The organism is Streptomyces sp. NPDC055239 (genome assembly GCF_053606205.1).
Map to the genome: position 1 here is coordinate 56079 of NZ_JBSGRD010000009.1, position 112374 is coordinate 168452.

101 protein-coding genes and 2 pseudogenes (2 of these 103 running past the window's edge) are annotated in these 112374 nt (G+C 68.5%); 69 read left to right on the forward strand and 34 right to left on the reverse strand.

Annotation, left to right across the window (positions count from 1 at the left end):
• Together ACWFRJ_RS26615 and ACWFRJ_RS26620 are read right to left on the reverse strand one after the other, a co-directional pair.
• Window positions 1-502 carry the 5' portion of a LysR family transcriptional regulator gene (locus tag ACWFRJ_RS26615; RefSeq protein WP_453535892.1) on the reverse strand. It extends 413 nt beyond the left edge of the window, so only the first 502 of its 915 coding nucleotides appear in the window; the start codon lies at window positions 500-502; the stop codon falls past the left edge of the window.
• Window positions 502-825: a PLD nuclease N-terminal domain-containing protein gene (locus ACWFRJ_RS26620; RefSeq protein WP_453535895.1), complete on the reverse strand. Its 324-nt coding sequence runs from the start codon at window positions 823-825 to the stop codon at window positions 502-504. The genes ACWFRJ_RS26615 and ACWFRJ_RS26620 overlap by 1 nt, the downstream gene beginning before the upstream one ends.
• Window positions 826-914: 89 nt before the next feature.
• Between ACWFRJ_RS26620 and ACWFRJ_RS26625 the strand changes: the two genes are divergently transcribed.
• Genes ACWFRJ_RS26625 through ACWFRJ_RS26635 form a run of 3 tightly spaced genes read left to right on the forward strand, consistent with a single transcriptional unit; the run spans window position 915 to window position 3988 of the window.
• On the forward strand, window positions 915-2372 hold the full coding sequence (locus ACWFRJ_RS26625; RefSeq protein ID WP_453535898.1) for a menaquinone biosynthesis decarboxylase: 1458 nt from the start codon (window positions 915-917) through the stop codon (window positions 2370-2372).
• A 2-nt stretch (window positions 2373-2374) separates the two neighbouring features.
• Window positions 2375-3298, forward strand: a complete 924-nt coding sequence (gene mqnP / locus ACWFRJ_RS26630; RefSeq protein ID WP_453535901.1) for a menaquinone biosynthesis prenyltransferase MqnP — start codon at window positions 2375-2377, stop codon at window positions 3296-3298.
• Between the two features lie 9 nt (window positions 3299-3307).
• Window positions 3308-3988, forward strand: coding sequence for a UbiX family flavin prenyltransferase (locus ACWFRJ_RS26635; protein WP_453535904.1), 681 nt, complete (start codon window positions 3308-3310; stop codon window positions 3986-3988).
• On the opposite strand, the gene ACWFRJ_RS26640 is transcribed toward ACWFRJ_RS26635, so the two are convergent.
• Window positions 3985-4113 (reverse strand): hypothetical protein, encoded by a 129-nt coding sequence (locus ACWFRJ_RS26640; protein ID WP_453536734.1) that lies wholly within the window; start codon window positions 4111-4113, stop codon window positions 3985-3987. The genes ACWFRJ_RS26635 and ACWFRJ_RS26640 overlap by 4 nt on opposite strands.
• A gap of 168 nt (window positions 4114-4281) precedes the next feature.
• Here ACWFRJ_RS26640 and ACWFRJ_RS26645 point away from each other — a divergent pair, with 168 nt between their 5' ends.
• The 5 genes from ACWFRJ_RS26645 to ACWFRJ_RS26665 all read left to right on the forward strand — a co-directional run bounded on the left by ACWFRJ_RS26645 (window position 4282) and on the right by ACWFRJ_RS26665 (window position 8801).
• Window positions 4282-4737 (forward strand): Lrp/AsnC family transcriptional regulator, encoded by a 456-nt coding sequence (locus ACWFRJ_RS26645; protein WP_249588502.1) that lies wholly within the window; start codon window positions 4282-4284, stop codon window positions 4735-4737.
• Window positions 4738-4799: 62 nt separating this feature from the next.
• Window positions 4800-5978 carry an aminofutalosine synthase MqnE gene (mqnE, locus tag ACWFRJ_RS26650; RefSeq protein WP_453535907.1) on the forward strand — a complete coding sequence of 393 codons (1179 nt, stop codon included), beginning with the start codon at window positions 4800-4802 and terminating at the stop codon, window positions 5976-5978.
• 119 nt (window positions 5979-6097) lie between these two features.
• Window positions 6098-6622, forward strand: coding sequence for an N-acetyltransferase family protein (locus tag ACWFRJ_RS26655; RefSeq protein WP_453535910.1), 525 nt, complete (start codon window positions 6098-6100; stop codon window positions 6620-6622).
• Between the two features lie 93 nt (window positions 6623-6715).
• The gene (locus tag ACWFRJ_RS26660) at window positions 6716-7006 is read left to right on the forward strand and encodes a DUF4229 domain-containing protein (RefSeq protein WP_453535913.1); all 291 of its coding nucleotides are present in this window, start codon (window positions 6716-6718) and stop codon (window positions 7004-7006) included.
• Between the two features lie 433 nt (window positions 7007-7439).
• Window positions 7440-8801, forward strand: a complete 1362-nt coding sequence (locus ACWFRJ_RS26665; RefSeq protein ID WP_453535916.1) for a dicarboxylate/amino acid:cation symporter — start codon at window positions 7440-7442, stop codon at window positions 8799-8801.
• Between the two features lie 43 nt (window positions 8802-8844).
• Here the strand turns inward: ACWFRJ_RS26665 and arsM are convergent, their stop codons facing one another.
• Window positions 8845-9621 carry an arsenite methyltransferase gene (gene arsM / locus ACWFRJ_RS26670; protein ID WP_453535919.1) on the reverse strand — a complete coding sequence of 259 codons (777 nt, stop codon included), beginning with the start codon at window positions 9619-9621 and terminating at the stop codon, window positions 8845-8847.
• Window positions 9622-9698: 77 nt separating this feature from the next.
• Here arsM and ACWFRJ_RS26675 point away from each other — a divergent pair, with 77 nt between their 5' ends.
• The 4 genes from ACWFRJ_RS26675 to ACWFRJ_RS26690 all read left to right on the forward strand — a co-directional run bounded on the left by ACWFRJ_RS26675 (window position 9699) and on the right by ACWFRJ_RS26690 (window position 12367).
• A complete protein-coding gene (locus ACWFRJ_RS26675; RefSeq protein ID WP_453535922.1) occupies window positions 9699-10121 on the forward strand; it encodes an ArsR/SmtB family transcription factor in 423 nt (140 codons plus the stop codon).
• Entirely contained in the window at window positions 10118-11248 is a 1131-nt protein-coding gene (gene arsB / locus ACWFRJ_RS26680) for an ACR3 family arsenite efflux transporter (protein ID WP_453535926.1), read from the forward strand. The genes ACWFRJ_RS26675 and arsB overlap by 4 nt, the downstream gene beginning before the upstream one ends.
• Window positions 11241-11654: an arsenate reductase ArsC gene (locus ACWFRJ_RS26685; RefSeq protein WP_453535929.1), complete on the forward strand. Its 414-nt coding sequence runs from the start codon at window positions 11241-11243 to the stop codon at window positions 11652-11654. Before arsB ends, ACWFRJ_RS26685 begins: the two co-directional genes overlap by 8 nt.
• Window positions 11655-11755: 101 nt before the next feature.
• Window positions 11756-12367 (forward strand): TetR/AcrR family transcriptional regulator, encoded by a 612-nt coding sequence (locus ACWFRJ_RS26690; protein ID WP_453536689.1) that lies wholly within the window; start codon window positions 11756-11758, stop codon window positions 12365-12367.
• Here the strand turns inward: ACWFRJ_RS26690 and ACWFRJ_RS26695 are convergent.
• Together ACWFRJ_RS26695 and ACWFRJ_RS26700 are read right to left on the reverse strand one after the other, a co-directional pair.
• Entirely contained in the window at window positions 12364-13167 is an 804-nt protein-coding gene (locus tag ACWFRJ_RS26695) for a MaoC/PaaZ C-terminal domain-containing protein (RefSeq protein WP_453535932.1), read from the reverse strand. The genes ACWFRJ_RS26690 and ACWFRJ_RS26695 overlap by 4 nt on opposite strands.
• Before the next feature lie 230 nt (window positions 13168-13397).
• Entirely contained in the window at window positions 13398-14720 is a 1323-nt protein-coding gene (locus tag ACWFRJ_RS26700; protein WP_453535934.1) for a 3-oxoacyl-ACP reductase, read from the reverse strand.
• A 72-nt stretch (window positions 14721-14792) separates the two neighbouring features.
• Here ACWFRJ_RS26700 and ACWFRJ_RS26705 point away from each other — a divergent pair, with 72 nt between their 5' ends.
• From ACWFRJ_RS26705 to ACWFRJ_RS26715, 3 genes are all read left to right on the forward strand, one after another.
• Window positions 14793-16070 carry an acetyl-CoA C-acetyltransferase gene (locus tag ACWFRJ_RS26705; RefSeq protein ID WP_453535937.1) on the forward strand — a complete coding sequence of 426 codons (1278 nt, stop codon included), beginning with the start codon at window positions 14793-14795 and terminating at the stop codon, window positions 16068-16070.
• A gap of 122 nt (window positions 16071-16192) precedes the next feature.
• Window positions 16193-18097, forward strand: a complete 1905-nt coding sequence (locus tag ACWFRJ_RS26710; RefSeq protein WP_453535940.1) for an AMP-dependent synthetase/ligase — start codon at window positions 16193-16195, stop codon at window positions 18095-18097.
• A 143-nt stretch (window positions 18098-18240) separates the two neighbouring features.
• Window positions 18241-19869, forward strand: a complete 1629-nt coding sequence (locus tag ACWFRJ_RS26715) for an alpha/beta hydrolase (RefSeq protein WP_453536692.1) — start codon at window positions 18241-18243, stop codon at window positions 19867-19869.
• A 15-nt stretch (window positions 19870-19884) separates the two neighbouring features.
• On the opposite strand, the gene ACWFRJ_RS26720 is transcribed toward ACWFRJ_RS26715, so the two are convergent.
• Window positions 19885-20742, reverse strand: coding sequence for a helix-turn-helix domain-containing protein (locus ACWFRJ_RS26720; RefSeq protein WP_453535943.1), 858 nt, complete (start codon window positions 20740-20742; stop codon window positions 19885-19887).
• A 527-nt stretch (window positions 20743-21269) separates the two neighbouring features.
• Between ACWFRJ_RS26720 and ACWFRJ_RS26725 the strand changes: the two genes are divergently transcribed.
• The 4 genes from ACWFRJ_RS26725 to ACWFRJ_RS26740 all read left to right on the forward strand — a co-directional run bounded on the left by ACWFRJ_RS26725 (window position 21270) and on the right by ACWFRJ_RS26740 (window position 25379).
• Window positions 21270-22715 (forward strand): MFS transporter, encoded by a 1446-nt coding sequence (locus ACWFRJ_RS26725; protein ID WP_453535946.1) that lies wholly within the window; start codon window positions 21270-21272, stop codon window positions 22713-22715.
• A 144-nt stretch (window positions 22716-22859) separates the two neighbouring features.
• Window positions 22860-23531, forward strand: coding sequence for a hypothetical protein (locus tag ACWFRJ_RS26730; RefSeq protein WP_453535949.1), 672 nt, complete (start codon window positions 22860-22862; stop codon window positions 23529-23531).
• Between the two features lie 143 nt (window positions 23532-23674).
• Window positions 23675-24508, forward strand: a complete 834-nt coding sequence (locus ACWFRJ_RS26735; protein WP_453535952.1) for an alpha/beta fold hydrolase — start codon at window positions 23675-23677, stop codon at window positions 24506-24508.
• Complete coding sequence (locus ACWFRJ_RS26740) at window positions 24501-25379, forward strand: AraC family transcriptional regulator (RefSeq protein WP_453535955.1); 879 nt, start codon at window positions 24501-24503, stop codon at window positions 25377-25379. Before ACWFRJ_RS26735 ends, ACWFRJ_RS26740 begins: the two co-directional genes overlap by 8 nt.
• 15 nt (window positions 25380-25394) lie before the next feature.
• Here the strand turns inward: ACWFRJ_RS26740 and ACWFRJ_RS26745 are convergent, their stop codons facing one another.
• From ACWFRJ_RS26745 to ACWFRJ_RS26755, 3 genes are all read right to left on the reverse strand, one after another.
• Window positions 25395-25694 (reverse strand): DUF1876 domain-containing protein, encoded by a 300-nt coding sequence (locus ACWFRJ_RS26745; RefSeq protein ID WP_453535958.1) that lies wholly within the window; start codon window positions 25692-25694, stop codon window positions 25395-25397.
• Window positions 25695-25818: 124 nt separating this feature from the next.
• On the reverse strand, window positions 25819-26976 hold the full coding sequence (locus ACWFRJ_RS26750; RefSeq protein ID WP_453535961.1) for a lipase family protein: 1158 nt from the start codon (window positions 26974-26976) through the stop codon (window positions 25819-25821).
• A 98-nt stretch (window positions 26977-27074) separates the two neighbouring features.
• Window positions 27075-28118 carry an AraC family transcriptional regulator gene (locus ACWFRJ_RS26755; RefSeq protein WP_453535964.1) on the reverse strand — a complete coding sequence of 348 codons (1044 nt, stop codon included), beginning with the start codon at window positions 28116-28118 and terminating at the stop codon, window positions 27075-27077.
• A 152-nt stretch (window positions 28119-28270) separates the two neighbouring features.
• On the opposite strand from ACWFRJ_RS26755, the gene ACWFRJ_RS26760 reads away from it, so the two are divergent.
• Complete coding sequence (locus tag ACWFRJ_RS26760) at window positions 28271-30085, forward strand: AMP-dependent synthetase/ligase (RefSeq protein ID WP_453535967.1); 1815 nt, start codon at window positions 28271-28273, stop codon at window positions 30083-30085.
• Here ACWFRJ_RS26760 and ACWFRJ_RS26765 read toward each other — a convergent pair.
• Entirely contained in the window at window positions 30051-30365 is a 315-nt protein-coding gene (locus ACWFRJ_RS26765; protein WP_389912629.1) for an AzlD domain-containing protein, read from the reverse strand. The genes ACWFRJ_RS26760 and ACWFRJ_RS26765 overlap by 35 nt on opposite strands.
• Window positions 30362-31132, reverse strand: a complete 771-nt coding sequence (locus ACWFRJ_RS26770) for an AzlC family ABC transporter permease (protein ID WP_453535971.1) — start codon at window positions 31130-31132, stop codon at window positions 30362-30364. Before ACWFRJ_RS26770 ends, ACWFRJ_RS26765 begins: the two co-directional genes overlap by 4 nt.
• A gap of 640 nt (window positions 31133-31772) precedes the next feature.
• Between ACWFRJ_RS26770 and ACWFRJ_RS26775 the strand changes: the two are divergent.
• Window positions 31773-32324: pseudogene (locus tag ACWFRJ_RS26775) on the forward strand (helix-turn-helix domain-containing protein); the annotation flags it as partial.
• A gap of 129 nt (window positions 32325-32453) precedes the next feature.
• Here the strand turns inward: ACWFRJ_RS26775 and ACWFRJ_RS26780 are convergent.
• Window positions 32454-33371 (reverse strand): MurR/RpiR family transcriptional regulator, encoded by a 918-nt coding sequence (locus tag ACWFRJ_RS26780; RefSeq protein WP_453535974.1) that lies wholly within the window; start codon window positions 33369-33371, stop codon window positions 32454-32456.
• Window positions 33372-33492: 121 nt separating this feature from the next.
• Here ACWFRJ_RS26780 and ACWFRJ_RS26785 point away from each other — a divergent pair, with 121 nt between their 5' ends.
• Genes ACWFRJ_RS26785 through ACWFRJ_RS26810 form a run of 6 tightly spaced genes read left to right on the forward strand, consistent with a single transcriptional unit; the run spans window position 33493 to window position 39957 of the window.
• The gene (locus tag ACWFRJ_RS26785; RefSeq protein ID WP_453535977.1) at window positions 33493-34695 is read left to right on the forward strand and encodes a C45 family autoproteolytic acyltransferase/hydolase; all 1203 of its coding nucleotides are present in this window, start codon (window positions 33493-33495) and stop codon (window positions 34693-34695) included.
• Window positions 34692-36371, forward strand: coding sequence for an ABC transporter substrate-binding protein (locus tag ACWFRJ_RS26790; protein ID WP_453535980.1), 1680 nt, complete (start codon window positions 34692-34694; stop codon window positions 36369-36371). Before ACWFRJ_RS26785 ends, ACWFRJ_RS26790 begins: the two co-directional genes overlap by 4 nt.
• A 12-nt stretch (window positions 36372-36383) precedes the next feature.
• The gene (locus tag ACWFRJ_RS26795; RefSeq protein ID WP_453535983.1) at window positions 36384-37331 is read left to right on the forward strand and encodes an ABC transporter permease; all 948 of its coding nucleotides are present in this window, start codon (window positions 36384-36386) and stop codon (window positions 37329-37331) included.
• On the forward strand, window positions 37331-38182 hold the full coding sequence (locus ACWFRJ_RS26800) for an ABC transporter permease (protein WP_453535986.1): 852 nt from the start codon (window positions 37331-37333) through the stop codon (window positions 38180-38182). The genes ACWFRJ_RS26795 and ACWFRJ_RS26800 overlap by 1 nt, the downstream gene beginning before the upstream one ends.
• A gap of 3 nt (window positions 38183-38185) precedes the next feature.
• Window positions 38186-39142, forward strand: a complete 957-nt coding sequence (locus tag ACWFRJ_RS26805; RefSeq protein ID WP_453535989.1) for an ABC transporter ATP-binding protein — start codon at window positions 38186-38188, stop codon at window positions 39140-39142.
• Window positions 39142-39957: an ABC transporter ATP-binding protein gene (locus ACWFRJ_RS26810; protein ID WP_453535991.1), complete on the forward strand. Its 816-nt coding sequence runs from the start codon at window positions 39142-39144 to the stop codon at window positions 39955-39957. The genes ACWFRJ_RS26805 and ACWFRJ_RS26810 overlap by 1 nt, the downstream gene beginning before the upstream one ends.
• Window positions 39958-40183: 226 nt before the next feature.
• Here ACWFRJ_RS26810 and ACWFRJ_RS26815 read toward each other — a convergent pair whose 3' ends face one another.
• Entirely contained in the window at window positions 40184-40387 is a 204-nt protein-coding gene (locus ACWFRJ_RS26815) for a cold-shock protein (protein ID WP_018528239.1), read from the reverse strand.
• Window positions 40388-40722: 335 nt separating this feature from the next.
• On the opposite strand from ACWFRJ_RS26815, the gene ACWFRJ_RS26820 reads away from it, so the two are divergent.
• The 4 genes from ACWFRJ_RS26820 (at window position 40723) to ACWFRJ_RS26835 (ending at window position 48750) form a co-directional block, all read left to right on the forward strand.
• Window positions 40723-41607: a menaquinone biosynthetic enzyme MqnA/MqnD family protein gene (locus ACWFRJ_RS26820; protein ID WP_453536695.1), complete on the forward strand. Its 885-nt coding sequence runs from the start codon at window positions 40723-40725 to the stop codon at window positions 41605-41607.
• A 109-nt stretch (window positions 41608-41716) separates the two neighbouring features.
• Entirely contained in the window at window positions 41717-43333 is a 1617-nt protein-coding gene (locus ACWFRJ_RS26825; protein ID WP_453535994.1) for a serine/threonine-protein kinase, read from the forward strand.
• Window positions 43334-43797: 464 nt separating this feature from the next.
• Entirely contained in the window at window positions 43798-44247 is a 450-nt protein-coding gene (locus ACWFRJ_RS26830; protein WP_453535996.1) for a hypothetical protein, read from the forward strand.
• A 36-nt stretch (window positions 44248-44283) separates the two neighbouring features.
• A complete protein-coding gene (locus tag ACWFRJ_RS26835) occupies window positions 44284-48750 on the forward strand; it encodes an FtsK/SpoIIIE domain-containing protein (RefSeq protein ID WP_453535998.1) in 4467 nt (1488 codons plus the stop codon).
• A 121-nt stretch (window positions 48751-48871) separates the two neighbouring features.
• Here ACWFRJ_RS26835 and ACWFRJ_RS26840 read toward each other — a convergent pair whose 3' ends face one another.
• The gene (locus ACWFRJ_RS26840) at window positions 48872-49156 is read right to left on the reverse strand and encodes a WXG100 family type VII secretion target (protein WP_135332414.1); all 285 of its coding nucleotides are present in this window, start codon (window positions 49154-49156) and stop codon (window positions 48872-48874) included.
• A 186-nt stretch (window positions 49157-49342) separates the two neighbouring features.
• Here ACWFRJ_RS26840 and ACWFRJ_RS26845 point away from each other — a divergent pair, with 186 nt between their 5' ends.
• The 3 genes from ACWFRJ_RS26845 to ACWFRJ_RS26855 all read left to right on the forward strand — a co-directional run bounded on the left by ACWFRJ_RS26845 (window position 49343) and on the right by ACWFRJ_RS26855 (window position 52738).
• The gene (locus tag ACWFRJ_RS26845; protein ID WP_453536002.1) at window positions 49343-49681 is read left to right on the forward strand and encodes a hypothetical protein; all 339 of its coding nucleotides are present in this window, start codon (window positions 49343-49345) and stop codon (window positions 49679-49681) included.
• Between the two features lie 119 nt (window positions 49682-49800).
• The gene (locus ACWFRJ_RS26850; protein ID WP_453536004.1) at window positions 49801-51927 is read left to right on the forward strand and encodes a hypothetical protein; all 2127 of its coding nucleotides are present in this window, start codon (window positions 49801-49803) and stop codon (window positions 51925-51927) included.
• Window positions 51928-52036: 109 nt separating this feature from the next.
• Complete coding sequence (locus ACWFRJ_RS26855) at window positions 52037-52738, forward strand: hypothetical protein (protein WP_453536007.1); 702 nt, start codon at window positions 52037-52039, stop codon at window positions 52736-52738.
• 51 nt (window positions 52739-52789) lie between these two features.
• Here the strand turns inward: ACWFRJ_RS26855 and ACWFRJ_RS26860 are convergent, their stop codons facing one another.
• From ACWFRJ_RS26860 to ACWFRJ_RS26910, 11 genes are all read right to left on the reverse strand, one after another.
• Window positions 52790-54031: a hypothetical protein gene (locus ACWFRJ_RS26860; RefSeq protein WP_453536010.1), complete on the reverse strand. Its 1242-nt coding sequence runs from the start codon at window positions 54029-54031 to the stop codon at window positions 52790-52792.
• 36 nt (window positions 54032-54067) lie between these two features.
• Window positions 54068-54511, reverse strand: coding sequence for an RDD family protein (locus ACWFRJ_RS26865; RefSeq protein WP_453536013.1), 444 nt, complete (start codon window positions 54509-54511; stop codon window positions 54068-54070).
• A gap of 17 nt (window positions 54512-54528) precedes the next feature.
• Window positions 54529-54795 carry a hypothetical protein gene (locus tag ACWFRJ_RS26870; RefSeq protein WP_453536016.1) on the reverse strand — a complete coding sequence of 89 codons (267 nt, stop codon included), beginning with the start codon at window positions 54793-54795 and terminating at the stop codon, window positions 54529-54531.
• A 13-nt stretch (window positions 54796-54808) separates the two neighbouring features.
• Window positions 54809-55690 carry a hypothetical protein gene (locus ACWFRJ_RS26875; protein ID WP_453536019.1) on the reverse strand — a complete coding sequence of 294 codons (882 nt, stop codon included), beginning with the start codon at window positions 55688-55690 and terminating at the stop codon, window positions 54809-54811.
• Window positions 55691-55711: 21 nt separating this feature from the next.
• Window positions 55712-56749: a hypothetical protein gene (locus tag ACWFRJ_RS26880; RefSeq protein WP_453536022.1), complete on the reverse strand. Its 1038-nt coding sequence runs from the start codon at window positions 56747-56749 to the stop codon at window positions 55712-55714.
• A gap of 399 nt (window positions 56750-57148) precedes the next feature.
• Window positions 57149-57817: a hypothetical protein gene (locus tag ACWFRJ_RS26885; protein ID WP_453536025.1), complete on the reverse strand. Its 669-nt coding sequence runs from the start codon at window positions 57815-57817 to the stop codon at window positions 57149-57151.
• 25 nt (window positions 57818-57842) lie between these two features.
• Entirely contained in the window at window positions 57843-59840 is a 1998-nt protein-coding gene (locus ACWFRJ_RS26890; RefSeq protein WP_453536028.1) for a hypothetical protein, read from the reverse strand.
• A gap of 51 nt (window positions 59841-59891) precedes the next feature.
• Window positions 59892-60221, reverse strand: coding sequence for a hypothetical protein (locus ACWFRJ_RS26895; protein WP_453536031.1), 330 nt, complete (start codon window positions 60219-60221; stop codon window positions 59892-59894).
• 224 nt (window positions 60222-60445) lie between these two features.
• The gene (locus ACWFRJ_RS26900; RefSeq protein WP_453536034.1) at window positions 60446-61459 is read right to left on the reverse strand and encodes a hypothetical protein; all 1014 of its coding nucleotides are present in this window, start codon (window positions 61457-61459) and stop codon (window positions 60446-60448) included.
• Window positions 61456-62136, reverse strand: coding sequence for a hypothetical protein (locus ACWFRJ_RS26905; protein ID WP_453536037.1), 681 nt, complete (start codon window positions 62134-62136; stop codon window positions 61456-61458). The genes ACWFRJ_RS26900 and ACWFRJ_RS26905 overlap by 4 nt, the downstream gene beginning before the upstream one ends.
• Before the next feature lie 339 nt (window positions 62137-62475).
• On the reverse strand, window positions 62476-63315 hold the full coding sequence (locus tag ACWFRJ_RS26910; RefSeq protein ID WP_453536040.1) for a S1 family peptidase: 840 nt from the start codon (window positions 63313-63315) through the stop codon (window positions 62476-62478).
• 810 nt (window positions 63316-64125) lie between these two features.
• Between ACWFRJ_RS26910 and ACWFRJ_RS26915 the strand changes: the two genes are divergently transcribed.
• The 9 genes from ACWFRJ_RS26915 (at window position 64126) to ACWFRJ_RS26955 (ending at window position 70804) form a co-directional block, all read left to right on the forward strand.
• Entirely contained in the window at window positions 64126-64860 is a 735-nt protein-coding gene (locus ACWFRJ_RS26915; protein WP_453536043.1) for an RcpC/CpaB family pilus assembly protein, read from the forward strand.
• Window positions 64861-64877: 17 nt separating this feature from the next.
• On the forward strand, window positions 64878-65750 hold the full coding sequence (locus ACWFRJ_RS26920) for a hypothetical protein (protein WP_453536046.1): 873 nt from the start codon (window positions 64878-64880) through the stop codon (window positions 65748-65750).
• Entirely contained in the window at window positions 65747-67057 is a 1311-nt protein-coding gene (locus ACWFRJ_RS26925; protein ID WP_453536049.1) for a CpaF family protein, read from the forward strand. The genes ACWFRJ_RS26920 and ACWFRJ_RS26925 overlap by 4 nt, the downstream gene beginning before the upstream one ends.
• A 7-nt stretch (window positions 67058-67064) precedes the next feature.
• A complete protein-coding gene (locus ACWFRJ_RS26930; RefSeq protein ID WP_453536052.1) occupies window positions 67065-68117 on the forward strand; it encodes a type II secretion system F family protein in 1053 nt (350 codons plus the stop codon).
• A complete protein-coding gene (locus tag ACWFRJ_RS26935) occupies window positions 68114-69049 on the forward strand; it encodes a type II secretion system F family protein (RefSeq protein WP_453536055.1) in 936 nt (311 codons plus the stop codon). The genes ACWFRJ_RS26930 and ACWFRJ_RS26935 overlap by 4 nt, the downstream gene beginning before the upstream one ends.
• Window positions 69050-69131: 82 nt before the next feature.
• Window positions 69132-69383, forward strand: a complete 252-nt coding sequence (locus tag ACWFRJ_RS26940) for a hypothetical protein (protein ID WP_453536058.1) — start codon at window positions 69132-69134, stop codon at window positions 69381-69383.
• A gap of 103 nt (window positions 69384-69486) precedes the next feature.
• The gene (locus ACWFRJ_RS26945; protein ID WP_389912520.1) at window positions 69487-69870 is read left to right on the forward strand and encodes a TadE family protein; all 384 of its coding nucleotides are present in this window, start codon (window positions 69487-69489) and stop codon (window positions 69868-69870) included.
• A gap of 29 nt (window positions 69871-69899) precedes the next feature.
• Entirely contained in the window at window positions 69900-70331 is a 432-nt protein-coding gene (locus ACWFRJ_RS26950; protein ID WP_453536698.1) for a TadE/TadG family type IV pilus assembly protein, read from the forward strand.
• On the forward strand, window positions 70328-70804 hold the full coding sequence (locus ACWFRJ_RS26955) for a pilus assembly protein TadG-related protein (RefSeq protein ID WP_453536061.1): 477 nt from the start codon (window positions 70328-70330) through the stop codon (window positions 70802-70804). Before ACWFRJ_RS26950 ends, ACWFRJ_RS26955 begins: the two co-directional genes overlap by 4 nt.
• 28 nt (window positions 70805-70832) lie before the next feature.
• On the opposite strand, the gene ACWFRJ_RS26960 is transcribed toward ACWFRJ_RS26955, so the two are convergent.
• The 4 genes from ACWFRJ_RS26960 to ACWFRJ_RS26975 all read right to left on the reverse strand — a co-directional run bounded on the left by ACWFRJ_RS26960 (window position 70833) and on the right by ACWFRJ_RS26975 (window position 76336).
• Window positions 70833-72554 (reverse strand): serine/threonine-protein kinase, encoded by a 1722-nt coding sequence (locus tag ACWFRJ_RS26960; RefSeq protein WP_453536064.1) that lies wholly within the window; start codon window positions 72552-72554, stop codon window positions 70833-70835.
• A gap of 181 nt (window positions 72555-72735) precedes the next feature.
• Window positions 72736-74313, reverse strand: coding sequence for a PstS family phosphate ABC transporter substrate-binding protein (locus ACWFRJ_RS26965; protein WP_453536067.1), 1578 nt, complete (start codon window positions 74311-74313; stop codon window positions 72736-72738).
• A gap of 305 nt (window positions 74314-74618) precedes the next feature.
• Window positions 74619-75707, reverse strand: a complete 1089-nt coding sequence (locus ACWFRJ_RS26970) for a hypothetical protein (RefSeq protein WP_453536070.1) — start codon at window positions 75705-75707, stop codon at window positions 74619-74621.
• Window positions 75704-76336 carry a hypothetical protein gene (locus ACWFRJ_RS26975; protein ID WP_453536073.1) on the reverse strand — a complete coding sequence of 211 codons (633 nt, stop codon included), beginning with the start codon at window positions 76334-76336 and terminating at the stop codon, window positions 75704-75706. Before ACWFRJ_RS26975 ends, ACWFRJ_RS26970 begins: the two co-directional genes overlap by 4 nt.
• Window positions 76337-76818: 482 nt before the next feature.
• Between ACWFRJ_RS26975 and ACWFRJ_RS26980 the strand changes: the two genes are divergently transcribed.
• The 7 genes and pseudogenes from ACWFRJ_RS26980 (at window position 76819) to ACWFRJ_RS27010 (ending at window position 86065) form a co-directional block, all read left to right on the forward strand.
• Window positions 76819-79800 (forward strand): BTAD domain-containing putative transcriptional regulator, encoded by a 2982-nt coding sequence (locus tag ACWFRJ_RS26980; RefSeq protein WP_453536076.1) that lies wholly within the window; start codon window positions 76819-76821, stop codon window positions 79798-79800.
• Between the two features lie 103 nt (window positions 79801-79903).
• Window positions 79904-80629: a prepilin peptidase gene (locus ACWFRJ_RS26985; protein ID WP_453536079.1), complete on the forward strand. Its 726-nt coding sequence runs from the start codon at window positions 79904-79906 to the stop codon at window positions 80627-80629.
• Window positions 80630-80700: 71 nt separating this feature from the next.
• Window positions 80701-81900, forward strand: coding sequence for a cyclic dehypoxanthinyl futalosine synthase (gene mqnC / locus ACWFRJ_RS26990; RefSeq protein WP_453536082.1), 1200 nt, complete (start codon window positions 80701-80703; stop codon window positions 81898-81900).
• Window positions 81901-81907: 7 nt separating this feature from the next.
• Entirely contained in the window at window positions 81908-82507 is a 600-nt protein-coding gene (locus ACWFRJ_RS26995) for an imidazolonepropionase-like domain-containing protein (protein ID WP_453536085.1), read from the forward strand.
• A 77-nt stretch (window positions 82508-82584) separates the two neighbouring features.
• Entirely contained in the window at window positions 82585-83277 is a 693-nt protein-coding gene (locus tag ACWFRJ_RS27000) for a demethylmenaquinone methyltransferase (protein WP_453536088.1), read from the forward strand.
• Window positions 83278-83491: 214 nt separating this feature from the next.
• Window positions 83492-83560 (forward strand): annotated as a pseudogene (locus tag ACWFRJ_RS27005) (zinc-ribbon domain-containing protein); the annotation flags it as partial.
• 354 nt (window positions 83561-83914) lie between these two features.
• On the forward strand, window positions 83915-86065 hold the full coding sequence (locus ACWFRJ_RS27010) for a hypothetical protein (RefSeq protein WP_453536737.1): 2151 nt from the start codon (window positions 83915-83917) through the stop codon (window positions 86063-86065).
• A gap of 34 nt (window positions 86066-86099) precedes the next feature.
• On the opposite strand, the gene ACWFRJ_RS27015 is transcribed toward ACWFRJ_RS27010, so the two are convergent.
• A complete protein-coding gene (locus ACWFRJ_RS27015) occupies window positions 86100-86459 on the reverse strand; it encodes a PASTA domain-containing protein (RefSeq protein WP_453536091.1) in 360 nt (119 codons plus the stop codon).
• Window positions 86460-86513: 54 nt separating this feature from the next.
• Window positions 86514-87074, reverse strand: a complete 561-nt coding sequence (locus ACWFRJ_RS27020; RefSeq protein WP_453536094.1) for a GNAT family N-acetyltransferase — start codon at window positions 87072-87074, stop codon at window positions 86514-86516.
• Window positions 87075-87171: 97 nt separating this feature from the next.
• Between ACWFRJ_RS27020 and ACWFRJ_RS27025 the strand changes: the two genes are divergently transcribed.
• Together ACWFRJ_RS27025 and ACWFRJ_RS27030 are read left to right on the forward strand one after the other, a co-directional pair.
• Entirely contained in the window at window positions 87172-88461 is a 1290-nt protein-coding gene (locus tag ACWFRJ_RS27025) for a geranylgeranyl reductase family protein (RefSeq protein ID WP_389912455.1), read from the forward strand.
• A 106-nt stretch (window positions 88462-88567) separates the two neighbouring features.
• Window positions 88568-88894 carry a putative quinol monooxygenase gene (locus ACWFRJ_RS27030; protein ID WP_383273545.1) on the forward strand — a complete coding sequence of 109 codons (327 nt, stop codon included), beginning with the start codon at window positions 88568-88570 and terminating at the stop codon, window positions 88892-88894.
• 67 nt (window positions 88895-88961) lie between these two features.
• Here the strand turns inward: ACWFRJ_RS27030 and ACWFRJ_RS27035 are convergent, their stop codons facing one another.
• Entirely contained in the window at window positions 88962-89780 is an 819-nt protein-coding gene (locus ACWFRJ_RS27035) for a C40 family peptidase (RefSeq protein WP_453536099.1), read from the reverse strand.
• 949 nt (window positions 89781-90729) lie between these two features.
• On the opposite strand from ACWFRJ_RS27035, the gene ACWFRJ_RS27040 reads away from it, so the two are divergent.
• The 15 genes from ACWFRJ_RS27040 (at window position 90730) to recQ (ending at window position 108817) form a co-directional block, all read left to right on the forward strand.
• Entirely contained in the window at window positions 90730-91089 is a 360-nt protein-coding gene (locus tag ACWFRJ_RS27040) for an NADH-quinone oxidoreductase subunit A (RefSeq protein WP_003992243.1), read from the forward strand.
• Between the two features lie 20 nt (window positions 91090-91109).
• On the forward strand, window positions 91110-91664 hold the full coding sequence (locus tag ACWFRJ_RS27045) for a NuoB/complex I 20 kDa subunit family protein (protein ID WP_005313804.1): 555 nt from the start codon (window positions 91110-91112) through the stop codon (window positions 91662-91664).
• Window positions 91661-92383, forward strand: a complete 723-nt coding sequence (locus tag ACWFRJ_RS27050) for an NADH-quinone oxidoreductase subunit C (protein WP_453536104.1) — start codon at window positions 91661-91663, stop codon at window positions 92381-92383. The genes ACWFRJ_RS27045 and ACWFRJ_RS27050 overlap by 4 nt, the downstream gene beginning before the upstream one ends.
• Window positions 92383-93705, forward strand: coding sequence for an NADH-quinone oxidoreductase subunit D (locus tag ACWFRJ_RS27055; RefSeq protein ID WP_453536107.1), 1323 nt, complete (start codon window positions 92383-92385; stop codon window positions 93703-93705). The genes ACWFRJ_RS27050 and ACWFRJ_RS27055 overlap by 1 nt, the downstream gene beginning before the upstream one ends.
• Window positions 93706-93746: 41 nt before the next feature.
• A complete protein-coding gene (gene nuoE / locus ACWFRJ_RS27060) occupies window positions 93747-94553 on the forward strand; it encodes an NADH-quinone oxidoreductase subunit NuoE (protein ID WP_453536701.1) in 807 nt (268 codons plus the stop codon).
• A complete protein-coding gene (nuoF, locus tag ACWFRJ_RS27065; RefSeq protein WP_453536110.1) occupies window positions 94553-95914 on the forward strand; it encodes an NADH-quinone oxidoreductase subunit NuoF in 1362 nt (453 codons plus the stop codon). Before nuoE ends, nuoF begins: the two co-directional genes overlap by 1 nt.
• Window positions 95911-98424 carry an NADH-quinone oxidoreductase subunit G gene (locus ACWFRJ_RS27070; protein WP_453536113.1) on the forward strand — a complete coding sequence of 838 codons (2514 nt, stop codon included), beginning with the start codon at window positions 95911-95913 and terminating at the stop codon, window positions 98422-98424. Before nuoF ends, ACWFRJ_RS27070 begins: the two co-directional genes overlap by 4 nt.
• Window positions 98424-99797 (forward strand): NADH-quinone oxidoreductase subunit NuoH, encoded by a 1374-nt coding sequence (nuoH, locus tag ACWFRJ_RS27075; RefSeq protein ID WP_453536115.1) that lies wholly within the window; start codon window positions 98424-98426, stop codon window positions 99795-99797. The genes ACWFRJ_RS27070 and nuoH overlap by 1 nt, the downstream gene beginning before the upstream one ends.
• Window positions 99790-100434: an NADH-quinone oxidoreductase subunit NuoI gene (nuoI, locus tag ACWFRJ_RS27080; protein WP_453536118.1), complete on the forward strand. Its 645-nt coding sequence runs from the start codon at window positions 99790-99792 to the stop codon at window positions 100432-100434. The genes nuoH and nuoI overlap by 8 nt, the downstream gene beginning before the upstream one ends.
• Window positions 100431-101246 (forward strand): NADH-quinone oxidoreductase subunit J, encoded by an 816-nt coding sequence (locus ACWFRJ_RS27085; RefSeq protein ID WP_453536121.1) that lies wholly within the window; start codon window positions 100431-100433, stop codon window positions 101244-101246. Before nuoI ends, ACWFRJ_RS27085 begins: the two co-directional genes overlap by 4 nt.
• On the forward strand, window positions 101243-101542 hold the full coding sequence (nuoK, locus tag ACWFRJ_RS27090) for an NADH-quinone oxidoreductase subunit NuoK (RefSeq protein ID WP_249588397.1): 300 nt from the start codon (window positions 101243-101245) through the stop codon (window positions 101540-101542). The genes ACWFRJ_RS27085 and nuoK overlap by 4 nt, the downstream gene beginning before the upstream one ends.
• 14 nt (window positions 101543-101556) lie before the next feature.
• A complete protein-coding gene (gene nuoL, locus ACWFRJ_RS27095) occupies window positions 101557-103452 on the forward strand; it encodes an NADH-quinone oxidoreductase subunit L (RefSeq protein WP_453536125.1) in 1896 nt (631 codons plus the stop codon).
• A gap of 5 nt (window positions 103453-103457) precedes the next feature.
• Complete coding sequence (locus tag ACWFRJ_RS27100; protein WP_453536128.1) at window positions 103458-105029, forward strand: NADH-quinone oxidoreductase subunit M; 1572 nt, start codon at window positions 103458-103460, stop codon at window positions 105027-105029.
• A complete protein-coding gene (nuoN, locus tag ACWFRJ_RS27105; protein ID WP_453536131.1) occupies window positions 105026-106690 on the forward strand; it encodes an NADH-quinone oxidoreductase subunit NuoN in 1665 nt (554 codons plus the stop codon). The genes ACWFRJ_RS27100 and nuoN overlap by 4 nt, the downstream gene beginning before the upstream one ends.
• 168 nt (window positions 106691-106858) lie before the next feature.
• On the forward strand, window positions 106859-108817 hold the full coding sequence (recQ, locus tag ACWFRJ_RS27110; RefSeq protein WP_453536134.1) for a DNA helicase RecQ: 1959 nt from the start codon (window positions 106859-106861) through the stop codon (window positions 108815-108817).
• 151 nt (window positions 108818-108968) lie between these two features.
• Here the strand turns inward: recQ and fahA are convergent, their stop codons facing one another.
• Window positions 108969-110264, reverse strand: coding sequence for a fumarylacetoacetase (gene fahA / locus ACWFRJ_RS27115; protein WP_453536137.1), 1296 nt, complete (start codon window positions 110262-110264; stop codon window positions 108969-108971).
• Between the two features lie 193 nt (window positions 110265-110457).
• Between fahA and ACWFRJ_RS27120 the strand changes: the two genes are divergently transcribed.
• Both ACWFRJ_RS27120 and ACWFRJ_RS27125 read left to right on the forward strand, forming a co-directional pair.
• Window positions 110458-111714, forward strand: coding sequence for a carboxylate--amine ligase (locus ACWFRJ_RS27120; protein ID WP_453536140.1), 1257 nt, complete (start codon window positions 110458-110460; stop codon window positions 111712-111714).
• An 87-nt stretch (window positions 111715-111801) separates the two neighbouring features.
• A protein-coding gene (locus ACWFRJ_RS27125) for an FAD-dependent oxidoreductase (RefSeq protein WP_453536143.1) crosses the window boundary here: on the forward strand, window positions 111802-112374 show its 5' portion. It continues 630 nt past the right edge of the window; only the first 573 of its 1203 coding nucleotides appear in the window; it begins with the start codon at window positions 111802-111804; its stop codon lies off the right edge, out of view.

Consider the following 112374-nt stretch of genomic DNA (forward strand, 5'->3'; position numbering starts at 1 on the left):
CCAGGACCAGCGGCTCCTCGGCGAGCACCTCGGTCTCCAGGCCCGCGTGCTCGGTCTCGCGCTCCATCAGGAACCCGACGTCGTACGTCCCCTGCCGCAGCGCGTGCCGGGTCTCGTCGCCCAGCGTGGGGCGCAGGGAGAGCTGCACCCTGGGGTAGCGGTGGTGGAAGAGTTCGAGCAGCGGGGGCAGGCGGTAGGAGGTCAGCGACTCCATCGTGCCGACCGCGATCGCGCCGGTCGGCTCCTCGGCGTCGACGACGGCGGACCGTGCCTCGTCCGTCAGCTCGATGATCTGCCGGGCGTAGGGGAGCAGGCGTTCACCGGCCTCCGTCAGGCGGATGCGGCTGCCGAGCCGGTCGAAGAGTTCCGTGCCGAGCGAGGATTCCAGGGAGCGGATCTGGCTGGTGACGCTCGACTGGGCGTACTTCAGCTCGGCGGCGGCCTGCGTGAAGCTGAGTACGGACGCGACCTTCTCGAACGTGACGAGCAGTCGTAGCTCCATCAGCCCTCGCTTCCGCCGTCCCGCTTCTTCTCGTCCGGGTCCTCGTCCCTGAGCGACTTCAGGAACTCGGGGTTGTCGTCCGGTGCCACCCACTGTCCGCCGCGCCCGGCGCGCGGGCCACTCCCACCGGCAGGTGTCTTGCGCACCTTGCCCGTGACGAACCAGGCGATCGGCCCGAGCAGGACCTCGCCGAAGAGCAGCACGATGAAGACCCAGGCGATCTTCGGCAGGTGCCTGATCTCCTTCTCCGGAGTGTTCAGGACGTCGATGAAGGCGTAGATCCAGACCGCCAGGACCAGAAGGAACGGCAGATACCTGAGCATGGTGGCGCGATCCCCCAAGCGGTGGCGGCGGGGAGCGAGCGTGCCCCCGGTGACGGGGCCAGGGTAGCCGGTGACCGATACTTGACCGCATGGCTTACGACGATCTTCGCTCCCTGCTCCGTGCACTGGAGCGCGAGGGCGATCTCAAGCGCATCAAGGCCGAGGTCGATCCGTACCTGGAGGTCGGCGAGATCACCGACCGGGTCCAGAAGTCCGGTGGCCCCGCGCTTCTCTTCGAGAACGTCAAGGGCTCGGCGATGCCCCTCGCGATGAACGTGTACGGGACGGACCGCCGCCTCCTGAAGGCGCTCGGCCTGAAGTCGTACAGCCAGATCAGCGAGAAGATCGGCGGCCTCCTCAAGCCGGAGCTGCCGCACGGCTTCGTCGGTGTGCGCGAGGCCTTCGGGAAGCTCGGCGCGATGACGCACGTACCGCCGAAGAAGGTGAAGTCCGACAACGCGCCCGTCCAGGAGGTCGTCCTCACCGGCGACGACGTCGACCTGGAGAAGCTGCCCGCGCTCTTCACCTGGCCCGAGGACGGCGGCTCGTTCTTCAACCTGGGCCTGACCCATACCAAGGACCCGGACACCGGCGTCCGCAACCTCGGCCTGTACCGCCTCCAGCGCCACGACAAGCGCACCATCGGCATGCACTGGCAGATCCACAAGGACAGCCGCAACCACTACCAGGTGGCCGCCCGCAGGGGCGAGAAGCTCCCCGTCGCGATCGCCTTCGGCTGTCCGCCCGCCGTGACGTACGCCTCCACGGCGCCGCTGCCGGGCGACATGGACGAGTACATGCTGGCCGGGTTCATCCAGGGCAAGCGCGTGGAGATGGTCGACTGCAAGACGGTCCCCCTCCAGGTCCCCGCGCACGCCGAGGTCGTCATCGAGGGCTGGCTCGAGCCGGGCGAGATGCTGCCGGAGGGCCCCTTCGGCGACCACACCGGCTTCTACACGCCGCAGGAGGACTTCCCCGCCCTGAAGATCGACTGCGTGACGATGCGGAAGCGCCCGCTGCTCCAGTCGATCGTGGTGGGCCGCCCGCCGACGGAGGACGGCCCGCTCGGCCGCGCCACGGAGAGGTTCTTCCTGCCCCTCCTCAAGGTGATCGTCCCGGACATCGTGGACTACCACCTGCCGGAGTCCGGCGGCTTCCACAACTGCGCGATCGTCTCGATCGACAAGAAGTACCCGAAGCACGCGCAGAAGGTCATGCACGCCATCTGGGGCGCCCACATGATGTCGCTGACCAAATTGATCGTGGTCGTGGACAAGGATTGCGATGTCCATGACCTGCACGAAGTGTCCTGGCGTGCGCTCGGCAACACCGACTACGCGCGCGACCTGACGGTGGCCGAAGGTCCCGTCGACCATCTCGACCATGCCTCCTACCAGCAGTTCTGGGGCGGCAAGGCGGGCATCGACGCGACGAAGAAGCTGCCCGAAGAGGGATACACGCGGGACGGAGGCTGGCCGAACATGGTCGAGTCCGACCCGGAGACGGCGTCGAAGGTCGACCGCCGTTGGAAGGAGTACGGGCTCTAAAGATGAGTGCTGATTCAGCAACGCCGGAACTCTTCGGACCCGAGCCCGCCCCGCCCGGCAAGGTCAAGGCGTTCCTGCGCCTCGTCATGATCGAGCACTCGGTCTTCGCGCTGCCCTTCGCCTACATCGCAGCGCTGACCGCGATGTTCCAGCTGGACGAGAACATCCACTGGGGCCGGCTGCTCCTGGTCACCATCTGCATGGTGGGCCTGCGGACGTTCGCCATGGCCGCGAACCGGATCATCGACCGCGAGATCGACGCCCGTAACCCGAGGACCGCCCACCGCGAGCTCGTCACGGGCGCCGTCTCGGTGAAGTCCGCCTGGACCGGGGCGCTGATCGCGCTCGTCGTGTTCCTGGGCGCCGCCGCCCTGCTCAACCCGCTCTGCCTGGCGCTCGCGCCCATCGCGGTGATCCCGATGGTGGTCTATCCCTACGGCAAGCGGTTCACGAACTTCCCGCAGGCGATCCTCGGCATCGCCCAGGCCATCGGGCCGATCGGCGCCTGGATCGCGATCACCGGCGAGTGGTCCTGGCAGGCGGTCATCCTCGGCCTCGCTGTCGGCATCTGGATCGGCGGCTTCGACCTGATCTACGCCTGCCAGGACGTGGAGACGGACCGCGAGGTCGGCGTGAAGTCGGTGCCCGCGCGGTTCGGCATCCCGGCCGCCATCCGGGGTGCGCGCGGCTGCCACCTGGTGACCACGGCGCTCTTCGTCTGGTACGCCGCGGACACCGGCGCGGGCCCGTTCCTCTGGATCGGCATCGCGATCGTCGCGGGCGCGTTCCTCTACGAGCACTCCCTCGTGAAGCCGCACGACCTCTCGCGCCTCAACCGCGCCTTCTTCCAGGTCAACGGCTTCATCGGCATCGCGCTCTTCGTCTGCGCCCTGCTCGATCTGCTGGTGCGCGGTCTGACCGTCTAGGCTCACAGCGTGAAGCCAGGAGATACACAGCGTCAGCCTTGGATCGTGGGGGTGTCAGGGGCCTCAGGGACCCCGTACGCCGCTGCCGTGCTGCGGGCGTTGCTCGCTGCGGGGGAGAGCGTCGACCTGGTGGTCTCGCGGGCCTCGCGCCTGACGATCCTGGACGAGACGGGCATCGCCTTCCGGGACGCGCACTGGCAGGAGGATCTGCGGGAGTGGCTGGAGCGCGGTGCCGACGGGAAGCCGGGGACGTTCGACGCCCCGGTGGACGACGTGCGGTACTGGGCGGCCGGAGACCTGGCCGCAGGGCCTTCGTCGGGGTCGTACGCGACCAAGGGGATGCTGATCGTGCCCGCGTCCACGGCGTGCGTGGCCGGGGTCGCGCTCGGGCTCTCGAAGGATCTGCTGCAGCGGTCGGCGAGCGTGACGCTCAAGGAAGGCCGGCAGCTGGTCGTCTGCGTACGCGAGACACCGCTCAACGGGCAGACGCTGAAGCACTTGGTGACGCTGGACGAGGCGGGCGCGGTCGTGCTGCCCGCCTCTCCGGCGTTCTACGCGGGGGCGACGCACATCCAGGATCTGGTGGACTTCGTCGCCGGGCGGACGCTGGATGCGGCAGGGGTGCCGCATCAGCTGTACCGCCGCTGGAAGGGCGAGCTCGGTTCGGGCTCCGCCCCTCCGGGGGACTAGCGCTTCTTGGCGGCGCGCGACGTGCGGCGCTCGCCCTTGGGCGCGGCGGGCTTGTGGGCACGCGAGCGGTTGGCCAGGTCCTGCAGCTCGCGCATCCGGGCGTAGGCCATCTCGATCGAGTACACGGTGTGTCTCACTCCTGCGGTGTCGTGGAAAAGCCAGTGAAGGCCAGTTTGAAGAATCAACGCCGATCGGCGGAGATTCTGAAAGATTCACAGGGGTTGAACCCTGTTGCACCTTAGATTCTACACATAGACTCGCGGTATCGCTGAATAATGAAAGGCATCGCACCTATGGACGCCGTGGACAGGCAGCTCATCCAGGCCCTGCGCGAGAACGGCAGGGCCTCGTACGCCGAACTCGGCCGGCTCGTCGGCCTCTCGGGACCGAGCGTCACGGACCGGATCAACCGCCTCGAAGCGGCGGGCGTCATCACCGGCTACCGCGCGACGGTGGACTCCGCGTCGCTCGGTCTTGGCGTCATCGCCCTCATCGGCATCTCCCTCTCGGACGCCGCCGACCACGAGGACGTGGCACGGCGCCTGAAGGACCTGCACGAGATCGAGGACTGCTGGTTCATCGCGGGCGACGACTCGTACATGCTCAAGGTGCGGGCCAGTGACGTGGACGGTCTGGAGAAGACGATCCGCAGACTGAGCGGCACGAAGGGCGTCTCCAGGACGCGTACGACGATCGTGCTCTCCACGAAGTGGGAGAACCGGGTCGGGGAGCTCCCTGAAGAGGGCTAGGTGCGTGGGCGTACCGTGGGCGAGGCCTGATTTGCGTAGACATTTGGAGAGGTGGCCGGGGTATGGCTGCGTCTATTAAAGACGTGGGACTCAAGCGCGAGCTGGAGCAGAAGGTCCGGGCTGGTGAGCGGCTGTCCCGCGAGGACGGCATCGCCCTCTACGAGTCGGACGATCTGGCCTGGCTCGGCGGTCTCGCCCACGAGGTGCGCACGCGCAAGAACGGCGACGTCGTGCACTTCAACGTCAACCGTCACCTCAACATGACGAACGTGTGCACCGCCTCGTGCGCGTACTGCTCGTTCCAGCGCAAGCCGGGCGAGAAGGACGCGTACACGATGCGCATCGAGGAGGCCGTCCGCCTCGCCAAGGCGATGGAGGGCGAGAACCTCACCGAGCTGCACATCGTCAACGGCCTGCACCCGAACCTGCCGTGGCGGTACTACCCGCGCTCCCTGAGCGAGCTGAAGAAGGCGCTCCCGAGCGTCTCCCTGAAGGCGTTCACGGCCACGGAGATCCACCACTTCGAGACCATCTCGGGGATGTCGGCGTCCGACATCCTGGACGAGCTGATCGAGGCGGGCCTGGAGTCGCTGACCGGCGGCGGCGCGGAGATCTTCGACTGGGAAGTGCGCCAGCACATCGTCGACCACCGCACCCACTGGGAGGACTGGTCGCGCATCCACCGGCTCGCGCACGAGAAGGGTCTCAAGACCCCGAGCACGATGCTGTACGGCCACATCGAGGAGCCCCGTCACCGGGTCGACCACGTGCTTCGCCTGCGTGAACTCCAGGACGAGACCGGCGGTTTCCAGGTCTTCATCCCGCTGCGCTACCAGCACGACTTCGTGGACATGAAGGACGGCAAGGTCAGGAACCGCCTCCAGGCGCGGACGACCATGGCGTCGGGCGCCGAGGCCCTGAAGACCTTCGCGGTCTCGCGCCTCCTCTTCGACAACGTCCCGCACGTCAAGGTCTTCTGGGTCATGCACGGCCTGCAGACGACGCAGCTCGCCCTTCAGCACGGCGCGGACGACATGGACGGCTCGGTCGTCGAGTACAAGATCACGCATGACGCGGACAACTTCGGTACGCCGAACAAGCTGACGCGTGAGGACCTGCTCGACCTCATCCGCGAGGCGGGCTTCCGTCCCGTCGAGCGGAACACGCGCTACGAGTCGATCCGTGAGTACGAGGGTCCTGATCTGGCGCTGCGTGAGACGCCGCAGGCGATGCGGGTCTGACGGTCCTGCCGCGTACGGACGATGTGACGAGCCCCGGCTGCTTCGGCCGGGGCTCGTCGTGTTGTCCGGCATGCGAAACACGGTTGAGGCGTCAAGTAGGTAATGGTTAATCTCGCCCCATGACGCTTACCTTCCGGCTGGACCCGGAGATCGACCCCGCCCTCCGCGACGGCGTCCTCGCCCTCTGGGCCGACGTGTCCAACGCCGGCGGAGCCGTCGGTTTCGTACCGCCCGTGACGGTCGAGGACATACGCCCCGAGTGGCTGAAGCGCCTGGCCCAGCTGAGTGAAGGACACACCAGGCTGCTCGTCGGGTACGACGAGGACGGTGCCGTCGCCGCGACCGCCTTCCTCGCGTACAACACGCACCGCCTGATGAAGCACTGGATCTGGCTGTACGTGGTGATGGTGCACCCCCGGCACCAGGGCAAGGGGTACGGGCGCGACCTGATGGCCGCCGCCGCGGACGCAGCCCGCGGGATCGACGGGATCGAGGCGATCCGGCTGACCTGCCGGGGCGGCACGGGAGTCGACAGGTTCTACGAGTCCTGCGGATACAAGGAGGTCGGACGGGTGCCCGGCGCGATCCGCGTCGCCCCCGGTGACGACCGCGACGACATCACGATGCTGCTCCCGCTGGGCTGAGGCTCACCCCCTTGCCGGACGCGACCCCTCCCATGCTTCACTGGAGGGGCTCGTCCTACTCGGGCCCATTTCGGAACGGAAGAGTGGATTGACATGCTCCGCTACACGCTGATGCGCCTCGGACTCTTCGTGGGCTGCTTTTTCGCGGTCTGGGGACTTGTCTACGCCGGGATCCTGCCGAAGGGCCTCGGAGACTCCAACCTCCTCTGGGTGCTGCTGCTCTCCCTCGTCATCTCCGCCCCCCTCAGCTTCGTGCTGCTGCGCAAGGAGCGGGACAGGGCGTCGGTCCAGGTCGTCGAGCGCGTGGAGCGGACCAAGGCCAACCTGGAGGCGAACCGCACCATGGAGGACGTCGCCGACGACACCGCTCGCGCGAAGTCGTAAGGCGTGAGCCGTAGGCCGTAGGTTTCGTCGCCTTCGTCACAAAGACCTCAACCCCGGTACTGGAGCAGCCGCTCCGGACCGGGGTTTCTTGCGTCCCAGAGGCACCCCCGCCTCCGATCGGCCTCGTCTACCTCAAACAACACCTTTGATGTTCTCAAAGTTCAAGTGTTAACGTGTTCGACATGAAGACAGCAGCCGCGCCCCGCATCCTCATGAGCGTTCCGCTCGTGGCGCGCCTGCATGTCGATCTCTGCCGCTGCGTGTCCGCGGCCTGTCGTCGCCGTCTCTGAGTTCTCGCTGAGTCTCTCTGAACAGCGCAATCGACAAGCACCAAGTGACATCTGCACTGCAGCGGCGCCGTCTCGGCCGTCCCGTCTGACCCCCTCGCGGTCGCCGCTCCCTCACGTCCCCCGCCATTACCCGGAGTGTGTCCGTGTCCGCGAACCCCCCTGTATCCCCGGTCTCCGAGACCGACGAGCCGCAGTCCGGCTCCCGGATACCCAGATTCCTCAAGCTGCCGTTCTGGGCGCAGATCCTCGGCGGTCTGGTCCTCGGTGTCCTGCTCGGCTGGCTGGCCCGCAGCCAGGACGTGTCCTGGCTCGTCACCACCCTGGACAAGGTGGGAAGCACCTTCATCGGGCTGCTGAAGCTGGCGGTCGCCCCGCTCGTCTTCTTCGCCATCCTGGTGTCGATCACCAACCTGCGTAAGGTCAACAACGCCGCGCGCCTCGCCACGCAGACGCTGATCTGGTTCATGATCACGTCACTGATCGCCGTCGTCATCGGCCTCGCGATCGGGCTCATCACCAACCCGGGCGCCGGCACAGGACTCACCCCGAAGGACGGCGCCAAGCCGGACCACGCGGGCTCGTGGCTCGACTTCCTCACCGGGATCATCCCGACGGACATCATCACGCCGTTCACCGAGCTCAACGTCCTGCAGATCGTCTTCATGGCCGCCGTCGCCGGTGTCGCCGTACTGAAGATCGGTGAGAAGGCGCAGCCGATCCTGGAGCTCAGCGAGTCGGTTCTCGCGCTGCTCCAGAAGGCCCTGTGGTGGGTCATCAAGCTCTCGCCGATCGGCACCATCGGCCTCATCGGCTTCGCCATCGCCGACTACGGCTGGGACCTGATCAGCAAGTACGCGACGTTCACCGTCGACATCTACGTCGGCTGCGCCATCGTGATGTTCGGCGTCTACCCGCTGCTGCTCTCCACGGTCGCCAAGGTCAACCCGCTCCAGTTCTTCAAGGGCGCCTGGCCCGCGATCCAGCTGGCCTTCGTCTCGCGCTCCTCGGTCGGCACGATGCCGGTCACCCAGAAGGTCACCGAGCGCCTCGGCGTGCCGAAGGAGTACACGTCCTTCGCGGTGCCGTTCGGCGCCACCACGAAGATGGACGGCTGCGCCGCGATCTACCCGGCGATCGCCGCGATCTTCGTCGCGCAGATCTTCGACGTGCAGATGGGCATCAAGGAGTACGTCCTGATCGCCTTCGTGTCGGTGGTGGGCTCGGCCGCGACGGCCGGTCTGACCGGCGCCACAGTCATGCTGACGCTGACCCTGTCGACCCTTGGCCTCCCGATGGAGGGCGTGGGCCTGCTGCTCGCCATCGACCCGGTCCTGGACATGATGCGCACCGCCACGAACGTGGCAGGGCAGGCCGCCATCCCGGTGATCGTCGCCGCCCGCGAGAAGATCCTTGACCGCGAGGCCTACGAGAGTGCGTCGGCGTCGCCGCTCGACGACTTCGACGGCACCACCGACGAGCCGCAGACGGTGCCTGTCGCCGCCTGACGTCCCCCGGCTCGTGGCGAGCGTGCCCCGTACCTGGATTCGTTCATTCGATCCGGGTGCGGGGCACGTTCGTTGCCGGCCTGGCGGCGCGGACGATGGCGGAGTGCATGCCGTCGGCGACGGGGTGGGTCGGGGTGAGTTCGATGTCCGTGAAGCCGGCCGCCGACAGGCCCTCGCGGTACTCGGTGAAGGAGAGCGCGCCCGCGATGCAGCCGACGTAGTCGCCGCGTTCGGCGCGCTGGTCGGGGGTGAGGGTGTCGTCGGCGACGACGTCGGAGATGCCGATCCGGCCGCCGGGGGCCAGGACGCGGAACATTTCGGCGAACACCGCGGGCTTGTCGGTGGACAGGTTGATCACGCAGTTGGAGATGACCACGTCGATGGTGTGCGCGGGCAGCGGGATGCTCTCGATCGTGCCCTTGAGGAACTCGACGTTGGTGGCGCCCGCCTTCTCCTGGTTGGCGAGTGCGAGGGCGAGCATCTCCTCGGTCATGTCCAGGCCGTAGGCCTTGCCGGTGGGCCCGACGCGGCGCGCGGACAGCAGTACGTCGATGCCCCCGCCTGAGCCGAGATCCAGGACGCGCTCGCCTTCGTGGAGGTCGGCGACGGCGGTGGGGTTGCCGCAGCCCAGCGAGGCGGCGACGGCCTCGGCGGGGAGTTGGCCGCGCTCGGCGGCGGGGTAGAGGGTGCCGCCGAAGTTCTCGTCGACCTCGATCGCGGCCGGTCCGCAGCAGGCGGTGCCGCCTTCGGTGACTTGGGTTGCGGCGGCCGCGTAGCGCTCGCGGACGGTTTCGCGCAGGTCGCTGTTCTGCTCGCTCATGACGATGCTCCTCGGGTTGCATTGACATCTATCGATGCAACCTTGCGCCGTGGATCGATGCCTGTCAATATAGAAGTATGTCGAAACAAGAGCTGGTGGTGCTCGGTCAGGACGGTGACGGCGCTGCGGAGAAGTGCTGTCCGACCTTGCTGACCGCCCCCATGGCCGAGGACCAGGCCGTCGAGTTGGCGAAGGTGTTCAAGGCCCTCGGGGACCCGGTGCGGCTGCGGCTGCTGTCGATGATCGCCTCGCGGGAGGGCAAGGAGGGCGGGGAGATCTGCGTGTGTGATCTGACCCCGGCCTTCGACCTGTCCCAGCCGACGATCTCCCACCACCTCAAGCTGCTGAAGCAGGCCGGTCTGATCGATTCCGAGCGGCGGGGGACGTGGGTGTACTACCGGCTGCTGCCCGAGACGACGGACAGGCTCGCGGCGGTACTCACTCGCCGGGGAGCGGTGGGGGCGGAGCCGTCCGCCGAGGCTGCCGGGGCCGTCTCGTGAGCGATGCGCCGACTGCTGCTGCTGCCGACGCTGCGGGCCCGGTCGCGGCGCGGCTGTCGTTCCTCGACCGGTTCCTCGCTGTGTGGATCCTGATCGCGATGGCCGTCGGTCTGGGCCTGGGGCGTCTCGTGCCGGGCCTCGGGGACGCGCTGGCCGAGGTGACGGTCACCGGGGTCTCGCTGCCGATCGCGCTCGGTCTGCTGGTGATGATGTATCCGGTCCTCGCCAAGGTCCGCTACGACCGGCTCGACTCCGTCACCCGGGATCGCCGCCTGCTGATCCCCTCCCTGGTCCTGAACTGGGTCCTCGGCCCGGTGCTGATGTTCGCGCTCGCCTGGGTCTTCCTGCCCGACCTGCCGGAGTACCGCACCGGCCTGATCATCGTCGGGCTCGCCCGGTGCATCGCGATGGTCATCATCTGGAACGACCTGGCCTGCGGCGACCGCGAGGCGGCGGCCGTTCTGGTCGCCCTCAACTCCGTGTTCCAGGTCATCGCGTTCAGCCTGCTCGGCTGGTTCTATCTCTCCGTCCTGCCGGGCTGGCTCGGCCTGGAGACGACCGGCCTCGACGTGTCGGTGTGGGAGATCGCCCGCAGCGTGCTGATCTTCCTGGGCATCCCGCTGGCGGCCGGCTTCCTGACCCGCAAGCTGGGGGAGAAGGCCAAGGGGCGCGCCTGGTACGAGGCCGAACTGCTCCCCAGGATCGGCCCGTTCGCGCTCTACGGGCTGCTGTTCACGATCGTCGTGCTGTTCGCCCTCCAGGGGGACGCGATCACTTCGCGGCCGGTGGACGTGGTGCGGATCGCGCTGCCGCTCCTCGTGTACTTCGCTGTGATGTGGGCCGGATCCATGGCCCTGGGCAAGGCCGTCGGCCTCGACTACCCGCGGGCCACCACGCTGGCGTTCACCGCGGCGGGCAACAACTTCGAACTCGCCATCGCCGTGGCCATCGCCACCTTCGGTGCGACGTCGGGGCAGGCGCTTGCAGGGGTCGTCGGTCCACTGATCGAGGTGCCGGTGCTGATCGGCCTGGTCTACGTCGCGCTCGCGGCCCGCCGCTACTTCCCCGGGCCCGGCCGAACGGCAACTGGATCGGCTGCTCACGAGGAAGGCCCCGCCCATGTCTGAGGCAGCTGCCGCCAAGCCCTCCGTGCTGTTCGTCTGTGTGCACAACGCCGGACGCTCGCAGATGGCGGCTGCCTGGCTCGCCCATCTCGCCGGTGACCGTATCGAGGTCCGCTCGGCGGGATCCGCCCCCGCCGAAAGGATCAACCCCGCCGTCGCCGAAGCCATGAGCGAAGTCGGCATCGACATCGCGGCCGAAGTGCCCAAGATCCTCACAGCCGAAGCCGTTCAGGCATCCGACGTGGTGATCACCATGGGCTGCGGCGACAGTTGCCCTGTCTTCCCCGGCAAGCGCTACCTGGACTGGCAACTCGCTGACCCCGCAGGTCGGGGCACCGTCGCCGTACGACCCATCCGTGACGCGATCAGGGTGAGGGTCGAAGCGCTCATCGCGGACCTGTTGCCCTGACGTCGTAGGCTGGTCGTTCTGTGCGCGGGTTGTGTGGAAGGTGGGTGGCGGGGGTGGGCGATGTGAAGGCCGGTGGCGCCGTGGGGAAGCGGCAGAAGCGGATGCCGCGGGCCGTGCGGGAGCAGCAGATGCTGGACGCCGCCGTGCGGATCTTCGGGCAGCGGGGGTACCGGGCCGCTTCGATGGACGAGATCGCGGAGGTCGCGGGGGTCTCGAAGCCGCTGGTGTACCTGTACTTGAACTCCAAGGAAGAGCTCTTCATCGCGTGCATCCGGCGGGAGGCCGCGGCGTTGGTCGCGGCGGTGCGGGGCGGGGTGAGCGGCGATGGCCCCGCCGACCGGCAGCTCTGGGCAGGCCTGCGCGCCTTCTTCACGCACACCGCCGAGCAGCCCGACGCGTGGGTGGTCCTGCACAACCAGGCCCGTACGCAGGGAGAGCCGTTCGCGGCCGAAGTCGCCGTGATGCGCGAGGAGATCGTGGCGTTCGTTACGTCCCTGATCGCGGAGGCGGCACGGGAAGCGCACCGGAAGCCGGAGCTTGCCGAGCGTGAAGTCGCGGGCTTGGCACAGGCGTTGGTGGGCGCGGCGGAGTCGCTCGCCGGCTGGGCCAACGGGGATGCGTCGGTGTCCGCGAAGGAGGCTGCGGCGACGCTGATGAACTTTGCGTGGGCGGGGCTCGGGGATTTGATGGACGGGCGGCGCTGGGTTCCTTAGTGGAGAGTTCCGGTGAGGTGGGTCTTGGTGTTGCTGCGGAGTTCGAAGGCTTGGCCGGTTGCCGCGTACGTGACTGTGGCGGGGAGTAGTACGGGGGCCTTGAAACCGACGTGTACGTGGGCGGCTTCGGGGGTCTCGTGCTGCGTGTACTCCGCCAGGCAGCGGGCCGCGGTCCACATGCCGTGGGCGATGGCGCGGGGGAAGCCGAGGAGGCATGCGGTGAGGGGGTACAGGTGGATGGGGTTGCGGTCACCTGAGACGGCGCCGTAGCGGCGGCCGAGGTCTGGGGGGAGCTGCCATTCGGCTTGGGCGGCGGGGAGTGGGGTGCTGTCACTTGGTGCGTGTGGCGTGCTGGTGCGGTGGCGGGCCAGGTAGGTGCTGCTGGATGTCCATACGGTGGTGCCGTCGACGCGGGCTTCGGTGACGAGGGTGGCTTCGGTGCCGCGGCGGTGCGGGGTCAAGTGCGATGCGTGGACGGAGAGTTCGAGGTTGTCCGCGGTTGTCAGGGCGCGGTGCTGGGTGATCTCGATGGACGTGTGGACGAGGCCGAGCAGGGGGAGCGGGAAGGCGCGGGTGGTCATGAGCCGCATGGCCAGGGGGAAGCCCAGGACGTGGGGGTAGGTGAGGGGGAGGGTGTGCTCGGGGGTGCGGTAGCCGCAGAGGCGGGAGTAGGCGGCTAGGTGGGTGGCGCTGGGGCGGACGTCGGTGAGGGTCGGGCGGGAGTCGGGGAGCGGGGCGTCGGGGTGGGGGCGCTTGAGGGGGGAGAGGATCGCGCCGCGGAGGAGTAGGGGGGTGAGCATGGGGGGTCCTTTCGGGGTGGGGCCGTCTGTGGGGGCGGGGCCGCGCCGGTATGTCCGTCCTCGCCATCCGCTGGTGGGCGTGTGTCTGCTTCGGCTGGGGAGCGCTGAGTACCGTGCTCCGGGCGGAAATCCCGACACGTCCCCTCGCGTCTCGATGCCGACTGCGGGTGAGTGGGGGCTGTTCGGTGCGGGGGAGGCGCGGGGTAAGCAGAGGCCGGTGCTGACGAGGGCTACGACCCGAGCAGGCTTTGGCCACAGACTCGTACGACCTGCCCGTTCACCCCGCCGGACGCCGCCGAGGAGAGCCACGCCGTGGTCTCGGCCACGTCCACCGGCAGACCCCCCTGCGCCAGAGAGTTCATCCTGCGACCCGCCTCGCGGATGAAGAGAGGCACCGCCGCCGTCATCTTCGTCTCGATGAAGCCGGGGGCCACCGCGTTCACCGTCACCCCGTACTCCGCAAGCGCCCCCGGCGCGAGCGAACGCACCAGGCCGATGATCCCCGCCTTGCTGGCGGCGTAGTTCGTCTGGCCCACGTTCCCCGCGATCCCGGCGATCGACGCGGTGGCCACGATGCTCCCGCCCCGGTTCAGCGTCCCGGACCCGAGCAGCGCGTCCGTCGTGCGCAGCACGCTCGTCAGGTTGACGTCCATGACCGGGTTCCAGCGGTCCGCGGGCATGTTGGCCAGCTTGCGGTCCCGCGTGATCCCCGCGTTGTGGACGAGGATGTCCAGGCCGCCGGGGGCGAGCGCCGACGCCATGCGCTCCCCGGCGTCGTCCGCCGTGATGTCCAGCGGGAGTGCCGTACCGCCGAGCCGGTCCGCGACCCGCACCAGATCCGCCTGCGCGGACGGCACATCGAGCACGACCACCTGCGCGCCGTCCCGCGCGAGGACCTCCGCCACCGCCTCGCCGATCCCGCGCGCCGCCCCGGTGACCAGTGCCGTACGGCCGGACAAGGGCCGGTCCCAGTCGCCGGGGATGTCCGGCTCCACCTCACCCACCTCGATCACCTGTCCGCTGACATACGCCGACCTCGGTGAGAGAAGGAACCGCAGCGTCGACTCCGCGGCCCCCGCCGAGCGCATGCGGACCAGCGTCGCCGTACGGCCACGCCCCAGTTCCTTGCCGAGGGAGCGTACGAAGCCCTCCAGAGCCTGCTGCGCCGCCGCCTGGTGGTGGTCCGACGGCGAGAGCGGTGCGCCGAGCACCACCACGCGGCCGTTCTCCGCCACCGAGCGCACCACGGGGTGCAGCGCCGCGTGCACGTCGGACAGGGCGGGGGTGTCGCTTATGCCCGTCGCGTCCAGTATCACCGCCGCCGGGCGGGAGGAGGAGGGATCGGTCGTGAGCTTCAGGTTCGTTCGCTTCAAGATCGACGCCACCTCCGCCTCGTGAGTCGACTCTCCTGCCGTCAGGTGCAGCAACTCGCCCTCAAGGTGCGGGTGTTCCGGAGTCCAGCGTCGCAGGGGCGACGGCTGGGGGAGGCCGAGCCTTCGGGTGAGGAAGCGGCCGGGCGCGGTGCCCGTGAAGTTCAGATAGCGGTCGGCCATTGTCCAACTCCCAGCTCGGTCGTAAATTTACTTCGGAGTAAGGTTACTCAAGGGTCAGGAGTTGGTCGAGACATGAAACTGCCCACCACCCGCCGCGTGGCGGTCATCGGCGGCAGCCGCATCCCGTTCGCACGCTCCGACGGCCCGTACGCGACCGCGTCCAACCAGGAGATGCTGACCGCCGCGCTCGACGGGCTCGTGGAGCGCTACCGGCTCGAGGAGCCGGGCGCCGTGGGGGAGTTCGTCGCAGGCGCCGTACTCAAACACAGCCGGGACTTCAATCTCGCCCGCGAGACCGTCCTCGGCTCGCGACTCGCGGCCACCACACCCGCGTACGACATCCAGCAGGCCTGCGGCACCGGCCTTCAAGCCGTCATCGCAGCCGCCAACAAGATCACGCTGGGGCAGACGGAGTCGGCGGTCGCGGGCGGCGCCGACACCGCGAGCGACGCCCCGCTCGGCGTCAACGACTCCCTGCGGAAGATCCTCCTCGCCGCGCGCCGCGCCAGGACGGCAGGAGGGCGGGTCAAGGCGCTCGCCCGCGTACGGCCCTCGCACCTCGTGCCCGACATCCCGCGCAACGCCGAGCCCCGTACCGGGCTTTCGATGGGCGAGCACGCCGCCGTGACCGCACAGGCGTGGGGCGTCACGCGCGAGGCCCAGGACGAACTGGCCGCGGTCAGCCACCAGCGGCTCTCCGCCGCGTACGACAGGGGGCTGCTGGACGGGCTCGTCGTACCCTTCCGCGGGCTTGAGCGGGATCAGAATCTGCGACCCGGGTCGAGCGTCGAGAAGCTGGCGAAGCTGAAGCCCGTCTTCGGGGCGAAGGGGCCCAACCCCACCATGACCGCGGGGAACTCCACCCCGCTGACGGACGGCGCCGCCGTCGCGCTGCTCGCCAGCGAGGAGTGGGCCGGGGCGCGCGGGCTCGAACCGCTCGCCTACCTGACCGCGTACGAGACCGCCGCCGTCGACTTCATCGGGGGTGACGTCGTCGGCGGCGAGGACGGGCTGCTCATGGCGCCCGCGTACGCCGTGCCGAGGATGCTGGAGCGGGTGGGGCTCGGGCTCGCGGACTTCGACTTCGTCGAGATCCATGAGGCGTTCGCCTCGCAGGTACTGGCCACGCTCGCCGCCTGGGAGAAGCGGGGGCTCGGGGCCGTGGACCGGGATCGCCTCAACGTCGCCGGATCTTCCCTCGCCACGGGGCATCCCTTCGCCGCCACCGGCGCGCGTATCGTCGCCACCCTGGCCGAGCTGCTCGCCGAACGCGGCACTCCCGGACGTGGTCTGATCTCGATCTGCGCGGCGGGCGGGCAGGGGGTGACGGCGATTCTGGAGCGGGGGTGACCAGCGCACCGTTGAGCACCGGCTTCGCCGAGTCCGTCCTCAATCTCCCCCAAGCTCTTGACGAGCAGGGGGACCCCCTCGACGGGCTGAATCTCTGCCCCCACCGACAAGGAGCCGCCCCTATGTCACCCTCCTCCTCCACCCCTCGCCCCGCCCTCGTGGAACCCCACCTGCGTCACCTCGACGGCGCCGTACGCGAAGTCTCCGTGCCGCCCTTCGCCGCCGCCGTCCGCAGTGGGTCCCTCGCCGACATCCCCTTCGACAACGCCCGCGATGCCCCCGCCGAAGCCGTGCTCTCCCGCAAGGACGCCGAAGGGCGGTGGCGGGACGTGTCGGCCGCTGAGTTCGCCGAGGAAGTCCTCGCCGTCGCCAAGGGGTTGATCGCCGAAGGACTCGCCCCGGGGGACCGGCTCGCGATCATGGCGCGTACGACGTACGAATGGACGCTGCTCGACTTCGCGGGCTGGGCGGCCGGGCTCGTCACCGTGCCCGTCTATCCGACCTCGTCCGCCTACCAGACCCGCTGGATACTCCAGGACTCCGGCGCCGTCGCGCTCGCCGTCGAGACCGTCGCGCTCGCCGCGTCGCTCGGGCCCGAGCGGGACCGGATGCCCGACCTGGAGCACCTGTGGTCCTTCGAGAAGGGGGACGTACGGCGGCTCGCCGAGCTGGGACGGCGCAGCGATGTCTCCGACGCCGAAGTGGAGGGGAGGCGGGCGGAGTTGCGGCCGGGTTCCGTCGCCACGCTCATCTACACCTCCGGCACCACCGGCCGCCCCAAGGGCTGCGTCCTGACCCACGGCAACTTCTTCGCCGAGGTCGACAACGCGATCGAACTCCTCCACCCCGTCTTCAAGTCCATCAGCAAGGAGCCCGCCTCCACCCTGCTCTTCCTGCCCCTGTCCCATGTCTTCGGGCGCATGGTCGCCATCGGGTGCCTGCGTGCGCGGGTGCGGCTCGGGCACGCGCCCAGCATCCAGACCGAGGATCTGCTCGGCGACCTGGCGGGCTTCAGACCCACCTTCCTGCTCGCCATCCCGTACGTCCTGGAGAAGGTCTTCAACACGGGGCGCGCCACCGCCGAGAAGATGGGGCGAGCCTCGTCCTTCGACCGCGCGGCCCGTATCGCCGTCCGCTACGGCGAGGCGGTCGAGGCGCGGCAGCACGGCACGGGCCCAGGACCGACGTTCGGGCTGCGGATGGCCCGCGCGCTGTACGACCCGCTCGTCTACCGGCGGATCCGCGCCGCCCTGGGCGGCAAGGTGCGGTACGCGATCTGCGGCGGCTCGCCGCTCGGACGCCGCCTCTCCGCGTTCTACGCCGGGGCGGGCATCGAGATCTTCGAGGGGTACGGCCTCACCGAGACCACGGCCGCGGCCACCGTGACCCCGCCGCTGAAGCCCCGGCTCGGCACGGTGGGCTGGCCGCTGCCCGGTTCGCGGGTGCGGATCGCGGACGACGGCGAGGTGCTGCTCGCCGGGGGACAGGTCTTCGGCGGGTACTGGGACGGGCAGGCACGGAGTGTGGTGCCCGCGCAGGGGGAGTGGTTCGCGACCGGGGACATCGGCGCACTCGACGCCGACGGATATCTGTCCATCACCGGCCGCAAGAAGGACATCCTCATCACCAGCGGCGGCAAGAACGTGGCGCCCGCCCCGCTGGAGGACTGGCTGCGCGCCCACCCGCTGGTGGGCCAGTGCATGGTCGTCGGCGACGGCCGCTCGTACATCACCGCGCTGCTCACGCTGGAGACGGACGGCATCGCGCACTGGTGCCGTATGAAGAAGAAGGTGCACACGGGCCCCGGCCTGGTGGACGACGCCGAACTGCGCGAGACCCTGCAGCGCGCCGTCGACGAGGCCAACAAGCTCGTGTCGCGGGCCGAGTCCATCCGCCGGTTCGCGGTCCTTCCGGTGGAATTCACGGAGGAGAGCGGCCATCTGACCCCGTCCCTGAAGCTGAAGCGGGACGCCATCGAGCGGGACTTCGCGGAGGAGATCGAGGGCCTCTACGGACACGGTAGGTAGCGGCTGTCACCCACGGTCACCTGAACGGGCGGGGCTGCTGCCCCGCGCTTAGGGTGATCGAGGGGCAGACCCGACCCTGGGAATCCTGGGAGGTTGCCGTGCGCAGAGCTGGTGCGCTCGCCGGTGTGACCACGCTGGCCGTCATGGGGACAGGGATATGGCTGCCGGGCGCGAGCGCGGCGGCTTCCCCTTCCGCGTCTCTTTCGCCGTCGCCCGACCTCTCGCCCGACCTTTCGCCCGATCGGTCGCCCGATCTTTCGCGCTTCTACACGCAGAAGATCAAGTGGAGCGCCTGCGAAGGAGACGGGGCAGGCCTCCTCGAATCCGAGTCCGACGCGACTCCCGTCCCCAAGGACAAGAGCATCCAGTGCGGCAAGATCACTGTTCCCCTCGACTACAGGAAGCCGAAGGGCGACACGGTCAAGGTGGCCATGGTCCGCATCAAGTCCAGCGGCAAGCCCCGGGGTTCGCTCCTGCTGAACTTCGGCGGGCCGGGCGGCGCTGGTGTCTCCGGGCTGCTCAGCGCGCAGAAGGAGTTCGAGTACCTCGGCAAGGGGTACGACGTGGTCTCCTTCGACCCCCGTGGCGTGGGGGAGAGTTCGCCCGTCAGCTGCGGTGACGCCGGTGCCGACGAGCAGGGGATGGACGAGGACTCCGACGACCCCGGCGCCGTACTCGACCGGATGCGCAAGATATCCGAGGCGTGCGAGAAGAAGTCCGGGCCGATCCTTCCGCACATCGGGACCGTCGACGTCTCGCGCGACATGGACGTCATGCGGCAGGCGCTCGGCGACAAGAAGCTCAACTACCTGGGCTTCTCGTACGGAACGCGGCTCGGCGCCGTGTACACCGCCCAGTTCCCGAAGAAGGTCGGACGGATGGTCCTCGACGGCGTGGACACGCTGACCGAGGACGTCGCCGAGCAGGCCCTGGTCAGCGCGGAGGGGCGGCAGACCGCCCTCGACAACTTCACCAAGTGGTGCACGCGCAACGCGGGTTGTGTCCTTGGGGCGGACTCGCGCGCGGCGCGTGAAAGCATGGCCGAGCTGATCAAGGGGCTCGACTCGTATCCGCTCCAGTCCTCCGACGGCGCGGAGTTCACCGGCCAGGACGTCGTGGACGTACTCGGCCAGGCGCTCTACAGCAGGCAGTCGTGGCCCGCCCTTTCGCAGGCGCTCGGCGCGCTGCTCGCGGACGGGGACCCGAGGGCCTTGCTGCGGATGGGCGGGGCCTTGGCCGAGCAGGCTCCGCAGGTCCCGAAGATCCCGCAGGTCCCGCAGGCCCCGCACGTCCCTCAGGCTCCCCTCTCGCCCGGGGACATTCCCGCCGACAACATGGCCGCCGCGCTCATGGCCGTGAACTGCCAGGACGACCCGGACCGGCCCGACGAGGACAGCATCGAGAAGGAAGTCGCCAAGCTCCAGGAGGAGTTCGAGTCGACGTCCGCGATCTTCGGGAAGTCGATGCTGATGCCGGTGCTCTTCTGCTTCGGGCGGCCCGCCGGTACGGACTACATCCGCGAGGACGTACGGGACGTGAAGAGCCCCGACTTCCTGCTCGTCGGCACGCGGGGCGACCCGGCCACGCCGTACCGCTGGACCGAGGAGACCGCCAAGCGGCTCGGCTCTTCTGCCGTCGTCCTGGACAACAGGGGCGACGGGCACACCGGTTACTCCGGGTCGAAGTGCGTGCGGGACAAGGTGGACGGGTTCCTGCTGTACGGGGAGATGCCGAAGGACGGGAGTTCGTGCGGGACGGCGGAGGAGGACTGACGGCTGGACCGACGGCTAGTGGCGGCCGGTGCGAGCCGCCGGGCCGAGGCGCAGCATCGCGTCCTCGTCCGCGCTGCCCGGCTCGGCCTGGTAGACCACGAGCCGCTGGCCGTCCGTCCGCGCCAGCTTCATCACCTCGTACGTCAACGTCATCGCGCCGACCTTCGGATGGTCGAAGGACTTGATGCCCCCGCCGCGCTCGCTGACTTCGTAGCGCTCCCAGAGCCGGGCGAAGTCCGGTGACTTGAGGAGGAGTTCGCCGACCAGTGCGGCAAGGCGGGGCGAGTCCACGTCGGCGCCGGCGACCGCGCGCAGGTGCGCGACGGACTTGGCGACGGTGTCCTCCCAGGGCTGGTAGAGCACGCGCCCCACGGGGTGCAGGAACACATAGCGCGTGACGTTGCGCTGCTCGGCGGGCCAGTCCCACAGGCCCGGCATGAGGCGGCGCCCGGCGGGGTTCGCGGCCAGCATGTAGCTGTAGCGGCTGACCACGTACGCGGGCAGCGGGCTCAGGTTGTCCAGCATGTGCTGCACGCTCGGGCGGACCGTGTCCCCGGCGGTGGGGTGCGGCTCCGTGAGGCGGCCGGATGCCAGCTCGGCCAGCTCGTGCAGGCGCTCGTGGGCGTCGCCGTAGAGACGCAGGGCGCGGGCCAGGGCGTCGATGACCGAGGGGGAGGGGTTCGTCTCGCGGCCCCGCTCCATGCGCGTGTAGTAGTCGACGCTGACTCCGGCGAGGGTGGCGAGTTCCTCGCGGCGCAGGCCGGGGGTGCGGCGCAGGCCGGTCCCTACCGGGAGGCCCGCGTCGGTGGGGCTGATCTGCGCGCGCCTGGCACGGAGATAACGGCCCAGCTCTGTTCCCTCTGGTGCTGCCATCTCTCCATTGTCCCCGGCGCCGGGCTCCCGTGGGGGGCCGTGTCAGGGCCTGGAACGCTGCGGTCTGCCAGGGAGGCGGGCATTGCCGGATTCTGGTTCTGCGAGGGCCTCCCGGCGGGGGGCACGGACCCTTCTCACCTGGGGACGCCCACCTTCCCGCCTGCCGGTCCACTGCCCACCACCACCCGCCGCCGACTGCCCCACTGGCCGCCTGACCCACCGCCCACCGGCCGAGCGAACGCCCCACCGACTCACCGGCCGAGCAACCAAGCGACCGGCTCACCGGCCCACTGGCCGAGCGACCAAGCGACCGGCCCACCGGCCCACCGGCCGAGCGACCGGCCCACCGGCCCACCGGCCAAGCGAACGCCCCACCGACTCACCGGCCGAGCAACCGAGCGAACGCCCCACCGCCCTACCGGCCCATCGGCCCATCGATCGACCGGCCCACCGGCCACCGGCCCATCGATCGACCGGCCCACCGGCCACCTGCCCACCCGTCCGATCGCCCACAGGAGCCACCGCCCATGCCGTCCTCGGTCGTCGCCCCCGCCGCCACTCCCCCCGCCGCCCCCGCCTCCCTCAGCACCGCACCCCCCACCCGCGCCCCTGCCCCCACCCCCACCCTCGCTCTCCTCGCCTCGCTCCTCGGGTTCACCGTCATCACCGTCGACGTGTCCGCCGTGAACATCGCGCTGCCCGCCATCCGCACCTCCCTGCACGGCGGCATGGCGGGCCTGCAGTGGGTAGTGGACGCGTACACGCTGATGTTCGCCGCCCTCATGCTCTCCGCCGGAGCCCTCGCCGACCGGGCGGGAGCGCGGCGCGCCTACGCCTGGGGCGTCGGACTCTTCACCCTCGCCTCGCTCGCCTGCGCCCTGGCCCCCGGCATCGGCACGCTCATCGCCGCCCGCGTGGCGCAGGGCGGGGCCGCGGCCATCGTCATGCCCGCCTCGCTGGCGCTGATCCGGCAGGCGTACGACGACCCGCGCCGCAGGGCGCGCGCCATCGCGATGTGGACGGTGGGCGGCTCCGTCGCCATGGCCGCCGGTCCGGTACTCGGCGGCGTACTCACCGAGGGGGCGGGCTGGCGTGCCGTCTTCCTCCTCAACCTGCCCATAGGCGCCGTGATCCTCGCCCTCCTCGCCCGCACCGCTCCCTCCCCACGCCGCCCCGCGCCCATCGACATCGCGGGCCAGGCCACCGCCGTACTCACCCTCGCGGGCCTCGCGTTCGCCGTCATCGAGGGAGGACACCTGGGCTGGACGAGCGCGCCGGTGCTCGGCGCCGCCGCCCTCGCCGTCGTGGCGGGCCTCGGCTTCTACGTCGCGGAGAAGCGGCACAGCGCCCCCATGGTCCCGCTCCCCCTCCTGCGCGAGCGCAAGGTGAGCGTCTCCCTGGCCATCGGCTTCGCCGTCAACGCGGGCTTCTACGGCATCGTCTTCCTGCTCGGCCTCTACTTCCAGCAGCTGCGCGGGATGTCCGCGATCGCGGCAGGCCTGATGTTCGTGCCCCTGGCCGTCATCATCACGTCGACGAACCTCGTCTCGCCCCGCATGGCGGAGCGGATCGGCCGCCGCCGGGTCATCGTGGCGGGCCAGGCGGTACTCGCCCTCGCCATGTTCGTACTCCTGCCCCTCGCCGCGAACACCCCGCTCTGGCTTGTGCTCGTCCTGCTCATCCCCACCGGCATGGGCGGCGCGTTCGCGGTCCCCGCGCTGACCGCCCTCCTGATGGACGCCGTCCCCGCCCACCGCGCGGGCACGGCCTCCGGCCTGCTCAACGCGCTGCGGCAGACGGGCGGCGCGATGGCGGTGGCGCTGTTCGGCGCGCTCCTGGCGACAGACGGCGGCGGTACGGGCTTCTCGCTCCCCGGGATGCGGACGGCGCTCCTCACGGTGGGCCTGCTCCTGTGCGCGACGACGGCACTGGCGGCCTGGCTGCTCCCGAGAGACGCCGCCGCCCGCGCCTGAGGTGTGGGCCCCGATTGCAGAAAAGTCCCACCTAGGGGGGCGTAATGCCCCTTTTGTGCGGGACTTTTCTGCAGCGCCCCCACCCTCAACCCCCGGCCGGATTTCCGTTGGGGTCGCGGCCGTCGCGCCGCTAACGTTCCCCGCATGCGCCGACAAGCCGAACAAGACCCCGCAACGCCCGGCCCCGTCACCGCCGACGACCTCGACCGCTCGGTCCAACTCGCCCTCGCCGCCCTCCGCGAGGCGCCGCCCACGGCCTGGGAAGGCAAGGCGGGAACGCTGGAGTGGGACTGTTGGGAGACGGTGGAGCACCTCAGCGACGACCTCTTCGCGTACGCCGCCCAACTCGGCCCGCGTCAACCGCCGATGAGCGGCGACGTGCCTTTCGTCTGGGAGCCGCGCAGGCCCGGCGGCCCCTCGAACGCCATCCACGCGGACCGAACGGCGGGCCCCGCCGGGCTGCTCCAGGTCCTGGAGGCGAGCGGCGCGCTGCTGATCGCCATGGTGCGTACGACATCGCCGACCATCCGAGCCCACCACACCTTCGGCGCCTCGGACCCGGAGGGCTTCGCGGCGATGGGGATCGTGGAGACGCTGGTCCACACGTACGACTTGGCCGAGGGCCTTGGGCTGGAGTGGACCCCGCCCGCCGACGTGTGCGCCCGCGTCCTCTACCGCCTCTTCCCGGACGCCCCGCCGGAGTCGGACGAGGAACCCTGGCCCACGCTGCTCTGGGCCACCGGGCGCGGGGAGTTGCCGGGGTCGGGGCGGGCACGGCTCACGTCGTGGCGGTGGTACGGGGAGCCTCGGGGCTGAGGGCCGACCCCAGCAACTTCCCGCGCCCCCGGCGCCGATGAGTTCTCTGCCTCCGGGGGGTCTCACCCGTAGCAACAGCCACACCGCACCGCACCACACCACACCACACCAGTGCGGGCCCTACGCGAACCGGAGAGACCCACATGTCCACAGCCCGAGAGCTGTCGCCCAGACCCGAGGCCCGCGTCGTCTCCGCCGATGGCACCGAGATCGCGTTCGAGGAGTCGGGCAGCGGGCCGGCCGTCGTCCTGGTCGCCTCGGCGCTTGCCGACCGCTCCGACACGGCCAAACTCGCGGCTCTCCTCGCCCCGCACTTCACCGTCATCAACTACGACCGGCGCGGCCGGGGTGCCAGCGGTGACGCCGACGCCTACGCCCCCGAGCGCGAGGTCGAGGACATAGCCGCCCTGATCGAGCACGTCGGCGGTTCGGCCTCGCTGTTCGGCTCGTCCTCCGGAGCGGTCCTCGCCCTGCGCGCGGCAGCCGCCGGAGTGAACGTGGACCGCCTCGCCCTGTACGAGCCGCCGTTCGTCGTAGCCGAGGGCGACGACGGGCCGCCCACGGATCTCGCACAGCACGTCACCGCGCTGCTCGCGGACGGCCGACGCAGCGACGCCGTCAAGTACTTCATGACCCGGGTACAGGGCATGCCCGGTATCGCCGTGTTCTTCATGAAGCTCATGCCGAAGATGTGGGCGAACCTCACCGCGCTGGCCCGCACTCTCCCCTACGACATCGCGGTCATGGGCGACACCCAGCAGGGCAAGCCGCTCGACGCCGAGGAGTGGAAGGGGGTGGCCGTGCCCACCCGCGTCCTCACCGGCGCCAAGAGCCCGGCCGCGTTCCGGCGCGCCGCTGTCGCCCTCACCGAGATCCTGCCGCAGGCCGACCACCGCACCCTGCCCGGCCTCCATCACGGTGCCGTGGTCATGGCCCCGAAGAAGATCGCTCCGCAGATCGTCGAGTTCAGTGCTTGAGCGGTTGAACCAGGCCATGGAGCACATCGAGGGGCATCTCGATCAGCGGATCGATGTGGCTGAGCTGGCGCGGACGGCGGTGACGTCTGAGTACCACTTCCGGCGGCTGTTCTCCGGGTTGGCGGGGATCCCGCTGTCGGAGTACATCCGGCGCAGGCGGCTGACCGTCGCGGGGGCGGAGGTGCTCGGCGGCGAGCGGACGCTGCTCGATATCGCCGTGCGCTACGGCTACTCGTCCGGCGAGGCGTTCGCGCGGGCGTTCCGTGGCATGCACGGGGTCGGGCCCGGCGAGGCCAGGCGGGGCGGGGTGACGCTCCGGTCCCAGCCACGGATGTCCTTCCGCCTCGTCGTCGAGGGGAGCAGCAGCATGACGTACAAGATCGTCGAGAAGGGCGCGTTCCGTGTCGTCGGCAGGAAGGCGCGCGTCCCGCTCGTCCACGAGGGCGCGAACCCGCACATCGCCGAGTTCATCCGGGGGATCGGGCGGGAGACGCTGCGGCGCATCGAGAGCCTGTCGGAGCATGGGCAGGAGCCGGAAGGGCTCGTCTCGGTGAGCCATGATCTGGACGAGAGCCGTGCCGAGGGGACTGAACTCGACTACTACCAAGGGGTGGTGACGACCCGCGCAGACGTGCCTGATGACATGACCGCGCTCCCGGTCGACGCCGGGGCCTGGGCCGTGTTCGTGAGCGCGGGGCCGTTCCCGCTGACGCTTCAGTACCTGTGGCGGGACGTTTTCACGCAGTGGTTCCCGTCGAATCCGTACGAGAGCAGGCCGGGCCCCGAGATCCTGCGGACCCGTCTCTCCGATGACGGGACGCACGCGGACGCGGAATTGTGGATCCCGGTGGAGCGGATGGCGGCCTCCTGAGGGGGCGGCGGAACCTCACCTCAGCGCGTGCAGCGTCCCTTCCCGGCCCTCGCCGAGTCCGTCGATCTCGTCGCGCGCCTTCGAAAGGAGCTGCATCGCCAGCTCGTTCAGTGCCCGCGCCGCCGCGATCTCCTCGCCGATCCTCGGTCGCAGTGAGTCGGAAGGGTGGCGGCTCGCGTGTCCGTGGGCCCGCATCTCACTCCCGTCGGGGAGGCGTACGAGGGCGGCCACCCGGGTGCGGTGGGCGTCCTCCTCGCATTTCAGCTCCACGTGCCAGGCCTCAGCGGAGTCAGTTGTCCCAGCGGTCTCGCTCATCACCCTCACCTCCGGAGCTGCTGTCTGCTGTCGATTCCGGTTGGTTCCAGGGTGCTCCTGCCCGCCTGCCGGGGTCCAGCGGACGGCAGACGGGCAGGGGGGGCGGTCAATAGCCTTGCGCCGTCTAGCAGTTACCCTTCGCCGGTTTGTCCGCGAAGCGGTCCGCCAGCCAGTTCGCCGCCAGCGGTGACTGTGTGATCACCCCGGAGACGTGCTCGCCCAGCGGAACCGTGTGCCACTCCACGTTCGCGCCCTTCGCGCACCAGTCCTTGCGGACCTGCTTGCCCACGCCGTACGGGATCAGCTCATCGGTGATCACGTGATACTGGTAAACCGGCGCGTCCGGAGCCCGGGTGCCGACGGTCGACTCGCGCAGGCGCTGCTGCCAGTCCGGCTGGTCCAGGGGGTTCTTGACCGTCATGTCGGTGATCTTCTTGAAGGAGCCGAGCACCGCGCCGTCCCCCACGCAGCTGTCCCGCAGCGCGCCGGTCAGATTCTTGCCCGCCGGGTTGAGGTACGAGGCCAGGTTCAGTTCGGGGAAGGCCGCGTTCTGGCCGATCGCCGCCATGAAGACCAGGCCGGAACCGTACGAGCCGTCGTTGAAGTCCGCCACCTTCATCAGGTCGCCGGGAATCCCGCCGGTCGCCGTGCCCTTCACCTTCAGGTCGGGGGCGTACGCACCGTGCAGCTCGGCCGCGAAGGCGGCTGCCTGGCCGCCCTGCGAGTAGCCCATGATGCCGACCGGCGTGTCCTCGCCGAGCCCCGCGTCCGGGAGGCGGATCGCGGCGCGGGCGGCGTCGAGCATCGCCTGTCCCTCGGCCTTGCCGACGGTGTAGGTGTGGTCGCCGGGCGTGCCGAGACCCTCGTAGTCCGTCACCGCCACCGCCCAGCCGCGCAGGGTGAGTTGCTGGATGAGGTTGGCTTCCATGGTCGTCCCCCTGGGGAAGCCCGCGCTCGGGGCGCAGTGGTCGCCCATGCCGATCGTTCCGACGGCGTAGGTGATGAGGGGGCGGGGGCCCTTCCTGCCGTCCTGCGGCACGATGACCGTGCCGGAGACGGTGTTCGGTTCGCCCTTCGCCGTCGTCGAGCGGTAGTTGATCTTCCAGGCCTTGGTGTGGGTCGGCTGGCCAGGCAGGGGGTGGAAGCTGCTCGGTGCGGAGTCGACGACGTCTCCCGGGGCGGCGGATTGTGCCGGTGCGGCCTGCGCCGTCGTCGGGGTGACGACCGACAGGCCGAGCGCGGCCACCACGGCCAGGGCTCTTGCGCTGGTACGTACGTGCATGCGGCTCTCCCAACTGTCCTCAGGTGCTGGGGTGGTGCTGAGGTGTGCAGGCGATGACCGTAGTGACTGGTGAGTAGGTCGGGCGCTGGCGGGAGCGCTCAGCTTTGTTGACCCCGGTTCTCCCGGTTCTCCCGGCCCTCTCTGTTCTCGTAGCGGTACGCGCCCGGCGTCGTCCCCGTCCACCGCCGGAACGCACGGTGGAAGGCGGTGTCCTCGGAGAATCCGAGCCGTGCGGCGAGTTCGGCGATCGGTTCCGCCCCCTCGGCGAGTCCCGCTATCGCCGCGTCGCGCCGCACGGCGTCCTTCAGTTGCTGGTAGGAGGTGCCCTCCTGGGCGAGGCGGCGACGCAGCGTCGCGGGGCTCACCGCGAGGCGGGCGGCGATCTCGCCGAGGGAGGGGAGGCGGGGTGAGGTCCGCAGCGCGCGGGCGAGCGTGCGGCGCACCTGCTCGGCGATCGTCGTCCCGTACTCGCGCCGTGAGAGCAGATCGAACGGCGCCCGGTTCAGCATGCCGTCGAGCGCTGCCTCGTCCCGGATCAGCGGGGCCGACAGCCAGTGCTCGTCGAACCCGGCCCCGGTGCGCGCCGCGCCGAAACGGACCGGGCAGCCGAAGAGAAGCCCGTACTCGTCCTTGTGCGGGGGCGGCGAATGCCCGAACTCGGCCCAGTGGAGCGGGATGCGCCGCCCGATCAGCCAGCTGCACAGCCGGTGCCAGATGATGACGAGACACTCGGCGAGGAAGTAGTCGTGTTCGAGGTCGTTGCGTACGGCGAAGACGGCGCTTCCGGTGTCGCGGTGTTCGAGGGTGAGGTCGGGGCCGCCGGGAAACAGCCCGTAGAAGGTGACGCCCCGCTCCAGGGCGGCGCCGAGATCGCGGCAGCCGATGGACGCGTGGCACATCATCGCGAAGGTGCCGGGCCTGCTGACCGCCGAGCCGAGGCCGAGGAACTCGTCGCCGGTCGCGCGGTACAGCTCCCGGAAGAGGCGGGCGAACTGGACCTCGGTGATGCGGGCCCGGTCGTCGCCGAGAAGGAGCGGGGGGATCTGGGCGGTGCGGAGCAGCGGGACAGTGTCGATACCGTGGCGTTCGGCGCCGTGCAGCATGGCGCGGACGTGGTGAACGGTGATGGTCCGGCTGGGCATGGGGTGACCTTCCCCCGTCCCGCGCTCTCTCGAACTCGGCGGCCCACAACTCGGCGGCCCATGCTCCGAACACCCCGCTGAGCTCATCGGCCAACCCCGCTGACGCTTCCCGTCATCCCGCGAAGGGCCGCACTGTCCCTAGCGTCGTACGCATGCAGCCGACGGAGCGCCCCGAGACCCTGGCCGTCCTCACCGAGTGGGCGGCCGAACGCCACGGCACGCTGCCCGCCCTCCGCTTCACATCCGGAGGGTCCGCAGGAGGGGCGTGGGAGGAGGTCTCGTACGAGCAGCTGCGCGACCGCGTACGGGACGTCGGCCAGGAGTTGCTCGCTCTCGGTGTCCGCCCGGACGACCGTGTGGCCATCCTCGCCGAGACCCGCCCCGAGTGGACCTACGCCCACTTCGGCACCTTCGCGGCGGGTGCGGTGGTCGTTCCCGTGTACCCGACGGCGGGTGACGAGGAGGTGGAGTGGGTCATCGGTGACTCCGGCGCCTCGGCGGTGATCTGTGAGAACGCGACACAGGCGGCGAAGATCGAGCGCCTGCGGCCACGGCTGCCGGGCGTACGGCACGTGCTGCTCATGACGGAGCGCGAGCGCGAGCGGCGAACGGAACTGGACGAGCGTGAAGCCCTGTTGGAACGCGCCCGCACCCGCACCCCCGCCGACCTGGCCACCATCATCTACACCTCCGGCACCACCGGCCTGCCCAAGGGCTGTCTCCTGACCCACGGCAACCTCGGCGCCGTCCAGTCCGCCACGCTCCCTCTCATCCAGGGCGGCCCCGGCGACTCCACGTACCTCTACCTCCCGCTCGCCCACCTCCTCGCCCAGCTCATCGAGTTCACGACCCTCATCCAGGGCGGCGAACTCTGTTTCTTCGGCGGGAAGATCGAGAATGTGGTCGCCGAGCTGGCCGAGGCGCGGCCCACGCATCTGCCGTCCGTGCCACGCCTGTTCGAGAAGGTGTACTCCGTGGTGCTCTCCCTCGCGGAATCGCAGGACGGAGGTCGCGCACGCTTCGAGGAGGCGGTACGGATCGGGGTCCTCGCGGCGGACGGCGTCCTGCCGCCCGAACTCCGGGAGGCGTACGAGGCTGCCGACAAGGCCCTCTACGGCCTGGTCCGGCAGGCACTCGGAGGGCGGGTGCGGTGGGCGCTGACCGGCGGCGCCCCGATCCCGCCGCACGTCGTCGACTTCCTGCGGGCGTGCGGGATCGCGGTCTATGAGGGGTACGGGATGACCGAGTCGGCCGGGGTGATCAGCCTCAACCATCCGGGGGCGGTCCGGTACGGCACGGTCGGCCGGCCCATCGAGGGGTGCGAGGTCCGTATCGCCGAGGACGGAGAGGTGCTCGCCCGGGGCGGGATGGTCTTCCCCGGCTACCACGCGGACCCTGCCGCCACCCGCGACGCCCTGGACGGCGAGGGCTGGCTGCACACGGGTGACCTGGGTGCGGTCGACGCCGAGGGCTATCTCAGCATCACCGGCCGCAAGAAGGACCTGATCATCACCTCCGGCGGCAAGAACCTCACTCCGTCCCTCAGCGAACTGGCCGTCCAGCGCTCGCGTTTCGTGTCCCGGGCGGTGATGGTGGGCGACGAGCGGCCCTACCCCGTCGCCCTGATCACGCTGGACGCGGAGGAGATCAGCGGCTGGGCGGAGAGGGAGGGCGGGGAGCTGACCTGGTCGGCCCTCTCGCGGGACCCCCGCGTCCGCGCGCTCGTCCAGGAGGCGGTGGACGCGGCCAACGCGACGGTCTCGCGCCCGGCGCGGATCCGCGATTTCGCCATATTGGACGAGGACTTCACGGTGGAGGGCGGCCTGCTCACGCCGAGCCTGAAGGTGCGGAGGCGGGCGGTGGTGGAGCGGTACGCGGGGCTGATCGATGGCCTGTACGAGAAGGGGACGTACGAGAAGAGCGAGGTGCGGTCTACGACACTCCCGCAAGACGCAACAGCGCCGTAGTCGCCGCCGCGCCGACCACGACCACGGCGAAGGGCGCCTTCCGCCAGGCGAGCACTCCGCCGGCCAGGACGCCGATGGGCCGCGCCCACCCGGCGAAACCGTGCCCCTCGGTGAGCGCGCCGGTGGCGAGCAGCGCGACGAGCAGGACGGTGGCCCCGACGGTCAGCAGCTCCTGCATACGGGCGGGAAGTTCGACGCGCCCGTGCAGCAGGGGTCCGGCGAGGCGGAAGGCGTACGTTCCCGCGGCGAGGGCGAGGATGCAGGCGAGATAGGCGTTCACGAGTCACTCCTCCGGGAGGCGGGGCGTGCGGGGCGGCCGGGTCCGCGTCCCGGTCCGCGCCGGGCGGCGAACAGGCCGAGCAGGGCAAGAAGCACGGGCACCCCTGCGGGCAGCACGGGAGCGGCGACGACGGCGATCACGGCACCGGCGGCCGCGGCCCGCCGCGTCATGCTGTCGGCGCGCAGGGAGGGAAGGACCAGGGCGAGGAGCACCGCGGGGAACGCGGCGTCGAGCCCGAAGCGGTCGGTGTCACCGAGGGCGGAACCGGCGAGCGCGCCCCCGAGGACGCTGACGTTCCATACGGCGAACAGGCCGAGCCCGGATATCCAGAACGCGGCTTTGCGCTGCTTCTGGTCGGGCTGCGCGAGGACGAAGGCCGCCGTCTCGTCGGTGATCAGATGGGCGCCCAGGAGCCGCGCGGTCCAGGACCGTCCCAGGCTGTCGGCGACGGCCAGGCTGAATGCGGCCGTGCGGGAGTTGAGCAGCAGCCCGGTCGCCGCCGCGGCCACCGGGCCGCCGCCTGCGGCGAGGATGCCGATCGCGCTGAACTGGGCGGAGCCCGCGTACACGAGCAGGGACATCAGGACGGGCACCCAGACCGGCAGGCCGCCCGCGACGGCGATCGCACCGAAGGAGACACCGACGACGGCGTCGGCGACCCAGACGAGGGCGATGTCGCGCAGGACACCACGGGGAAGGTGGGAGAGGCGCACGAATCCGTCATTCGTTCGCTCTGGCGGGCTGTCTGTTCGGTCTGACGAACGCATACGTCGTAGGATGGACAGAGCGAATCCCGTTCGTCAAGCCGAACGAACGGTCCGCTATGACGAACGATCGGCGAGAGGCGAGGGAGTACGGGACATGGCGCGGGGCAGGGCGGACGAGGGCGCGGCAGTGAGCGGGGCGATGGGCGGCGACGACCCGGCGGGCGGCGTTCCGGCGACCTCCGGTCCGTCCGGTGGCCCCGGCACCTCCGCGTCCAACACGGCCTCCGAGCCGGGTACGGGCGGGCGAAGTGTGGGCGCGCGGCTTGATGCGGGCGTTGGGGAGGGCTCCGGTGTGACGGGCGGCGCGGGCCCGGCGGGTGGTGCTCCCGATGGGTCCGGCCCCTCTGCGTGCAACGCGGCCTCCGAGCCGGGCGCGGGCGGGCGAAGTGTGGGCGCGCGGCTTGATGCGGGCGCTGCGGCGGACCCCGGCGTGACGGGCGGCGCGGGCCCGGCGGGTGGTGCTCCCGATGAGTCCGGCCCCTCTGCGTCCAACGCGGCGTCGGCGGCAGCCGCAGCCCCCGAGTCCGCCGCAGCCGCAGCCCCCGAGTCCGCCGCGGGCGCCGCAGCGGCCTCCGGCGCTACCGGCGCCCCGCCCGCTTCCGCCCAGGCAGCCCCGGCACCCCCCACCCCCCGCCCAACCCCCTCCCGCCTCCCCCGTGAATGGGTCGCCGCCGCGCTTCGGCGTGAGCGGGCCAAGGCGGGGATTTCGCTTTCCGAGCTGGCCAAGCGGGCCGGGATCGCGAAGTCGACGCTCTCGCAGTTGGAGGCGGCCACCGGTAACCCCGGGATCGAGACGTTGTGGGCGCTCGCCGTGGCGCTCGGGGTGCCCTTCAGCGTTCTCGTGGAGTCACCGGCCCCCGCCGTGACGGTGATCCGGGCGGGGGAGGGGCCGACCATGCACGCCGAACAGGCCTCCTACGCAGGGACGTTGCTCTCCGCCGGGCCCTCCGGCGTCCGGCGCGACATCTATCACGCGGCGGTCGAGCCGGGCTCCGTGCGGGAGTCCGAGCCGCACATCCCGGGGTCCATGGAGCACCTGGTCGTCTCCACGGGGCGGCTGCTCGCGGGGCCGCGCGACGCGACGGTGGAGCTGGCCGCCGGCGACTACATGTCGTACCGGGGAGACGTTCCGCATCTCTACGAGGCGCTGGAGCGGGGCACGACCTTCGTGCTGGTGATGCAGCACAGCTAGGCGGCACAGCTAGGCGCCTCGCCGGGGAGCGCCGGGGAGCGCCGGGATGCGCCGAGCGTCTGCGGGCGCGTCGTGGCTTGTCGCGCAGTTCCCCGCGCCCCTTCGGGCGCTACCCCGCCCGCTCCACCGCTACCCCTTCCGAGGCCTAGGCGCCAGCAACTGCTCGCGCAACGCCGTCAGTTGATGTGACGTCTCCACCGCCCGCCCCTCGTCCAGCGTCGCAAGCGCAAGCAGCAGCGCATCCGCCACCACCAGCGCGGTCAGTGCCTCCGTCGTGATGCCGGTCGGCGTGTGCGGTGCTGTCAGGACCGCGTCCACCCGTGACCCGTACAGCTCCGCCAGTTCGTCCGTGACAAGGACGACCCGCGCGCCCACCGCCCGCGCCCGATCGATCAGGATCGTCAGCTCGGTAAGGGCGCGCCCCGGCTGGAAGATCACCACCGCGTCGCCCTGCCGCACGGCGAGCAAATGGTCGGCGAGGGCGAAACCGGTGTCCCCGAAGTAGCGGGCCCGGCGGCCGATCCTGCCGAGGGCCAACGCCAAGTGGCGCGCGGCCAGTTCGGATGCCGCGATGCCGTAGCAGTGGATCTCGGGCGCCTCCGCCAGGAAGCCCACCGCGTCCCGCAGCGCCTCGCCCGGCGTCAGGCGCCGCGCGTGCTCGATGCGCTCCTGGGCCTCGTCGAACACCTCGCCCCAGATGTCGTCCAGGTCCCGCCCCACGTGCGCGATGCGCTGCTGGAGCCGCACCTCGGGCGGCACCGCCGACGTGAAGTCCGACGCGAGCTCCCGCTTGAGCGCGGGCAGGCCCGCGTAACCGAGGCGCTGCATGGCGCGGACCACCGTCGCGTTGCTGGTGCCGCTCGCCGTGCCGAGCTCCTGGGCGCTGGCGAAGAGCAGCGACTCCGCGGGGGCGCTGGCCACGTACTGGGCGACGGCGCGCTCGGACGTCGAGAGCGTCTCCCACTGATCGCGCACCGCCGCCCGCAGCCGCGCGAGCCCCGCCCCGCCGGAGGACCCGGCCCCCGTACCATCCTCTGAAATTTCCATTACAGCTATTGACTCTCGTGTGATGGCCGTTACTCTCCTGGGCAACGCATTCCAGAAGGAGAGCTTCCCGTAATCAACGTTACAACACGGTCACCGGAAGCTCTCCGTCGCGAGGAGAAGAATGGCACCCCGCACCGCCCCCGACGCCCCCGCAGCCCCCGAACGCTCCCTTCCGCTCGTCGAGATATCCGGTACGCCCGTCGAGCGCGGGCGCCAGTACGGCGAAGCCGTCCGCCCCCAACTGCACGCCGCCCTCGCCTATTACGAGGAGGCGTTCGGCCAGTCGTCAGGACTGACCTGGGACCAGGTCACCACGCGCGCCGCCCGCTGGCTTCAGCCCGTCCGCGACTACGCCCCCCACCTCGTCGACGAGATGCGCGGCATCGCGGAGGGCGCCGGGGTCGACCTGCTCGACGTGCTCGCGCTCAACGCCCGGGGCGAGGTCATCTACGACCGCTCCTTCGCGGACATGGCCAAAGAGGGCGATGAGTCCGGGTCCAGGGAGGAGGAGGCCGCAGACGGCTGCACCTCCTTCGCCGCCTACGGAGAGGCCAGCGGCGACGGCCACGTCTGGGCCGGGCAGAATTGGGACTGGCGGGCCGGGGTCGCCGACACCGTCGTCATGCTGCGCGTCGTCCAGCCCCCGCACCCGACCCTGATCATGCAGGTCGAGGCGGGCCAGGTCGGACGCCAGGGCGCCAACTCGGCGGGCATCGCGCTCAACGCGAACGGCCTGGGCGGGCGCTTCAACGACGCGATCGGCCTCCCGCAGACCGTCGTACGCCGCAGTGTCCTGGACCAGCACGCCATCACCGACGCCCTGGACGTGCTCTGCCGCACCCGCGCGCACATCGCCTCCAACGCCCTGCTGACCTGCCGCGAGGGCTTCGCCGTCGACCTGGAGACGACACCCGCCGGGCACGGCTGGATGTACCCCACGGACGGGCTCCTCGTGCACGGCAACCACTACCAGGCGGGCGTCCCTGCCGCGATCGCCGCCGACTACCGCCCCATGTCGTCGGACTCGCTCGTCCGCGTCCCGCGCGCCGAGCAGGGCTTGAAGTCCCTGCGCTCCTCCACCGGCGCCGACGAGTCGCGCAAGCTCATCAAGCAGGCCATGTCCGACCACCTCGGCCACCCCGAGTCGCTCTGCACCCACCCCGACACGCGACAGGCCGAGGTCAAGCACTGGGCCACGCTCGTCTCCTCCTGCGTGGACCTGACCAGCGGCGATTACCACGTCACCGCGGGCACCCCCTGCGACCGCGACTACCAGCACATGCCCTGGAACCTCTACGACGGCCCGTACGGAGACAGCAGATGACGACCACTACCAGGACTTCGAACACCAGGACTTCGAAGCGGCCGGTGGTCGCCGGACTCGCCGCGGCCACGCTCCTCACCGCCGTCGCCGGATGCAGCGGCGCCGACACCGCAGCGACCGGCGGAAAGCCCGCCGACGCGGCGAAGCTGAAGCTGAGCGCGACGACCGCCCCCGCCAAGGGCACCCTTGACAAGGCGAACTGGCTCCTTGAGGACGAGCCGGACTCGCTCGACCTCGACACCCAGGGGTCGAGCGCGGGCCGCGTCGTCCTCACGAACGTCTGCGAGCGGCTCTACCAGCTCCAACCCGACATGACGACGAAGCCCTTCCTCGCCGAGAAGGCCCACGCACCCGACGACAAGACCCTCGTCCTGACCGTCCGGGACGGCGTCACCTTCCACGACGGGTCGAAGCTCACCGCCGACGACGTGCTGTGGTCCCTGAAGCGGCACGCTGATCCGGACATGGAGCAGGCCGACGAGTTCGTCAACGTCAAGTCCATGAAGAAGACCGGCGACCGCGAGATCACCGTCCGCTTCAAGTCTCCCGACGCGCTCTTCACGAAGGCGCTCGCCGGAGACGCGGGCATCGTCTGGAACAAGAGGAAGGTCACCGGCTCCGGAGAGGACTTCGGAACGCCGGGGCAGCCGGACGCGTGCAGCGGCCCGTACGAGCTGAAGGGCTGGAAGTCCGGCGACTCGATCACCATCGAGGCGTACGACGGCTACTGGGGCAAGAAGCCGCTGACCCGGCAGGTCGTCTTCCGCTGGGCCACTGACAGCGCGCTCGTCAACGCCCTGAAGACGGGCGCAGCCGACGGAACGTACGCCGAATCCCCGAACACCGCCTCCGCCCTGCGCACCAGCAAGGGCCTCGACGAGCACTACGGCCCGTCCACGGCGTCGCTCGTGCTCATCCCGACGGCTCGCGGCGGCCTGAAGGACCCGCAGATCCGCCGGGCCCTGTCCCTCGCGATCGACCGGACGGGCATCGCCAAGTCGGGATACGGCGGTCTCATCCAGCCGTGGGCCACACCGGTCGGCTCGGGCGCCTGGGGATACGAGAAGGATGAATTCGAGGCGGCACAGGAGGAGTTGTCGGCGTCCGCGCCCGACACCCCGAACGCCGACGACCTGGCGAAGGCCAAGGAGCTCGTGAAGGAGGCGGGCGCGCCTGCCGATCCCATCGTGATCGGCACGGACAGCAGCCAGGGGCGGACGGTCGTCGCGAACGCCGTGCGTTCCGCGCTCCAGCGGATCGGGCTCAAGGGACAGATCAAGACCGTCCCCACCGCCCAGTTCGAGGAGTTCTACAGCGATCCGGCCGCGCGGGCCGACATCGATGTGCTGGTCGGCGACTGGTACATCTCCAAGGCCGACCCCATGGGCTTCTACGACAACGGCCTCTCCGACTCCTCCAACAACTGGGTCGGCTTCAAGGACGCGACGTACGACAAGTTGGTCCGGCAGGCGCTGAGCACCCTGGACGACGCGAAGCGGGCCGAGCTCGCCATCGACGTACAGAAGCGGTTCGTGGACGCGGGGGTCTGGATCCCGGTCGCGCAGGTGCCATCGGCCCTCGTCATCAGCGGAAAGCTGACGGGTCCGCCCGCCTCGCAGGCCTACCTCTACTACCCGTGGGCGGCCGACCTCGGCCTCAAGACGAAGAAGGGCTAGGTGACACGGACCATGCTCGCTCGCATCTCACGGCGTCTCGCCGGACTTGTCGCCACCCTCTTCGCCGCGTCGTTCGTCATCTTCGCCGCCGTGTACGCGGCGCCCGGTGACCCGGCGGTGTTCCTGGCGGGCGGCCGGGACAAGCTGACGCCGGAGCGCCTCGCCCAGGTGCGCTCCCAGTACCACCTGGACGAGCCGCTGGTCGTCCAGTACGGCCGTTGGCTGTGGGACTGCGTCCACTTCGACCTGGGACGCTCCTTCAAATACAGCGACCAGGTGGCCGACCTGGTGACGGCCCGCTTCCCGACGACACTCCAACTCGTCGCCTACTCCACGGTGCTGTTCGTCGTCCTGGGAGTGGGCGCGGGAATCCTGGCCGCCGTGAAGCGGTCCACGTGGGTGGACTCGGCGGTGGTCGGGGGTACGACGCTCGCGGCCTCGGTCCCTTCCTTCGTGGCGGCGATCGCGCTGGTCTCCCTGTTCGGCGTGCAGCTGGGGTGGTTCCCGGTCTCGGGCTCGGGGGATGGCTTCGCGGGCACGCTGCACCATCTCACCCTGCCCGCCCTGTCGTTGGCGCTCGGTGCCCTCGCCATCATCAGCCGGGTCACCCGGCAGGCGATGGCGGACGCCGCCGCGTCCGACCACGTGGAGGCGGCGCGCGCATCGGGAGTACCGGAGCGCGACATCATCCGGCGGCACGTCCTGCGCAACGCGCTCGGGCCGATCATCACGATGTGCGGACTCGTCATGGCGGGAATGCTGGCGGGCACGGTGGTCGTGGAGACGGCGTTCGGCATCAGCGGGATCGGTTCGCTCCTGGTGGGCGCGATCAATACGCACGACTTCCCGGTGGCGCAGGCGGTCCTGCTGCTCATGGTCACCGGCTACATCGTGGTGACGACCCTGGTGGACGTGGTGCACCCGCTCCTCGACCCGCGAGTGAAGGAGGCACGTTCCTGATGGCTTCCACCGCAGCTGTGGGGCTCCCGCCCTTGGCCGTACGCCGTCGTCGACGCCCCATCGGGGTGATGGTGGCCGCGGTCCTGCTCGGCCTCGTCGTACTGGCAGCGGTGTTCGCACCGCTCCTCGCGCCCTACGCCCCCGACGCCATCGACCTCTCGGCCTCACTGGTCGGAACGTCGGGCGACCACCTCCTGGGCACGGACTCATCAGGCCAGGACCTGCTGTCGCGGGCCCTGTACGGAACCCGTACGAGCCTGATCGCGCCGATACTGCTCCTCGCCGTCGCGGCCGTCCTGGGCGTCACGCTCGGGGTGCTCGCAGCATGGCGCGGGGGATGGGTGGACGCGCTGGTCTCGCGGATCACGGACGTGATGTACGCGTTCCCGGGCCTGCTCTTCACCGTCCTGATCATCGCGGTCTTCGGCGCGGGAATGACGACATCGGTACTGGCGCTCGGTCTGGCCTTCACACCCACGATCGCCAAGTACGTACGCTCGCTTGCCCTTTCGGAATCACGCAAGCCGTACGTCGACGCCTACCGGGTGCAGGGAATGGGCGGCGCGCGGATCTGCGTCGCGCACCTGGTCCCGAACCTCGGCCGAGCGATCCTGGGCTACTTGGTGGTGCTCTTCGGGGAAGCGCTGATGTCGCTCGCGACTCTCTCGTACCTCGGCTTCGGCGCTCAACCACCGTCCTCCGACTGGGGCTTGATGGTGCAGGAGGGACAGGCGGCCGTGGTCCAGGGCGCCCTGCTCCCGGCGCTCGTCCCCGGCACGGCCATCGCACTGGTCGTCGTGTCCTTCAACGTGGTCGGGGTCTGGGCCGCCGACCGGCTAGGGAGGCAGTGACCCATGCTGCTCGAGATCGAAGACCTCACCCTGCGGATACCGGGCGCGGCCCGGCCGCTCCTCGAATCGGTGTCCCTCACCGTGCGGCCCGGCGAAGTCGTGGGCCTGGTGGGCGAGTCGGGCTCCGGCAAGTCGACCACGGCGAAGGCGGCGCTCGGCCTTCTCCCGGCCGGGGCGGAGACATCGGGCTCCGTCCGCGTGAACGGCGCCGAAGTCCTGACCCTCACGGGCGAGGCCCTGCGCACGCATCGCGCGCGGACGGTGGCCATGGTCCACCAGGACCCCCGCGCCGCCCTCAACCCGGTGCGCCGCATCGGCGACTTCCTGGTCGAGAGGGGCGCGACGCGCGAACGTGCCGTCGAACTCCTGGACGCCGTCGGCCTCTCCGACCCCGAACACCGCGTACGCCAGCGCCCGCACGAGCTCTCCGGCGGCATGCTGCAACGCGTGGTCATCGCGGGCGCGCTCGCGGCGGAGCCGAGCCTGTTGCTGGCGGACGAGGCGACCAGCGCCCTTGACGTCACGACGCAGGCGGAGATCCTGGCCCTCCTGCGCGAACTGCGCTCCACCCGGGACCTCGGCCTCCTCTTCATCACCCACGACCTGCATCTGGCGGCGGCGTACTGCGACCGCGTGTACGTCATGTACGCGGGCCGGGTGATGGAGGAACGCTCGGCCGAAGCCCTGTTCGCGAAACCGGCCCACCCCTATACGCGGGGCCTGCTCTCCTGCTCGCCCACCCTGGGCGACACGACCCACACCCTCCACCCGATCCCGGGCCGCCCGCCGTCCCTGTCGGACACGTTCGACGGCTGTCCGTTCGTGTCGCGGTGCGGGGACGCGGAGGAGTCCTGTCGGACGTGGATCCCGGAGCAGTTGAAGCTGGACGACGGCGGAACGGCGGCCTGCGCCGTTGTGCCCACGATGCTGAGTACCGACACAACAGAGGTGAGTCACTGATGCCATCGGACCTGCTGTCGGTCGACGGCCTGAGCAAGAGCTACCCCCTGCCGGGCGGCGGCCGTCACCAGGCCGCCGACAACGTGACGTTCACGGTCCAACCCGGCGGAGCCATAGGCATCGTGGGCGAATCGGGCTCGGGCAAGACGACAGTCGCCCGCATGCTGGTGGGCCTTGTCCGCCAGGACTCAGGCACGGTGACAGTGAAGGGCCGCCCGCGCGAGGCCCGTACGCCCCGAAAGCGCGCCGCGCGCCTGGCCAGGGCGAGGGAGATCCAGATGGTCTTCCAGGACCCCTACCTCTCCCTGGACCCCCGCCTCACCTCGTCCCAGTGCCTGCGCACGGCCCTGCGCCTGCACGGCAGGGACGAGAAGCCGGCGGCAGGGCTCCTGGACCAGGTGGGCCTGGGCTCACGCGAGGCCGGCGCCCGCCCCCGCGAACTCTCCGGCGGCCAGCGCCAGCGCCTGGCCATCGCGAGGGCCCTTGCGGTGGACCCCCAAGTCCTCGTCCTGGACGAGGCGGTAGCGGCCCTGGACGTGTCGATCCAGGCCCAGATCCTCCAACTGCTCGGCGAGATCCGCCGGGACACCGGGGTGGCCCTGGTCTTCGTCAGCCACGACCTGGCCGTCGTCCAGCACATCACCGACGAGGTCCTTGTGATGCGCCGGGGCAAGGTGGTGGAACAGGGGCCCACGGACCGGGTACTGACGGCACCGGAAGACCCGTATACGAACCTGCTGCTCGCCTCGGTCCCGGGGGAGGGCTGGAACCCACAGGATGTGACGTCGGCGAGGGCGGCATTGACGTCGACGTAGAGCCCCTTTAGGGGCGCGGGGAACTGCGCGCTCGGCCACGGCGCACCCGCAGAGGCAAGAACAAGAAGGCGCCCACGGGCAAGAACAAGAAGGCGCCCACGCCAGAAAAAGGCAGGAGCCCTGTCTTCCCGCTTGCGCGGGGAGACAGGGCTCCTTGGGTACTGCTATCCGTGTCCGGATCAAGTCACCGGAACTCTCACACATCCCATTCGCATGGGACGCCCCACTACTGGGGGGTGACGTTCTCCGCCTGCGGACCCTTCGGGCCCTGCGTGACATCGAAGCTCACGGCCTGGTTCTCCTCAAGGGAGCGGAAGCCGTTCGCGTTGATCGCGGAGTAGTGGACGAAGACGTCGGGGCCTCCGCCTTCCTGGGCGATGAATCCAAAGCCCTTTTCGGCGTTGAACCACTTCACGGTTCCGGTAGCCATAAGCCCTCCTTGGGCCAAAGGGTTGCCCTGCTCCAGAACCTGCGATTGTTGAAACAACTGCATAAGTCTGAAAACGACGAGAGCCCGCGGGTCACATGCTCCGCAGGCTCTGTACTGCAAGGGAAACCAAACTGCAACTTGCGGTGAGCTTAGCACGCAGGCAGCTGAAAGCAATAGGGGGCAAGATCACGTCACCCGGATGTTTGACGTACCCCCTGGAGGGGTTGACGGACCAGGTCCGGAGGGGTTGACAAGGGCGAGATCGGGCCCCGCTTTCTGCACCGTACCGCAAGGGGGCTAGCCTCCCCGATGTGGACAATTCTCCCGTTGACACCATCACCGGGGAGGGCTCAGAACAGCTCCCCGGCCTTCACCGCACCCCCAGGCCGCGCGTCGGTCACATTCAGTTCCTGAACTGCATGCCCCTGTACTGGGGTCTCGCGCGGACCGGAACCCTGCTCGACTTCGAGCTCACGAAGGACACCCCTGAGAAGCTCAGTGAGCAGTTGGTGCGGGGCGATCTCGATATCGCGCCCGTCACTCTCGTCGAGTTCCTCAGGAACGCCGACGATCTCGTCGCTTTTCCCGATCTCGCGGTCGGCTGCGACGGCCCGGTGATGTCCTGCGTGATCGTCTCGCAGGTCCCTCTCGACCAACTGGACGGCGCGAGGGTCGCGCTCGGCTCGACCTCGCGCACCTCCGTGCGCCTGGCGCAGCTGCTGCTCGCCGAGCGCTACGGCGTGCAGCCCGACTACTACACGTGTCCGCCGGACCTCGGCCTGATGATGCAGGATGCGGACGCCGCCGTGCTCATTGGGGACGCGGCGCTGCGGGCGAACCTGATCGACGCCCCGCGCCTGGGTCTGGACGTGTACGACCTGGGCCAGATGTGGAAGGACTGGACGGGCCTGCCGTTCGTCTTCGCGGTCTGGGCGGCCCGGCGTGACTACGCGGAGCGCGAGCCCGCCGTCGTGGACGCGGTGCACAAGGCGTTCCTGGCCTCGCGTGACCTCTCCCTGGAGGAGGTCGGCAAGGTCTCCGAACAGGCCGCGCGCTGGGAGGCCTTCGACGCGGAGATCCTGGAGCAGTACTTCACGACGCTCGACTTCCGTTTCGGGAGCGCGCAGTTGGAGGGCGTGGCGGAGTTCGCGCGCCGGGTGGGGGAGACGACGGGCTTCCCTGCGGATGTGCGGGTGGAGTTGTTGGGGAAGCAGCCTTAGTACGCGGACGACTCCGAGCTGCGGCGGACTACCCTGAGCCGCAGACAATGCCGCGGTCCGGGTTGCCGGTGGCCGCGGGCGTGCGGCGCGTCCGGGGGAGGCCTTCGTCATGCACCCGCTAGATCCCGGCGAACCGACAGCTGTCGGGCCCTACCGCCTGCTGGGCCGACTGGGCTCGGGCGGTATGGGCCGGGTCTACCTGGGGCGCAGTTCGGGTGGCCGTACGGTCGCGGTGAAGGTCGTCCATCCGCACTTCGCGCTCGACGAGGAGTTCCGCGCCCGCTTCCGGCGCGAGGTGGACGCGGCGCGGCGGGTGGGCGGCGACTGGACGGCGCCGGTGCTCGACGCGGACCCGGAGGCGCCGGTGCCGTGGGTGGCGACGGGCTACGCGGCGGGACCTTCACTCGCGGAGGCGGTACGCGACCTCTCCCCTCTACCCGCCCACTCCGTACGTGTATTGGTGGCGGGCTTGGCCGAGGCGCTGAGCCACGTCCATGGCCTCGGCCTGGTCCACCGTGACGTCAAGCCGTCGAACGTCATGCTCACGATGTACGGCCCGCGCCTCATCGACTTCGGCATCGCGCGGGCGACGGACGGCACGGCGTCGCTCACGTCGACCGGCGTCTCCGTCGGCTCGCCCGGCTACATGTCGCCGGAGCAGATCCTAGGCAGCGGCGTCGGAGGATCGGCGGACGTCTTCTCACTGGGCGCCGTCCTCGTGTACGCGGCGACGGGGGCGGCCCCGTTCCCGGGCGACTCCTCGGCGTCGCTGCTCTACAAGGTCGTACACGAGGAGCCGGAACTAGGCGCGCTGGAAGGCGATCTGCGCGACTTGGCACGGGAGTGCCTGACCAAGGACCCGGACGGGCGCCCGACTCCGCAGCAGATCGCGCGGCGGCTCGCGCCCTCAGGCGTGGACGGGCTCGTGGCGGCCGGGTGGCTGCCGGGGCCGCTGGTGGAGCGGGTCAGCCGGAGCGCGGTGCGGATCCTGGACCTGGAGACGGACGGGGCCGGAGTCGCGGAACAGCCGTCAGGCCCGGTGCCGTTCGGCAGCTCGGCGGTGGCCGGCTCCTTCGGCCCACCGGACGCGTCGTACGCGCCGCCACCTGCGGCGTACGTCCCCACGCAGACCTCACCTCCGTCATCGGGCCGGGTGAGCGTCTCGGTCGCCGCGACGTCCACGCCGAGTGGGACCGACGGGCGGCGGGGCCGCAAGGTCAGTTGCACGCTGGTACTCGGCATCGCGGGCGCGCTCGCCGCGGCGACCATCGGCTCCGCGTTCGTGTTCGGGCTGCTCCCGGGAGAGAACGACAAGGCCGGCGACACGGCCCAGCCTCCTCAAGCGACGGCAGGCGACGACCAGCAGGGCAACGGCAAGGTCCCGAACTCCTACCTCGGCACATGGGAGGGCCAGGCGGTCGCCGCCAACGGCGCAGTCCCGATGGGCACGTTCAGCCTCAAGGTCGAGCAGGCCAAGGTCGGCGACCGCTTCGCAGTCATGACGCAGACGGACCAACTGGGCGGCGTCTGCGCGGTGGACCTGGTCCTGAAGTCGGTCTCGGAGAAGGAGATCGTCGCAAGGGGCAAGGGCCAGGCGAAGAGCGCCGCCCAGTGCACGAAGAACACGCACACGGTGCGGTTGCGCCCGAAGGGCGACGATTTGCTCTATCTGTCGGAGAACGCGGAGTCGGGGAACCCGGAGGCGCGGATGTCCCGCGCGGGCTGAGACGCGTCTCAGCCCGATGGGGTCCCGGCCGCGCTGGAGGGATTCGTCGTGCGGTGGCCGACGTAGACCGAGTGCAGCCACAGTCCCATCCCCGGCGTGAGCGCTGTGGCCGCCAGGCCTACCGCTCACATATAGGGATAGTTCTGGCTGACCCAGCAGTACTCCCCGGAGAAGCTGCAGTAGCCGTTCCGGTGGCTTCGCTTGGGGCGGGCCGCGCACATCGCGATGGCGAGGGAGGCTGCGACCAGGATCGCGATGACCAGGGGCCGCTACTGCCGATGGACGCAGGCGTCGGGAGGGGCTCTTTAACGGGACCGGGATCCTAGCAGCGCTACTGGAACAGGCTTGCGCAGGTCCAGTGTGGGTGCTGCGGCCTCAAGGGGGAGGCCCTGAGGGCTGTCGTTACTGTATTCGTCAGCAACCATCACACCTGCCCAGCCATTGTTAAGGATTACCATCCGCCTATGCCTGCAGATCCTTCCACGGCGTACGAAGCCCACTACACCTGGACGCCGATCCAGCTTCTGAGCGGTGCTGTGACGCGCCGCCTTGTCGCGTTTCGAGTCGATGAGCAAGGAGTGACCCTGGGCGGTGCTCCTGCGAAGTACGCGCGGCAGACGGCATTTGTGCCATGGCAGGACATTGAGGCAGTGGTCTTGTGGCAGCAAAGCACTGCAGGGCTCTCCCCCATGAAATATGTGGGCTTGCGCCGCAGGGCAGGCGCACCGCAGCTTCCTGGGGCCAACGCCAGACTGAGCCAGGAGCGGACTGGCCGTCTCGCACCGCACATCGACCACGAGGTCTTTTTGGCGAGCAGGCACATCAATCTGTGGACGCTGGACCGCGGACGTCTTGCCGAGGCTGTGGGTGTGTTTGCCCCTGGGGTCTCGGTCGACGAAGTATCGAACACCTGACGACACACAAGAGCTGAGCGGGAGGGGTACGTACTGATGCGAGTGCGGGCGACCGTGGTCCGGGAGGGAGCCGCGCCACAGGAAGCGTTGATCAACATCGACGACGGTACGACTGCGGCGGAAGTGGCCGCGGCGGTGGAGCGGTTGAACGGGCAGGACAGAGCCCTGCTGTTCCAGGCCCCAGGCGTGGTGACGCCCTCACCTGGACGTGTTCCCGGGTGGCACCAGTCGCCGGCAGCCGGCTCCGGACGGCTGTGGGTAGACGGTACGCCCTGCGAACCCGATGTATCAGTCGGCAAGACGCTACGGGACGGCGTGCGCCTCACAACCGACGACTCATTGGGGCCGTTCATGATGAACGGCGAACCCGCAGGGCGGTACGAGGTCACAGTCAGCGGCGGCGCGGGGGCCGGCCGGGTGGCCAGGCTCTCGACCGGCGTCAGCACGATCGGCTCCGCGCCCACGGCCACGCTCGCCGTCGAGGATCCCTACCTGGCCCAGATGGCCGCGCGAGTTACCGTCGACATCAAGGGCCGGATCGAGATCGCACCCTTCGATGGGGTCGTCCTCGCGCTCGACGATGAGCAAATGACCGGGCCGCAGGAGTGGGAGCCCGGCATGCTCCTGAAGTCTGGCGAATCTCTGTTCAGCCTTTCCGAGGTCGGGGCGCCTGACGCCCACCTTTCACCCGCCGGCGAAGGCGGCCTGGCCTACAACCGGCCGCCCCGGCTGACCTCGCCGCGTGCCAACCCCCGCCTGCTCGTGCCCGTGGAGCCGAAGAAGGACGAGGCGCACCGCTTCCAGCTGCTCTCGATGCTCCTGCCGCTTTTCTTCGGCGTGGGCATGTACTTCATGATGGACTCGGTCTACTTTCTCCTCTTCTGTCTGATGTCCCCGGTCATGATGATCGGCCAGTGGTTCAGCGACCGGCGACACGGCAAGAAGAAGTACGGGGCCGCGCTCAAGGAGTACAAGAAGGCCCTGGCCGACCATGAGGCCGAGGTGGCACGTCTCGGCGAGGTCGATCAGCGCCGCCGTCGCGAGGCGTTCCCGGACCCCGGCCAGTTGCTCCTGTTCGCCACGGGACCGCGCCGTCGGCTGTGGGAGCGGCGGATTACCGACCTGGACTCGATGCAGCTGCGGGTGGGCTTCGGTGACCTGCCTGCCGAGATCGACCTGGCCTTCGGCCGAGGCGCCACCGTGGAAGAGGGGGAGGAACCGAAGCCCCCGGTCGTCACCAACGTTCCGCTGACGCTGCCCTTCGCCGAGCTTGGCGTCGTCGGCATCGCGGGCGACCGACCGCGCGCGGTCTCCACAACCCGGTGGCTAGCCGCCCAGGCCGCCGTCCTGCACAGCCCGCGCGACCTCTCCCTCGTGGTCCTCTCCTCCGCACCCGACGCTGAGGAACACTGGAGCTGGACCCAGTGGCTCCCGCACACCAGCCCTCAACAGGGCCAGAACTGCGTCGCGTTGCTGGGCACGGACGGCGAGTCCATCTCCCGCCGCGTTACCGAGCTCCTCAACGAACTCCAGCGCCGACAGGCGATGGCCAAGGAGAGCGGCGGCTTCAACGCGCTGCGTCCCGACTCACAGGTGCTGCTCATCCTCGACGGCGCCCGCCTCCTTCGCCGAGTTCCCGGCGTCCCGCAGCTGCTCCAGGAAGGACCGGCGGTCGGGATCTTCGCGCTGTGCGTGGACGACGACGAGCGACTCCTTCCCGAGGAGTGCCGCACCGCCGTCTGCTGGACCCCGGACTCACCGACCCGAGTTCACCTGCGGGGTTATGGATACGAGGTGGTCGGCCAGATCCTCGCTGACCAGGTTTCCACCGCATGGTGTGAACGCGTCTCCCGTGCCCTCGCCCCCGTACGCGACGTGAGCAGGGACGATGCCGACAGCGCGCTGCCCACGGCCGCCCGGCTGCTCAACCTCCTGGAGATGCCGAACCCGACGGGTGAGGACATCGCCAAGATCTGGCAGCGCGGCGGATCGACCACGGTGGCGCCGATCGGCATCGCCGCGGACGGCCCGTTCGTCCTGGACATCCGGCGCGACGGACCGCACGCCTTGATCGCCGGTACCACCGGTGCCGGTAAGTCGGAGCTGCTGCAGACGATCATCACCTCGCTCGCCGTCGGCAACACCCCGGACGCCCTGACCTTCGTCCTCATCGACTACAAGGGCGGCTCCGCCTTCCTGGACTGTTCGCGGCTCCCGCACACCGTCGGCATGGTCAGCGACCTAGACGCGCACCTCACGGAGCGCGCCCTCGCCTCGCTCGCCGCGGAGCTCCACCGCCGCGAGACGATCCTCTTCGAGGCCGAGACCAAGGACATCGAGGACTACAACGACGCTCGCAGGCTCCGTCCCGAGCTGGAGCCCATGCCACGGCTCATGCTCGTCATCGACGAGTTCGCCTCCCTGGTCGCCGAGCTCCCGGACTTCATCGCGGGCCTCGTCGACATCGCCCGGCGAGGCCGCTCTCTCGGCGTGCACCTGATGCTCGCCACCCAGCGTCCCGCGGGTGTCGTCAGCGCGGACATCCGCGCCAACACCAACCTCCGCATCGCGCTGCGCGTCACCAACGGCGAGGAATCCCGCGACGTCATCGACGCTGCCGACTCCGGCAACATCTCCAAGGCCACACCGGGTCGTTGCTACGTCCGTTCCGGCGCCCAGTCACTCGTCGGCGTGCAAACCGCCCGCATCGGTGGCCGCCGCCCCGGCCTTGATACGGCACCGCAGGTCAGCGTGAACCTGCTGAACTGGGCGTCATATGGGCATCCGCCGCCCCGCGCGGCAGCGGACGACGGTGACGACGGCACAATGGTCACCGACCTCGCCGTCCTCGTGGACGCGATCGCCGACGGCGCGAAGCAGCTCGGCTGCGCCACACCCCGTAGCCCCTGGCTGCCGCCCATAGCCGACCAGGTGCAGCTCACGGAGCTTCCCGAGCTGCCACCGGCACCTGTCGGCGCCGACACGGTCCGCCCGATCGCCTTCGGACTCACCGACCTTCCGGCCGAGCAGGCACGGGCCGCGCTCGCGCTCGATCTGGCCGACGGCGAGCACCTGATGATCGCGGGTGGCCCGCGATCCGGACGTTCCACGGCCCTTCGTACGATCGCGGGAGCGGTCGCGCAGAACAGCAGCCCCAGTGACGTCCACATCTACGGCATCGACTGCGGCGCCAACGCGCTGCTGCCGCTGACCGCTCTTCCACACTGTGGTGCCGTGGTGACACGCGACCAGACGGCGCGCGTTGACCGACTCCTCGGCCGACTGCTTGACGAGGTCGGACGGCGGCAGCTCCTGCTCGCCGAGAAGGGCCAGTCCAGCGCGGCCGAGCAGCGTGCGGGGGCCGCCCCGGAGGATCGGCTGCCGTGGATGGTGGTCCTCTTCGACGGCTGGGACGCGTTCAGGCTCGCCTTCGAGAACTACGACTACGGCCGCCTGGTCGAGTCGGCGAAACGGATATTCCGTGAGGGTGCCGCGGTCGGTGTCAAGGTCGTCCTCGGAGTGGACCGCAGCGGCCTGATGGGTGACGTCGCCAGCTCCTTCGCCGAGCGTCTCGTGCTGCGGCTCGCAGACTCACAGGACTACTCGTTCGCGGGCATCATGCCGAAGGACGTCCCCAAGGAAGTCCCGTCGGGCCGCGCCCTCAAAGGCACCGACGAGGGTGTCCAGGAGAGCCAGATCGCGCTCCTCGACGAGAATCCGAGCGGTCAGGCGCAGGTGGCAGCGCTCCAGGAAATCGCCCGGACGGCGGCCCAGGCCTGGCCCCGCCCCTCCGTCGAGCAGCGCCCGATCCGAGTCGACGTACTCCCGGCCCGCATCAAGGCCTCGGAGACCATGGCTCTCCAGCCCGACTTCACTCCGCCGTCGTCCCTGTGGGCTCTCTTCGCGGCGGGCGGCGACGAGCTGTCGCCGCTCGGTATGGACCTGGAGGATTCCGGCCCCGGCTTCGTCATCTCCGGACCGCCGAAGTCCGGCCGCTCCAGCACGCTGGTGGCGGCGACGATGTCGTTGCTGCAGCAGGGCACCGAGGTCATCCTCGTGACGCCGAGACGATCGCCGTTGCGTGAATTCGCCTCGGAGGCTGGAGTGCTGGGCTCGCTCAACGGGGAGAGTTCGAGTGACGAGCTGGAGGCGCTGACGCAGAGCGCACGCGGTCCGTACGTGATCGTGGTGGACGACGCCGAGTTGATCTACGACACATCGCTGGACGAAGCCCTGGAGGAGGAGATCCGCCGTGGCATGGACGGCGGCCTCGGAGTGATCATGGCGGGTGCGGTGGACACGTTGTCCTCGCAGTACCGCGGCTCCGTGGTGCAGGCCCGGAAGTCGCGGAACGGCCTGCTCCTGTCGCCGCAGGGGTCGGCGGACGGCGAGATGTTCAACATTCGCATCACGTCGAACAGCGCGACTGGCGGGCCGACAGGGCGCGGACTGTTCGTCCAGGGCGGGGAAGTGATGCCGGCTCAGGCGGTGTTGCCGGACTGAGCCCGGCTGGGGTGAAGCTTCTTGCCCCTGGGGGTGTAGCAAATGCAATCGGGCCGGACAGCTGGAAAGCTGTCCGGCCCGATTGTGTTAACGACCTTGCTGACCTGCGACTAATCCTTGATTAGTCGTTGATCGTGTCGTTCGCCTGGGCGGCGTCGTGCGTTTCCTTCTTGGCGTTCTCAAGAGACGTCAGGAAGTTCTTCAGCTGCGGCTTCAGCTTGTCCCATTCCTCCCGGAATCGGTTGGCGCGGCCGCCCTTCCAGAACTCCTCGCTGTTGCTCGTGCCCGTCGAAATGGCACGGATCAAGTCGTCGAGGTTGCCATGCTGAGTCTTGAAGGTTCCGGAAAGAGTCCGGAGCCGAGTAGTGTCTGCGCCCTTCAGGCCAGCATTTCCGCCGCCGCTCATAGCGTTCCTCCCCGCGTGTCGAATCAGGCGGACCTTCCGTCCGCCGGACCCGATGCTATCGCAATGCCTGCATCGGCGTCATCCGTCCAGGTCTCCCTTGCTCGAGGCCTGCGAGGCTCCCTATCCTGGCTTCGGTTCAACTTCGGAATCCAGTCCAAAGCAGCTGGACGCAATACTGGAGGGGTAGTGGGAGGCAAAGACAAGGGTGCGGATGAAGAGCCGCAGGTGGATAACCCATATAGGACCCGTCTTGAGACATTGAAGACTCAACTCGTAGATGAGGTCAAAGACATGAAAAAGTGTCTGAAAGTCGCATCTCAAGACGTAGGGAAGGGCAAGGAAGGGAAGTCGTGGGTCGGTAAGACGGCCGACAAGTGGCACGACGACATCGAGGGCAACCGCGGACGCATGATCAGGGAAATCGACAAGCTCATTCCGGCAGTGCAGAAGAGGATCAATGAACTGCCGGAGAAGGTCTCCGCATCAAGCGCGAGGATGATGAACAAGGAAATGCAGTACATGTGATTCATGGGTGCTGCGCGTGTGGTCCACGAGCCTGAGTGAACCGGCCGTGGACGGCTTGGGCGAGGCTTCGAACTTGCCGTAGGTGATCTGGCAAGAGCGTGGAATGAACGGGGAGATTTGTGGGAGAGCCTGCGGAAAAGGGCGGCAGCGGCGGCGATGGGTTTTCCGGCATTGATCCGGAACGCCTGGCCAAGACGATCCAGTCACTCGACAAGGATCAGGGCAAAATCATGACCAGCGTCGGCTGGATCAAGTCCAGCTTCGAACGCTACGGGGTCGGCGTCGAACCGCTGACCGAGCTGAAGTCCATCGCGGGCTGGGCCGAAGATCAGCTTCCGATGCTCAGGCGCCGACACCACCTCTCCATCGCCGAGGATGAGAAGTACGGCCATGGCTACGCGGGCATGGTGCGGATCAAGGAAAGCATGGTCGGGCAGACCAAACAGTCCTTGAAAGACGGCAAGGAATTGGGCAAAAAGTTCAAGGAGAGCCTGAACGACGGGGACGACCCCAGCCCTGAGATGTTCGCTGATCTGCGCGCTCACAAAGGAGACGCGGACTATGTGAAGGCATTCTATGACGAGCTTGGTCCCCAGCGAGTTGCGTGGCTGTCCACGGAAATGGGTGACCGTCACAACGACCGCTATAAGGACCACCCCGACGAGCGCGAAAAGGATCGTTCGGTCATTGCCGACACCTTCGGTACGTATACCAAGGTGGCCTTCGAAGGAAAAACACCAAAGGCGAAACAAGAGGCGTGGAACAAGTGGTTCAGCGACTCATCGCTGGACGAGTACGAAGGTTTTAGACCGGACCGGCTGACCCCCTTCCTCAAGGGCGGCTCGCAGGACAAGGACTTCCTTGTCGCTTTCGGCGACCGAGTGTTTGACAAGAAGAAGCAGGGTAAGACCGATGAGCTCCGCTTCTTCGGGAACAGCCAGATGGGCGAAGGGGAGTGGGGCAAGGACAACTACCAGCAGCTATTCGACGCCGTTTCGGAGAACCCTGAAGCTTCAGGCGAAGTCATGGACCACAATTACGACTTCGTGCAGCATTCCCTCTACAACACGGGCCCCTGGAAGGTGAACGAGCCGAAGGAGCGTGGCAAGTCCTTCTTCAACATGGTCAACGCCGCGACGGTGACGCTCAAGCAGACCAACCCGTCCCTGGCGGAGAAGAATACGGGACGCATCCTCTTCGACAACTACCAGAACAGGAAGGGCAAGGATGGAAAGGGCCACCCCATCGAAGGGACCCAGGCCCTCTACGCGAGCATCCTCACCGCGTACTGGAAGGACCTCGAACACGGAGTCACCTCCCCGGCAGGCAACACGCTGTGGGGAAGCGACATCAAGGCCAAGGGCGAGGAGAAGTACGCGAAGACCACTAAGTGGAGCCTCCAGGACTTCATGAAGGGCCAAGACTCGGGCCGGCCCGGGCTTGAGGCGTCCGACGCTCTGTGGCGCTCCCTCATGGAGGAATCGGCACGCGACCCCAAGGCGGCGGGCACACTGAGCGCCCTGTTCCAGCGGTACGACGAGAAGGCGCTCGACCACGCGTACTCGACGGAAAAGAGCACCGAGCACGCCGGCGCCTTCGACTCGATGAAGCGCGGAATGATGCAGGAGTTCTATCAGGAGTCCATGAAAACGGCGTCCGGTGAGATCGAGGGTGATATCGACAAGTGGGTCGAGGACACCAATAACTTCCGCGGGAAGATTATCGACACCGCTGGCGAAGTAGCTCTGGGCGCAACAGGCGGAGCCGGCGTGGCCGGTGCCAAGGGTGCGGCTGTGGGCGTCGCCTGGGGCCTGGGCTCTGGCGTTGCCACCGACCTGCTCAAGGATCTCGTGAAGGCCGATGCGAACGACGCGCCCAAGGGTCTCAAAGAGGCATTCAAGGGAGTCAAGGAGAACACCGCAGACTTCTCCTGGCAGACCGACTACCAGAACAACGCGGACGCGGCCCGCGAGCACGACAAGATCAAGCCCGTCACGATCGAGAGCGATGGCAAGGACGGCGGCCCGAAGGGCGTCAAGGAGTACACGGGTGACGTCAAGGATTATGCCAAGGGCGACGGCAATTTCCTGAACAAGAAGGGCGAGATCAAGGACATCGGCGACATGAGCACCGCCGAGCGCACGGCCTACAACAAATGGCTGCAGGACCCCGCCGTCGTCGCGGCGATCTGGCCGGAGTACTCGAGGGGGAGGAACGCTCGGGACTATCCCGGGCAGGACTCGTAGGGAATTACTGCGTCAGTGAGATGGTGGGTCGGTGAATCGCTGAGCGCGACAGCCACGGCAACCACGGTGACCAAGGCAACTGTGACTGAGATTGATTGGTGTGTGAGCAATGGGAAACGCAGCCAGGGGAACGAAAGCCGCGGTGGCGGTCTCGGTCGGCGTGCTGTTGATGGCCGTTGCTGGATGCGGCGACGACAAAGGGTCGGACTCCGGCGGATCGGCGGGCGACAAGCCGCTGAGCAGGTCGCAGCTCTCAAGTGCGGCACTGGCGCAGGGAGATGTGTCGGGCTACACGATTAGCGAGGTGTCGGGCGCCGGCTCCGGTGGGTCGGCACGCACGGCCGACAAGAAGTCCTGCCAGCCGATCATCGACGCGATGGCGCCCGAAGCCTCCGCCTATGACAAGCGGCTGGCGGCACGGAGCATCGTCAAGACCCCCGAAGGGTCCGACAAAGCCACTGCGGCCTACCGGCTCGTGCTGTCGAGTGCCAAGTCCGAGTCGGCGGCGAAGCAGTCGGTGCGGGACCTCAAAGGCGCGCTCTCCGCCTGCGGTTCAGGATTCAAGACCAAGCCTTCCGGCCTGACCTCGAAAATTCGCACCGTGTCTGAGAACAAGTCCAGCCTCGGTGACGACGGCGCCGACTTCTCGGTCGAGTACCAGATGGGGCGGAAGGTCCGCTACGTGGTGATGCAGGAGGGCGCGTCGCTGACCAGCGTTGCTGCCGAGGACGAGTTCGCGAACACGTTTGTTGCTGTGCCGAAGGAAGTCCTTGACGCGCAGGAGCGGAAGTTGGACAAGGCAGCCAAGTGAACTGTCCGAACTGCCTCCTGGCGGCTGTCGGTTCAGTCGTCAGGCGTCAGTTCACCTGGGAAGGCGAACCCGGAGCACTGCGGTGTCCCAGTTCTCCGGGCCGCTTCTGTTCCCACCGTCGGTGGTGACGGCGACGTACAGGCTGTTCTTCGAGGCCGTGATGGCTTGCACACCGGCGATGACCGGGGCCAGCTTTCCGTCGTGCACGCGATAGACGACACCCCCGGCCTCCGACGACTCCAGGAGCTTCTTCTGCGAGTCGGACGTGACTCCACGCCAGCGGAAGTCGCCTTCGAGGGTGGGAAGGGCCTTCTCGCCCCCGTCGACGTAGTAGACCTCGCCCGACCCCGGGACGGCGGCCAGACCTCCTGAGTGGCTCAGGACTCCGGGCGGAATCGTCGCGTCCAGAGCTCGGCCGACCTCGGTGAAAGGGCTCTCCGCCTTGCCGACCTTGTCCGGCGCCTTTGCTGCCACGAACGGACTCAGCGTGCTGTCCTTGTTGATGCGGACGATCCCGGGGCCGGTCCGCCAATAGAGGCCAGCTTTGTCCGACGCGAGCCAACCTGAGTTGGACCTGTCTGTTACCAGCACGTCCTTTGCTTTTGTGCCGGTAGCCGGATCGATTCCGTTCTTCACGGCCGGGTTGGACCGCTTGTAGGACTCCCCGCGTTTGGGTGGGCGCCCTGCCACCAGCTCGATCGAGTCCCCGTCGACCTTGTGTACATATGAGGCCAGGTCTCCCCAGCTCGGCTGGTCGCCGATGTAGACGGAGCCGTCCTTGGCCGTGGTCACGCCTGTGATTTGACCGGCGCAGAACTTGCTGACCACGGTGACATGGGGGTCGGGGTCCTTACAGTTCCCCTTGACGACCTTGGATGCCTTCCCCTCCGGGCTGACCTTCCACAAGTGGTCTGCAGCGAGGTAGACGGAGCCGTCAGGTGCCACGGCGGCCTGCTCGGCCTGCACGTCGTCCAGACCGGTGACGTTGATGCGCTCAGCGGCACCGGATGGCTTCTTCCGCCACATCACGGTCCCATCGCTTTCGCGGGTGAACAGATAGACGGTGCCGTTGGGATCCGCAGCGAGACCTTGGTACCTGCCGCGGATTGCCAACTTGTCGCTCTTGCCGTGGATGTCGCTTCCACCGCCGAGTGCGAAGTCGACGTTCAGCGGCTGACCCTCATCGCCGGATATGTCGTTGTAGATGGTGAATCCGGCAATGGCCGCGACAGCGACGCCTCCAGCCACAATGGCCCGGCGCTGCCTACGGGGCAAGGCTTTGAAGCCGCTCAAGAGACTCAGCCTCTCTCTATTCGCAGATCGGGAAGCTTAAGGCCGCACCATACGCAGCCCCACCGCATCCTGCTGTTCCACATCGCTATCCGTTGCCAGATGGATAGGAACGAACACGACCATCCAGTAGAAACCGAACAGCCACCGACCGCCGAGGCGGAGGAAGCCGGGGCGGCCGCCGTCGGAGGAGCGGACCACGCGCAAACTCGCGACCAGCTTTCCGAGGCTGGCCCGGGTCGCGAAGGTGAGCAGGACGTGGTTGAGGAAGGAGAAGCCGATGGCCGCGCCGAGCACGGCTCCCCACACCGCCGGAGACTGCGGACGGAGCTCGACCACCCCATCGACCACCTTTACTCCGGCCGCGATTCCGGCCGCGAGGCCGCACAGTAGAGCGGTGAAGGCGTCGATGACCGCCGCGGTGACCCGGCGTGCCTGCGTGGGCGCCGAGTCGCGGGCGGAGGCGAGTCGTTGAGTGGCCACGGTTCTGACTTCCTTCGCTACTTCCCTGCTCCGGACTTCTTCTTCTCGTCCTCTTCCTTCTCCACGCGCTTGAGGGCCTTGTCTATCGCGGCGCGCGCGTTGGCCACAGCGTCCTTGATCTGTTTCTTGTGGCCGGAGAACTCCGTCCGGAAGCGCTCGCTCTTGGGGCCCTTCCACGTGTCCGTGCCGCAGAGGTCCTGGACGTTGTCGACGGAACGTTCCAGCTCGTCCGCGTACTGCTTGAGCTTGCGCACGTCCTCACGGCAGTCACTCTCTCGCGACATCGTTCCGCCTCTCTCAGCTCGGGGTGATCAGCTTGGTGATCATCTTGCGCAGCGTGTTCTTGCTGACGGGACGCGCTTCGATGCCGCTCGCCGCGTTGGGCTTCGCGACGTACACGGTCCACAGCGCCTTGTCCGTGGCATACGTCGTCAGGAGCGGGCCCGGAGCGTCGGCGAGGAGCACCGTCTGGCCGACCACCAGTGCGTTGTTGATGGCGTGGCTCAGATCGCGTCCGACGTTCTCCTGGCTGATCTGCTCCGGGGTGAGCTGTTGGACACGCCCATCCTTGTCGGCCACCTCGAAGGGGTCGACGAAAAGCAGCGCCATGTCCGCGGCGTCCTTGGCCGAGCCGGCGAGCGTGAACATGTGGAGGCCGCCCGAGGTGACACGCTCCACGAGGTAGAGGTCCTCGGCGTGCACGTAGACGAGCAGATGTGTGAGTCCGTTGGACGTGTGTTGCTCGACGGCCAAGGCCCGGGTGGCGGTTCGGCGGAGAGTAAGCGCCAGGCTTACTTCGGGCGTGATACGCATATCGAGGTCCACGCCGGATGGGGTGGCGCCCGCGTCCGTGCCACCGTCGGCGGCTCCCTCCTCGGCTTCGGACCCAGCGGCCGACGCCCGGAGCACGGCGTCGAGTTCGTCGACATTCGCGACTTCCACCGCTTCGCGAGAGACGAGGGACCGCAGCGCGGTGGCATACACCCACTCACGCTCCTGGCCGGAGAGTCCGGCGAGCCTCGGAGTCGGAGCGACACATTCGGTCAGCGAGTCGGGATCGAGAATGGCGATCTCTTCGTCGGTGAGTCGCAGCAGCGGCTGCGTCCCGCCCTCAGCGAGCGCCTCTGCCAGGATTCCGCGGAACTCCTGGAGATCTATGTCGATTTCAGGGCTTTTCATGACAGTGCGTCCGATTCTCGCTTACCAGAACTTGTATTTGCTGATGGTGTTGGGGACAAGATTGGTGACCGCGCTCTTTGCCCCATCGACGATCTCGGCACCCTTGTCCTTGATCTTTCCACCCCATTCCTTGGTGGATTTCCAGGCCTGTTTGGCACCCGACTTGATGTCGTCACCCCACTTGTCCCAGGCCCAGCTACCCAGGAAGTAGGCCCCGGCGACACCGAGGGCGACCCAGCCCACGACCGGGACCGCGGCCGCGACCGCAGCCGATGCGCCGAGGGCGGTGGCCGCACTCGCGCCGCCCAGGACGGCCACGGCGCCGCCAGCCTCGACGAGTCCCATGGTCCGGTCAGCCGCGCCGTAGGCACCCGTGTGCGTCGGCACGAACATTTCCTTGACGCCGTGCACGACGCTCAGCGGCAGCAGGACGCGCTGCGCGAGCATTCCGGTGCCCGGCGCCTTGGCGAAGAGCTTCGCGGCGAAGGGGATCTTCAGGCGCATCGCGACCCGGCGGACGCTCTGCTGCCACTTCCAAGGCTCCTTGTACCAGTTGCGGATCTTCTGGTCCTTGAGGAGTTCCTTCAGCAGCTCACCTCGCTTGGCCGCGATGCGAGCGTCCGATGAACCGAAGTACTTGTTGAGCTCCCAGACAGCCCGGGCGCCCGCCACGTTCTGGCCCTGTGCCCATCGGGCGTACAGGTGCAGGGATGCCTCGATCGCCGTGGGGATCTTGAGGATCTTGAGCGGCGTCTTGATGTCCTTGAGGGTGCCCTCTTTGAACTCTTTCCACGTCTCAAGTGCTCCGGCGAGACCGGCAAAGGTGAGGAGAGCTTCGGGGTCGTCCTTCGAGATCCCGAGCCGGCGGCGGATGTCCTTGGCCTCGTCCGTCGACCAGGACGCCTTCTTGGGAAAGTCGGAAACGCCTTCAGCTTTTGCATCCCACTTGGCGAGGATTCCGCTGATCAAACCGCCCTGGATGGTGAGTGTTCCGCCCATGACGTCAACGGCGGCAGCCAGCTTCGGCGCCTGGACGTCGTCCATTCCCTTGAAGCCCATTATCGCGTTCCTTGGTAGATCTTTGCCGTGCGCGGATGGGCGATACGTTTATTCGGGTTGTGTGCCCGGCGTAGATCCCCCGTGAAGATGCACTCGCCCTCGACCGCCAGAGTGCCCACATCCATGGTGCGGCGGCTCACGATCGGCTCCCGGCGGGGTGAGGGTGCTTCCGAGGAACTGACGTTATCTGTGCGCTCACCGGTTCCGCCAGCGTCAGTACTTGGACAAGTGCCCCCATTCTGGGTGGCCTGCCGGTGCCGTGACGCATGGCATACAGAAGGCCCACGCCTCACAGGTGCGGCGTGGGGGCGGGGCTGATGCTCGCGGCGGCGAGCAGTTCTGGCGGTGCGCCCAGAGCGGTGTCGGCGTACGCCGCCGTTGCCTCTGTGAGGGGAAGCTTCACTCACCCGGTGCAGTTACTCGGTCCGGGAGTTTCGAGGGGCGGTCGCACTTGGCTTGCTTGTGGGCGGTGTGGGCGTAGTCCAGGGCGAGGTTAACAAGCTTCTGGCGCTTCACTTTTTCGGATCCTACAAGCGACTGCTCAGCGTTAGCGAACACCGTCAGATTGTATGGCAATTCGCCGACTTTGCCGGGAGAGAAGCAAGGCACGTAGATCCCGGCAAGGTTGGATGCTGAGGTTCCCTTCAGTCCGGCGTCGAAGTGGATGACCTCACCCCGGGACAGTGGCTTTAGTGTCCTGGATTCCCAGTCTTTTGTATTATCTTTGGGCGCTTTAAACCCTAGGGAGGCTACTAGGTGTAGGTATACATCTCCTTGGTCCCCTACCACGTAGCATTCGCCGATGTAATGTCCCTTCGATTTAGTCCGTGAAAGATCCCGAAAATCATACTTTCCGGACTTCGGCAACAGCGAATCAATCTCTTGAGCTGCCGCCTTTTTATCTTGTATGCCACTGCAGACGTCATCGGCCTGAATGCGCACCTCGGGCTCGGAATCAAAGGCGCCCAGTGCGTAGGAGGTGAGCAATGCAGCGGCGACAGCAGCCGCTGCCAACATGCCGTAAAGACTGGTTTTTTTTATGCGCTTGTGGTGGCTAGGTTCCGTCAAGGTGAGTCACCTTATCGCTTGTGAACTACTTGATGGGAGGAGCGGCTTTGGTGTCTACGATTAGGCCGTGTGCGGCGCGGAAGCCTTGTCCGGCATGATCCCCGGCCTGGGACTCGAGGTTCTCGGAGCCAGTAGCCTCCTTCGCGGCGTTCTGTGAAGTGAGGATAGCTGAGCGTTCGATCGCATCCGTTTCCTTCACGTTCTGATACACCTGCTGCTTGGCCTCCTTTCCACCATCGTCGCCGAACCCGTTGATAATTCCATCGAATACCTTGCCGGAAGCAGTGCCGGCCAGGCCGCCGACGATGACACCTCCGGGTCCACTGAACGGCGCCATTGCAATTGCTGTCGTGCTGCCCACGACAGAACCACCCCATGTGCTTGCATGTGTCTTCCATGCATCGTCGCGTGCAGTCGCATCTGCGTGATCCGCGTCGAGCTGGTATTGTTGCCCCCCGGTAATAACTCCTTGGAATATCCCGGTATCATAGGAGATTTTATTTATGGTCTTCTCGGTGTTCTCTGGATAGGTGCTAGGGTGTTTAAACTGTTGCTCCATCAGAGCAGCGGCATAGGTGTGTTGCGAAACGTTCAGCGTGTCATAGCCTTCCTTGTTGCGAGACACCGCATGAAGAAACCTGGCAGCGTCATATTTGCTAACGGTCGCGGCGGCCCCCGTGGTTGGAAAGAGCTGGCTTCCGTTTGCGATGTCTGAGTCCAACCCTCGAAGAATATCTGGCATGTACTCCGCGGATGCGTTCGCGAAGCTATCCGACATGTAGGAGTGTTTGGTCAGGCGCTCCGGATCTGCGGACACAGACTTCACCAGGTTCGAGAACAAGGCAGCCTGTTGCTTGGAGTGTTTCAAGTCATCGATGGTGGCCGGCTCACCGGGGCGATGGCCGGTCGTGGCCGCCTCCAGTGCATGCGCCATCGAGTTGCGGCCAGTGACGCTCGTCTTCCCTTCCATGCTGTCGTCCCGCCACTCGCGCACCTCGAAGAGGTACTTGAAGTTCTGTTCGGGCTTTCCGTCGGAGCCCTTCTCCTTTGCGGTGAAGAACTCGGTTGCAGCGTCGGGACTGTTGGAGAGACCCTTCATGAACCCGGTCATCGGGTCGGCACCCTTGTCGTTTCCGATGTGGTTGAGCGCACCCGCGTCGGCACTCCAGGCTGTCCAGCCCGAGTTGGGGCCATCCATGACCTCTTTATCTTTCTTGACGAGGGCTTTTCCATAGCTGTCAAGGAACTTGTCGTCGTAGTCCCCGACGCGCATCAGATTGCTCATGACTACGAAGCCGATCGGGCCGCCGGAGTCGCCGTGCGGAGGCGGTCCAGGTTCCCTGATCGGTTCATCGCCGATATCGACCATCTTCCGTTTCCACCGATCCATCGCCGGGGTGTCGGAGTTCGTGGCCTGGGCGAAGGTGAGACTCAAGTTGCGCTGCAGATCGTCGAGTTTGCCCTTGCGATTGAAGTCCGAGACGTTACCGTATCCGTGGGAACTGCCGAGGCGGCTCGCCTGCTCCCAGAACTGCAGTGACTTCCTCGGCCCGAGGGAGATCGCGAACTTCTCGGCGAACGGGTACTCGTCGTAGTTCGAAGAGAAAAGAAAGTTCAGTTCGTCGAACTCTTCGGTCGTAAGGTCTTCAGGGTCCTTTTTGGCGAGTTCCGCAGCGCGCTTGGCGTCCTTGGCCGCAGCCGCGTTGGCGGCTCGAGTCACACTCGCCTCGTTGATCTTTACCATGCCCTTGCCGCCGGAATACGGCACGCTGTCCGCCTTCATGGACAGGTGATAGCGCCTCTTCAGCAGCGGCAGTTCGTCACTCGCCCAGTTGGCCACACGCAGGACATCCCCGAGTTCCTTCTCGCCCACTCCGAAGTAGGCGAGCTGCAACTTGTAGTAGCCCGCCCTGTCCGAGAGCTTCTCGTGGTCGCGCCGGATGGACTCGATCGTCCCTTTCAGGGCATCCGGGTCGATGCCCGAGAAGACACCCTTAGGACCTGGATTGTCATCGCTGACCATGCCGGACTGATTCCTCTCGAATGTGATACGTAGAAGGTGCGGAACTGGCAGTCAGAGGCGCCTGTTTCGGTTCATCGACGTGGCTTCTTCAGGTGTGACTTTTTCCGGCATTCGATCGATTTCGCGCTGTATGTCGGTGAGAACCTTGTCGATGCGGATGCGTGCCGTCTTGCGATGCCCAGTGACATCGCTGTGCCACTTGTTGGCCGTTGTCCCCACCCATGACTTCTTGGAGTTCGCTCCGCCCTTGCCGATATCTTCGGCGGCCCGCTTCAGGGCGCCGACAAGGCCGTCCCGCTCTTTCTGCAGTTCCCGCTTCAAGGCCACCAGGCGCTCCCTGTCAGGGTTGTCCACCTTGGGCTTTTTGTCGCCTTCCCCCATGTCGCTCCCTTCGCAACAGTGATCATTGCACGATGGTTGGAGTGGGGAAACGTTTCCGGATTGTGGAAGGTTTTGTGGCAGGTGACTCGGCCGTTCTTGCTGACCGCAAACAGCGCGAAACGCCAAGGGGCCCAACGAAGGGCTCCGGGCCTTCCGTTGGGCCCCTTTGCGCATAACGCCGCGTGGTACCCGATGCTCGTTCGTACTGCCGATGCGTCGTCCGCTTAGCGGTTGACGGACTGAATCTCCTCGACGGTGACCGGCTGGTCGTTGCCGTACTCGCCGTCGGGGAGGTCGCCGCCCGCGCCGTCCGTGCCGGTCCAGGCGATTTCCCAGGTGGCTGTGGCCTGGAGGTTGAAGGTGCCGTTGCCGGAGGAGCGTTGGTAGGTGACGCCGCAGGGCGGCGTCTCCTTGGATTTGCCCTTGGCGTACGGCTCGCCGATCGAACCGTTCTCGTTGAGCTCGCACTTGCCGGACGCGGGGATGCGTACGGCGTCCTCGGTGCCCGGCTTGATGCTGAGGGCTGTGGGCTTCGCGGTCGTCGTCGCCTCGATGTGAAGCCCGGGGGCGTCGAGCGAGGCGGTGACGGACACGGGCTGGAAGTCACCCTTGTCGAGCCAGGCCCAGGTGGGCATGTTCACCTTGGAGGCGCCGTCGGGGGCGAGGCTCACCTTGGTGCCGGGGACCTGCATCTTTTCGTAGGCAAGGCCCGCGAGAGTTTCCGGCTTGATGGCCTGCGGGACGTCAGGCGTCTCGCCGTTCTCGACCCAGAACGGCTCCTTGTCGCACTTGAACTGGTCGGCCATGGATGCGTTGGGGTTCTGCTGGGCCCCCCACCACATGCCGTCCTTCTCCTTGTCGATGTTGTAGCCGTCCTTGGCGTACGCCTGGTTCTGGTCGGACATGTCGCCGAGAACGTCGCGCGGAGCGTCCGGATCATGCCGGGCGCCGAAATAGAGGCGCTGGCGGTACTCCTGGAACTCGGTGGCCTTCCACTCCGGGGCGTACCAGCAGCCGGGTGGCGTCCAGTTGGTGTCGACGGAGGACACGGCGCCGCCGCCGTTGCTGTTGCCGGTGGAGGTGTAGCGGATCTGGGCCACTGCGGCCAGGGTGTTGCCGCTCTTCTTCCCGGACACGTTCCCGTCACCGAACTCCGTACCTGCAAAGGCCGGGCTCCCGGCCGCAAGTACCAGCGAGATGCCGGTAGTCAGTAGAACCAGTGGCTTCCGCACTATCATGACCTGCACTCCTCAACCCCGTCGCGCACCTGAGCCTGCTTGGCCCTCCACAGACCCTTGTTGCTGTCGGAGGCGGTCATGAGGATCTCCCAAGAGGCAAAATCCTGGACGCTCGGCTTGGTGCGATGCACCTTCTCCGTCTTGACTTCCTTGCTGAAGAACTTGGTGGCGTCGCTGCAGAAAGTGACGACAGCCGACTTCTTGCTCTTCACCACTTCAACCTTGGTGCCGCTGAAGTTCTGCTCACCCGTGACCGTGTAGCCGGCGTCGACGTTCTTCTTGATCTGGTCCTTCGCGTACTTGAACGCCGGCCCCTGGTATTCGGAGTAGAACTTGTACGCGGCGTCTTCCGGATCCTGCTTCACGATTCCGTACCGGATCGCCGTCACGAAGTTCTGCGCGTCCTTCGCGGCCGCCGCCTGGTCGGCGTCCGGGAGACTGCTCTTCTCGAAGACGAGGTCTACGTCTGAGGGAAGCTTCATCCCGGGTCGGTCGATCTTGGGTGTCTCGCTCTTCTCTGCATTCGGCGACGAGCTCTTCGTGCCGCCCTCATCAGCCCCAGCGATCTTGTCCTTGCCCGAGTCCTTGTCGTCCCCACCTCCGCACCCGGTCAGAAGCAGAGCAGTGGCAGCCGTCAGCGAGACGACGGCGGCGGGCAGGGTGCGACTGCGGTTCACGTGTGACTCCCGGTGGGGCGACAGTTCTTCAAGCCATCTGAAGGTACTGAAGTGGTCAATGCCTTCGCCAGGTTTCACTTTGCCGAGTAGTGAATGTCTCGTGAGGTGAATGGCCGCACAAAGTGACCCACTTCGGTCGCAGCGCGGACGAATGGCCCCGTTCGAATACCGGAATGGAATCCTCCAGCAGGGCAGAGCAGAGTCGATGAGCGGAGCTGGATCTGTGAAGGGGAACACAGTCCGCGCCGAGTGCCTCTCGGCGGGCGGGAGAGCCTTCTCCCCGTGGGGGTCGTCCCGGCTCGCCCGCCCGCCTGATTGGCCCGCTGGCTCAGCTTCCGCTCAGCTGCGGCCCATGTCCCGCTTGACCTTCTTCCCCGCCGCCGACTCACCCAACGTCTTCCACAGCTTCGACGAGCTCAGTGACGTATAGACGCCTGGAGCGCCTTGCGCCCCGCAGCCATCCCCGTACGAGACCACGCCTATCTGGATGGGTGCCCTGCGGCCCGGTACGTTGCGGAAGATGGGGCCGCCGCTGTCGCCCTGGCAGGAGTCGCTTGCCTCAACTCCCGCGCAGAAGTTGACCTTTGAGTTGTACTCCGCGTAGCTCGTTCCGCATTCCGCGTGCGAGAGGATCGGCACCTTTACCTGGCGCAGGCGGTCCGGGGTGTTGGGGAGTTCCGTGTCCGTGTTGCCCCAGCCTGCGACCGTTGCCTTCTGGCCCGGGCGGATCAGGGCGTCCGTGCCCTGGGTGGGGAGCGGGATCGGGGTTATCCCCTTTACCGGCTTGCTGAGTTGGATGAAGGCGATGTCGTACGCCTCCTGGCCCTTGAGGTAGCGGGGGTGTACGACCACCCCGCCCCTGGCCACGTTGCGCATCTGGCCCTGGCCGGAGGCGGAGAGGACCGTCCGTCCCACCGCCACCTGGAGCTTCTTCGGCTTGATGGGCTTGCCCGCGTCGTCCACCAGGCAGTGTGCCGCCGTCATGACCGTGTCAGCCGTAACCAGGCTGCCGCCGCAGAACTGGCGGTCAAGGGGGCTGCCCGCGCCCTTGTCCAGCACGGCCGCCATGAACGGGTAGGCGTCGTTGGAGACTTCGGTGCCGCCGATGATCGCGTGCGCGGCGGGGGTGCTTGTGGCCAGCATGGCCAGCGCCGCCGTGGCTACACCGGCTGCCGCCATGGTTTTGCGTGATGACGCTGGTGAGGAGGGAAAGGAGAGTCTCATGGGGGGTGGATTTCTCTTCCGTATTGAGCAGGGCAGGGATTGATCGGATGGTGAGACGGGGGAGCGCGGGCGGGGGTTCATCGGATGCGGTGGGATGTCGAGAGAGGCGAGAGAGGCGAGAGAGACGAGAGCGGCGCCACTTAGTGACGTCACTGAGTGAGGCATGGGTCGACCGCTGGGTCTCCCGTGTGCGGGGGCGCCTGGACGTCCATCTCGGGGAATTCGAGTCCCGGTTCGGATGCCCGGCCGACTCGCGCCGGAGTTGACGTCCGCCCACGCCCGACGCATCCACGCCCGACGCACCCACGCCCGACCCCCACGCCCGACGGAGAAGCAACAAAAGACGGCACACTTGGCCGAAGTCCGCCCAACCGGGAACCACTCCCGACCCTCCCGGCGTCATCCGTGCGGCTGATGGATCAGTCGTTCATCGGCCATCGGCCAGCCACCCGTCAGCAGGTGTTCCTCATCACCGCGCCCAGCGGGGACCGTTGCGCAAACACCGAATATTCGCAACCGCACATCCATATCTCCTCTCATCCTGCGGGAATGCGTGGGAACCATGGAGTGCGGATTGCGCGTGGATAACGATGAGGGGTACGAGCCGCAGCAGTCTTAACGCGCCTTGAGGGGCTTATGTGCTGCTGATACGGTGCGATGACTTGACACTGTGCCTGGGGCTGAATAGCCCGCCCGAGGCGGGCGAAGAGAGTCGCGAGTGTCTGAAAATGACCGAATCTTCTTGGGCGTGCGGGGAGCAGTTGCGTGAAGATCCAAGAGCGTACGGGGGCGGGCAACAGCCGTTCCGCCGCGCCGGTTCAGCCAGCGGTCGGTGAGCGCCTTCCCGCGCCGCCTCGCGAGCGCAAACCGGCACTCGCCGCCCTGGCCGTTCTGCTCATCCTTGTCGGCGCTCTCGGCGCCACCGTCCTCGTGCTGCGCGCGGGAGAGCGTGTGGAGGTCGTGAAGGTGACGGAGGAGATCTCGGCGGGCGAGACGGTGACCAAGGACAACGTCACCTCCGTCATGGTCGCCGACGACGCGGGCATCAACTACGTCAAGTGGTCGCAGCTCGGGAACCTGAAGAAGCTCACCGCCACCAACACCATCCCCAAGGGCGCCGTGGCCGTCGGTGAGATGTTCTCCAGCAAGGGCGGCCTGCCCGCCGGCAAGTCCGCCGTCGGTGTCGCCCTCAAGGAGGGGCAGTACCCCGCGGACGGCCTGAAGTCCGGCGACACCGTGGACGTCTACCAGGTCGGCGACTCCGCCTCCTCGGGGTCCAACGACAAGGGAACCGGCGGCTCCGCGGGATCGAGCGCGAGTGACTCGCCCATCGTCTCTGCCGCCCGCGTCAGCACCGTCGCCAACAAGAGTGACGCCACCGTGAGCACCGGCGCCCTCGGCGTCACGCTCCAGGTGGACACCGCCGACGCGGCCGCCGTCGCCAAGGCCGCGTCCGCAGGCGCCGTCGCTCTCGTCCAAGTGTCTCCCAACAGCAACTAGAGGCGAGTAGAAGAGACATGGCGCTCATTGCTCTCGCCGCTGACAAGGGATCTCCCGGAGTCACCACCGCCGCCGTCGCGCTCGCAGCCGTCTGGCCGCGGCGCGTGCTGGTCGCGGAGACCGACCCCGCAGGCGGCGACCTGGTCTACCGCAGTGCCGCCGCGCACGGCGGACCGCTCAACCCCAACACCGGGATGCTCAGCATCGCGGCCACCGCACGCCGTGGCCTCGTGCCCGATCAACTCTGGGACCACACACAGCCGTTGGCCGGTGGGCTCGAAGTGCTCGTCGGTCTCGGGGTCGCCGAACAGGCCGCCGGGCTCGCGGGGCTCTGGCCGACCCTCGGTCGCGCCTTCTCCCAGCTCGCCGACTCTCCGAACGCGCCCGCCGATGTGATTGCTGATTGTGGTCGCATCAGTGGGGACACCCCCGCCGTCGAGCTCTTTCCGCAGGCGGCCCTCGTGCTGCTCGTCTCGCGGACCGAGCCCGAGGCCATCGCCCGCGTACGCGACCGTGCCGCCGCCCTCGCCACCAAGCTGCACGGCGGATCGCGCGGGGCCGCCTCGCTCGCGACCCCGCTCATCGGCGTGCTCCTGATCGCCGACCCCTCGACGTCCGCCAAGCTCGTCCACCAGGTCAACGACATGCTGATGGCCGCGCAGACCGGCGCCCGCGTCGTCGGCACGCTCGCCGAGGACCCGGCGGGTGCCGAGCAGTTGGCAGGGCGTAAGCGCGGGCGTCTCGACAAGTCGATGCTGATTCGTTCGGCCCGCAAGGTGACCGTCGATCTGTACCAGCAGTACGGCGCCGCCTGGGCCAACCCGAACGCGGGCGCACAAGGCGCGCACGGCACGCACGGCACGCACGGCGTGCACGGGGCAGGCCGATGAGCGTTCCCGTCGATCACCAGCTCGTGAAGCGGTTCCGGCAGGACGCCGGTGACCGCATCGCCGAGCAGCGCCGCCTGGACCAGGTCTCCGGCGTCACCCCCATGTCGGGCGAGGACGAGCGGCAGTACGCCCGCGCCGTCATCGCCCAGATACTGGAGGAGTACGCCCGGACAGAGATCAACGCCGGGCGCACCCCGCTGGACGCGGACACCGAGGAGAAGTACGCGGCCGCGGTGCACGCCGCGCTCTTCGGCGTCGGACGGCTCCAGCCACTGCTCGACGACCCCGAGGTCGAGAACATCGACATCAACGGGTACGACCAGGTTTTCGTCGGATACGCCGACGGGCGCGAGGCCAAAGGCGACCCGGTCGCCGAGACGGACGAGGAGCTCGTCGAGCTCATCCAGATCCTCGGCGCCTACTCCGGTCTCTCCTCGCGCCCCTTCGACTCCGCCAACCCGCAGCTCGACCTCCGGCTCCCCGACGGCTCGCGTCTGTCGGCCGTCATGGACGTCACGCGGCGCCCCGCGCTCTCCATCCGACGTGCCCGCATGGGCAAGGTCTTCATGTCGGACCTGGTGGGCAACGGCACGGTGACGCCCGAGGTCGCGCACTTCATGGCGTGCGCGGTGCGGGCCCGCAAGAACATCATGATCGCGGGCGCGACGAACGCCGGAAAGACCACCCTGCTGAGGGCGCTCGCCAACGAGATCCCGCCGCACGAGCGTCTGGTGACCGTCGAGCGAGCCCTTGAGCTCGGCCTCGACCAGTACGCCGATCTGCACCCGAACGTCGTCGCCTTCGAGGAGCGCCTGCCCAACTCCGAGGGCCAGGGCACCATTTCGATGGCGGAGCTCGTACGCCGTTCGCTCCGTATGAACCCCTCCCGCGTCATCGTCGGTGAGGTCCTCGGCGACGAGATCGTGACCATGCTCAACGCGATGTCGCAGGGCAACGACGGCTCGCTCTCCACGATCCACGCCAACAGTTCGAGTGAGGTCTTCAACCGCATCTCGACGTACGCCCTCCAGGCCACCGAGCGGCTGCCCATCGAGGCGAGCCAGATGCTCGTGGCCGGAGCCGTCAACTTCGTCGTCTTCATCCAGCGGCGCAACAACTACCAGACCGGCGGCAAGCTCCAGCGCATGGTGACCTCGGTCCGCGAGGTCAACGGCGTCGACGGGCGCGTCCTGTCCAGTGAGGTCTTCGCGGAGGCCTCGAACGGGCAGATCGTCGCGCACGCGCCGATCGCCTGCATGGACGACCTGGCCGTCTTCGGCTACCGCCCCGCCGGGCAATGGGGGTGAGCACGACATGAACTCACTCGGCTCGATGGGCGGCCTCTTCTCGCTGCCTGTCCTGTACGCACTGGGCTGCGGCATCGCGGTCGGCGGCGGCATCGCCGTCCTCGCGATCGCGGTGCGCGGTCTGCCGGTGAAGCCCGAGCACGAGAAGCAGCGGGCCAGCGAGCGGATGAGCGAACTCATCCGGTTCGCGGGCCAGCGCGGCTCGCTCGCCATCGGCGTGGGCCTGGTGGTCCTTCTGCTCACGCGATGGGCGGTGGCGGGCATCGCGTCCGGCATCCTCGTCTTCTTCTGGGACAAGCTGTTCGGCGGCGCGAAGGAAGAGCGGTCGCAGATGCGCCGCGTCGAGGCCCTCGCCGCCTGGACGGAGTCCCTGCGCGACACCATCGCGGGCGCGGTCGGCCTGGAGCAGGCGATCCCCGCTTCGGCGCGGGCCGCTGCTCCCGTACTCCGCCCGCATCTGGACGCCCTGGTGGACCGGCTGCGTGCGCGTACGCCGCTTCCCGAGGCCCTTCAGATACTGGCCGACGAGATCGACGACGCGTCGGCCGACATCATCGTGGCCGCGCTGATCCTGAACGCGAAACTGCGCGGTCCTGGCCTGCGGCAAGTGCTCGGCGCTCTCGCCAAGTCGGCCCGTGAAGAGGTCGACATGCGCCAGCGCGTCATGTCGCAGCGCGCCTCCACGCGGCGGTCGGTGCAGATCGTGGTCGCGGTGTCGATCGCGTTCGTACTCGGCCTCTCCATCTTCAACCGCGACTTCGTCTCGCCCTACGGCACGGCGGTCGGTCAGCTCGTGCTCGCCTGCGTCTGCGGCCTGTTCGCACTCGGCTTCTGGTGGCTGCGCAAGCTCTCGACGGTCGAGACCCCGGACCGCTTCCTGGTCAGGGACGAGCCGGGCGTGCGGTTCGTGCGTCCGCGGGGTCCGGGCGCCGCCCCTGTCACCGGCGAGCAGGCGCCACTGACGGGCCCGGCGGGTCCGTACGGTCAGCCTCAGGCTCAACCTCAGCCGGGTCAGCCTGGTCAGCCGGGCTATTCGAATCCTGAGGGGATACGTCGATGAGCCTGACGATGCCGATAGTGATCGGCGCCATCATGGGCCTGGGCATCTACGCCCTGGTCCGCGCGCTCATGCCCTCCAAGCGGAGTGCGGTCGCCACGGTCGCGCGGATCGACGCGATGCGGGCGCGGGGTGCTGCGTACGAGTCGCACCGCGGCTCCTCCGACGACACCAAGGGCGACACGGGCCGGCTCGGTTCGGCCCGCGCCCGCGTCGGCACGCGGGTCGCCGACTTCTACTTGCAGCAGGGCTGGGAACAGCGTTCGCTGCGGGCCGACCTCGCGGTGCTCGACCGCAGCTGGGAGAAGTTCCTGGCGACGAAGACGCTGCTCGCTGCGGCGGGCGTCTTCTTCGGACCGTTCCTGTTCGCCGTCATCTGGACGCTGGGGGTCGGCAGCAGCCCGATCATCCCGGTCTGGCTGGCCCTCATGTTCGGCGCACTGTTCTTCTTCCTGCCCGACCTCGAGGTGCGCCGCGACGCCGCGGACAAGCGACGCGACCTGCGCCGCGTCATCGGCGCCTATCTGGACCTGGTGTCCATGAGCCTTGCGGGCGGCCGGGGTCTCCCCGAGGCCCTGATGGCGGCGGCGGAGATCTCGGACGGGTGGGCGACGCAACGTATCCGCAACGCTCTGGCCGACGCCCGGATCACCGGCATCAGCCAGTGGCAGGCCCTTGGCACCCTGGGCGAGGAACTGGGCATCGAAGAGCTCAAGGACCTGTCGGCCTCGCTCGCCCTGGTGGCTGACGACGGAGCGAAGGTGCGCGATTCGCTCGCCTCCCGTGCCGAGACGATGCGGCACCGCGAGATGGCCGAGATCGAGGGCAGCGCGGGCGAGAAGTCCCAGTCGATGCTCGTCGCCCAGCTGCTTCTCTGTGCCGGCTTCCTGGTCTTCCTCATCTTCCCGGCGGCCATGCGCGTGTTCCAGGTCTAGCGATCTCCACGGCGATGGACGGGCCGGCGGACGGCGGCGGCCCGGGACCCTTCCCCCCCCACTCCTGAAAGGACAACTCACCATGAACGGACGGAACTTCAGTACCGGCAACCCCGGTCTGGACCTCGTGATCACCTTCCTGCAGGGCCGCGTGCAGCGGGCCCGCTCCGGCGAGCTCGACCGTGGTGCGTCCGCGGTCGAGTGGGTCATCATCTCGGCGGTCGTCGTGGCGATCGTCGGCGTAGTGGCCGCGATCATCAACACCGCGCTCAAGGGCGGCGCCGACAAGGTCGGCGACTGCATCGAGGGCGCGGACGCCGGCAAGACCTGCTGATCAAACGGTTACCGGGGAGCGAAGGCGGGGACGAGTGCGCGGGTGCGTGAAGCGATGGGTACGCCGCAGGGTGGAGGCAGCCTCCACCCGCGGTGAATCCGGCATGACCGCGATCGAGTTCGTGCTGCTCACTCCGGTCCTCTTCTTCATGATCTTCGCGACGGTGCAGTTCGCGCTGTACTTCTTCGCGGATCACGTCGCCCAGGCGGCGGCCCAGGCGGGCGCGCGCAAGGCCCGAGCGACGGCCGACGAGAACCCGGGCGGCTGGCGGGGCAACTCGCGCGACGTGGTCGACGCCTACATCCAGCAGTTGGGGCCGCAGTTGGTGCTCGGCCCCGACGTGAAGACGATCCAGCCGAAGGCGAACACGGTCGGGGTGGAGATCACCGCGAACGTCCCCTCGGTCTTCCCCGGCCTCGACCTGACGGTGCACGCACAGTCCTCCGGTCCGGTGGAGCGGTTCGTCGAGGAGGGTGAGGGCGGCTGATGAGGAACGTACGGGCATGTGTGCGTGCCATGCGTCGGCGCCGCGCGCTCGGCCTCGGGGCGGACGACGACCTGGGCCTGTCGACCATCGAGGTGGTCATTCTCGCTCCGGTGATGATCCTCTTCATCCTGGTCCTGGTGGCCTTCGGCCAGCTCGTCGACGGCCGAGGGGCCATCGACGGAGCGGCACGGGACGCGGCGCGCGCGGGCTCGATCCAGAAGGACCAGGGCACGGCGATGGCCGAGGCGAAGGCGGCAGCGGCGGCGGACCTCGCCGACGTCTGCTCCGGCCCGGTCGACGTCCGTAAGACGAGCGCGGGCTTCAGCGCCGAGGTCGACCCGTTCTTCACGGTCGAAGTGAGCTGCAAGGTGAGGGGCTTGGACATGCTCGGTCTCGATGTGCCGACCACGCTGACGGCCAGCTTCAGCTCCTCGCTCGACCCCTACCGGAGGTCGGTGTGAGCATCGCTCCCCTCGTGGCTCCCGTCGTACGGGACTGGGTCGCCGCCCGCCGCGAACGCCTCGACGACCGTGGCTCGGGCGCGGGCGCCGTCATCATCTTCGCGCTCGTCTTCCTCTCGCTCTCGGCCTTCGTCATCGACGGCGGCCTGTCCATCTCCAAGCGGGAGCGGGCGGCTGACATCGCCGAGCAGGCAGCGCGTTACGCGGCGCAGGACGTCGACCGCGAGGGCATCTACGAGGGTGTCAAGGGCGCGCCCATCAACTACGAGAACTGCGGCGCGCGAGCCCAGGCCTACGCCCGCTCGACGGACATGACCGGCGCCGACGTCGCGGCGACGCACTGCGTGACGGCGAACGCGAATCAGGTCGAGGTCGAGGTCCAGCTGACCTACAGCCCGGTCTTCACCGGCCTGTTCTACGGCGGCGACGTGACGGTACGGGGCAGCGCGATCGCGGAGAACGAGGTCGGCTGAGGGCGACCGGGGCAGGGCCCGGTCGCCGCTATTCGGTCTTCCACTGGGTCGCGGTCACCACGTACGTACGGAGATTGTCGTTCTCCTTCTCCTTGTTGACCGCGGTGATCCAGAGGTGGGTGACGGCACCCTTGCCCGACTCGATGCAGAGTCCGGTGTCCTTCTTGAGCACCGAGTCGTCTCGGATCTTGCTCAGGGGGATGGGGTTGGGAAGCTCGGACCTGTGCGCGGTGGCGCGGCACGCTGAGGGCGTGGGACGGCGTTCGGTGGTCGTGCTGAAGGAACCGCCGTCGTCGGCGAGATGGATGCCGTTCTGCCTGATGGGTTCCGCGCAGTCCGTGTACGTGAGCCAGCCGCCGGAACTCGGCAGGAATCCGTCGTGCCTCGTGACGCCGAGGTCGTTGACGTCGAGCGTGGTGACATCGGAGGGCCTGCACATCGCGCCGTCGCGGACGCCCTCGCTGTTCGGGTGGAACGTGGGGGCGCGGTAGGTGAGGTTCCTGTTCTGCTGGCTGACCTGCCACCCGGCCTCGGTCTTGGGCGGCTGGGGCTTTCTGGTTTCCTGAGGTTCGTGAGGTTCCTGACTCGCCCCGGAGCTGGTGCCCTTGTTGTCGTCGCCACCGCTCATCAGCTGATGGGCGACGAGGGAGCCGCCACCGACGGCGAGTACGCCCACGAGGGCGAGCGCGGTAAGGATGAGCAGACGGCGACGCTTGCTCGGATGCGGATGCGGCTGCGGCTGGACCGGGAGCTGGCCGGGCAGGGTCGGGACGCCTGCGGCGTACACGGCGGCGGGGGAGTGGGCGGGCTGCGTCGGAGCAGAGGGCGTACCGAGGGGCGGCCTGCTGTCCTGGAGCCGCGTCGTCTGCTCCTGCTCCTGCTGCGCGATCTGCTGCGCGACGGCGGGCGGCAGCCACCAACCCGCCTGGCGTTGAAGCCCTGACGTACCCGCGAGCGAGGCGCACGCCTCGACGAGCTGGGCCGGGGTCGGCCGGGAGCCGGGCTCCTTGTCGAGGCAGGCGGCGATCAGGGGCCGCAACTGGGCCGGGCAGGCGGCGAGTTCGGGCTCGTCGGAGACGATGCGATAGAGCAGCTCGTGCGAGGAGACGGCGCCGAACGGATGCTGCCGGGTCGCCGCGAAGTACGCCACGAGGCCGAGCGCGAAGACGTCGAGGGCCGGGGTGATCTCGCCGCCCATGGCCTGCTCGGGGGCCATGTAGGCGGGCGTGCCGAGCCGTACGTCCGTGCCGGTCGGCTCGGTGGTGTCGGCGGCGCGGGCGATGCCGAAGTCGATGACGCGGGGGCCGTCGGCTGCCAACAGGACGTTGGAGGGCTTGAGGTCGCGGTGGATGACGCCGGCGGCGTGGATGGTCTGCAGGGCTGCGGCGATGCCGGCCATGAGCTGCAGGACGGTCGGTACGGGGAGTACGCCGTGCTCGTGGACGGCGCAGGAGAGGGAGGGCCCGGGAACGTGACTGACGGCGAGCCAGGGCTCGGGTCCCTCGGTGGAGCTGTCCAGTACGGGTGCGGTGTAGGGCCCTTGCACGCGCCGGGCGGCGGCGACTTCCTGAGCGAACCGCTGCCGGAACTCGGGGTCTTGGGCGTACTCCCGCCGGACGACCTTCAGAGCCACGGGCTGGCCGTCGCGCGTGTGCGACAGATAGACCACGCCCATACCGCCCTCGCCAAGCCGGGCGAGCAGACGGTATCCGGCTATCTCGCGGGCGTCGTCCGGCGCCAGCTCGTCCATGGTGGATCCTCCCCGAATTATTGGGGCCATGGTACGGAAGGTGACTTTGGGGCTGGAGGTGCGATGCCGCGGTCCGGCCTCAGGAACTGCGTGCGGAGGTCGGCATCGAGCGCTTCGACGAGTACGTTGCCAAGTTCTCGATGGGATGACGCCTAAAGGCAGATCCTTCCGGCGCAGAGCACTACTGACCTACCGGACGGCAGAGCAGCGGCTTCTCCAGTTCCGAGCAAGGGCGGTGGCCGTGGACCGGGAGGCTGTCCTTGCCCGCGCCTTCCGTGAGGTAGCGGAGGAAGCCTGCGGCCACGGAGTCGGCGGGCGGTTCGCCGTAGGTGTAGGCGAACTCCGTCTGCCAGTAGGGGTATGCGCCCGCGTCGGCGCCCTCCACCGTCGCCGGATAGCCGGCGATACGTACCTGCTGGATGCCTTCGTGGGCGAGCGCGGCGCCCGCCTCGCTGTGACCGAGAGCTCCCGGGATCGACGCCACGTTGTCCAGAAGGATGTCGGTGTCGCCGACCTCGCAACGACCCGGCTTGCTCCGGTCCATGCCCGCGCAGTCCCCCGAGGTGACTTCCATCAGTTCCTTGTCGTCGAGCACTTGGTGGACGAGCGTGGAGCGGGTGCCGGAGCCGGGGTGGCGGCTCACGAGGTGGACGGGGACGTTGTTGCCGTTCACCTGGCGCCAGTTGGTGATATCGCCGGAGTAGATCTGGCGCAGCTGCTTGAGGGAGAGGTCCTGGACGCCGGCGTCTTTGTTGACGGCGAGGGTGAAGAGGGACAGGGCGACGGGGCGGGGGAGGAGCTGGGGGCGGCCGTCGCCCTTCGCGCCGTCGGTGAAGGCGAGACGATCGGGCAGACCGGGCCCCGTATCCGCCCCTGCGCCCTCCTTGGTCTTGTTCTTGCCCGCAGCTTCCAGTGAGTCGAGGCCCTCGACGCTGCCTTTGAAGGTGTCGTCCGTGACGGGGATGCGGGCGCCCGTGCACTTCTTGACGTACCGCTTCGCCGCGTCGGTGACGGCGCTCTTGAAGGCGGTGGAGCCGGAGAGGGTCAGCGTACCTTCGGCGCAGTCCACCGGTGCGGCCTGGCTGGGGGCGTCGTCCCTGCTGAAGGAGGTGAAGGACTGGGTGGCGGCGATGAGTACCAGGAGCGCGATGAAGACCATGACGGGCTTCGAGGCGAAGGTGTGGCTCTCGGTCTTCTTGATCCGCCCGCCGCGTACGCCGCCCTTTATGCCCGCGACGACGACCGGGTCGGGGAAGGCCTGGCCTACCGGGAACTCCGGGTCGCGTTCCAGGACGGCGAGGACCTTGTAGTGGGTGCCGCGGTTGAGGGGTACGCGGGGCAGTTCGATGTGGCCGTCCGCCATGCGCAGGCCTGCGGCGTCATCGAAGCACGGACGCAGATAGTCGTGGCTGAGCTCGGTGACGACCATGCCGTCGACGCGGCGGCCGGGGAAGTTGATCCGGATGCCGACCTGGTCGTCGTCGCGTACGACGTAGTCGTTGGCGTCGATGTGGGTCCAGCCGCTGTTCTGCACGCGGAGCAGGACGAAGGAGGGGTCAGCGAGCGAGGTGCCGTTCTGCTGCATCTGCCGGAGGACTCCGGCATGCGGATGGGTGTCCGCGTTCTTCGCGGTGGTGTCCATCTGCACGCGGTAGCCGAGCCGTTTGCGACCGGCGAAACCGAACTCCCACAGGGCGGCGCCGACGGGTATCGCGAGCCCCAGGGCGGCGACCATCGACTCCCAGGAAAGACCACTCATCACCGAACCGACCCCCGTTGTCCGAACCCAGTTGTGCGGGTGTGGCCAAATTACGAGGGGAGGAGTGGGGTTCCGAGCCAACAGGCGTTGCCTCAGGCAGAGTTCATCGTCATGCCGCTTGGGGTTGGGCGGTGTTCACCGGGTGTTGGGGCGCGCTAGTCGCCCTCGCCCTTGCCTTTCCCCTTGCCGCCCTTCTCGGAGCTCTCGGGCGAAGGCGGCGAACCGGGTGTCCGGCTCTTGCGGCTTCCGGCCGTCCAGGCGGATTGTGCGTCGGTGATGGTGGCGCCCGTGGTGGAGATCCTGGGTCAGCGGTTGATCGACTGGACTTCCTGGACGTCCATGTCCTGGGTCGTCTCGAAGGTGCCGTCGGGCATCGTGTCGCCCGCGCCGCCCGTGCCCTCCCAGGAGATCTCCCAGGTGATGGAGGCCTTCAGCTGGTACGGCTTTCCGTCGGTCGCTCGGAGGTACTTGATGCCGCACGGCGGGTCCTGCTTCGACTTGCCCTCGGTGTAGGGCGTTCCGATGCTGCCGTCGTCGTTGATCTTGCATTCACCGGATGCGGGGAAGGTCTCCGCGTCGCCCGTGCCCGGCTCCAGATGGAGGCTCTTCGGCTTTGCTGTGGTCTCCGCCCAGAGCGGGGTGTTCGGGAGCTCCGCGCGGACCTTGACGTCCTTGAAAGTGCCCTTGTCCAGCCAGGCCCAAGTAGGCAGATTCACCGTCGACTTGGCTTCGGGCTTCAGCTCCACCTTGGTGTCAGGGACCTTGACCTTGTCGTACGCGTACTCGGCGAGCATCTTGGGTGTGGGCGCGTGCGGGTCGTCCGGGATCTCGTTCGCTTCCACCCAGAACATGATGCGGCCGCAGTCCCAGGACTTGGGGTCCGAGGAGTCGGGCGCCACGCCTCGCCAGAAGCGGCCGTCCTTGCCCTCGTTGTAGTCCTTGTAGCCATCGGCCTGGCTGTTCGAGGTTTCGTGCAGGTCGAAGTTGTCGGCCGGCTTGCCGTCCCGGTAGTGGTCGGTCCAGAGCCCCTTGCCGAACCATGACTCGTGGATGCCGACGTCGCCGCCGCCGTCCTTGTCCACGAACTCCTTGAGTTCCTCGGAGGTGAAGGCCGGCTCGTACCAGCAGGCGGGCGGCTCCCAGTTGGGGTCGATCGGGGCGAGGTTGCCCTTCTTGCCGCCGCCATCGCCACCAGAGGGGTACGAGAGCTGGATCGAGGAGACTCCGGCCGACAGGTTGCCCTTCTTGTCGGAGCTGCCGCTCGGCTTTTCGCCAGACGGTGGTTGGGTGGTGTTGTCCTCCGGCCCGGCCGCGTGGGCCGCTCCGCCCGACCACAGCACGGCTGTCGCCGCCAATGCCGCGGACCATCGCACCGCACGTCGTGAGGATGTCATCGCCGGCACTCCTTCACTCGACCCTCGACCTCGATCTGCAGCACCTTCCAGATCTTCTCCGAACCCGTGGGCTGCTTCATGAGGAGACGGAACTCCTGGTAGTCGTCGAGACTCGGCTTGGTGTGCTTGATCTTCTTGGTCTCGACGTTCTTGCCGTAGAACTTGCTCTGGTCGCGGCACATGGTGACGAGCACACCGGCCGTGCCGACCTTGTCGGTCTTGGCCCTGTAGTAACTGTCTGTTCCGGTAGCGGTCCATTTGTCGTCCACCCACGACTTGATCTGCTTCTGCGCGTAGCGGGTGGCGTTGCCCAGCGAATAGAACTGGTAAGCCGGGTCCTTGGGGTCCTGAGCGGTGATCCCATGGTTGAGGGCCCGGATGTAGTTCTCGGCGTTCTCCTGAGCCGCCGCGTGACGCGGGTCGGACGACTTCGAGGAGCCGAATTCGACCTTCAGGTCGCTCGGCAGGCTGACATCCGGCTCGCCGGGATTCGCAGGAGCCGAAGACTTCGACTTCTCCGAGTCGCCCCCCGCCCCCTCGATCTTGTCCGAGGAGTCATCACTCCCGCCGCCCCCACACGCGGTCAACAGCAGGGTCGCGCTCGCCACCAGCGTGGCAATGATGGGCATGGTGCGACGGGCCACGATTGCAGTCCCCCAGGGTTCGGCAGAGTTCGATATGTGTGCAGGCGAGAATGAAGCTGCATGACGCTACCAGGCGTGGGTTATCAGTACTGGTGGGCCTTGTGAAGGTTCTCGCGTTCTGTGCGGTGACGGAAGTGAACAGAAGCGAAGGGGCCCCAAGTGCTACGCGGGCGCAGCGATTCCGTGCCGGAACTGTGACTCGCGGGGGTGAATGCCCGTGAATGACTGTCCGGAGTGGGCAATCGGGGGGCGGAATCGGGCCGGAACCGCGCAGGAAGAGCTGCGCTTACCGTGCAACTCGGGCGGTAACGGTCACCCGGAGAAGTCCCCTCGCAGCCCTCGGGCGCCGTTGCCCCTGTCTGACCTTCGGTCCCTTCCGTACCATCGCCTCAGTACGCTCAGCACCCTCAGCGCACAGACCGCTGATCTCTATTCGCTCCCTCTCAGAGGACAACAGGACACCCGCCATGGCGCGCACCACTTCAAGTTCGACAGGCGGCCCGTCGGCTCCACGGAATCGGACGCCGCAGCCGCTGCCCCGGCGTCGACGTTCGTTCGGGGACTTCTTCAAGGCGTTCCTCGCCTTTGTCGCGCTGGCCGCGCTGGTCTTCGGCGTACCCGGCGCCCTCGCCGTCGCCGTGGGATGGCCGCTTCCGGGCGGTGCGCCCTCGCTTGACTGGTTGCAGCAGGAGATCACGGTCGGGACGTTCATCAACGTACTGACTGTCGTCGTCTGGCTCGCCTGGGCCCAGTTCACCGCCTGTGTGCTGGTGGAGGTCAAGGCCGCGCTCTCGGGTGTCGGTATGCCGGGCCGCATTCCCGGCGCCGGCGGCAGCCAGCTCCTCGCCCGTCAACTCGTCGCCGCCCTGCTCCTGGTGGGCGCCACCGCCGCCAGCTTCGCGCCGGGGCTCTCGCAGTTCGGACAGTCTCTGGAGGGCAATCAGAAGCCCGCCTCCGCCGCTTCCGCCCAGCAGACGCCCGGTGGTCTCTTCGGTCAGGAGCAGGCCGGGAGCGCCGCCAGTGCCGTCGCCGAGCAGGCCGAGCAGGCTGCCGCCCATGCCGGGGGCAGCAGCGCCAAGGACGGGGACACCAAGTACTACCGGATCCAGCCGCCCGAAGGGCGTCACCACGATTCGATGTGGGAGATCGCCGAGCGGCACCTGGGAGACGGTCGCCGGTACAAGGAGATCTACCAGCTCAACAAGGACCGTGAGCAGCCCGACGGGTCGCGGCTGTCCGAGGCCAGCCTCATCCGGCCGGGCTGGATCATGGAGATGCCCGCGGACGCGCACGGCGGCGAGCTCGTCGAGATGCCCGACGAGGCACCCAAGGTCTCGCAGGACGTGAAGGAGCAGATCTCCGACTACGCCAAGTCCGGGGACCAGGCCCAGGGCGGAGGGGCCAAGGAGCAGGGTGGCGGTCAGCAAGGTGGTGGATCCGGCGATCGCGATACCGCCCACATCTCCCTCCCCGAGCAGCGCCCCTCCGAGAGCGGACGGCAGGAAGCGCCCGTCGCCAGCAGCGGGAGCAGTGAGTCCGAAGGGTCCTCCTTCGGACTGCCCGAGGCTCTTATCGGTGCGCCGCTCCTCGCCGCCGGGCTCCTCGGCGCGCTCGGACGTCGTCGGCGGCACGCGCTGTGGCAGTCCGCCATGGGCGCCGTCGGTGGACGCCGTGGCATGGAGCCGCCCACGCCGACCGGTGGCGCCGCCGATGTGCAGGACGCGCTGCTCGTCGGGGCCGACCCCGAGGGCGTACGGCTTCTCGATCTGTCGTTGAGGGGGCTTGCCGCCTCCCTCGCCGAGGAATCAAGGGCGCTGCCCACCGTGTACGCCGCCTGGCTCAGCAACGGCGATCTGCACCTCCAGCTCGCCCAGCCCGCCGGCCGTCCGCCCGCCCCCTGGCAGTTGGGGCAGGACCAGACGTTCTGGATGCTGGCGCGGACCGACGCCGAGCGGTACGAGGACATGGATACCGCCGCTCCCTATCCGGGCCTCGTGAGTCTGGGAACGCTCGACGACTCGCGGCTGCTGCTCAACCTCGAAGCCGTACCCGGTGTCGTATCGCTGAGCGGGCGCGAGTCCGACCGCGCCGCCGTCTTCGCCTCCGTCGCCGCCGAGCTCGCCACCAACGGGTGGTCCGACCGCATGACCATCACCCTCGTCGGCTTCGGGCAGGACCTGACGCCGCTCGCGCCCAACCGGCTGCGGCACCTCGACGACATCGAGGCGCTGATCGAGACGATGGAGGCCGAGACGCGGCAGCGGCGCGGAGCCCTGGGGGCCGCCGGGCACGACTCAGTACTTACTGGTCGTACGGGGCCCGCCCAGCACACCCGCTGGGCGCCGCACCTGGTGCTGCTCGCCGCCGAGCCCACCGGCGAAGACGCCGTGAAGCTCGCCGAACTGGCCTCCGACGCGAGCCGCCTCGGCATCGGATACCTCGTCGGTACGGAGTCCGGGGATCTGCCGGGTGCCGCCTGGGAGATGGAGATCACCCCCGACGGCAAGCTGCTCGCCCCGCTGCTCGGCCTCGAGCTCGAGGCGCAGGCGCTGCCCGAGGCCCAGCAGAGGGCCGTCGTGGAGCTCTTCGCCGACGCCGACCCCGGGGAGGGCGAGGACGGCACCGGTTCGGGTCGCGGCGCCGCCACTCCGCCGTTCCTCGTCGACGTCACCGAGCAGGGGCGGCCCGCGGTGTACGCGCGCCTCGTCGGAACGTACGAGATCATCGGCCTCGACACTCCGGACGGCGAGCGCAGCCCGCTGATGCACGAGGCGCTCGCGCTGCTCCTGCTGCACCGCGAGGGGGTGCACCCGCGGGTGCTCGCCTCCGCGCTGTGGCCGCGCGGTGTCACCGATGACGTACGCGACGCGCTCGTCGACCGGCTGCGGGAGTGGCTCGGCACCGAGCCGGACGGAGAGGCCCGGCTGCGGGCCGACCGGAGCGGGCGGCTCACGCTCGCCAAGTCCGTCGTGTCCGATCTGGATGTCCTGCGCTCGCTCTACCACGAGGCGACCCAGGGGCGCGGGGCCAACAGCCGGGCAGTGCGGGGGCGGATGCTCACCGACGCCCTGGTGCTCGTACGCGGGCCGCTGCTCTCGGACCGGCCGCAGGGGCGGTACGCGTGGCTCACGCACGAGATCATCGACGCGCAGCTGCCGCTGCTCGTCGCCGACATCGGCCTCGCCCTGTCCGAGTTCCACCTGGAGAAGGGGCGCTCGGAGAAGGCCATCGAGGCGCTGAACGCCTCGCTGAATTCCGCGCCGGGGGACGAGCGGCTCTGGAACGAGTTGTTGCGGGCGACCCACGCCGTGGGCGATCCGGCGAGGCTTCAGACAGTGGCTGCCGACCTCGTTGCTCGCAGTGGGGCTCGGGGTGTGCCGCCTCGGACCGAGGCGCTGCTCGACGAGCTGCTTCCTGCTTGGCGCAGTGGGCTTTCCGCCGTCGGGTAGTTCTGTCGCTGCGGGGGGTGGGGAGGGTTCCAGGCCGCCGCTTCGCGGCGGATGTCTCCCTCCTCCCACCCACCCGTTTCTCCGTGTCTAGAGGGTGAACGACTTGGACCCCCTGGTGTATCTCGTCGTCGGTGGCGCCCTCTGGGGCGCCCTCGCCGGGCTGTTCGTTCCTCGCGCGGTCTACCGGCTCTCCGTGCCTCCCGACCAGGCGTGGCGGGAGACCTGCCCCGACGGGCATCCCGTCGGCGGCTGGGTCGGGCTCCCGCGGTGTGCGGACGGGACCCGCATCGGGCCGCGCACCCTCACCGTCTCCCTCGCCACCGCCCTCGTCTGCGCCGCCCTCGCCGCCGCGACGGGCCCGCGGCCCGAGCTCGCCGTCTGGCTGCTGCTCGCGCCCTTCGGCGTGCTGCTCGCCGTCGTGGACTTCGGCGTGCACCGGCTGCCCGACGTACTCACCCTGCCGCTCGCCGTGGCCGCCCTCGTCCTTCTCGGCGGCGCGGCGCTGCTCCCCGAGCACGGCGGTTCCTGGGTGCACGCGCTGTACGGGGGGCTCGGGCTCGGCGGCGCGTACTTCGTGCTCTTCCTCATCAGCCCGAACGGCATGGGCTTCGGCGACGTGAAGCTGGCGCTCGGCCTGGGTGCCGTCCTCGGCTGGTACGGGTGGGGCGCGGTGCTGCTCGGCACCTTCGCCGGGTTCCTGCTCGCCGCCCTGTACGGCGGATTTCTGGTCGTCGCCCGCCGCGCCGGGCGCAAGACGGCGATCCCGTTCGGGCCCTTCCTGATCGGCGGGGCGTTGCTCGGGTTGCTCGTCGGGGCGTACGCCGCCTGACGTCGGGCGGCCGACCACGCTGGCGTACGCTGAATCAGTCCGCCCGAAACCCTTAAGAAAGGGACGCCCCGGTGACCGAGAAGGCCGACCTTCAGTCCGTGCTCGACCGTGCCGCCGCAGGTGGGCGGATCACTGAGGAAGAGGCGCTCGACCTCTACCGCGATGCCCCGCTGCACGCGCTCGGCGCCGCCGCGGACGCCATCCGCCGCCGCCGGTACGCCGGGACCGAGCACATCGCGACGTACATCATCGAGCGCAACATCAACTACACCAACGTGTGTGTGACGGCCTGCAAGTTCTGCGCCTTCTACGCGGCCCCGAAGGACACCAAGAAGGGCTGGACGCGCGACCTCGACGACATCCTGCGGCGCTGCGCCGAGACCGTCGAGCTCGGTGGCACGCAGGTCATGTTCCAGGGCGGGCACCACCCGGACTTCGGTGTCGAGTACTACGAAGAGCACTTCTCCGCGATCAAGAAGGCCTTCCCGCAGCTGGTCATCCACTCCCTCGGCGCCTCCGAGGTCGAGCACATGGCCCGCATCTCGAAGGTCTCCGCCGAAGAGGCGATCCAGCGCATCCACGCCGCCGGGCTCGACTCCTTCGCCGGTGCCGGTGCCGAGCTGCTCCCGGCCCGCCCGCGCAAGGCCATCGCCCCGCTCAAGGAGAGCGGCGAGCGCTGGCTCGAGATCATGGAGATCGCCCACAACCTCGGTGTCGAGTCGACGTCCACGATGCTCATGGGCACGGGCGAGACCAACGCCGAGCGCATGGAGCACCTGCGGATGATCCGCGACCTCCAGGACAGGACCGGGGGCTTCCGGGCCTTCATCCCGTACACGTACCAGCCCGAGAACAACCACCTCAAGGGCCGGACCCAGGCCACCATCTTCGAGTACATCCGCATGATCGCGATCTCGCGGATCTTCCTCGACAACGTGGCCCACATCCAGGGTTCCTGGCTGACCACCGGCAAGGAGGCCGGCCAGCTCACCCTGCACTACGGCGCGGACGACCTCGGCTCCGTGATGCTGGAGGAGAACGTCGTCTCCTCCGCCGGCGCCAAGCACCGCAACAACCTGCGCGACATGATCGACATGATCCGCACCGCGGACCGCGTCCCGGCCCAGCGCGCCACGACGTACGAGCACCTCGTCGTGCACGACGACCCGGCGAACGACCCGATCGACGACCGCGTCGCCTCGCACATCTCCTCCACGGCGCTCGAGGGCGGCACGGCTCACCCCGAGCTGAAGCTCCTCGCCAGCAACTGAGGCCGCTGTGCGCACACTTCACGTCGCCGAAGGGACACCGGAGGCGGCGGTCCTGGCCGACGGGGCGGTCATCGCCGCCGTCGGCCCGTACGAGGAGCTGGTCGCGGCGCACCCTGCCGCCCGTGTCCGGCGCTGGCCCGGCATCCTCCTGCCGGGCCTGCTCAATCCGTACGGCCCCGAAATCCTCGAAGGCACCTACCACCCCGACCCGCGCGAGGCCGACCGGCTCGGCACCGTGCCCATCGGCGGGGAGCGCGCTCGGGCGATCTTCCGCGCCGATCCGTCCCTTCTCGGTGGCAGCGCCCGCCGGGGCGTGCAGCGGCTCCTCGCGCACGGCACGGTGGCCGTCGCGGGCGAACTGCGCTCCCGGCCGGTCCTCGACGCCGTCCGCGGGGCGGGCCTCGCATCGGGCCGACGCCCACCACGCCTGCCGGGCCCCGTGTCCCTGTCCCCGACGCCCCTGGTCCTGCTGCCCCCGCTGGCAGTGGGAGGCCCCGCCCGCTTCGCGGTCTTCGACGTAGCCGACCGGGCGGACCTGGTGCGACGCGGTCCGGCGACGTGCGTGGCGACGGTGATCGGCGGCCGCCTGGTGTTTAGGGCCCGCTAGGAGTGGGCGAAGAAAGCCCGCCGCAGGCGAGTGAGGGCGCCGCCGGGAGAGCGGACCGGCCTGACACAATGGGCCGGGTGACCCGAGCCTCCCTGGACAAGCAGCCGCACGAAGTCGCCTCGATGTTCGACGACGTGGCGGAACGGTACGACCTCACGAACGACGTGATGTCGCTCGGGCAGGCCCGGCTGTGGCGCAAGGCGGTCGCCAAGGCCGTCGACGCGCGGCCCGCGCAGAAGGTCCTCGACCTCGCCGCCGGGACCGCCACCTCGTCGCAGCCCTTCGCGCAGGCCGGCGCGTACGTCGTGCCCTGCGACTTCTCGCTCGGCATGCTGCGGGTCGGCAAGGCGCGACACCCCTGGATGCCGTTCACGGCCGGGGACGCGGCGAAGCTGCCGTTCAAGGACGACACGTTCGACGCCGTCACGATCTCCTTCGGCCTGCGCAACGTCCAGGAGACGGACGAGGCGCTGCGGGAGATGTACCGCGTGACGAAGCCCGGCGGCCGGGTCGTCATCTGCGAGTTCTCGCACGCGACGTGGGCGCCGTTCCGCACGGTCTACGAGGAGTACCTGATGCGGGCGCTGCCGCCGGTCGCGCGCACGGTCTCCTCCAACCCCGACGCGTACGTCTATCTCGCGGAGTCCATCCGCTCCTGGCCGGACCAGCCGACGCTGGCCGCGCTGTTGCAGGACGCGGGCTGGTCGAAGGTGGCGTGGCGGAATCTGACGGGTGGGGTCGTGGCGCTGCACCGGGGTTTCAAGGCGTAGACCTGCCGAGGGACGCCCGGAGCACAAGCGCGCGAAATATTCCGCTGTGAACCGAGTTGACGGGAACCAGCCGCAGGGCAAGATGTGTCCGTTGTGATACGACTCCGCCGACGCGACGGTGTCGATGCGAATCCGCTCTTTCGCATCGGCCGCCACTGGGTCGCTCGGCATGGGTCGGTCTTTCTGGTCATCTCCCCAATGACGGAGCGTCCCTATGGCGTCGAACTGTCCTCACTGCGGGGCATCCACCCCTGAAGAGGCCCGCTTCTGCATGAAATGCGGGCGAGAGCGCCCGCGTGGCACGTCCGTGGACGCGGGGCCTGTGGTTCTGCCCGCGGCGGAGCTCGGCGCTCCTACCGCTGTGGGGGACACCGGTGAGCAGGACGGCCCTGCGGCTGAACCTGATGCGCCCGTTAGTGGGGCGCCCGTCAGCGAGACGCCCGCCGGGCCCGGGTTCACCGCAACTTCCCTTCCCGCGCCCGCACTTCCCGCTGCCGCCCCCGTGTCCCCGCCTCCGTCTTCACCCCCGCCCGCATACGTTCCTGGGGCGCCGTCCGCTCCTTCTCCCCTCGGCGCCTTCTTCGGGCGTGCGTTTCGGGGCGACTGGGCCGGGGCCGCCCAAGCTGCCCTGTGGCCCGTGGGGTTGGTGCTCGTCGCGGCGGTCGCGATGGCCATTCCCTCCTACGGACAGGGGGAGGGGGGTGGTGGCGGTGGTGGCGGTGACGTCGTCGTCGGGTTCGGCGATCGGATGCGGATCGCTCTCGCGACTCTGCTCCAGGCCGTGGGCGGCGGTTTCGAGGTCTCGGGGAGCGAGCGGCAACAGGCATCCGTCTTCGGCGGTGACAGCTCCGACGTGGGCACCGCCTTCGACGGCAGCGCCGCGCTGCACCTCATTCCGCTCACCGTCACCGCGCTGTGGATCGCGGCCCTCTTCATCGGCGTACATGTCCTGCGCAACCGCCTTCTCGTACGCGCCGGAAGCCAGGGCGGGGGCACGGCGGGGCTCGAAGCGGCCTTCCGCGTCACCCTGTTGGTGACCACCGGCACCCTCGTGCTCAGCCTTTTCGCGCAGCCCGAGATCGATGGCGTCGAGCTCTCCTCGTCGCCCGTGCTCGCCGCGCTCGGTGCGTTCGTACTCGGACTCGCCGTCTCCGGCGGCGTACTGCACCGCTACGACCTGGCCCACTGGCTCGCCCAACGGCCGGGGTGGCAGGCGACGTTCCGTGCCACCGGCACCGCGCTGCGCGCGCTCGCCGTCGTCCTTGCCCTCAGCTCGGTCGTCGCGTTCATCAGCCTCGCCCAGATCGACGACCTCGAACGCGTCGCCGACCTCGACGACGCCAACGTGTCCCCGCTGGTCATCGCCCTGCTCCTGCTGCCCAACCTGGGCGTCACCGCCCTCGGCCTCGGGTGGGGTGCGCCGCTCGAGGCCTCGGTGCAGGGGAGCAGTTCGTCGTACGGCGGCGGGTATGAGAGCGAGTCCTTCGGGCTCTCCGAGCTGGGGGACGTCACCAACGCGTGGGCGATCGTCGGGGCGTTGACGCTCGGGCTCGTCTGCGCGCTGGTCATCGGCATCCTCGCCGCACGCCGTTCCGCGCACCGTGGTGAGCAACTGCTGGCCGCCGGAGTCTTCTTCGGGCTCTTCCTGCTTCTCGCCGGGGTCGGCGGGGTCAGTGTCGACGCCACCGGCAGCGCCTCGGCGGAGTTCGGAGGCGGCAGTTCGGGCGGCTCGGGCAACGGCACCTTCGAGGCGGGCGTGAGCGTGCCGGAGGCACTGCTCTTCGGGCTGCTCTGGGTCTTCGTGGCGGCGCTCGTCGCGCCGTTCCTGTTGCAGATGGCGGGGCAGCGGACGGGGCTCGTCGCGGGGCCGGTTCCTTCGGGTCCGGTTCCTGACGCCGGGGCCGCTGTGGGTGCCGTAGGCCCCGTCACAACGGACAATCCGGCGACCCCGGTTGCCCCCATGCCACTGAGCGCCCACGACCAGCCCACGTACGTCCCGACCGGAACCCCCGCCTTCGCCTACGCCCCGCACTCCTTCCAGCAGCCCCCCACCACGCCACCCCAGTCCCGCCGCACCGCCCTCTGGGTCGGCACCCTCGCCGGTGCCTTCATCATCGGCAGCGGTATCGCGGCCGGTGTCCTGCTCTGGCAGAACAACGACGACGGCAAGGCGGACAAGGCCGGAGGCAAGGACGACAAGCCCGCCATCAGCCGGACCGAGGACCCGACAGAGCCGCCGGCACCGAACGCGTCGCCCACCGCGTCGCCCACGTTCACACCCACGGAGGAGCCGAGCGCGAGCCGGGACACCGTGGACGACACCCCCCGAGTTCCAGCGGGCTCCGATCTGGTGTCCGACGTGAACGGCTTCGAGTTCGCCGTGCCGGACGGCTGGACCCGGCAGGGCGAGGAGCGTCCCGGGCAGATCGTGTACGCGGGTTCGACCGGCCGGGAGGAGTTCCTGGTCGGCGTGGTGCCGTACGCGCCGTACACCTCGTACGAGAACTTCACGACCATCGAGAAGGACGCCAAGAAGGACCCGAAGAAGTCGGACTACCAGCGGATCCGCCTGGAGCCGAACACCTTCCAGGGGCGCAGTGGCGCGATCTGGGAGTACACCTTCACCGACACGGCGGGCCGCGAGATCCATGCCCTCGACCAGAGTTACGTCGCGGACAACGGCACCGAGTACGCCATCCAGCTCTCCTGGCGCGCGGACTTCTGGCCCACGAGCGAGGGCGCGAAGATCCACCGGATCGCGCTGGAGAACTGGCGGCTCAACGGCTGAGTACGGGCGCATTGCCGGTGCGTTGCCGGTGCGTTCACCAGACGGCGCCGACCTCGGGCCCCGGCTCGTCGAGCTCGCGGCGCAGGCCGCCGTCGTCCGGCGGTCCGGGGTGACGCGGTTCGCGCACCCCCGCGCCGCCGTCGCCCTCGTCGGTGCCGAGGTCGAACCAGACGGTGACGACGGCATCGCGCGGGATCCACATGCCGGGGAGGGGGTACTGCCTGACCACGTACTCGACGACGACCAGGTGGAAGTCGGGGCGGTCCGGTGCCGCGAGCAGCACGCCGTGCTCCACCGCCGACTCGCGCGCGTCCACGGCCATGAGACCCGTCAACCGCGGCACGCGCACGTCGTCCGCCGCGTCCGTCCTGGGCGCCTTCGGCACAGATGTCACCCCCCAGCGGTACCGGCAGGGTAGACCCGCCGGGCGCCGGCCGGAAGCGGTCCGTTACAGCGTCAACCCGAAGCGGTATCCCTTGCGCTTCGACACCGGCGCCGTGAAGGTCTCGGCCAACTCCATGCCGAGACGTCGGGTCACCGCCACGGACCGTTCGTTGCGGGCATCGACCATCGCCACCACGTCCCGTACGCCCGCCGAGCGCACCCGCTCCAGGGTCGCCAGCGCGGCGGCGGTCACGTATCCCTTGCCCCACGCGGCGCGGCCGAGCCGCCAGCCGATCTCGATCTTTCCCTTGGGCCCCCAGTCGTTCGGCCAGGGCTGTGCTCCGGCGAAGCCGATCGGCTCGCCGTCCGCGTCGAGCAACGTCCAGAAGCAGAAACCGAGTTCGGCGTCGTGTCTGCGCTGTCGAGCGGTCAGCTCCTCGTACACGGAGAGCTCGGACGACGCGCCGCCGAAGAACTCCATGACGTCCGGGTCGTCGAAGAGGCGGTGCCAGACGAAGGCGTCCTCGTGGGTCGGGACGCGCAGTTGTACGGCGGGCAGGGGCCTGGTCGTCGGTGCCTGCTCTGTCGCTCGCTCTGTCGCCTGCTCTGTCGCCTGCTTTGTCACGGGTGGCCCTTCGGCTGGCTGATCAGTACCGCTGCATAGACTGCCCATATCCCGTGCCCGTCGGCACACAGATTTCGAGCTTTGGGGAGAACCCGCCGTGACCGAGCCCCAGCCCCTCACCGAACACACCGCTGATGTGATCGTCGTCGGGGCCGGGCCAGCCGGTTCCACGACCGCCTATTACCTGGCGAAGGCCGGACTCGACGTACTCCTTCTGGAGAAGACCGCGTTCCCGAGGGAGAAGGTCTGCGGCGACGGTCTGACGCCGCGCGCCACCAAACAGCTGGTGTCCATGGGGATCGACATCTCCGAGGAGGCGGGCTGGCTGCGGAACAAGGGCCTGCGCATCATCGGGGGCGGCGTACGGCTCCAGCTCGATTGGCCGGATCTCGCCGCCTACCCGAACTACGGCCTCGTCCGGAAGCGCGACGACTTCGACGAGCAGCTCGCGCGCCAGGCGCAGAAGGCGGGCGCCCGCGTGTACGAGCGCTGCAATGTCGGCGCCCCGATCATCGACGACCGCACGGGCCGCATCACCGGCGTGCACGCCAAGATGGGCGAGGAGAAGACCCCGGTCACCTTCCACGCGCCGCTTGTGGTCGCCGCCGACGGCAACTCGACGCGGCTCTCCCTCGCGATGGGGCTGCACCGCCGCGAGGACCGCCCGATGGGCGTCGCCGTCCGTACGTACTTCACGTCGCCGCGCCACGACGACGACTACCTGGAGTCCTGGCTGGAGCTGTGGGACCGCCGCGGCGCCCAGGACCGGCTCCTTCCCGGCTACGGCTGGATCTTCGGCATGGGTGACGGCACGTCGAACGTCGGGCTCGGCATCCTCGACTCCTCCGCCGCCTACAAGGAGCTCGACTGGCGCGAGGTGTTGAAGGCCTGGTGCGCCTCGATGCCGGAGGACTGGGGCTACACCCCGGACAACATGACGATGCCGATCCGCGGCGCGGCCCTGCCGATGGCCTTCAACCGCCAGCCGCACTACACCAAGGGCCTGCTCCTGGTCGGCGACGCGGGCGGCATGGTGAACCCCTTCAACGGCGAGGGCATCGCGTACGCAATGGAGTCCGGGCAGATCGCGGCGGACGTCATCGTCCAGGCGCACGCCCGCTCGACCCCCGGCCAGCGCGAACTGGCGCTGCACAACTACCCGAAGATCCTCAAGGACACGTACGGCGGCTACTACACGCTGGGCCGCGCCTTCGTGAAGCTCATCGGCAACCCGAAGGTCATGAAGATGGCCACGCAGCGCGGCCTGACCCACCCGATGCTGATGCGCTTCACGCTGAAGATGCTGGCCAACCTCACCGACCCGACGGGCGGCGACGCGATGGACCGCATCATCAACGGGCTGAGCAAGGTGGCGCCGAAGGCGTGAGCCGGTTCGGCTCGCAGAAAACTTCGGCTCCCAGAAAACTTCGGCTCTCAGAAAACAGGGCGTATCCGATTTGCCCTCATGGGGTGGACGGCAGGACGCTGGTCGCATGATCTTCATCGCCGTCAAGTTCACCGTCCGCCCCGAGTACAGCGACAGCTGGCTGGAGCGCACCGCCGAGTTCACCCGTGCCACGCGCGCGGAGGAAGGCAACCTCTTCTACGACTGGTCCCGCAGCGTGGACGACCCGAACCAGTTCGTCCTCTTGGAGGGCTTCGCCTCGCAGGAGGCGGGCGCCGCGCACGTCGGCTCCGACCACTTCAAGGCCGGCATGGAGACGATGTCCGAGGCCATCGCGTCGACCCCGGAGATCATCCACACCGAGATCCCGGGCAGCAGCTGGTCCGAGATGGGTGAGCTTTCGCCGAAGGGCTGAGACGCGCGTAGAAGGGCCGGGAACCCCCAACGGGGTTCCCGGCCCTTCTACGTGGCTGTGAGGGGCCTCAGAGGACGCGCACGGCACCGTCGGCGGGGTAGCCCGACAGGTCCTGGATGACAACGCCCTTGCCGGGGTTGGCGGCGTCGAGGTACTGGCCGTTACCGATGTACACACCCACGTGGTACGCGGAGCCCGCGCCACCCCAGTAAAGGATGTCGCCCACCTGGACGTTGGAGAGCGAGACCGGCGTACCGGCGACCGACTGGTCCTGCGAGACGCGCGGGAGGTCCACGCCCGCCTGCTTGAACGCGGCCTGGACGAGGCTGGAGCAGTCCCAGGCGTTGGGTCCGGAGGCACCCATGACGTACGCGTCACCGAGCTGGGCCTTGAGGAAGCTGATGACCGAACCGACGTTGCCGCTGGCCGGGGCCACATCGGCGGTGGCGCTCGAGCCGGAGCCGGAGCCCGACGCGCTGAGCGTCGTGCGCTCGGCGGAACGCGAGGCGCGCTCCTCCTCCGCCTTCTTCTTGGCGGCGGCCTCGGCCTTCGCCTTGGCCTCCGCCTTCTTCTTGGCGGCGGCCTGGTCTTCCTTGGCCTGCTTGGCGGCCTTCACGGCGGCCGCGTCCTGCTCGGCGCGGAGCTCGTAGCTGTCGGCGGTCTGCTGGGTGGCATCCGCGGACTGCGCGATCTGCGTGGAGAGGTCCGTGGTGAGCGTCGGCATTTCGATGGTCTCGGTCACCGGCTCGGCCGCGGTGGCCGTGCCAGCTGCCGCGGCCACTGCCAGGGTGCTGAGGACGCCACCGGCAACTCCGGCGCGCAGGGCCTGCTTCGTGGCGCTACGACGGGGCTTCCGGTGGCTGGGTATGTGAGCGGTGTGGGACATGAGAACAACCGCTATCAGGGAGTCAGGGTTCCCATCAAGAAACGTGGGCTGCGCCACAGTTACCCCTGGCGGCCTCGAATCCCGGGCGTGTCACTTCTTATTGACGCCGTAACGGGCAATGCGGACAGCGGTGATCACGCCTGTGATCATGGGCTTTCTGCGATACGTCCGAATTGCCCGTGGACTACCACCGGTTGAGTCGGTTGGCCAAGCCCGGTTTATTCGCCACAGGGTGCCATGTGGCGCAGGTCACAGGTGTGGCCCTAGGGGATCTCCCTGAGATCCGGCCGAGACCTTTCTGAGATGTCCCGAAGAATTCAGGGGTGTTGCCGGTGTGGGGGACCGGTGACGGATCGACGTCGAATCGACGATGGATCGGCGGTCGGCCGGTGCCGGAGCGGTGTGGGGCCGGCGCCGATCCCCTCTTGTGACGACATCACTCCCTCCGTACGTGCCGGTCGCGTACCCGAGTGCGTACCGACCATGCGCCGACCCCGTATCGGGCACCCTTCGGCCCCGCCTCGACCGCTCGTGAATCCGTGCACGCGTGCTCGGCCGTCCACTTACGTCCACACCGCTCCCGCCAAAGTGTGAACAAGCCGCCACTATCAAGCCGCCGTGTCCAGCGCCAATTTGCTTGCGGCGGCCATCGCTTGATAGGGCGACCCCCTTCCGACCAGGGGTGACTCGATGAGATGTCACCTCTAGTGATCACTCAGGCGCTTCGCGTATGAAGATCACCGCTCATCCGACTTCATGATCCTTCGTCAGGTGGTGGAGATCACAAAGCCGTTGTCGCACCCCGTGTCGCAGATCACAGACCGGCGGGCATAAGATGCGGGGCAGTTGGGCTTGTGACCTGCTTCACATGTGCGCGATCTTCGTGGGGAGCGGGACGCAGTCCGATGCAACCGCCAACAGTCAGTGCCGACTGAGAGGAGCGAGGAGCGTGAATGCCTATGCGCCCATCCTCGTGCTGGGAGCCCTCGGGGCAGGCTTTGCGATCTTCTCCGTGGTCATGGCCACGCTTATCGGTCCAAAGCGGTACAACCGAGCCAAGCTAGAGGCGTATGAGTGCGGTATCGAGCCGACGCCGACTCCGGCCGGCGGCGGGCGATTCCCGATCAAGTACTACCTGACGGCGATGCTCTTCATCGTCTTCGACATCGAGATCGTCTTCCTTTACCCCTGGGCCGTCACCTTCGACGCGCTGGGGATTTTCGGGCTCGTGGAGATGCTGCTCTTCGTGCTCACCGTCTTCGTCGCCTACGCGTACGTATGGCGGCGTGGCGGCCTGGAATGGGACTAAGGGTCTGAGGGGCAAAGAGCATGGGACTCGAAGAGAAACTGCCGAGCGGATTTCTGCTGACCACCGTCGAACAGGCCGCGGGCTGGGTGCGCAAGTCATCCGTCTTCCCCGCGACCTTCGGCCTCGCGTGCTGCGCCATCGAGATGATGACGACGGGAGCCGGGCGCTATGACCTGGCTCGCTTCGGCATGGAGGTCTTCCGCGGTTCACCGCGGCAGGCCGATCTGATGATCGTGGCCGGACGCGTGAGCCAGAAGATGGCGCCGGTCCTGCGGCAGGTCTATGACCAGATGCCCAACCCCAAGTGGGTCATTTCCATGGGGGTTTGCGCTTCATCGGGCGGGATGTTCAACAATTACGCGATTGTGCAGGGTGTGGACCACATCGTCCCTGTTGACATCTATTTGCCCGGCTGTCCGCCACGGCCCGAGATGCTGATGGACGCCATCCTCAAGCTCCACCAGAAGATCCAGGGCTCCAAGCTCGGGGTCAACGCCGAGGAAGCGGCCCGCGAGGCGGAGGAGGCGGCCCTCAAGGCGCTCCCCACCATCGAGATGAAGGGGCTGCTGCGGTGAGCGACGCGCCTGACGAGAACCTCAACGGAAACAGCGTCCCGGCCCCACGTGACGAGGCCGGCAAGGTCATCGGCGTACGCAAGGGCATGTTCGGCGCCAACAACGGCGGCGACACGTCCGGTTACGGCGGCCTCGTACGGACGGTCACCCTGCCGGGCGCCACCGCGCGCCCCTACGGCGGCTGGTTCGACGAAGTGGCGGACGAACTGGAAGGCGCCCTGGAAGAGCAGGGGCTCCTGCCGGAGAACGCGATCGAGAAGACGGTCGTCGACCGCGACGAGCTCACCTTCCACATCGCGCGCGAGCACCTCGTCCGGGTCGCCCAGACGCTGCGCGACGACCCGGCCCTGCGCTTCGAGCTCTGTACGGGCGTCGCGGGGGTGCACTTCCTCGAGGACAAGGGCCGCGAGCTGCACGCCGTCTACCACTTGCGCTCGATCACCCACAACCGCCTGATCCGGCTCGAAGTCAGTGCCCCTGACGCCGATCCGCACGTCCCCTCGCTGGTCGCGGTCTATCCGACGAACGACTGGCACGAGCGCGAGGCGTACGACTTCTTCGGCCTGATCTTCGACGGTCACCCGGCGCTTACGCGGATCATGATGCCGGACGACTGGCAGGGCTTCCCGCAGCGCAAGGACTACCCCCTCGGCGGCATCGCCGTCGAGTACAAGGGCGCCCAGATCCCGGCTCCGGACCAGCGGAGGTCGTACAGCTGATGAGCACGTCACATGCATCCGCGCGCGAGACGACCGAGGGGACTGTATATACAGTCACCGGCGGCGACTGGGACGAGGTCGTCCAGTCAGCGGCCAGGTCCGACGACGAGCGCATCATCGTCAACATGGGTCCGCAGCACCCCTCCACCCACGGTGTGCTCCGGCTCATCCTGGAGATCGAGGGCGAGACCGTCTCCGAGGCCCGCTGCGGCATCGGCTACCTGCACACGGGCATCGAGAAGAACCTCGAGTACCGCACGTGGACGCAGGGCACGACGTTCGTCACGCGCATGGACTACCTGACGCCGTTCTTCAACGAGACGGCGTACTGCCTCGGGGTCGAGAAGCTCCTCGGCATCGAGGACCAGATCCCGGACCGCGCCTCGATCATCCGCGTGCTCCTGATGGAGCTCAACCGGCTCTCCTCGCACCTGGTGTGCATCGCCACCGGCGGCATGGAGCTGGGCGCGACGACGATCATGATCTACGGCTTCCGAGATCGTGAACTCGTTCTCGACATCTTCGAGTTGATCACCGGCCTGCGCATGAACCACGCCTTCGTGCGGCCCGGCGGGCTCGCTCAGGACCTGCCGCCGGGCGCGGTGGACCAGATGCGCGAGTTCGTGAAGAAGATGCGCAAGAACCTCGGCGAGTACGACAAGCTCGCCACCGGCAACCCCATCTTCAAGGCCCGCATGCAGGACGTCGGCTACCTCGACCTCGCGGGCTGCATGGCCCTCGGTGCCACGGGCCCGGTCCTGCGCTCGGCGGGTCTGCCGCACGACCTGCGCAAGTCGGATCCCTACTGCGGCTACGAGAACTACGAGTTCGACGTGCCGACCGCCGACACCTGCGACTCCTACGGGCGCTTCCTGATCCGCCTTGAGGAGATGCGCCAGTCGCTGCGCATCGTCGAGCAGTGCCTGGACCGCCTGGAGCCGGGTCCGGTCATGGTCGGCGACAAGAAGATCGCCTGGCCCGCGCAACTGGCGCTCGGTCCGGACGGCCTCGGCAACTCGCTCGATCACATCAAGAAGATCATGGGCACCTCCATGGAGTCCCTGATCCACCACTTCAAGCTGGTGACCGAAGGCTTCAGGGTCCCGGCCGGACAGGCTTACACCGCGGTCGAGTCGCCCAAGGGCGAGCTCGGCGTGCATGTCGTCTCCGACGGCGGCACCCGCCCCTACCGGGTCCACTTCCGTGACCCGTCCTTCACCAACCTGCAGGCCATGGCAGCGATGTGCGAGGGCGGCCAGGTCGCCGACGTCATCGTCGCCGTCGCCTCCATCGACCCCGTGATGGGAGGCGTCGACCGGTGACCACCACTCCTTCCCAGCAGGGTGCGGGCGTCAGCCTGGGCATGCCCCAACTCCCCGCCCCCGACTTCCCGGCCGACGTACGGGCCAGGCTCGACGCGGACGCCAAGGAGGTCATCTCCCGCTACCCGGACTCCCGGTCCGCGCTGCTCCCGCTGCTGCACCTGGTGCAGTCCGAGGAGGGCCACGTCACGCGCACGGGCATGGCCTTCTGCGCGGAGGTGCTCGGCCTGACCACCGCCGAGGTCACGGCGGTCGCGACCTTCTACACGATGTACCGGCGCAAGCCCTCCGGTGACTACCAGGTCGGCGTCTGCACGAACACGTTGTGCGCCGTCATGGGCGGCGACGCGATCTTCGAGCAGCTCCAGGAGCACCTGGGCGTCGGCAACGAGGGGACCACAGAGGACGGCAAGGTCACGCTGGAGCACATCGAGTGCAACGCGGCCTGTGACTTCGCTCCCGTCGTGATGGTCAACTGGGAGTTCTTCGACAACCAGACTCCCGAGACCGCCAAGCGGCTCGTCGACGACCTGCGCGCGGGCGTGCAGGTCGAGCCGACCCGCGGCGCCCCCTTGTGCACGTACAAGGAGACTGCCCGGATCCTGGCGGGCTTCCCGGACGAGCGGGCCGGCGCCGTCGAGGCGAGCGGCGGCGCGGGTCCGGCCTCGCTGATCGGACTGCGCCTGGCCAAGGGCGAGTTGCCCCAGCCGCGCGTCGTCCACCCGCGCACGGGCGGCCCGCAGGACGAGGCGCCCGCCGAGCACCTCAGCTCTCATGACGCACCGCAGGAGACCTCGGCATCCGACCCGGCCCACCCGGCCGGACCGACCGCCGAGGAGGGGGAGTGATGACCTTGGCAGCCGAGATCGACCACGAGACGAGCCCCGAGAAACTGCTCGCGCCGGTGCTTTCGGCGTTCTGGGACGCGGAGAAGTCCTGGACGCTCGACACCTACCGACGGCACGAGGGGTACGAGGGCCTGCGCAAGGCCCTGGCCATGGAGCCGGACGACCTCATCGCGTACGTGAAGGACTCCGGCCTGCGGGGTAGGGGCGGCGCGGGATTCCCCACCGGAATGAAATGGCAGTTCATTCCGCAGGGAGATGGAAAGCCGCACTATCTAGTTGTCAACGCCGACGAATCGGAGCCGGGGACCTGTAAGGACATCCCGCTCCTCTTCGCGAACCCGCATTCCCTCATCGAGGGGATGGTGATCGCGTGCTACGCGATCCGTTCTTCGCATGCCTTCATCTACCTGCGCGGTGAAGTCGTCCCCGTGCTCAGGCGGTTGCACGAGGCCGTGCGTGAGGCGAAAGAGGCGGGATTCCTGGGCGAGAACATCCTGGGCAGCGGACTCGATCTCGAAATCACCGTGCACGCGGGCGCCGGCGCGTACATCTGTGGTGAGGAGACCGCGCTGCTCGACTCGCTCGAAGGCCGCCGTGGCCAGCCGCGACTGCGTCCCCCTTTCCCGGCCGTCGCGGGCCTCTACGCATGCCCCACTGTTGTCAATAACGTGGAATCCATCGCGTCGGTTCCCGCGATCCTGAATCGCGGAAAAGACTGGTTCAAATCGATGGGGAGCGAGAAGTCACCCGGCTTCACGCTCTATTCGCTGAGCGGCCACGTCACGAGCCCCGGCCAGTACGAGGCCCCGCTCGGCATCACTCTTCGCCAGCTGCTCGACATGAGCGGCGGGATCAGGGCGGGCCACCGGCTCAAGTTCTGGACGCCGGGCGGCTCGTCGACGCCGATGTTCACCGACGAGCACCTCGACGTCCCCCTGGACTACGAGGGCGTGGGCGCCGCCGGTTCGATGCTCGGCACGAAGGCGCTCCAGTGCTTCGACGAGACGACCTGCGTCGTGCGGGCGGTCACGCGCTGGACCGAGTTCTACGCCCACGAGTCCTGCGGCAAGTGCACGCCCTGCCGCGAAGGAACGTACTGGCTGGTGCAGTTGCTCCGCGACATCGAGGCGGGCAAGGGCGTCATGTCCGACCTGGACAAGCTGAACGACATCGCCGACAACATCAACGGCAAGTCCTTCTGCGCCCTCGGTGACGGCGCCGCGTCGCCGATCTTCTCCTCGCTCAAGTACTTCCGCGAGGAGTACGAGCAGCACATCACCGGCAAGGGCTGCCCCTTCGACCCGGCCAAGTCGACTCTGTGGGCCGACAGGCCCGCCGCACATTCGGAGGTGAACGCATGACAGTGACCACCAACAGCGCTCCCTCCGGAGGGGGCGAGGCGGCGGTTCCGCCGGAAGACCTCGTGTCGCTGACGATCGACGGCATCGAGATCAGCGTCCCGAAGGGGACGCTGGTCATCCGGGCCGCCGAGCTCCTGGGCATCGAGATCCCCCGGTTCTGCGACCACCCGCTGCTCGACCCGGCCGGCGCCTGCCGCCAGTGCATCGTCGAGGTGGAGGGCCAGCGCAAGCCGATGGCCTCCTGCACCATCACCTGCACCGACGGCATGGTCGTGAAGTCGCAGCTGTCGTCGCCGGTCGCCGAGAAGGCCCAGCGCGGTGTGATGGAGCTGCTCCTCATCAACCACCCGCTGGACTGCCCGGTCTGCGACAAGGGCGGCGAGTGCCCGCTGCAGAACCAGGCGATGCAGGTCGGCGACCCGGACTCCCGCTTCGAGGGCAAGAAGCGGACGTACGAGAAGCCGGTGCCGATCTCCACGCAGGTGCTTCTCGACCGCGAGCGGTGCGTGCTGTGCGCGCGCTGCACCCGGTTCTCCAACCAGATCGCGGGCGACCCGATGATCGAGCTGATCGAGCGCGGTGCGCTCCAGCAGGTCGGCACGGGCGAGGGCGACCCCTTCGAGTCGTACTTCTCCGGGAACACCATCCAGATCTGTCCGGTCGGCGCGCTGACCTCGGCGGCGTATCGCTTCCGCTCGCGGCCCTTCGACCTGGTGTCGTCGCCTTCGATCTGCGAGCACTGTGCGGGCGGCTGTGCGACGCGCACCGACCACCGGCGCGGCAAGGTCATGCGGCGGCTCGCCGCGGACGACCCGGAGGTCAACGAGGAGTGGCTCTGCGACAAGGGGCGCTTCGGCTTCCGTTACGCGCAGAAGCCGGACCGGCTCACCACGCCGCTGGTGCGCGACTCCGAGACCGGTGAGCTTCAGAAGGCCAGTTGGCCCGAGGCTCTGGCAGCCGCGGCCACCGGGCTCGCCGCCGCGCGCGGGCGTGCCGGTGTGCTGACCGGCGGGCGCCTCACGGTGGAGGACGCCTACGCGTACAGCAAGTACGCGCGCGTGGCGCTCGACACGAACGACATCGACTTCCGCGCGCGCGTACACAGCGCCGAGGAGGCCGACTTCCTCGCCGCGCGCGTGGCGGGCCGGGGCCGGGATCTCGACGGCACCGGAGTCACGTACGCGGAGGTGGAAAAGGCACCCGCCGTCCTGCTCGTCGGGCTCGAGTCCGAGGAGGAGGCGCCCGGGATCTTCCTGCGGCTGCGCAAGGCCTGGCGCAAGCACGGCCAGCGGACGTTCTCCCTCGCGACGCATCAGACGCGCGGCCTGGAGAAGGCGGGCGGCACGCTTCTTCCCGCGGCTCCCGGCACCGAGACGGAGTGGCTCGACGCCCTGGCCGGCGAAGTCGGCCTGGAGGGCGAGGGTGCCAAGGCGGCCGAGTCGCTGCGCACCTCGGGATCGGTGATCGTGGTCGGCGAGCGTCTCGCCGCCGTGCCGGGCGGACTCACCGCCGCCGTACGGGCCGCGTCCGCGACCGGTGCGCGGCTGGTGTGGATTCCGCGCCGGGCGGGGGAGCGCGGAGCCCTTGAGGCGGGCGCGCTGCCTTCGCTGCTTCCCGGCGGGCGTCCTTCCACCGACCCGCGCGCGCGGGACGAGGTCGCGGCCGCCTGGCGCGTCGCCGAACTCCCGCACCGCCACGGCCGCGACACCGGCCAGATCATCGAGGCGGCGGCGACCGGCGAACTGGGCGCGCTCCTGGTGGCGGGCGTGGAGGTCGCCGACCTTCCCGACCCGGCACGCGCGCGTGAAGCACTTTCCGAGGTCGGGTTCCTGGTCTCGCTCGAACTGCGGCCCAGTGAGGTCACCGAGCACGCCGACGTCGTACTCCCCGTGGCCGCGGTCGCGGAGAAGCCCGGCACCTTCCTCAACTGGGAAGGCAGGGCGCGGATGTTCGAAGCCGCGCTCAAGCCCGACCAGATGACGCGCACGCTGGCCCCGACGGACGCGCGTGTGCTGCACATGCTGGCCGACGCCGGAGACGTACACCTGGGTCTTCCCGACCTGGCCACGGCCCGGCGCGAGCTGGACCGGCTCGGCGGCTGGGAGGGCACGCACGCCACCGAGCCCCTGGAGACAGCCGCTCAGCCGCCGAGGCCCTCCTCCGGAGAGGCCGTTCTCGCGGGGCACAGGCTGCTGCTCGACCGGGGCCGCCTCCAGGAGGGTGACGAAGCGCTTGCCGGTACGCGGCACGCGGCGGTCGCCAGGCTCTCGGCGGCCACCGCGGCCGAGGCGGGCGTCAAGGACGGCGACGTCCTGGCCGTCACCGGCTCCGCCGGGGCGACCGAGCTGCCGCTGCAGGTCACCGAGATGCCCGACCGCGTGGTGTGGCTGCCGCTGAACTCGACCGGGGGAGGCGTCACTTCCGACACCGGCGCGCGCCCCGGCGATCTCGTCCGCATCGGCCCGGCGCTCCTGCCGGAGCCCTCACAGGCCCCGGAGGTGACGTCGTGATGCACACCGTGGTGCCGCTTGCGGCGGAAGACCTGTCCATGTTCGGCACCGACCCCTGGTGGCTGGTCGCCGTCAAGGCGGTCTTCTGCTTCGCGTTCCTGATGGTGACGGTGCTCTTCTCCATCGTCTGGGAGCGCAAGGTCGTCGCCTGGATGCAGCTGCGCATCGGCCCGAACCGGCACGGCCCCTGGGGCATGCTGCAGTCCCTCGCGGACGGCATCAAGCTGATGCTCAAGGAAGACCTGATCGTCAAGCGCGCGGACAAGGTGGTGTACGTACTCGCGCCGATCATCGCGGCCATTCCGGCCTTCATGGCGATCGCGGTGATCCCCTTCGGTCCCGCGGGCAACGAAGTCTCGATCTTCGGCCAGCGCACGACGATGCAGCTCACCGACCTGCCGATCGCGATGCTCTACATCCTCGCGGTCGCCTCGGTAGGCATCTACGGCATCGTGCTGGCCGGTTGGAGCTCCGGATCCACCTATCCGCTCCTCGGCGGCCTGCGCTCCTGCGCGCAGATGATCTCGTACGAGATCGCGATGGGCGCCGCGTTCGCCTCGGTGTTCCTCTACTCCGGGTCGATGTCGACCTCGGCGATCGTGGAGGCGCAGGCGGACCGCTGGTACGTGCTGCTGCTTCCCGTCTCGTTCCTGATCTACATCGTGACGATGATCGGTGAGACCAACCGCGCGCCCTTCGACATGCCGGAGTCCGAGGGCGACCTCGTCGGTGGCTTCAACACCGAGTACTCGTCGATCAAGTTCGCGCTGTTCATGCTCGCCGAGTACGTCAACATGGTCACCGTCTCGGCGGTCTCGGTCACCCTGTTCCTGGGCGGCTGGCGGGCCCCGTATCCGGTCAGCACCTTCTGGGAGGGCGCGAACCACGGCTGGTGGCCGATGCTCTGGTTCGTGATCAAGGTCCAGCTACTGCTGTTCTTCTTCATCTGGCTGCGCGGCACGCTGCCACGCGTCCGCTACGACCAGCTGATGAAGCTCGGCTGGAAGGTCCTGATCCCGGTCTCGGTCGTCTGGCTGATGCTCGTGGCCACGGTCAGGGCGATGCGGAACGAGAACTACGACTTCACCTCGATCGCGCTCTATGTGGGCGGCGGGGTCATCGCACTCCTGTTGCTCTCCGTCGTCATCGACATCTTCCGTGACAAGCGCGAGAAGGAAGCGGCAGCCGAGGAGAAACCGGTCGCCTTCGACCCGATGGCGGGCGGATTCCCGGTCCCGCCGCTGCCCGGACAGAGCCTGCCGCCCGTGCCGCGCCGACGCTCGCGCCAGGAGCGCGAGTTGATTGTCAGTGGTGGGCCGGATACTCAAAGTGACGGAACCCGTAGTGACGGAAAGGAGGCGTCCGATGGCTGAGTCGAAGAACGAGCCCAACCAGTCACAGCACGATGCGAACCAATCGCAGCAGGGGTTCCAGAACCCCGTCGCGGGCTTCGGCGTGACCTTCAAGGCCATGTTCAAGAAGCGGCTGACCGAGCAGTATCCGGAGCAGGAGAAGACCACCGCTCCCCGCTTCCACGGCAGGCACCAGCTCAATCGCCATCCGGACGGCCTGGAGAAGTGCATCGGCTGCGAGCTCTGCGCCTGGGCCTGCCCCGCGGACGCGATCTATGTGGAAGGCGCGGACAACACCGAGGAGGAGCGCTACTCCCCGGGTGAGCGTTACGGCCGCGTCTACCAGATCAACTACGCCCGCTGCATCCTGTGCGGCCTGTGCATCGAGGCGTGCCCCACGCGCGCGTTGACGATGACGAACGAGTTCGAGCTGGCCGACAGCAGCCGCGAGAAGCTCATTTTCACCAAGGAGCAGCTGCTCGCCGGCCTGGAGGAAGGCATGGTCGAGTCACCGCACTCGATCTTCCCGGGCACGGACGAGCAGGACTACTACCGCGGTCTCGTCACGGAGGCGGCTCCGGGCACGGTGCCTCAAGTGGCCGTCTCCAAGGGTGAGAAGCCCGCCGACGAACACCGGGCAGAGGGGGTGGAGGCATGACCGCGCTCGCCGCGTACTCCACCTCCACCGGTGAGGCCGTCCAGTTCTGGGTGCTCGGCACGGTCGCCGTGATCGGCGCCCTGTGCACGATCCTCATGAAGAAGGCCGTGCACAGCGCGCTCTGTCTCGCCGGGACCATGATCATCCTGGCGATCTTCTACCTCGCCAACGGGGCGTACTTCCTGGGCATCGTCCAGATCGTCGTCTACACCGGCGCGATCATGATGCTCTTCCTCTTCGTGGTCATGCTCGTCGGCGTCACCGCCGCCGACTCCCTGAAGGAGACCATCAAGGGGCAGCGCTGGCTGGCCGGGCTCTGCGGCTTCGGCTTCGCCATCCTGCTCTTCGCGGGCATCGGGAACGCCTCGGTGAACGAATTCGCCGGACTCGGCAAGGCGAACGCCGGCGGCAACGTGCAGGGCCTGGCCGAAAGCATCTTCACGAAGTACGTCTTCGCCTTCGAGATCACCGGCGCGCTGCTCATCACCGCCACCGTCGGCGCGATGGTGCTCACCCACCGCGAGCGCACGGAGCGCGCCAAGACGCAGCGTGAGATGTCCGAGGAGCGCGTGCGCTCCAACCACCTGCCGCCGCTGCCCGCCCCCGGTGTCTACGCCCGGCACAACGCCGTGGACGTCGCGGGCCTGCTCCCCGACGGCACCCCGTCGGAGCTCACGGTCAACAAGACGCTGCGTGAGCGCGGCCAGATCCGCGATGTCTCGAATGAGGCGCTTGACGATCTGCGGGCCCTCGAACAGCGCTCCGAGGACCGTCTCGAGCGGTCGTCCAAGAGCGAGGAGGCGTCGAAGTGAATCCGGTCAACTACCTGTATCTCGCGGCGCTGTTGTTCTCGATCGGCGCCACCGGCGTCCTGATCAGGCGGAACGCGATCGTGGTCTTCATGTGTATCGAGCTGATGCTCAACGCGTGCAACCTGGCCTTCGTCGCCTTCTCCCGGCTGCACGGCAACCTCGACGGCCAGATCATCGCGTTCTTCACGATGGTCGTCGCCGCGGCGGAAGTCGTGGTCGGCCTCGCGATCATCGTGTCGTTGTTCCGCTCCCGTCACTCGGCCTCGGTCGACGACGCCAGCCTGATGAAGCTGTAAGGGGTCGCTGAAAAGTGGAGAACCTGATCGCGCTGCTCGTGGCAGCGCCTCTGCTCGGAGCGGCCGTACTGCTGTGCGGCGGGCGGCGGTTGGACCGTGTCGGCCACTGGCTCGGCACGCTGCTCGCGGCCGCCTCCTTCGTCGTCGGTGCGGTGCTCTTCGTCGACATGCTGGGCAAGGGCGCCGAGGAGCGCTCCCTGTCGCAGCACCTGTTCAGCTGGATCCCCGTGGAGGGTTTCCAGGCGGACGTCGCCTTCCAGCTCGACCAGCTGTCGATGACGTTCGTCCTGCTGATCACCGGTGTGGGCACCCTGATCCACATCTACTCCATCGGGTACATGGAGCACGACGAGCGGCGCCGCCGCTTCTTCGGCTATCTGAACCTGTTCCTCGCGGCGATGCTCATCCTGGTCCTCGCCGACAACTATCTCCTCCTGTACGTCGGATGGGAGGGCGTCGGCCTCGCCTCGTACCTCCTGATCGGCTTCTGGCAGCACAAGCCCAGCGCGGCCACCGCCGCGAAGAAGGCGTTCCTGGTCAACAGGGTCGGCGACATGGGCCTCTCGATCGCCATCATGCTGATGTTCACCACCTTCGGGACCTTCGCCTTCGGGCCTGTCCTGGAGGCCACCGGTGAGACGTCGGAGGGCAAGCTGACGGCCATCGGCCTGATGCTGCTTCTCGCGGCGTGCGGCAAGTCGGCCCAGGTGCCGCTGCAGTCCTGGCTCGGCGACGCGATGGAGGGCCCGACCCCGGTCTCGGCCCTCATCCACGCGGCGACGATGGTGACCGCGGGCGTGTACTTGATCGTCCGCTCCGGCGCGATCTTCAACAACGCACCGGACGCGCAGCTCGTCGTCACCGTCGTGGGCGCGGTCACGCTCCTCTTCGGTGCGATCGTCGGTTGCGCGAAGGACGACATCAAGAAGGCCCTCGCCGGGTCGACGATGTCCCAGATCGGGTACATGATCCTGGCCGCGGGCCTCGGCCCCATCGGCTACGTCTTCGCGATCATGCACCTGGTGACGCACGGCTTCTTCAAGGCCGGGCTCTTCCTCGGGGCCGGTTCGGTCATGCACGGCATGAACGACGAGGTCGACATGAGGAAGTACGGCGGCCTCAGGAAGTACATGCCGGTCACCTTCGTGACCTTCGGTCTCGGCTATCTGGCGATCATCGGCTTCCCCGGTCTGTCCGGCTTCTTCTCCAAGGACAAGATCATCGAGGCGGCGTTCGCCAAGGGCGGCACGGAGGGCTGGATCCTCGGCTCGGTCGCACTGCTCGGCGCCGCGATCACCGCGTTCTATATGACGCGCGTGATGATCATGACGTTCTTCGGTGAGAAGCGTTGGCAGCCGGATGCCGAAGGCAACGAGCCGCACCCGCACGAGTCGCCCAAGTCGATGACGATCCCGATGATCGTGCTCGCCTTCGGGTCGGTCTTCGCGGGCGGATTCTTCAGCATCGGCGACCGCTTCATGCACTGGCTGGAGCCGGTCACCCAGCACTCCCACGGTGACTCGCCGCTGAGCGCCACCACGGTCACCGGCGCCACCATGGTGGTCCTGGTCATCGGTGTCGCCCTCGCCTACGTCCAGTACGGCCGCAAGCCCGTCCCGGTCACCGCCCCGCGCGGTTCGCTCCTCACCCGGGCGGCCCGGCGCGACCTCCTCCAGGACGACTTCAACCACGTCGTCCTGGTCCGCGGCGGAGAGCACCTCACCCGCTCCCTGGTGTACGTCGACCACACCCTGGTCGACGGAGTCGTCAACGGCACGGCGGCCTCGGTCGGCGGACTCTCCGGACGGCTGCGCAAGATGCAGAACGGCTATGCCCGCTCCTACGCGGTCTCGATGTTCGGCGGCGTTGCGGTACTCATCGCCGCGACCCTGCTGATGAGGGCGGTCTGATACCGATGTCCTTTCCTCTGCTGACAGCGACGGCGGCCCTGCCCGCGGTCGGCGCGATCGCCACGGCAGCCGTCCCGGCCGCCCGGCGGACCGCCGCCAAGTGGCTCGCGCTGCTCGTGTCGCTCGCCACGCTCGCGCTCGCCGCGACCGTGCTCGTGCGGTTCGACCCCGACGGGTCCCGTTATCAACTGACCGAGTCCCGCGCCTGGATCGCGGAGTTCGGGGTGCGGTACGAGCTCGGCGTCGACGGCATCGGCGTCGCCCTCATCGCGCTCACCGCGCTCCTGATGCCGTTCATCATCCTGGCCGGTTGGCACGACGCGGACCCCCTGGAGACCAAGTCGTCGCGGTGGCGGCCGACTCAGGGCTTCTTCGCCCTGATCCTGGCCGTCGAGGCGATGGTGATCATCTCCTTCGCGGCCACGGACGTCTTCCTCTTCTACATCTTCTTCGAAGCCATGCTCATCCCGATGTACTTCCTCATCGGCGGCTTCGGCGACCGCGCCCACTCGGGCAGCGACGAGAAGGCATCGGCGCAACGCTCGTACGCGGCCGTGAAGTTCCTCCTCTACAACCTGGTCGGCGGCCTCATCATGCTGGCCGCGGTGATCGGGCTCTACGTGGTGGCGGGGAACTTCTCGCTCCAGGAGATCACCGAGGCGCGGGCCAACGGCACGCTCGACATGGCGACCAACACCGAGCGGCTGCTCTTCCTCGGCTTCTTCTTCGCCTTCGCGGTGAAGGCGCCGCTGTGGCCGCTGCACACCTGGCTGCCGAACGCGATGGGCGAGTCCACGGCCCCCGTCGCCGTACTGATCACGGCAGTGGTCGACAAGGTCGGCACCTTCGCGATGCTGCGGTTCTGCCTCGGGCTCTTCCCCGAGGCGAGCAAGTGGGCGACGCCCGTCATCCTCGTGCTCGCACTGATCAGCATCATCTACGGCGCACTGCTCGCGGTCGGCCAGCGCGACATCAAGCGCCTGGTGGCGTACGCGTCGATCTCGCACTTCGGGTTCATCATTCTCGGCATCTTCGCGATGACCTCCCAGGGGCAGTCCGGCGCGACGCTCTACATGGTCAACCACGGGATCTCGACGGCCGCGCTGATGCTGGTGGCCGGCTTCCTGATCTCGCGGCGCGGTTCGCGGCTCATCGCGGACTACGGAGGGGTGCAGAAGGTGGCGCCGGTACTCGCGGGCACCTTCCTGATCGGCGGTCTCGCGACGCTCTCGCTGCCGGGGCTCGCGCCGTTCGTGAGTGAATTCCTGGTCCTGGTCGGCGCGTTCGCGCGCTATCCGGTGGTCGGGATCATCGCCACGATCGGCATCGTGCTCGCCGCGCTCTACACCCTCGTCCTCTACCAGCGGACGATGACGGGCCCGGTGAAGCCGGAGGTCTCGGCCATGCCGGACCTGCGAGTGCGTGAACTCGTGGTCGTCGCTCCGCTGATCGCGCTCCTGATCGGCCTCGGCGTCTACCCGAAGCCGCTCACCGAGCTTGTGAACCCGGCGGTCAAGCACACCATGTCCGACGTACAGCAGAAGGACCCGAAGCCCGACGTGGAGGCGGCCAAGTGAGCGCATCAGCCGTCCACAGCCTGTGGACAATGGCGTCGGCCGCGGCGCCGCAAGATCAGATCGACAAGATCGACACTCCCACCATCGAGTACGCGCAGCTGTCACCGACGCTGATCATCATCGGTGCGGCGGTCCTCGGGATCCTCATCGAGGCCTTCCTGCCTCGCAAGTCCCGTTACTACGCTCAGCTGTTCGTGGCCGTCGTCGCCATCACCGCGGCCTTCGCCGCGGTCGTCGGACTCGCGGCCACCGGGTACGGCTCGACGAAGGCGCACATCGCCGCCATGGGCGCGATCGCGGTCGACGGGCCCGCGCTCTTCCTGCAGGGCACGATCCTCCTCGCGGGGCTCGTCGCGATCTTCACCTTCGCGGAGCGGCGGCTCGACCCCGTGGCGCACGGCAATCACGTCGACTCCTTCGCCGCACAGGCCGGAGCTACGCCGGGCAGCGAGGGCGAGAAGGCCGCGACGAAGGCCGGGTTCACCACCACCGAGGTGTTCCCGCTCGCGCTCTTCGCGATCGGGGGGATGCTCGTCTTCCCGTCGGCGAACGACCTCCTGACGCTCTTCATCGCGCTCGAGGTCTTCTCGCTGCCGCTCTACCTGCTCTGCGCGCTCGCCCGCCGCAAGCGCCTGATGTCGCAGGAAGCCGCCGTCAAGTACTTCTTGCTCGGCTCGTTCTCCTCGGCGTTCCTGCTCTTCGGGATCGCCCTGCTCTACGGGTACGCGGGCTCGGTGTCGTACGGCACCATCGCCAAGGTCGTCGACGGCAGCATCCAGAGCGTCGACCCGGCGCTCGCCGACACCATGGGCAACGACGCGCTGCTCCTGATCGGCGCCGCGATGATCGTCATGGGCCTGCTCTTCAAGGTCGGCGCGGTGCCGTTCCACATGTGGACGCCCGACGTGTATCAGGGCGCGCCCACTCCGGTCACCGGCTTCATGGCCGCGGCGACGAAGGTGGCCGCCTTCGGCGCGCTGCTCCGGCTCTTCTACGTGGTCCTGCCGGGGCTGCGCTGGGACTGGCGTCCGGTCATGTGGGGCGTCGTGATCCTCACGATGCTGGGCGGCGCGATCGTCGCGATCACCCAGACCGACATCAAGCGGCTGCTCGCGTACTCCTCCATCGCCCACGCGGGCTTCATCCTCGCCGGTGTCATCGCCATGAACCCGGACGGCATCTCGTCGGTCCTCTTCTACCTGGTGGCCTACTCCTTCGTGACGATCGGCGCTTTCGCGGTGGTCACGCTGGTGCGGGACGCGGGTGGCGAGGCCACGCACCTGTCGAAGTGGGCGGGGCTCGGCCGACGCTCGCCGCTGGTCGCAGCCGTCTTCGCAGTCTTCCTGCTCGCCTTCGCCGGTATCCCGCTGACCTCAGGGTTCTCCGGGAAGTTCGCGGTGTTCAAGGCGGCGGCGGAGGGCGGCGCCGGTGCGCTTGTCGTGGTCGGTGTGATCTCGTCCGCGATCGCGGCGTTCTTCTACATCCGCGTGATCGTGCTCATGTTCTTCAGCGAGCCGAAGGCGGACGGCCCGACCGTGGCCGTGCCCTCGCCGCTGACGATGACGGCGATCGGGGTGGGCGTCGCGGTGACGCTGGTACTGGGCGTGGCCCCGCAGTACTTCCTGGATCTGGCGAACCAGGCGGGGGTCTTCGTCCGGTAGCCCACCTGGTTCACCTGTTCTACTCGCCGCCGCCCGGCACCCCGTCCGACAGGGGTGCCGGGCGGCGGCCTGTGGATAACTTCCATTGGTGTCGGTGCGGAGCCCTATCGTGGAGTCTGTGGTCGAAGCGCGACGTACGGGGGCAGGGCGATGGATGGGATCGATGGCATGAGCGAGGTGACCGCACCGGTCGCGGTGGCGGAGAGCGACGCACTGCGGACGCTGCACCGCGTCTTCGGGTACGACGCGTTCCGTGGTGAGCAGGAAGCGATCATCGACCATGTGGTCGCGGGCGGTGACTCCGTCGTACTGATGCCCACCGGCGGCGGCAAGTCGCTCTGCTATCAGATTCCCGCCCTGGTCAGGCCCGGCACGGGCGTGGTCGTCTCCCCGCTCATCGCGCTCATGCAGGACCAGGTGGACGCGCTGCGGGCCCTTGGCGTGCGGGCCGGGTTCATCAACTCCACGCAGGACTTCGACGAGCGGCGCGTGATGGAGGCCGAGTTCCTCGCGGGGGAGCTCGACGTGCTGTATCTGGCGCCGGAGCGGCTGCGCCTGGAGGGGACGCTCGATCTGCTCTCCCGCGGCAAGATCTCCGTCTTCGCGATCGACGAGGCGCACTGCGTGGCGCAGTGGGGCCACGACTTCCGCCCGGACTATCTGGCGCTCTCTCTGCTCGGCGAGCGCTGGCCCGACGTGCCCCGCATCGCCCTGACGGCCACCGCGACACACGCCACGCACCGCGAGATCACCGAGCGGCTCGGCATGCCGGACGCGAAGCACTTCGTGGCGAGCTTCGACCGGCCCAACATCCAGTACCGCGTCGTGCCGAAGGCCGAGCCGAAGAAGCAGCTCCTGTCCTTCCTCAAGGAGGAGCACGCGGGCGACGCGGGCATCGTCTACTGCCTCTCGCGCAATTCGGTCGAGAAGACCGCCGAGTTCCTGTGCAAGAACGGCATCGAGGCCGTTCCGTACCACGCGGGTCTGGACGGTGGGATGCGCGCCGCCCACCAGTCCCGCTTCCTCCGTGAGGAGGGCCTGGTCGTCTGCGCCACCATCGCCTTCGGCATGGGCATCGACAAGCCGGACGTCCGGTTCGTCGCCCACCTCGACCTGCCGAAGTCGGTCGAGGGCTACTACCAGGAGACGGGCCGCGCGGGCCGTGACGGACAGCCCTCCACGGCCTGGATGGCGTACGGCCTTCAGGACGTGGTCCAGCAGCGGAAGATGATCCAGAGCAGCGAGGGGGGCGAGGCGTTCCGCCGCCGGGCGGCCGCGCACCTGGACTCGATGCTGGCGCTGTGCGAGACGGCCCAGTGCCGCAGGGCCCAGCTCCTCACGTACTTCGGCCAGGACGCGGACGGACAGTCCTGCGGCAACTGCGACACCTGCCTCACCCCGCCGGAGACCTGGGACGGCACGGTCGCGGCGCAGAAGGCCCTCTCCACGATCGTGCGCCTCCAGCGCGAGCGAGGTCAGAAGTTCGGCGCCGGCCAGATCATCGACATCCTGCTCGGCAAGAAGACCGCCAAGGTGATCCAGTTCGACCACGACCAGCTCTCGGTCTTCGGCATCGGCGAGGAACTCGCGGAGGCCGAATGGCGCGGTGTGGTGCGGCAGTTGCTGGCGCAGGGTCTGCTCGCGGTCGAGGGGGAGTACGGGACGCTGGTCCTGACCGAGGAGAGCGGTTCAGTCCTCGGCCGGGAGCGGGAGGTGCGGTTGCGGAAGGAGCCGAAGCGGCCTGCCGCGGCGAAGGCCGCGAAGGGGGAGCGGAAGGCGAAGGCGGCGGCGGCCGTCGCCGAGCTGCCCCAGGACGCGGTGCCGGTGTTCGAGGCGCTGCGCGCGTGGCGCGGCGCGCAGGCCAAGGAGCTCGGCCTCCCGGCGTACGTGATCTTCCACGACGCCACGCTCCGGGAGATCGCCACACTGCGCCCCTCGTCCCTGGCGGAACTGGGCGGCATCAGCGGCCTCGGTGAGAAGAAGCTGGCGACGTACGGGGAGGGCGTGCTCGAGGTCCTCGCGGGGCTGGGTGGCGGGGCGCCCTCGCAGGCCTCGGGGCCCGCACCGGTCGCGCAGGACGTGGAGCCGCCGGAGGAGGAGTGGCCGGAGCCGCCGGAGGATTTCTGAGCGGCTGAGGGGGCAGCGCCCGAAGGGGCGCGGGGCTGTGACATTTGCGGCTCCGCCGCGTGGGCGCGACCGGCCACAACGACGCCGCAGACGAAGACGAGCCCGCCGCGCAGGAGGGGGCCGGGGGTGACTCCACCCCCGGCCGGCAACCTCAACGGGCCGAGGCGACCCTGCCAGAGACCTCTCCGAGGCCGACCCGGGTGCCGTCCGGGCCCGGGGCCCACGCCGTGAGCGTGACCTCGTCCCCGTCCTCGAGGAACGTCCGCTTGCCGTCCGGCAGGACAAGCGCGTCGCGGCCGTTCCAGGTGATCTCGATCAGGGAGCCGTACTGCCCCTCGGAGGGGCCGCTCACCGTGCCCGAGCCGTACAGGTCGCCCGTGCGCAGGGACGCGCCGTTCGCGGTCATGTGGGCCAGCTGCTGGGCGGCCGTCCAGTACACGGTGGAGAAGGGGGGCTCGGAGATCACGTGGCCGTTCAGGGTCACGGTGATGCGCAGGTCGTAGCCGGCGGGCTCGTCCGCGACGGACTCCGCCGAGTCGTCCAGGTAGGGCAGGAGTTCGTGCGTGCGCGCGGGAGGGGTGACCCGCGCCGCGTCCAGGGCCTCGAGGGGGGTGATCCACGCCGAGACGGAGGTGCAGAAGGACTTGCCGAGGAACGGTCCGAGCGGCACGTACTCCCAGGCCTGGATGTCGCGCGCCGACCAGTCGTTGAGGAGGCTGAGCCCGAAGACGTGCTCACGGAAGTCCGCGAGCGGCACCGGCGTGCCCAGCTCCGAGGGCGTACCCACGACGAAGCCGACCTCGGCCTCGATGTCGAGGCGGACGGACGGCCCGAAGACCGGCGCCGTCTCCGAGGGCGCCTTGCGCTGGCCCTTCGGACGTACCACGTCGGTTCCGGAGACCACAACGGTGCCGGACCGGCCGTGGTAACCGATGGGCAGGTGCTTCCAGTTGGGGGTCAGCGGAGTCGGTGAGTCAGGGCGGAAGATCTGCCCCAGGTGTGTCGCGTGGTGCTCGGAGGCGTAGAAATCCACATAGTCCGCGACCTCGAAGGGGAGGTGCAGGGCGACCTCGGACAGGGGGTACAGCAGGGGGCGTACGACCTCGCGGTGAGCCGGGATCGTCACCCACGCGGTGAGCGCGCGACGCACATCGGACCACGCCGTGCGGCCCGCGGCGAGCAGCGGGTTGAGCGTGGGCCCGGAGAGCAGCGACACGTAGGGCGAGCCGAGCGCGGCGGCAGCGGCACCTGCGTCGAGGACGTGATCACCGAGTCGTACGCCGACACGGCGCTCCGCGGCCCCGTCCGGGTCTCCGAACAGGGAGAACACGCCGTACGGGAGGTTGTGCGGCCCGAAGGGATCGCCCTCCGCGAGAGCGAAGGGGTCGCCTACGGAGTGGGCGGAAGGGTTGCTCCCGGCCGGGTCGAGCGGGGTGTGCTCGGACATGCGTACCTGCCTCGCTTTCCATAAGGGTGTGCCACACGTTACGTGGGAAGCTCCGGTTGGGGCAGTGTCTAAAGAGTTCGCAATGTCCGAATAAGCCTTGCTGGAGTGGTCAGTTCCGGCTTAGCGTCCTTTGGGGGACGCGGACGGGGTGGGTCCGGGTCAGACGGAGGGACACGTGGGGGGACCCGTGGCCATGAGGAACGACGTCGTGCCCTTCACGGTCGACCGTGAGGTGCCCGGCCTGATAGTGAAGTTCGGGAACTATCCGCTGCACCATGGCGGAGTGGGCGCGATCCGCAGTCTGGGGCGGCTCGGCGTGCCCATGTACGCGATCACGGAAGACCGTTACACACCGGCCGCGGCCTCGCGCCACCTCACCCGCGCCTTTCCCTGGCCGACCACCGGGGCGGAGGAGCCGCAGCGGCTCGTCGAGGGGATGCTGCGCATCGCGCGCCGGATCGGCAGGCCCACGGTCCTGATCCCGACCGACGAGGAGGCGGCCGTCCTCATCGCCGAGCATCAGGGCGCGCTGCGCGGAGCGGGGTTCCTCTTTCCGCGCGTGGAGCCGGAGTTACCCCGCCGCCTCGCCAGCAAGCAGGGCCTGCACGAGCTGTGTGTGGAGCACGGCATCGCCTCGCCGGCCGCCTCCTTCCCCGAGAGCTTCGGGGACATCGAGGAGTTCGCCGCCTCCGCGGCCTTCCCGGTGGTCGCCAAGAACCGGGAGGCGTTCACGCGCCGCTCCCGGCCCGCGGTGAACGGGACGACGCGCATCGAGACCCCGGAGGGCCTGCTCGGCCTCGCCCGTGACTGGGGTGAGCGGCCCGGCGTGATCCTCCAGGAGTATCTGCCGCGGGAGCATGCCGAGGACTGGATCGTGCACGCGTACTTCGACGTGGACTCGACCCCGCGTGCGCTGTTCACCGGCGTCAAGGTGCGCTCCTGGCCGCCGCACGCGGGAATGACGGCGAATGCGTACGTCGTCGACAATCCGGAACTCGCGGACCTCGCCGCACGTTTCATCAAGCAGATCGGCTTCACCGGCGTCATCGACCTCGACCTGCGCTTCGACCGGCGCGACGGTCAGTACAAACTGCTCGATTTCAACCCTCGCATGGGCGCACAGTTCCGGCTCTTCGAGAACGAGTCCGGGATCGACGTCGTCCGCGCGCTGCACCTGCACCTGACAGGGCGCGCCGTCCCCAAGGGGGAACAACGCGCCGGTCACCGCTATGTCGTAGAGAACATCGACCTGCCCGCACTCCTCGCCTACCGCCGCAGCGGATACACCACACCGCACGCGCCCCCACGCGCGAGCGGCACGGAGCTGGCCTGGCTCGCGGCGGACGACATGAAGCCGTTCTTCACGATGCTCGCGAGATTCGTACGACCGGGGGCGAAGCACCTGTATCAGCTCTGGCGAACCAAGAGACGCGGCAGCAAGACGGGCTGACCACCACCCACCACAACTGAATCCAGCACCAGCCGGCACCACACGAAGTAGGCACGCGCAACAAGTGACGTCCTGGGGAGGGACTTCGTGATCAATCCAGTAGCAGTCATCGGGGCGGGCCCGTTCGGCCTGTCCACTGCGGCCCATCTGCGGGCCCGAGGCATTCCGGTGCGGGTCTTCGGTGACCCGATGGTGAGTTGGCGCGCGCACATGCCCGCCGGGATGCTCCTGAAATCGACCCCGGTGGCCTCGAACATCGACGCACCGCAGAGCGGTCACGACCTCATCGACTACTGCAAGGCCGCGGGGATACCGCCACTGGTCACCGACGAGGACATCATCCCCATCGAGACCTTCATCGCCTACGGGGAGTGGTTCAAGGAGAAGCTCGTGCCCGACCTGGAGCAGGTGCGGGTGGTGTCGGTCGACCGCAGGGGCACGTCGGGCTTCGACCTGAAGCTGGACTCCGGCGAGCAGTTCACGGCCCGAGCGGTCGTCGTCGCCACCGGCCTCTCCGGCCTCGCACAGCTGCCGCCCGCGCTCGCGTCGGCCGTGCCGGACGGACCGGCCCCCACCGGGCCCGTATCGCACAGCTCGCAGCACAGCGACCTGTCGCGGTTCGCGGGGCGCGAGCTGATCGTGGTCGGCGCGGGGCAGTCG

What these genes read in the sequence shown, in the direction of transcription:
- ACWFRJ_RS26620 (WP_453535895.1), bottom strand. Translation starts at nt 825, where the DNA reads ATGCTCAGGTATCTGCCGTTCCTTCTGGTCCTGGCGGTCTGGATCTAC.
- ACWFRJ_RS26625 (WP_453535898.1), top strand. Translation starts at nt 915, where the DNA reads ATGGCTTACGACGATCTTCGCTCCCTGCTCCGTGCACTGGAGCGCGAG.
- mqnP (WP_453535901.1), top strand. Translation starts at nt 2,375, where the DNA reads ATGAGTGCTGATTCAGCAACGCCGGAACTCTTCGGACCCGAGCCCGCC.
- ACWFRJ_RS26645 (WP_249588502.1), top strand. Translation starts at nt 4,282, where the DNA reads ATGGACGCCGTGGACAGGCAGCTCATCCAGGCCCTGCGCGAGAACGGC.
- mqnE (WP_453535907.1), top strand. Translation starts at nt 4,800, where the DNA reads ATGGCTGCGTCTATTAAAGACGTGGGACTCAAGCGCGAGCTGGAGCAG.
- ACWFRJ_RS26655 (WP_453535910.1), top strand. Translation starts at nt 6,098, where the DNA reads ATGACGCTTACCTTCCGGCTGGACCCGGAGATCGACCCCGCCCTCCGC.
- ACWFRJ_RS26660 (WP_453535913.1), top strand. Translation starts at nt 6,716, where the DNA reads ATGCTCCGCTACACGCTGATGCGCCTCGGACTCTTCGTGGGCTGCTTT.
- arsM (WP_453535919.1), bottom strand. Translation starts at nt 9,621, where the DNA reads ATGAGCGAGCAGAACAGCGACCTGCGCGAAACCGTCCGCGAGCGCTAC.
- ACWFRJ_RS26675 (WP_453535922.1), top strand. Translation starts at nt 9,699, where the DNA reads ATGTCGAAACAAGAGCTGGTGGTGCTCGGTCAGGACGGTGACGGCGCT.
- ACWFRJ_RS26685 (WP_453535929.1), top strand. Translation starts at nt 11,241, where the DNA reads ATGTCTGAGGCAGCTGCCGCCAAGCCCTCCGTGCTGTTCGTCTGTGTG.
- ACWFRJ_RS26690 (WP_453536689.1), top strand. Translation starts at nt 11,756, where the DNA reads ATGCCGCGGGCCGTGCGGGAGCAGCAGATGCTGGACGCCGCCGTGCGG.
- ACWFRJ_RS26695 (WP_453535932.1), bottom strand. Translation starts at nt 13,167, where the DNA reads ATGCTCACCCCCCTACTCCTCCGCGGCGCGATCCTCTCCCCCCTCAAG.
- ACWFRJ_RS26700 (WP_453535934.1), bottom strand. Translation starts at nt 14,720, where the DNA reads ATGGCCGACCGCTATCTGAACTTCACGGGCACCGCGCCCGGCCGCTTC.
- ACWFRJ_RS26705 (WP_453535937.1), top strand. Translation starts at nt 14,793, where the DNA reads ATGAAACTGCCCACCACCCGCCGCGTGGCGGTCATCGGCGGCAGCCGC.
- ACWFRJ_RS26710 (WP_453535940.1), top strand. Translation starts at nt 16,193, where the DNA reads ATGTCACCCTCCTCCTCCACCCCTCGCCCCGCCCTCGTGGAACCCCAC.
- ACWFRJ_RS26715 (WP_453536692.1), top strand. Translation starts at nt 18,241, where the DNA reads ATGGGGACAGGGATATGGCTGCCGGGCGCGAGCGCGGCGGCTTCCCCT.
- ACWFRJ_RS26720 (WP_453535943.1), bottom strand. Translation starts at nt 20,742, where the DNA reads ATGGCAGCACCAGAGGGAACAGAGCTGGGCCGTTATCTCCGTGCCAGG.
- ACWFRJ_RS26725 (WP_453535946.1), top strand. Translation starts at nt 21,270, where the DNA reads ATGCCGTCCTCGGTCGTCGCCCCCGCCGCCACTCCCCCCGCCGCCCCC.
- ACWFRJ_RS26730 (WP_453535949.1), top strand. Translation starts at nt 22,860, where the DNA reads ATGCGCCGACAAGCCGAACAAGACCCCGCAACGCCCGGCCCCGTCACC.
- ACWFRJ_RS26735 (WP_453535952.1), top strand. Translation starts at nt 23,675, where the DNA reads ATGTCCACAGCCCGAGAGCTGTCGCCCAGACCCGAGGCCCGCGTCGTC.
- ACWFRJ_RS26745 (WP_453535958.1), bottom strand. Translation starts at nt 25,694, where the DNA reads ATGAGCGAGACCGCTGGGACAACTGACTCCGCTGAGGCCTGGCACGTG.
- ACWFRJ_RS26750 (WP_453535961.1), bottom strand. Translation starts at nt 26,976, where the DNA reads ATGCACGTACGTACCAGCGCAAGAGCCCTGGCCGTGGTGGCCGCGCTC.
- ACWFRJ_RS26755 (WP_453535964.1), bottom strand. Translation starts at nt 28,118, where the DNA reads ATGCCCAGCCGGACCATCACCGTTCACCACGTCCGCGCCATGCTGCAC.
- ACWFRJ_RS26760 (WP_453535967.1), top strand. Translation starts at nt 28,271, where the DNA reads ATGCAGCCGACGGAGCGCCCCGAGACCCTGGCCGTCCTCACCGAGTGG.
- ACWFRJ_RS26770 (WP_453535971.1), bottom strand. Translation starts at nt 31,132, where the DNA reads ATGCGTTCGTCAGACCGAACAGACAGCCCGCCAGAGCGAACGAATGAC.
- ACWFRJ_RS26780 (WP_453535974.1), bottom strand. Translation starts at nt 33,371, where the DNA reads ATGGAAATTTCAGAGGATGGTACGGGGGCCGGGTCCTCCGGCGGGGCG.
- ACWFRJ_RS26785 (WP_453535977.1), top strand. Translation starts at nt 33,493, where the DNA reads ATGGCACCCCGCACCGCCCCCGACGCCCCCGCAGCCCCCGAACGCTCC.
- ACWFRJ_RS26790 (WP_453535980.1), top strand. Translation starts at nt 34,692, where the DNA reads ATGACGACCACTACCAGGACTTCGAACACCAGGACTTCGAAGCGGCCG.
- ACWFRJ_RS26795 (WP_453535983.1), top strand. Translation starts at nt 36,384, where the DNA reads ATGCTCGCTCGCATCTCACGGCGTCTCGCCGGACTTGTCGCCACCCTC.
- ACWFRJ_RS26800 (WP_453535986.1), top strand. Translation starts at nt 37,331, where the DNA reads ATGGCTTCCACCGCAGCTGTGGGGCTCCCGCCCTTGGCCGTACGCCGT.
- ACWFRJ_RS26805 (WP_453535989.1), top strand. Translation starts at nt 38,186, where the DNA reads ATGCTGCTCGAGATCGAAGACCTCACCCTGCGGATACCGGGCGCGGCC.
- ACWFRJ_RS26810 (WP_453535991.1), top strand. Translation starts at nt 39,142, where the DNA reads ATGCCATCGGACCTGCTGTCGGTCGACGGCCTGAGCAAGAGCTACCCC.
- ACWFRJ_RS26815 (WP_018528239.1), bottom strand. Translation starts at nt 40,387, where the DNA reads ATGGCTACCGGAACCGTGAAGTGGTTCAACGCCGAAAAGGGCTTTGGA.
- ACWFRJ_RS26825 (WP_453535994.1), top strand. Translation starts at nt 41,717, where the DNA reads ATGCACCCGCTAGATCCCGGCGAACCGACAGCTGTCGGGCCCTACCGC.
- ACWFRJ_RS26830 (WP_453535996.1), top strand. Translation starts at nt 43,798, where the DNA reads ATGCCTGCAGATCCTTCCACGGCGTACGAAGCCCACTACACCTGGACG.
- ACWFRJ_RS26835 (WP_453535998.1), top strand. Translation starts at nt 44,284, where the DNA reads ATGCGAGTGCGGGCGACCGTGGTCCGGGAGGGAGCCGCGCCACAGGAA.
- ACWFRJ_RS26840 (WP_135332414.1), bottom strand. Translation starts at nt 49,156, where the DNA reads ATGAGCGGCGGCGGAAATGCTGGCCTGAAGGGCGCAGACACTACTCGG.
- ACWFRJ_RS26855 (WP_453536007.1), top strand. Translation starts at nt 52,037, where the DNA reads ATGGGAAACGCAGCCAGGGGAACGAAAGCCGCGGTGGCGGTCTCGGTC.
- ACWFRJ_RS26870 (WP_453536016.1), bottom strand. Translation starts at nt 54,795, where the DNA reads ATGTCGCGAGAGAGTGACTGCCGTGAGGACGTGCGCAAGCTCAAGCAG.
- ACWFRJ_RS26875 (WP_453536019.1), bottom strand. Translation starts at nt 55,690, where the DNA reads ATGAAAAGCCCTGAAATCGACATAGATCTCCAGGAGTTCCGCGGAATC.
- ACWFRJ_RS26880 (WP_453536022.1), bottom strand. Translation starts at nt 56,749, where the DNA reads ATGGGCTTCAAGGGAATGGACGACGTCCAGGCGCCGAAGCTGGCTGCC.
- ACWFRJ_RS26890 (WP_453536028.1), bottom strand. Translation starts at nt 59,840, where the DNA reads ATGGTCAGCGATGACAATCCAGGTCCTAAGGGTGTCTTCTCGGGCATC.
- ACWFRJ_RS26895 (WP_453536031.1), bottom strand. Translation starts at nt 60,221, where the DNA reads ATGGGGGAAGGCGACAAAAAGCCCAAGGTGGACAACCCTGACAGGGAG.
- ACWFRJ_RS26900 (WP_453536034.1), bottom strand. Translation starts at nt 61,459, where the DNA reads ATGATAGTGCGGAAGCCACTGGTTCTACTGACTACCGGCATCTCGCTG.
- ACWFRJ_RS26910 (WP_453536040.1), bottom strand. Translation starts at nt 63,315, where the DNA reads ATGGCGGCAGCCGGTGTAGCCACGGCGGCGCTGGCCATGCTGGCCACA.
- ACWFRJ_RS26920 (WP_453536046.1), top strand. Translation starts at nt 64,878, where the DNA reads ATGGCGCTCATTGCTCTCGCCGCTGACAAGGGATCTCCCGGAGTCACC.
- ACWFRJ_RS26925 (WP_453536049.1), top strand. Translation starts at nt 65,747, where the DNA reads ATGAGCGTTCCCGTCGATCACCAGCTCGTGAAGCGGTTCCGGCAGGAC.
- ACWFRJ_RS26930 (WP_453536052.1), top strand. Translation starts at nt 67,065, where the DNA reads ATGAACTCACTCGGCTCGATGGGCGGCCTCTTCTCGCTGCCTGTCCTG.
- ACWFRJ_RS26935 (WP_453536055.1), top strand. Translation starts at nt 68,114, where the DNA reads ATGAGCCTGACGATGCCGATAGTGATCGGCGCCATCATGGGCCTGGGC.
- ACWFRJ_RS26940 (WP_453536058.1), top strand. Translation starts at nt 69,132, where the DNA reads ATGAACGGACGGAACTTCAGTACCGGCAACCCCGGTCTGGACCTCGTG.
- ACWFRJ_RS26945 (WP_389912520.1), top strand. Translation starts at nt 69,487, where the DNA reads ATGACCGCGATCGAGTTCGTGCTGCTCACTCCGGTCCTCTTCTTCATG.
- ACWFRJ_RS26950 (WP_453536698.1), top strand. Translation starts at nt 69,900, where the DNA reads ATGCGTCGGCGCCGCGCGCTCGGCCTCGGGGCGGACGACGACCTGGGC.
- ACWFRJ_RS26960 (WP_453536064.1), bottom strand. Translation starts at nt 72,554, where the DNA reads ATGGACGAGCTGGCGCCGGACGACGCCCGCGAGATAGCCGGATACCGT.
- ACWFRJ_RS26965 (WP_453536067.1), bottom strand. Translation starts at nt 74,313, where the DNA reads ATGAGTGGTCTTTCCTGGGAGTCGATGGTCGCCGCCCTGGGGCTCGCG.
- ACWFRJ_RS26970 (WP_453536070.1), bottom strand. Translation starts at nt 75,707, where the DNA reads ATGACATCCTCACGACGTGCGGTGCGATGGTCCGCGGCATTGGCGGCG.
- ACWFRJ_RS26975 (WP_453536073.1), bottom strand. Translation starts at nt 76,336, where the DNA reads ATGCCCATCATTGCCACGCTGGTGGCGAGCGCGACCCTGCTGTTGACC.
- ACWFRJ_RS26980 (WP_453536076.1), top strand. Translation starts at nt 76,819, where the DNA reads ATGGCGCGCACCACTTCAAGTTCGACAGGCGGCCCGTCGGCTCCACGG.
- ACWFRJ_RS27030 (WP_383273545.1), top strand. Translation starts at nt 88,568, where the DNA reads ATGATCTTCATCGCCGTCAAGTTCACCGTCCGCCCCGAGTACAGCGAC.
- ACWFRJ_RS27035 (WP_453536099.1), bottom strand. Translation starts at nt 89,780, where the DNA reads ATGTCCCACACCGCTCACATACCCAGCCACCGGAAGCCCCGTCGTAGC.
- ACWFRJ_RS27045 (WP_005313804.1), top strand. Translation starts at nt 91,110, where the DNA reads ATGGGACTCGAAGAGAAACTGCCGAGCGGATTTCTGCTGACCACCGTC.
- ACWFRJ_RS27055 (WP_453536107.1), top strand. Translation starts at nt 92,383, where the DNA reads ATGAGCACGTCACATGCATCCGCGCGCGAGACGACCGAGGGGACTGTA.
- nuoE (WP_453536701.1), top strand. Translation starts at nt 93,747, where the DNA reads ATGCCCCAACTCCCCGCCCCCGACTTCCCGGCCGACGTACGGGCCAGG.
- nuoF (WP_453536110.1), top strand. Translation starts at nt 94,553, where the DNA reads ATGACCTTGGCAGCCGAGATCGACCACGAGACGAGCCCCGAGAAACTG.
- ACWFRJ_RS27070 (WP_453536113.1), top strand. Translation starts at nt 95,911, where the DNA reads ATGACAGTGACCACCAACAGCGCTCCCTCCGGAGGGGGCGAGGCGGCG.
- nuoH (WP_453536115.1), top strand. Translation starts at nt 98,424, where the DNA reads ATGCACACCGTGGTGCCGCTTGCGGCGGAAGACCTGTCCATGTTCGGC.
- nuoI (WP_453536118.1), top strand. Translation starts at nt 99,790, where the DNA reads ATGGCTGAGTCGAAGAACGAGCCCAACCAGTCACAGCACGATGCGAAC.
- ACWFRJ_RS27085 (WP_453536121.1), top strand. Translation starts at nt 100,431, where the DNA reads ATGACCGCGCTCGCCGCGTACTCCACCTCCACCGGTGAGGCCGTCCAG.
- ACWFRJ_RS27100 (WP_453536128.1), top strand. Translation starts at nt 103,458, where the DNA reads ATGTCCTTTCCTCTGCTGACAGCGACGGCGGCCCTGCCCGCGGTCGGC.
- recQ (WP_453536134.1), top strand. Translation starts at nt 106,859, where the DNA reads ATGAGCGAGGTGACCGCACCGGTCGCGGTGGCGGAGAGCGACGCACTG.
- fahA (WP_453536137.1), bottom strand. Translation starts at nt 110,264, where the DNA reads ATGTCCGAGCACACCCCGCTCGACCCGGCCGGGAGCAACCCTTCCGCC.
- ACWFRJ_RS27120 (WP_453536140.1), top strand. Translation starts at nt 110,458, where the DNA reads ATGAGGAACGACGTCGTGCCCTTCACGGTCGACCGTGAGGTGCCCGGC.